This window comes from Pantoea sp. 18069, assembly GCF_902706035.1.
Lineage (GTDB): Bacteria > Pseudomonadota > Gammaproteobacteria > Burkholderiales > Burkholderiaceae_C > Comamonas.
The window spans coordinates 56,554-168,658 of sequence record NZ_CACSJA010000003.1; the positions used below are offsets into that span (position 1 = coordinate 56,554).

Annotated in this window: 106 protein-coding genes and 1 pseudogene (2 of these 107 running past the window's edge); 46 read left to right on the top strand and 61 right to left on the bottom strand. The window is 66.9% G+C overall.

Annotated elements, in window-relative coordinates; genetic code table 11:
- The 8 genes from GVL12_RS04130 to GVL12_RS04165 all read right to left on the bottom strand — a co-directional run.
- Positions 1–316, bottom strand: partial view of a Bug family tripartite tricarboxylate transporter substrate binding protein gene (locus tag GVL12_RS04130; RefSeq protein ID WP_159911392.1) — the beginning only. It extends 686 nt beyond the left edge of the window; 316 of the gene's 1,002 nt are visible here — the first part of the coding sequence; it begins with the start codon at positions 314–316; its stop codon lies off the left edge, out of view.
- 62 nt (positions 317–378) lie between these two features.
- On the bottom strand, positions 379–1,164 hold the full coding sequence (locus GVL12_RS04135; RefSeq protein WP_159911393.1) for an SDR family NAD(P)-dependent oxidoreductase: 786 nt from the start codon (positions 1,162–1,164) through the stop codon (positions 379–381).
- An 11-nt stretch (positions 1,165–1,175) separates the two neighbouring features.
- The gene (locus GVL12_RS04140) at positions 1,176–3,062 is read right to left on the bottom strand and encodes a feruloyl-CoA synthase (RefSeq protein ID WP_159911394.1); all 1,887 of its coding nucleotides are present in this window, start codon (positions 3,060–3,062) and stop codon (positions 1,176–1,178) included.
- Between the two features lie 12 nt (positions 3,063–3,074).
- The gene (locus tag GVL12_RS04145) at positions 3,075–3,857 is read right to left on the bottom strand and encodes a crotonase/enoyl-CoA hydratase family protein (RefSeq protein WP_159911395.1); all 783 of its coding nucleotides are present in this window, start codon (positions 3,855–3,857) and stop codon (positions 3,075–3,077) included.
- A gap of 92 nt (positions 3,858–3,949) precedes the next feature.
- A complete protein-coding gene (locus GVL12_RS04150) occupies positions 3,950–4,423 on the bottom strand; it encodes a MarR family winged helix-turn-helix transcriptional regulator (protein ID WP_159911396.1) in 474 nt (157 codons plus the stop codon).
- Between the two features lie 71 nt (positions 4,424–4,494).
- A complete protein-coding gene (locus GVL12_RS04155; protein WP_159911397.1) occupies positions 4,495–6,060 on the bottom strand; it encodes a YifB family Mg chelatase-like AAA ATPase in 1,566 nt (521 codons plus the stop codon).
- Positions 6,061–6,421: 361 nt separating this feature from the next.
- Complete coding sequence (locus tag GVL12_RS04160; RefSeq protein ID WP_159911398.1) at positions 6,422–6,904, bottom strand: bacteriohemerythrin; 483 nt, start codon at positions 6,902–6,904, stop codon at positions 6,422–6,424.
- 69 nt (positions 6,905–6,973) lie between these two features.
- Positions 6,974–8,029, bottom strand: a complete 1,056-nt coding sequence (locus GVL12_RS04165) for a glutathione S-transferase family protein (RefSeq protein ID WP_159911399.1) — start codon at positions 8,027–8,029, stop codon at positions 6,974–6,976.
- 230 nt (positions 8,030–8,259) lie between these two features.
- Here GVL12_RS04165 and GVL12_RS04170 point away from each other — a divergent pair, with 230 nt between their 5' ends.
- Positions 8,260–8,499 carry a hypothetical protein gene (locus GVL12_RS04170; protein ID WP_159911400.1) on the top strand — a complete coding sequence of 80 codons (240 nt, stop codon included), beginning with the start codon at positions 8,260–8,262 and terminating at the stop codon, positions 8,497–8,499.
- A 176-nt stretch (positions 8,500–8,675) separates the two neighbouring features.
- On the opposite strand, the gene GVL12_RS04175 is transcribed toward GVL12_RS04170, so the two are convergent.
- Together GVL12_RS04175 and GVL12_RS04180 are read right to left on the bottom strand one after the other, a co-directional pair.
- The gene (locus GVL12_RS04175) at positions 8,676–9,683 is read right to left on the bottom strand and encodes a PDR/VanB family oxidoreductase (RefSeq protein ID WP_200843490.1); all 1,008 of its coding nucleotides are present in this window, start codon (positions 9,681–9,683) and stop codon (positions 8,676–8,678) included.
- 363 nt (positions 9,684–10,046) lie between these two features.
- On the bottom strand, positions 10,047–10,679 hold the full coding sequence (locus tag GVL12_RS04180; RefSeq protein ID WP_159911401.1) for a TetR/AcrR family transcriptional regulator: 633 nt from the start codon (positions 10,677–10,679) through the stop codon (positions 10,047–10,049).
- Positions 10,680–11,398: 719 nt separating this feature from the next.
- On the opposite strand from GVL12_RS04180, the gene GVL12_RS04185 reads away from it, so the two are divergent.
- Positions 11,399–12,304, top strand: coding sequence for a tripartite tricarboxylate transporter substrate binding protein (locus tag GVL12_RS04185; RefSeq protein ID WP_159911402.1), 906 nt, complete (start codon positions 11,399–11,401; stop codon positions 12,302–12,304).
- A 386-nt stretch (positions 12,305–12,690) separates the two neighbouring features.
- Positions 12,691–13,662, top strand: a complete 972-nt coding sequence (locus GVL12_RS04190; protein WP_159911403.1) for a glutathione S-transferase family protein — start codon at positions 12,691–12,693, stop codon at positions 13,660–13,662.
- Between the two features lie 32 nt (positions 13,663–13,694).
- On the opposite strand, the gene GVL12_RS04195 is transcribed toward GVL12_RS04190, so the two are convergent.
- The gene (locus GVL12_RS04195; RefSeq protein ID WP_235033800.1) at positions 13,695–14,897 is read right to left on the bottom strand and encodes an aromatic ring-hydroxylating dioxygenase subunit alpha; all 1,203 of its coding nucleotides are present in this window, start codon (positions 14,895–14,897) and stop codon (positions 13,695–13,697) included.
- Between GVL12_RS04195 and GVL12_RS04200 the strand changes: the two genes are divergently transcribed.
- The 9 genes from GVL12_RS04200 to gorA all read left to right on the top strand — a co-directional run bounded on the left by GVL12_RS04200 (position 14,838) and on the right by gorA (position 24,331).
- A complete protein-coding gene (locus tag GVL12_RS04200) occupies positions 14,838–15,800 on the top strand; it encodes an AraC family transcriptional regulator (RefSeq protein ID WP_159911405.1) in 963 nt (320 codons plus the stop codon). The two genes, GVL12_RS04195 and GVL12_RS04200, sit on opposite strands and share 60 nt — an antisense overlap.
- Positions 15,801–16,405: 605 nt before the next feature.
- Positions 16,406–17,380, top strand: a complete 975-nt coding sequence (locus tag GVL12_RS04205; RefSeq protein WP_159911406.1) for a heme-binding protein — start codon at positions 16,406–16,408, stop codon at positions 17,378–17,380.
- Between the two features lie 29 nt (positions 17,381–17,409).
- Entirely contained in the window at positions 17,410–18,606 is a 1,197-nt protein-coding gene (locus GVL12_RS04210; protein ID WP_159911407.1) for a Rieske 2Fe-2S domain-containing protein, read from the top strand.
- A gap of 114 nt (positions 18,607–18,720) precedes the next feature.
- On the top strand, positions 18,721–19,104 hold the full coding sequence (locus GVL12_RS04215) for a YciI family protein (RefSeq protein ID WP_159911408.1): 384 nt from the start codon (positions 18,721–18,723) through the stop codon (positions 19,102–19,104).
- 286 nt (positions 19,105–19,390) lie between these two features.
- Complete coding sequence (locus tag GVL12_RS04220) at positions 19,391–20,434, top strand: aromatic ring-hydroxylating dioxygenase subunit alpha (RefSeq protein ID WP_159911409.1); 1,044 nt, start codon at positions 19,391–19,393, stop codon at positions 20,432–20,434.
- Positions 20,435–20,496: 62 nt separating this feature from the next.
- Positions 20,497–21,828, top strand: a complete 1,332-nt coding sequence (locus GVL12_RS04225) for a porin (protein WP_200843491.1) — start codon at positions 20,497–20,499, stop codon at positions 21,826–21,828.
- 246 nt (positions 21,829–22,074) lie between these two features.
- Positions 22,075–22,398, top strand: coding sequence for a YciI family protein (locus tag GVL12_RS04230; protein ID WP_159911410.1), 324 nt, complete (start codon positions 22,075–22,077; stop codon positions 22,396–22,398).
- Between the two features lie 3 nt (positions 22,399–22,401).
- Positions 22,402–22,677, top strand: coding sequence for a hypothetical protein (locus tag GVL12_RS04235; protein ID WP_200843492.1), 276 nt, complete (start codon positions 22,402–22,404; stop codon positions 22,675–22,677).
- Between the two features lie 307 nt (positions 22,678–22,984).
- Positions 22,985–24,331 (top strand): glutathione-disulfide reductase, encoded by a 1,347-nt coding sequence (gorA, locus tag GVL12_RS04240; protein ID WP_159911411.1) that lies wholly within the window; start codon positions 22,985–22,987, stop codon positions 24,329–24,331.
- 217 nt (positions 24,332–24,548) lie between these two features.
- On the opposite strand, the gene GVL12_RS04245 is transcribed toward gorA, so the two are convergent.
- The 8 genes from GVL12_RS04245 to GVL12_RS04280 form a co-directional block, all read right to left on the bottom strand.
- The gene (locus tag GVL12_RS04245; RefSeq protein WP_200843493.1) at positions 24,549–25,040 is read right to left on the bottom strand and encodes a MarR family winged helix-turn-helix transcriptional regulator; all 492 of its coding nucleotides are present in this window, start codon (positions 25,038–25,040) and stop codon (positions 24,549–24,551) included.
- Positions 25,041–25,142: 102 nt separating this feature from the next.
- Positions 25,143–25,928 carry an enoyl-CoA hydratase-related protein gene (locus GVL12_RS04250; RefSeq protein WP_159911413.1) on the bottom strand — a complete coding sequence of 262 codons (786 nt, stop codon included), beginning with the start codon at positions 25,926–25,928 and terminating at the stop codon, positions 25,143–25,145.
- Entirely contained in the window at positions 25,925–26,734 is an 810-nt protein-coding gene (locus GVL12_RS04255) for a crotonase/enoyl-CoA hydratase family protein (RefSeq protein ID WP_159911414.1), read from the bottom strand. Before GVL12_RS04255 ends, GVL12_RS04250 begins: the two co-directional genes overlap by 4 nt.
- Positions 26,731–27,945, bottom strand: coding sequence for a 3-oxoadipyl-CoA thiolase (pcaF, locus tag GVL12_RS04260; protein WP_159911415.1), 1,215 nt, complete (start codon positions 27,943–27,945; stop codon positions 26,731–26,733). The genes GVL12_RS04255 and pcaF overlap by 4 nt, the downstream gene beginning before the upstream one ends.
- 2 nt (positions 27,946–27,947) lie before the next feature.
- Positions 27,948–28,790 (bottom strand): amidohydrolase family protein, encoded by an 843-nt coding sequence (locus GVL12_RS04265; protein ID WP_159911416.1) that lies wholly within the window; start codon positions 28,788–28,790, stop codon positions 27,948–27,950.
- Positions 28,791–28,812: 22 nt separating this feature from the next.
- A complete protein-coding gene (locus tag GVL12_RS04270; protein ID WP_159911417.1) occupies positions 28,813–30,477 on the bottom strand; it encodes an AMP-binding protein in 1,665 nt (554 codons plus the stop codon).
- Between the two features lie 23 nt (positions 30,478–30,500).
- Positions 30,501–31,274, bottom strand: coding sequence for an SDR family NAD(P)-dependent oxidoreductase (locus GVL12_RS04275; RefSeq protein ID WP_159911418.1), 774 nt, complete (start codon positions 31,272–31,274; stop codon positions 30,501–30,503).
- A gap of 94 nt (positions 31,275–31,368) precedes the next feature.
- Positions 31,369–32,337: a tripartite tricarboxylate transporter substrate binding protein gene (locus GVL12_RS04280; protein WP_159911419.1), complete on the bottom strand. Its 969-nt coding sequence runs from the start codon at positions 32,335–32,337 to the stop codon at positions 31,369–31,371.
- 140 nt (positions 32,338–32,477) lie between these two features.
- On the opposite strand from GVL12_RS04280, the gene GVL12_RS04285 reads away from it, so the two are divergent.
- On the top strand, positions 32,478–33,371 hold the full coding sequence (locus GVL12_RS04285) for a LysR family transcriptional regulator (protein ID WP_159911420.1): 894 nt from the start codon (positions 32,478–32,480) through the stop codon (positions 33,369–33,371).
- Positions 33,372–33,686: 315 nt separating this feature from the next.
- Here the strand turns inward: GVL12_RS04285 and GVL12_RS04290 are convergent, their stop codons facing one another.
- Positions 33,687–34,388, bottom strand: coding sequence for a TetR/AcrR family transcriptional regulator (locus tag GVL12_RS04290; protein WP_235033801.1), 702 nt, complete (start codon positions 34,386–34,388; stop codon positions 33,687–33,689).
- Between the two features lie 142 nt (positions 34,389–34,530).
- Here GVL12_RS04290 and GVL12_RS04295 point away from each other — a divergent pair, with 142 nt between their 5' ends.
- The 7 genes from GVL12_RS04295 (at position 34,531) to GVL12_RS04325 (ending at position 40,891) form a co-directional block, all read left to right on the top strand.
- Positions 34,531–35,751 (top strand): acyl-CoA dehydrogenase family protein, encoded by a 1,221-nt coding sequence (locus GVL12_RS04295; RefSeq protein ID WP_159911422.1) that lies wholly within the window; start codon positions 34,531–34,533, stop codon positions 35,749–35,751.
- Positions 35,752–35,773: 22 nt separating this feature from the next.
- Complete coding sequence (locus GVL12_RS04300; protein WP_159911423.1) at positions 35,774–36,289, top strand: flavin reductase family protein; 516 nt, start codon at positions 35,774–35,776, stop codon at positions 36,287–36,289.
- A gap of 44 nt (positions 36,290–36,333) precedes the next feature.
- Positions 36,334–37,410 (top strand): amidohydrolase family protein, encoded by a 1,077-nt coding sequence (locus tag GVL12_RS04305; protein WP_159911424.1) that lies wholly within the window; start codon positions 36,334–36,336, stop codon positions 37,408–37,410.
- 19 nt (positions 37,411–37,429) lie between these two features.
- Positions 37,430–37,807 carry a hypothetical protein gene (locus tag GVL12_RS26225; protein ID WP_200843494.1) on the top strand — a complete coding sequence of 126 codons (378 nt, stop codon included), beginning with the start codon at positions 37,430–37,432 and terminating at the stop codon, positions 37,805–37,807.
- A gap of 72 nt (positions 37,808–37,879) precedes the next feature.
- Complete coding sequence (locus tag GVL12_RS04315; protein ID WP_159911425.1) at positions 37,880–38,920, top strand: porin; 1,041 nt, start codon at positions 37,880–37,882, stop codon at positions 38,918–38,920.
- 17 nt (positions 38,921–38,937) lie between these two features.
- Positions 38,938–39,858, top strand: coding sequence for an amidohydrolase family protein (locus tag GVL12_RS04320; protein ID WP_159911426.1), 921 nt, complete (start codon positions 38,938–38,940; stop codon positions 39,856–39,858).
- A gap of 55 nt (positions 39,859–39,913) precedes the next feature.
- The gene (locus GVL12_RS04325) at positions 39,914–40,891 is read left to right on the top strand and encodes a tripartite tricarboxylate transporter substrate binding protein (RefSeq protein ID WP_159911427.1); all 978 of its coding nucleotides are present in this window, start codon (positions 39,914–39,916) and stop codon (positions 40,889–40,891) included.
- Between the two features lie 156 nt (positions 40,892–41,047).
- Here the strand turns inward: GVL12_RS04325 and GVL12_RS04330 are convergent, their stop codons facing one another.
- The 9 genes from GVL12_RS04330 to GVL12_RS04370 form a co-directional block, all read right to left on the bottom strand.
- Positions 41,048–41,977 carry an SMP-30/gluconolactonase/LRE family protein gene (locus GVL12_RS04330; RefSeq protein ID WP_159911522.1) on the bottom strand — a complete coding sequence of 310 codons (930 nt, stop codon included), beginning with the start codon at positions 41,975–41,977 and terminating at the stop codon, positions 41,048–41,050.
- Between the two features lie 33 nt (positions 41,978–42,010).
- The gene (locus GVL12_RS04335) at positions 42,011–42,901 is read right to left on the bottom strand and encodes an amidohydrolase (protein ID WP_159911428.1); all 891 of its coding nucleotides are present in this window, start codon (positions 42,899–42,901) and stop codon (positions 42,011–42,013) included.
- A gap of 2 nt (positions 42,902–42,903) precedes the next feature.
- On the bottom strand, positions 42,904–43,860 hold the full coding sequence (locus GVL12_RS04340) for a tripartite tricarboxylate transporter substrate binding protein (RefSeq protein WP_159911429.1): 957 nt from the start codon (positions 43,858–43,860) through the stop codon (positions 42,904–42,906).
- 42 nt (positions 43,861–43,902) lie between these two features.
- Positions 43,903–44,913 (bottom strand): tripartite tricarboxylate transporter substrate binding protein, encoded by a 1,011-nt coding sequence (locus GVL12_RS04345; protein WP_159911430.1) that lies wholly within the window; start codon positions 44,911–44,913, stop codon positions 43,903–43,905.
- A gap of 93 nt (positions 44,914–45,006) precedes the next feature.
- The gene (locus GVL12_RS04350) at positions 45,007–45,990 is read right to left on the bottom strand and encodes an NAD(P)-dependent oxidoreductase (protein WP_200843495.1); all 984 of its coding nucleotides are present in this window, start codon (positions 45,988–45,990) and stop codon (positions 45,007–45,009) included.
- Positions 45,933–46,619 (bottom strand): RraA family protein, encoded by a 687-nt coding sequence (locus tag GVL12_RS04355; RefSeq protein WP_159911432.1) that lies wholly within the window; start codon positions 46,617–46,619, stop codon positions 45,933–45,935. Before GVL12_RS04355 ends, GVL12_RS04350 begins: the two co-directional genes overlap by 58 nt.
- Positions 46,620–46,678: 59 nt before the next feature.
- Positions 46,679–47,698: a tripartite tricarboxylate transporter substrate binding protein gene (locus GVL12_RS04360; protein ID WP_159911433.1), complete on the bottom strand. Its 1,020-nt coding sequence runs from the start codon at positions 47,696–47,698 to the stop codon at positions 46,679–46,681.
- On the bottom strand, positions 47,695–48,624 hold the full coding sequence (locus GVL12_RS04365) for an amidohydrolase (RefSeq protein WP_159911434.1): 930 nt from the start codon (positions 48,622–48,624) through the stop codon (positions 47,695–47,697). Before GVL12_RS04365 ends, GVL12_RS04360 begins: the two co-directional genes overlap by 4 nt.
- A 46-nt stretch (positions 48,625–48,670) precedes the next feature.
- Complete coding sequence (locus tag GVL12_RS04370; protein ID WP_159911435.1) at positions 48,671–49,687, bottom strand: tripartite tricarboxylate transporter substrate binding protein; 1,017 nt, start codon at positions 49,685–49,687, stop codon at positions 48,671–48,673.
- Positions 49,688–49,808: 121 nt separating this feature from the next.
- On the opposite strand from GVL12_RS04370, the gene GVL12_RS04375 reads away from it, so the two are divergent.
- The 7 genes and pseudogenes from GVL12_RS04375 to GVL12_RS04405 all read left to right on the top strand — a co-directional run bounded on the left by GVL12_RS04375 (position 49,809) and on the right by GVL12_RS04405 (position 57,134).
- A complete protein-coding gene (locus GVL12_RS04375) occupies positions 49,809–50,666 on the top strand; it encodes an IclR family transcriptional regulator (RefSeq protein WP_159911436.1) in 858 nt (285 codons plus the stop codon).
- 228 nt (positions 50,667–50,894) lie between these two features.
- Positions 50,895–51,596, top strand: coding sequence for a TorF family putative porin (locus GVL12_RS04380; RefSeq protein WP_159911437.1), 702 nt, complete (start codon positions 50,895–50,897; stop codon positions 51,594–51,596).
- Positions 51,597–51,638: 42 nt separating this feature from the next.
- Positions 51,639–51,977: a P-II family nitrogen regulator gene (gene glnK / locus GVL12_RS04385; RefSeq protein ID WP_159911438.1), complete on the top strand. Its 339-nt coding sequence runs from the start codon at positions 51,639–51,641 to the stop codon at positions 51,975–51,977.
- Positions 51,978–52,189: 212 nt separating this feature from the next.
- Positions 52,190–53,437: pseudogene (locus GVL12_RS04390) on the top strand (ammonium transporter); the annotation flags it as partial.
- Between the two features lie 248 nt (positions 53,438–53,685).
- A complete protein-coding gene (gene glcE / locus GVL12_RS04395) occupies positions 53,686–54,804 on the top strand; it encodes a glycolate oxidase subunit GlcE (RefSeq protein WP_159911440.1) in 1,119 nt (372 codons plus the stop codon).
- Between the two features lie 25 nt (positions 54,805–54,829).
- Positions 54,830–56,083, top strand: a complete 1,254-nt coding sequence (glcF, locus tag GVL12_RS04400; RefSeq protein WP_159911441.1) for a glycolate oxidase subunit GlcF — start codon at positions 54,830–54,832, stop codon at positions 56,081–56,083.
- 127 nt (positions 56,084–56,210) lie between these two features.
- Complete coding sequence (locus GVL12_RS04405; protein WP_235033802.1) at positions 56,211–57,134, top strand: ProQ/FINO family protein; 924 nt, start codon at positions 56,211–56,213, stop codon at positions 57,132–57,134.
- 135 nt (positions 57,135–57,269) lie between these two features.
- Here GVL12_RS04405 and GVL12_RS04410 read toward each other — a convergent pair whose 3' ends face one another.
- The 3 genes from GVL12_RS04410 to lplT form a co-directional block, all read right to left on the bottom strand.
- Positions 57,270–60,599: a DEAD/DEAH box helicase gene (locus tag GVL12_RS04410; protein WP_159911443.1), complete on the bottom strand. Its 3,330-nt coding sequence runs from the start codon at positions 60,597–60,599 to the stop codon at positions 57,270–57,272.
- Between the two features lie 91 nt (positions 60,600–60,690).
- Positions 60,691–61,188: a glutathione peroxidase gene (locus GVL12_RS04415; RefSeq protein ID WP_159911444.1), complete on the bottom strand. Its 498-nt coding sequence runs from the start codon at positions 61,186–61,188 to the stop codon at positions 60,691–60,693.
- A 106-nt stretch (positions 61,189–61,294) separates the two neighbouring features.
- A complete protein-coding gene (lplT, locus tag GVL12_RS04420; RefSeq protein WP_159911445.1) occupies positions 61,295–62,587 on the bottom strand; it encodes a lysophospholipid transporter LplT in 1,293 nt (430 codons plus the stop codon).
- Positions 62,588–62,720: 133 nt separating this feature from the next.
- Here lplT and alr point away from each other — a divergent pair, with 133 nt between their 5' ends.
- A complete protein-coding gene (gene alr / locus GVL12_RS04425; protein ID WP_159911446.1) occupies positions 62,721–63,815 on the top strand; it encodes an alanine racemase in 1,095 nt (364 codons plus the stop codon).
- Positions 63,816–63,863: 48 nt separating this feature from the next.
- Here alr and GVL12_RS04430 read toward each other — a convergent pair whose 3' ends face one another.
- Positions 63,864–64,295, bottom strand: coding sequence for a MarR family winged helix-turn-helix transcriptional regulator (locus tag GVL12_RS04430; RefSeq protein WP_159911447.1), 432 nt, complete (start codon positions 64,293–64,295; stop codon positions 63,864–63,866).
- 84 nt (positions 64,296–64,379) lie between these two features.
- On the opposite strand from GVL12_RS04430, the gene GVL12_RS04435 reads away from it, so the two are divergent.
- From GVL12_RS04435 to GVL12_RS04460, 6 genes are all read left to right on the top strand, one after another.
- On the top strand, positions 64,380–65,189 hold the full coding sequence (locus GVL12_RS04435; protein ID WP_159911448.1) for a siderophore-interacting protein: 810 nt from the start codon (positions 64,380–64,382) through the stop codon (positions 65,187–65,189).
- Between the two features lie 100 nt (positions 65,190–65,289).
- Entirely contained in the window at positions 65,290–66,675 is a 1,386-nt protein-coding gene (radA, locus tag GVL12_RS04440) for a DNA repair protein RadA (RefSeq protein ID WP_159911449.1), read from the top strand.
- A 211-nt stretch (positions 66,676–66,886) separates the two neighbouring features.
- Positions 66,887–67,321 (top strand): glycerate kinase, encoded by a 435-nt coding sequence (locus GVL12_RS04445; protein WP_159911450.1) that lies wholly within the window; start codon positions 66,887–66,889, stop codon positions 67,319–67,321.
- A 35-nt stretch (positions 67,322–67,356) separates the two neighbouring features.
- Positions 67,357–68,295: a branched-chain amino acid transaminase gene (locus tag GVL12_RS04450; protein WP_159911451.1), complete on the top strand. Its 939-nt coding sequence runs from the start codon at positions 67,357–67,359 to the stop codon at positions 68,293–68,295.
- Positions 68,296–68,329: 34 nt separating this feature from the next.
- Positions 68,330–68,536 carry a zinc-finger domain-containing protein gene (locus GVL12_RS04455; protein ID WP_159911452.1) on the top strand — a complete coding sequence of 69 codons (207 nt, stop codon included), beginning with the start codon at positions 68,330–68,332 and terminating at the stop codon, positions 68,534–68,536.
- 88 nt (positions 68,537–68,624) lie between these two features.
- A complete protein-coding gene (locus GVL12_RS04460; RefSeq protein WP_159911453.1) occupies positions 68,625–69,728 on the top strand; it encodes a glycosyltransferase in 1,104 nt (367 codons plus the stop codon).
- 162 nt (positions 69,729–69,890) lie between these two features.
- Here GVL12_RS04460 and GVL12_RS04465 read toward each other — a convergent pair whose 3' ends face one another.
- Both GVL12_RS04465 and GVL12_RS04470 read right to left on the bottom strand, forming a co-directional pair.
- A complete protein-coding gene (locus tag GVL12_RS04465; protein ID WP_159911454.1) occupies positions 69,891–70,643 on the bottom strand; it encodes a glycosyltransferase family 25 protein in 753 nt (250 codons plus the stop codon).
- Positions 70,644–70,648: 5 nt separating this feature from the next.
- Positions 70,649–71,368, bottom strand: a complete 720-nt coding sequence (locus tag GVL12_RS04470) for a hypothetical protein (protein ID WP_200843497.1) — start codon at positions 71,366–71,368, stop codon at positions 70,649–70,651.
- 132 nt (positions 71,369–71,500) lie between these two features.
- Between GVL12_RS04470 and GVL12_RS04475 the strand changes: the two genes are divergently transcribed.
- Positions 71,501–72,754, top strand: coding sequence for an O-antigen ligase (locus tag GVL12_RS04475; RefSeq protein ID WP_159911455.1), 1,254 nt, complete (start codon positions 71,501–71,503; stop codon positions 72,752–72,754).
- 2 nt (positions 72,755–72,756) lie between these two features.
- Here the strand turns inward: GVL12_RS04475 and GVL12_RS04480 are convergent, their stop codons facing one another.
- The 3 genes from GVL12_RS04480 to GVL12_RS04490 all read right to left on the bottom strand — a co-directional run bounded on the left by GVL12_RS04480 (position 72,757) and on the right by GVL12_RS04490 (position 76,168).
- Positions 72,757–73,971, bottom strand: a complete 1,215-nt coding sequence (locus GVL12_RS04480; protein ID WP_159911456.1) for an ATP-binding protein — start codon at positions 73,969–73,971, stop codon at positions 72,757–72,759.
- 4 nt (positions 73,972–73,975) lie between these two features.
- A complete protein-coding gene (locus GVL12_RS04485) occupies positions 73,976–74,698 on the bottom strand; it encodes a response regulator transcription factor (protein ID WP_159911457.1) in 723 nt (240 codons plus the stop codon).
- A 123-nt stretch (positions 74,699–74,821) separates the two neighbouring features.
- Positions 74,822–76,168 (bottom strand): MFS transporter, encoded by a 1,347-nt coding sequence (locus GVL12_RS04490; RefSeq protein ID WP_159911458.1) that lies wholly within the window; start codon positions 76,166–76,168, stop codon positions 74,822–74,824.
- 120 nt (positions 76,169–76,288) lie between these two features.
- On the opposite strand from GVL12_RS04490, the gene GVL12_RS04495 reads away from it, so the two are divergent.
- Positions 76,289–77,182, top strand: a complete 894-nt coding sequence (locus GVL12_RS04495; protein ID WP_159911459.1) for a M48 family metallopeptidase — start codon at positions 76,289–76,291, stop codon at positions 77,180–77,182.
- 485 nt (positions 77,183–77,667) lie between these two features.
- Here the strand turns inward: GVL12_RS04495 and GVL12_RS04500 are convergent, their stop codons facing one another.
- Positions 77,668–78,306, bottom strand: coding sequence for an MBL fold metallo-hydrolase (locus GVL12_RS04500; protein WP_159911460.1), 639 nt, complete (start codon positions 78,304–78,306; stop codon positions 77,668–77,670).
- Positions 78,307–78,404: 98 nt separating this feature from the next.
- Entirely contained in the window at positions 78,405–79,190 is a 786-nt protein-coding gene (locus GVL12_RS04505) for an FCD domain-containing protein (protein WP_159911461.1), read from the bottom strand.
- A 112-nt stretch (positions 79,191–79,302) separates the two neighbouring features.
- Between GVL12_RS04505 and GVL12_RS04510 the strand changes: the two genes are divergently transcribed.
- Positions 79,303–80,169: a fumarylacetoacetate hydrolase family protein gene (locus GVL12_RS04510; protein WP_159911462.1), complete on the top strand. Its 867-nt coding sequence runs from the start codon at positions 79,303–79,305 to the stop codon at positions 80,167–80,169.
- Between the two features lie 197 nt (positions 80,170–80,366).
- Complete coding sequence (locus tag GVL12_RS04515; RefSeq protein WP_200843498.1) at positions 80,367–81,335, top strand: VOC family protein; 969 nt, start codon at positions 80,367–80,369, stop codon at positions 81,333–81,335.
- Between the two features lie 11 nt (positions 81,336–81,346).
- Here GVL12_RS04515 and GVL12_RS04520 read toward each other — a convergent pair whose 3' ends face one another.
- Positions 81,347–82,249 (bottom strand): LysR family transcriptional regulator, encoded by a 903-nt coding sequence (locus tag GVL12_RS04520; RefSeq protein WP_159911464.1) that lies wholly within the window; start codon positions 82,247–82,249, stop codon positions 81,347–81,349.
- 118 nt (positions 82,250–82,367) lie between these two features.
- Here GVL12_RS04520 and GVL12_RS04525 point away from each other — a divergent pair, with 118 nt between their 5' ends.
- From GVL12_RS04525 to GVL12_RS04540, 4 genes are all read left to right on the top strand, one after another.
- Entirely contained in the window at positions 82,368–83,969 is a 1,602-nt protein-coding gene (locus tag GVL12_RS04525; protein WP_159911465.1) for an FAD-dependent monooxygenase, read from the top strand.
- Between the two features lie 87 nt (positions 83,970–84,056).
- Positions 84,057–85,028, top strand: a complete 972-nt coding sequence (locus tag GVL12_RS04530) for a tripartite tricarboxylate transporter substrate binding protein (RefSeq protein WP_159911466.1) — start codon at positions 84,057–84,059, stop codon at positions 85,026–85,028.
- Positions 85,029–85,338: 310 nt separating this feature from the next.
- Positions 85,339–85,500, top strand: a complete 162-nt coding sequence (locus tag GVL12_RS04535) for a hypothetical protein (RefSeq protein ID WP_159911467.1) — start codon at positions 85,339–85,341, stop codon at positions 85,498–85,500.
- A gap of 362 nt (positions 85,501–85,862) precedes the next feature.
- Entirely contained in the window at positions 85,863–88,208 is a 2,346-nt protein-coding gene (locus GVL12_RS04540; RefSeq protein ID WP_159911468.1) for a membrane-bound PQQ-dependent dehydrogenase, glucose/quinate/shikimate family, read from the top strand.
- A 76-nt stretch (positions 88,209–88,284) separates the two neighbouring features.
- Here the strand turns inward: GVL12_RS04540 and GVL12_RS04545 are convergent, their stop codons facing one another.
- The 11 genes from GVL12_RS04545 to GVL12_RS04595 form a co-directional block, all read right to left on the bottom strand.
- Complete coding sequence (locus GVL12_RS04545) at positions 88,285–89,484, bottom strand: MFS transporter (protein WP_159911469.1); 1,200 nt, start codon at positions 89,482–89,484, stop codon at positions 88,285–88,287.
- Positions 89,485–89,776: 292 nt separating this feature from the next.
- Positions 89,777–90,226, bottom strand: coding sequence for an azurin (gene azu / locus GVL12_RS04550; RefSeq protein WP_159911470.1), 450 nt, complete (start codon positions 90,224–90,226; stop codon positions 89,777–89,779).
- A 289-nt stretch (positions 90,227–90,515) separates the two neighbouring features.
- Positions 90,516–92,063, bottom strand: a complete 1,548-nt coding sequence (locus GVL12_RS04555; RefSeq protein WP_200843499.1) for a PepSY domain-containing protein — start codon at positions 92,061–92,063, stop codon at positions 90,516–90,518.
- Positions 92,060–92,335, bottom strand: coding sequence for a hypothetical protein (locus tag GVL12_RS04560; protein WP_159911471.1), 276 nt, complete (start codon positions 92,333–92,335; stop codon positions 92,060–92,062). The genes GVL12_RS04555 and GVL12_RS04560 overlap by 4 nt, the downstream gene beginning before the upstream one ends.
- Positions 92,336–92,357: 22 nt before the next feature.
- Complete coding sequence (locus GVL12_RS04565; RefSeq protein ID WP_159911472.1) at positions 92,358–94,775, bottom strand: TonB-dependent receptor; 2,418 nt, start codon at positions 94,773–94,775, stop codon at positions 92,358–92,360.
- Between the two features lie 116 nt (positions 94,776–94,891).
- A complete protein-coding gene (locus tag GVL12_RS04570) occupies positions 94,892–96,034 on the bottom strand; it encodes a FecR domain-containing protein (RefSeq protein ID WP_159911473.1) in 1,143 nt (380 codons plus the stop codon).
- Positions 96,035–96,095: 61 nt separating this feature from the next.
- The gene (locus GVL12_RS04575) at positions 96,096–96,659 is read right to left on the bottom strand and encodes an RNA polymerase sigma factor (protein ID WP_200843500.1); all 564 of its coding nucleotides are present in this window, start codon (positions 96,657–96,659) and stop codon (positions 96,096–96,098) included.
- Between the two features lie 363 nt (positions 96,660–97,022).
- A complete protein-coding gene (locus GVL12_RS04580; RefSeq protein ID WP_159911474.1) occupies positions 97,023–98,030 on the bottom strand; it encodes a tripartite tricarboxylate transporter substrate binding protein in 1,008 nt (335 codons plus the stop codon).
- The gene (locus GVL12_RS04585; RefSeq protein ID WP_159911475.1) at positions 98,027–98,875 is read right to left on the bottom strand and encodes an alpha/beta fold hydrolase; all 849 of its coding nucleotides are present in this window, start codon (positions 98,873–98,875) and stop codon (positions 98,027–98,029) included. Before GVL12_RS04585 ends, GVL12_RS04580 begins: the two co-directional genes overlap by 4 nt.
- Positions 98,865–99,953 carry a porin gene (locus tag GVL12_RS04590; protein WP_159911476.1) on the bottom strand — a complete coding sequence of 363 codons (1,089 nt, stop codon included), beginning with the start codon at positions 99,951–99,953 and terminating at the stop codon, positions 98,865–98,867. Before GVL12_RS04590 ends, GVL12_RS04585 begins: the two co-directional genes overlap by 11 nt.
- A 571-nt stretch (positions 99,954–100,524) precedes the next feature.
- On the bottom strand, positions 100,525–101,439 hold the full coding sequence (locus GVL12_RS04595) for a LysR family transcriptional regulator (protein ID WP_159911477.1): 915 nt from the start codon (positions 101,437–101,439) through the stop codon (positions 100,525–100,527).
- Positions 101,440–101,538: 99 nt separating this feature from the next.
- On the opposite strand from GVL12_RS04595, the gene GVL12_RS04600 reads away from it, so the two are divergent.
- A complete protein-coding gene (locus GVL12_RS04600; RefSeq protein ID WP_159911478.1) occupies positions 101,539–101,868 on the top strand; it encodes a nuclear transport factor 2 family protein in 330 nt (109 codons plus the stop codon).
- Positions 101,865–102,647 carry an SDR family oxidoreductase gene (locus GVL12_RS04605; protein WP_159911479.1) on the top strand — a complete coding sequence of 261 codons (783 nt, stop codon included), beginning with the start codon at positions 101,865–101,867 and terminating at the stop codon, positions 102,645–102,647. The genes GVL12_RS04600 and GVL12_RS04605 overlap by 4 nt, the downstream gene beginning before the upstream one ends.
- A gap of 18 nt (positions 102,648–102,665) precedes the next feature.
- Here the strand turns inward: GVL12_RS04605 and GVL12_RS04610 are convergent, their stop codons facing one another.
- Positions 102,666–103,469 carry an exodeoxyribonuclease III gene (locus GVL12_RS04610; protein ID WP_159911480.1) on the bottom strand — a complete coding sequence of 268 codons (804 nt, stop codon included), beginning with the start codon at positions 103,467–103,469 and terminating at the stop codon, positions 102,666–102,668.
- Between the two features lie 11 nt (positions 103,470–103,480).
- Here GVL12_RS04610 and pyrE point away from each other — a divergent pair, with 11 nt between their 5' ends.
- Together pyrE and GVL12_RS04620 are read left to right on the top strand one after the other, a co-directional pair.
- On the top strand, positions 103,481–104,191 hold the full coding sequence (pyrE, locus tag GVL12_RS04615; RefSeq protein WP_159911481.1) for an orotate phosphoribosyltransferase: 711 nt from the start codon (positions 103,481–103,483) through the stop codon (positions 104,189–104,191).
- A gap of 8 nt (positions 104,192–104,199) precedes the next feature.
- Positions 104,200–104,856, top strand: a complete 657-nt coding sequence (locus GVL12_RS04620) for a hypothetical protein (RefSeq protein ID WP_200843501.1) — start codon at positions 104,200–104,202, stop codon at positions 104,854–104,856.
- A gap of 52 nt (positions 104,857–104,908) precedes the next feature.
- On the opposite strand, the gene GVL12_RS04625 is transcribed toward GVL12_RS04620, so the two are convergent.
- From GVL12_RS04625 to gatC, 8 genes are all read right to left on the bottom strand, one after another.
- Positions 104,909–105,271, bottom strand: coding sequence for a hypothetical protein (locus tag GVL12_RS04625; RefSeq protein ID WP_159911482.1), 363 nt, complete (start codon positions 105,269–105,271; stop codon positions 104,909–104,911).
- Between the two features lie 47 nt (positions 105,272–105,318).
- On the bottom strand, positions 105,319–106,467 hold the full coding sequence (locus tag GVL12_RS04630; RefSeq protein ID WP_159911483.1) for a GTP pyrophosphokinase family protein: 1,149 nt from the start codon (positions 106,465–106,467) through the stop codon (positions 105,319–105,321).
- Between the two features lie 96 nt (positions 106,468–106,563).
- The gene (locus tag GVL12_RS04635; protein WP_159911484.1) at positions 106,564–106,797 is read right to left on the bottom strand and encodes a hypothetical protein; all 234 of its coding nucleotides are present in this window, start codon (positions 106,795–106,797) and stop codon (positions 106,564–106,566) included.
- Positions 106,798–107,105: 308 nt separating this feature from the next.
- Entirely contained in the window at positions 107,106–107,390 is a 285-nt protein-coding gene (locus tag GVL12_RS04640; RefSeq protein ID WP_159911485.1) for a hypothetical protein, read from the bottom strand.
- Between the two features lie 278 nt (positions 107,391–107,668).
- Positions 107,669–108,778 (bottom strand): HPP family protein, encoded by a 1,110-nt coding sequence (locus tag GVL12_RS04645; RefSeq protein ID WP_159911486.1) that lies wholly within the window; start codon positions 108,776–108,778, stop codon positions 107,669–107,671.
- A 222-nt stretch (positions 108,779–109,000) separates the two neighbouring features.
- Positions 109,001–110,467 carry an Asp-tRNA(Asn)/Glu-tRNA(Gln) amidotransferase subunit GatB gene (gene gatB / locus GVL12_RS04650; protein WP_159911487.1) on the bottom strand — a complete coding sequence of 489 codons (1,467 nt, stop codon included), beginning with the start codon at positions 110,465–110,467 and terminating at the stop codon, positions 109,001–109,003.
- A 24-nt stretch (positions 110,468–110,491) separates the two neighbouring features.
- Positions 110,492–112,009: an Asp-tRNA(Asn)/Glu-tRNA(Gln) amidotransferase subunit GatA gene (gene gatA, locus GVL12_RS04655; RefSeq protein WP_159911488.1), complete on the bottom strand. Its 1,518-nt coding sequence runs from the start codon at positions 112,007–112,009 to the stop codon at positions 110,492–110,494.
- Positions 112,010–112,021: 12 nt separating this feature from the next.
- A protein-coding gene (gene gatC / locus GVL12_RS04660; RefSeq protein ID WP_159911489.1) for an Asp-tRNA(Asn)/Glu-tRNA(Gln) amidotransferase subunit GatC crosses the window boundary here: on the bottom strand, positions 112,022–112,105 show its 3' portion. It continues 216 nt past the right edge of the window; the window shows 84 of its 300 coding nt (coding positions 217–300); the start codon falls outside the window, past its right edge; the stop codon is at positions 112,022–112,024.

Below are 112,105 nucleotides of genomic sequence, written 5' to 3' on the forward strand. Positions count from 1 at the left end.
CGATCGCCGAGACCTGCGCGAGCGCCAGCACCGAGCCGTCTGCAGTGGCGGTCTTGAGCGTCTCGAGCGCAATGCGCCCGCCCGCGCCGGGCTTGTTCTCGACGATGCCGGCGTGGCGCGAATAGGCCGTGCCGGCGAGCTTTTCACCGACGCGGCGCGCGACGTTGTCGCCCGCGCTGCCGGCGGGAAAGCCGTAGTAGATCTTGACCTGCTCGACGGTATGCGCCTGCGTCTGCGCTTGCGCCGCCAGCGGGTGCAGCGCGGCCAGCGCCGCGCCGGCGCCGAGGGTGTGGATGAAGTCGCGTCGTGTCGTCATTTTTGTCTCCATTGTGGTTGTCGTTGACCGGCGGGAACGGGGGCCGGCGGGGCTGGCGCAGCTCAGCGCGGCGCCATGCGCAGCGCGCCGTCGAGCCGTATGACTTCGCCGTTGAGGTGGCCGTTGGTCACGACCTGGCTGGCCAGCTGGGCGAACTCTTCGGGCTTGCCCAGGCGCTGCGGAAACGGAATGCTTGCGGCCAGCGTCTGCTGCACACTTTCGGGCAGCTCCTGCATCAGCGGTGTGGCGAACAGGCCGGGCGCGATGGTGCACACGCGTATGCCGTGCTGGGCGAGATCGCGCGCCATGGGCAGCGTCATGCCCACCAGCCCGCCCTTGGACGCGCTGTAGGCCTGCTGGCCCACCTGGCCGTCGAACGCCGCGACCGAGGCCGTGAACAGCATCACGCCGCGCTCGCCGCCTTCCAGCGGCGCGAGCTGGGCGCAGGCCGCGGCAAACAGCCGGCTGACGTTGTAGGCGCCGATCAGGTTGACCTGGACCACGCGCGTGAAGTCCTCGAGCGGCGCGGCGCTGCCGTCGCGCTGCACGATGCGCTTGGCGCTGCCTATGCCCGCGACGTTCATCAGAATGCGTGCGTCGCCGAGGCCGGCCTGGGCCCGGGCCAGCGCGGCCGTGACGCTTGCGGTGTCGGTGATGTCGCATTCGCAGGCCAGCGCGCGGCCCGGGCCATGCTCGGCGTTGAGGGCTGCGGCGACGCGTTCGGCCTGCTCCAGATTGCGGTCGAGAATCGCGACCTTGGCGCCCAGGCGCGCGAGTTCACGCGCCGTGGCTTCGCCCAGGCCCGAAGCGGCGCCGGTGACGAGTGCGGTATGTCCTTGGATCTGCATGGTGTGTGGTCTCAGAGGGATGGATAGAGAATGCCGGGCGCGCTGCCGTCGTGCAGCGCGTCGACCAGCGCCGCGCGGTGGCTCAGCACGGCGCGCTGGTTGACCGAGCCCTTGTCGGTGATCTCGCCGCGGTCCAGCGACGGCGGCTCGGCCAGCAGCAGCGCGCGTGCGACGCGGCTGGCGCTGCCCGTGGCCTGGGCCGCGAGCCGGCCCAGCAGGGTCTCGATCTGCGCGCGCACGCCGTCGCTGGCCAGCACATCCGTCCAGGGCGCGTCGGCGCCCAGGCCGCTGAGGTCGCGGCAGCGCGGCGTGGGGAACATCAGCAGCCCGACTTCCTTGTGGTTCAGGCCGGTGACGACCACATCCTGCAGATAGGGTGCGCCCGCGGCCAGCACCTTGGTGCGCAACGGGCCTACGCTGACGAAAGTGCCCGTAGCCAGCTTGAAGTCCTCGGCGATGCGGCCGTCGAAGCGCAGGCCGCGGTGCAGGTTGTCGGGGTCTATCCAGCGCACGGCGTCGCCGGTGCACAGGAAGCCTTCGTCATCGAACGCCTCGCGCGTGGCCTGGGCATTGCGCCAGTAGCCGGGCGTGATGTTCGGGCCGCGGTAGCGGACTTCGGTCTTGCCGTCGACCTCGATGAGCTTGACGGTCGTGCCGGGCACGGGGCTGCCGATATCGCCGGCCGTGACATCGGGGCTGTTGACGAACAGCGCCGACGGCGCCGACTCGGTCATGCCCAGGCCCGTGGCCATGATGATGCGCTCGCCCAGCGCCGCTTGCTGCGTTGCATGCAGGCTGTCCCAGACGGGCTGCGACAGCCCCGCGCCCGAGTAGAAGAAAAAGCGCACGCGCGACAGCAGCGTCTGGCGCAGCGGGGTATCGGTCTGCATCGCCTGGGCGATCATCTCGAAGCCCGTGGGCACGTTGAAGTAGACCGTGGGCGCGATCTCGCGCAGGTTGCGCAGGGTTTCGCCTATCAGCGCCGGCGTGGGCTTGCCGTCGTCGATGTAGAGCGTGCCGCCATGCTGCAGCGTCAGCCCGAAGTTGTGGTTGCCGCCGAACGTGTGGTTCCAGGGCAGCCAGTCGACCAGCACCGGCGGCGCTTCGGCAAGCGCGGGCAGCGACAGCGTGATCTGCTGCAGGTTCGCACACCACATGCGCTGGGTGTTGATCACCGGCTTGGGCAGCTTGGTCGAGCCCGAGGTGAACAGGAACTTGACGATGGTGTCGGGCCCGGTGGCATGCATGGCCGCGTCGACCGCCGCGGTCGCCTCGGTGGCCAGCAACTGCGCGAAATCGGTGCTTTTGCGCCCGGCAAGCTGGCCGTCGACCAGCACCACTTCGACGTCGTCCGCAATGGTCGCGGCAATCGCCGCGCCGAAGCGCGTGCCATCGGCCGCGAGCACCAGGCCCGGCGTCAGCGTTTCGACCACATGGCGCAGCTTGGCGTAGTCCTGGCTGACCGTCGCATAGGCCGTAGACACCGGGCAGTAGGGCACGCCCGCGTAGAGGCAGCCCAGTGCCATCAGGCCATGCTCCAGGCTGTTTTCGCTGAGGATCAGCACCGGGCGCTCGGCGTTGAGGCCGCGGGCCAGCAGGGCCTGGCCTATGCGGCGCGCGGCATCGAGTGCCTGGCCGTAGCGCAGGTGCTGCCAGTCGCCGCTGCTGCCGTCGGGCAGGCGGGCGCGGCGCGCGAGAAAGCTGTTTTCGGGCGTGGCTTCGGCCCAGTGCAGCAGGTAGTCGGTGACGCGGCGCGCGTAGGCGCCCAGCGGCAGGTCGGCCTCGAGGTAGCGCACGCCGGGCGCGCCATCGCGCACGCTGACGCGGGTCACGCCAAAGGCCATGGGGCGGTAGGGCGCGGCGCTGGCGGCGGCGGGAGACAGGGCAAGGGCGGACATGGTGCGTGCTCCTTATTGCTTGCTGACCTTGGCCGCGCGGCCTTCGAGGAAGTCGCTCAGCCGCTGCTTGGCTTCGGGCGCGCTCTGGGCGATCGCGGCCATCATGGCTTCGGTGAAATAGCCCTGGTCGGCAGGCTGCTCGGCGATGCGCGGCAGCGCATGGATCAGCGCGTAGTTGGTCAGCGGCGCGTTCTGCGCCACGCGCAGCGCCAGCGCGCAGGCCTTGGCCAGGGCCTCGCCTTCGGGCACGAGGTATTGCGCCAGGCCTATGCGCTCGCCGTCCTGCGCGTCATAGACGCGGCCTGTGAGCATCATGTCGGCCATGCGCGCCGCGCCGATCAGCTTGGGGATGCGCACCGAGCCGCCACCGCCGACAAAGATGCCGCGCGAGCCTTCGGGCAGCGCATAGAACGTCGAGGCGTCGGCGACGCGGATATGGCAGGCGCTGGCGAGTTCGAGCCCGCCGCCGACCACGGCGCCATGCAGCGCGGCAATCACCGGCACCGGGCCGAACTGCACGCGCTCGAGCGCCGCATGCCACATGCGCGAATGGTGCAGGCCCTGGCCTGCGTCGCGCTCCTTGAGCTCGCTCAGATCGAGGCCCGCGCAGAAATGCGGGCCTTCGCCGTCGATCACCGCGGCACGCACGCTCCTGGGCAGGGTCTCGAAAATATCGCGCAAGGCGAGGATCAGGCTGTCGCTGAGCGCATTGCGCTTGGCGCTGCGCGCGAGGCGGATGACGGCAACTTCGTGCTCATCGCCGCGCAGTTCGAAATGGATGTCGGGGTGGGTCATGGTGGCTCTCCGTATGCCTTGATTTTGGTTATTTTTTATAACTATATCAATACGGGAAAGCGGCTTTGAGCCTGGGATTTACCCGCGGGGTTTCAGTCGTAGACTTTTTGCAGCAGACGGATCAGCGTCTTGCGCTCCTGCGCAGTGAGGCGCTCGGTGGCGTCGAGCTCGAGCGCGGTGACGGTCTGCTCGGCCTGCGCGTTCAGCGCCTGGCCGGCCTCGGTCAGGTACAGGCCCACGGCGCGGCCGTCGAGCGGATGGGGGCGGCGCACGATCAGGCCGCGCCTGTCGAGCTGGCCGACCAGGCTCACCAGATTGGGCGGAAGAATGTTCAGGCTCGCGCAGACCTGGCGCGACGTGATGCCGGGGTTGTGCGCGATCAGGTTGAGCAGCGAGAAGTCCACCACCTTGAGCTCGTACTGCGCCATGCGCTCGACAAACACACCGATCACGGACAGCGCGGCGCGCCGCGCGTTGTAGCCCACATGCGTGCGCAGGAAGTCGGTATTGACCGTGTCGACCATGTCGACAGTGGCGGGAGATGAAGGGGATTTGGCGCGGGGCATGGGGCGATTGTGCCGTGGTGGCGCTGACCCTGAAGCGCTGTCGGTGGCGCGCAGGGCCAAGCGGACAGGCATCAATGCGGCCCCAGCAACGCCCGCCGATACTGCACGGCTTCCGCCACATGCGGCGTCTCGATGCGCGGGCTGGCCGCCAGATCGGCAATGGTGCGCGCGACCTTGAGCACGCGGTGCAGGCTGCGGCCCGACCACCCCAGGCGCGCGGCCGCGGACTGCACGAAATCGCTGGCCGCGGGCGCGAGCTGCAGGTGCTGGTCGATAGCCCTGCCTTGCAGGGCCTGGTTGGGCATGCCCTGGCGTTCGAGCGCCAGCGCGTGGGCCCGGACCACGCGTTCACGGATCTGCGCCGTGGACTCGGCCATCGGCGATGCGTCTGCCGAATCGTCCGCGTCGGTCTGCAGCAATTGCGCCGCGGGCAGCGCCGGCACTTCGACATGCAGGTCGATGCGGTCGAGCAGCGGGCCGCTGAGCTTGCCCTGGTAGCGCGCGACCTGGTCGGGCGTGCAGCGGCAGCGCTGCAGCTTCGAGCCCCAGAACCCGCAAGGGCAGGGGTTCATCGCCGCGATCAACTGAAAGCGCGCGGGGAACTCGGCGCGCTGCGCGGCGCGCGCAATGGTGATGCGGCCGGTTTCCAGCGGCTCGCGCAATGCTTCGAGCGCGGCGCGACTGAACTCGGGAAACTCGTCGAGGAAAAGAACGCCGTGGTGGGCCAGCGAAATCTCGCCGGGGCGCGGCGGCGAGCCGCCGCCGACCAGGGCCACGGCGCTGGCCGTATGGTGCGGGCTGGCCGTGGGGCGCTGGGCCCAGCGCTGGGCGCAAAAGCGCCCGCTCAGGCTCGCGAGCGCGGCGGTCTGCAAGGCTTCGTCGACCGACATCGGCGGCAGCAGGTCGGCAAAGCGCTGGGCCAGCATGGACTTGCCCGCGCCCGGCGGGCCGATGAGCAGCAGGCTGTGCCCGCCCGCGGCCGCGATCTCGAGCGCGCGCTTGGCCTGGACCTGGCCTTTGACGTCGGCCATTTCGGCGCCGCTGGCGCAGGCGGGCAGCGGCGCGTTTTTCATGCGCTGCCAGCCCGGCGTGGGCGCGGGTTCGGCAGCGCCTTCGGGCCGGTGCAGGAAGGCCTGGACCACATCGAGCAGATGGCGCGCGCAGAACACGCGCGATTCGGGCACCCAGGCGGCTTCCTCGGCGCTGCCCGGCGGCAGCACCTGGCGGACCTGCTCGCGCTGCTGGTGCAGCGCCAGGCTGGTCGCGAGCGCGCCGCGCACCGGGCGCAGCTCGCCCGACAGCGACAGCTCGCCGGCGAACGTCCAACCTGCAAGCCGGCGCGCGTCGATCTGGCCGCTCGCGGCGAGGATGCCGATGGCGATGGGCAGGTCGAAGCGGCCCGAGTCCTTGGGCAGGTCGGCGGGCGCGAGGTTGACCGTGATGCGCTTGTTGCTGGGAAAATCGAGCCCCGCATTGAGCAGCGCGCTGCGCACGCGTTCACGCGCTTCCTTGACTTCTACGTCGGCCAGACCGACCAGCGAGAAACTGGGCAGTCCGTTGGCCAGATGCACTTCCACGGTGACTTCGGGGGCGTGCAGCCCGAGCAGGGCGCGGCTTTGAACAAGGGCGAGACTCATGGTGGATGGCGCGGGAAAGGAGGGTGGGTCAATCCCGGCGCGAAATAGTTTGCCACGCAGGCGTGCGCCCGCCAAGGCCGGCATGACCTTGACGCAGGCAGGGCTGGCCGCGCGCCTGTGCGCATCGAAAACGGGCGAAGCCAGGGAACGCCGGGCCGGTGCATGCACCGCGCGGAAGACGCCGAAGATGCGGTGCAGGACGTCTTTGCCCGCTATGCGGCGGCGGCCAAGGACAGCTGCTCGCTCTACCCCAGCTACACCAGGATCTTCAATTCACAGCCCGGCCATGTGATCGATATCCACGGCAACTCGCTGGCACCGAAACAAGGCGTCAGCCAGCCATCGGCCCGTGCCTACGGCGTCACATCTTGCGCCGCAACACCACCGGCTTGCCGCCATAGGTGCGCTTGGACATCCATGCGGCAAGCGCGGAGTCCAAATAGTCTGCATGGCCGGGAAACCACTGGAACAGGTGCATAGCGAAATCGTGCACCAACGCCAGGTTGGGCGGGCCGGAGCCTTCCAGGATGGCGCGCACCTCCCGGGTGGATTTCAACACCGCAGCATGCTCTTCGATGTGGCAATCCGAGGGCGGGAATGCGGTGCTACGCATCCACTCTTCCTCCTGGGCGAAGTGCGTGCTGGCGTGTTCTTCGAAACCCAGCAGGGCGGCCAGTGCGTTCGATTCGTCGCAGGTGAGCAGGCGGAACGCGACTTGGTAGAACTCCTCGTGTGTTGCGTCCATCGGGCCGAAGCCGAGCAGGCGCGCGTCCGACCACAGGAAACTGGTGTCCGCCTGCGGGCGGGGCGCAGCGGGATCATGAAGCGGGGGGACCGTGGTCATAGGAAATCAGGAAAGGTGACGCGCGTACGGCTGCGCCAAGGTTGAGGTCAAAGCTTGGGCGTTTTTTCTTCAGCTGAATAGCGCGCCAGGCCAATTGACGACCGCCGACTGGACCGCCGGCAGTTCGCGCAGTCGCGCGGCGTAGGCCGCCACGGCTGGCCGCTTATCGTCTTTCCAGAAGATGTCGGCGCCCATGTTGCCCATGCGCAGCAGTTCGATTCCCCAGCAGAGGTCAGCCATCGTCAACCGGTCGTCCAAGAGCCACTCGGACTTGGCGGCCTGGAGTTGGCGCTCCAGCACCTGGCAAGCCGCTTCCGCAGTGACATAGGCCTCTTGCATGCGCTCCTCGGTGAACAGCTGTTGCGCCGCGCTCAACTCCTTGGCGCGCTTGGCGGTGTAGCCGCGTACCAGTACCTCGTCGTCCGCGAATTCAGCCAGATAGCGATCGCAGCGCTCCACTTTGCCCATCGCGAAGTCGACGCCGTTCTTGCCGCGCTGCGTAGGCGGCCGGCGGTCTTCCCCGGGCGGCTTGCCGCTGAGCATTTGGTAGTTGGGCAGGTTGTCAATGATGTCCAGTTCGGCGTCAATCGCCGCCGCCAAGTGGACCGGACGCAAGCTGCGGGCTCCATCGGCCACAGCGGCCTCGTCGAGGTGCCGGCAGATGCGCTTGGAGTCGACCACCACCGTGCCGGCGTCCCAGTCCACCAGTGTGGGCACCACGGCCGCGTCGCAGCCGCCACCGGATGCAACCGAGGTGCTGCCGGTGTGGCGGTCCACCAGCTTCGTGCCCATCTGCTTGCAGCCCAGCATGCGCAGCCGTACATGCGCCGGCAGGTAGGTCTGGCCCTCGAACAGATTCATCATGTGTGAAAGGTAAGTCAGGCGGTGGTGGGCCAGTACCGCGCGCACCTTCTGCGAGCAGATCGAGCTGGCGGCACTGAAAAGCTCGAAGCGTGGCGTGGTGGTGGATGGGTCGCCAATCAGCTCGCCCTCGCTGTTCAGCGCGGCGCGGGTGTCGGCCACCAGCGTCTGTATCTGCACATTCACGATTCGTGTCTCCGGATGCGCGTCCAGCGCACCACCGGGTTGTTTTGCGCCTGCGGCGCCGGGTCGTAGCAGCTTCATAGGTTCCGTGGAGGTTTTAAATGCCAATCGCTTTCTTGCTGCCACCCCTCGGCAGCAACCTTACCGACGTTCCAAAAGCGGAGTACGCCGTCGTTCCATCAAGACCGTGAGTTCTTCGACGTAGAGCAACAACCTGCCTAAGCAATCACAATTTTGATTCGAATCATTATTGATCGAAATTTGAATAAAGTGAAGGACCTGGGCCTAGAGGATTCCCTTGGTACCTGGCGGTGCTCGTCATTGCCAACGACACCCGCTTCTACGGGTTCATGCCGGCGGTCTTCCCCGACAACCTCAACGTCCAGGCGATGTTCGAAGGCAACCCCGCACTGGCCGCCGCAAGCGCCACGCAAAACGGCACGCTGGGCAGTGATGACAGCGCGGGTCCCGGGCCTGCACTGCGGGCCGGTGAGCGGAAAGGTCACGCAGGGTTTCTTCCCGACGGGCGCCGGGAAGCAATTACCTGTTGAACATAGGCCAAGTTGGTCCTGCCGGGCTGTTCACCGCAATCGGCGCATGAGGGGGTAGGGCCCGTTCCCAGCTTGGAGTCCACCAACGCCCTGAAACCCGCAGTCGGCACGGGAGCTGAACAAAGCTGACGCTCAAAGCGTACGTTCAGTGGCTCGATTCGCAAGCCCAGAGAAGCTCACAGATCCAGGACCAGCGTCTTGCAGCCAGCCTTGGCGCGCGACACGCAGGGCGTGAACTGGTCGTTCTTGGCCTGTTCGGCGTCGGTCAGGAACATGTCGCGGTGGTCTATGTCACCTTCAAGAACGCGGGTCAGGCAGGTGCCGCACACGCCCTGTTCGCAAGAGATGGGGAGACTGAATCCGTCGGCCTCCAGCACCTGGGTGATGGTCTGGTTCTTCTGCACCGTCAACACCGCGCCGGAGCTGGCAATCTTGACCTGGAAGCTGCCGTCAAAGGAGGTGTCGAGTTCTGCCGCAGCGAAGTACTCGCGGTGAATGTTGTCTTCCGACCAGCCGAGTTCCTTGGCCGTGGCTATGATCCAGTCCATGAACCCGTTGGGGCCGCAGACGAACAAATGCTTGCCGGCTTCCGGGCTACCCAGCGTAGCTCGAGCGTCGAGCTTCTGCTCGGGCGCGCCGCTGTCGAAGTGATAGCTCACGCGGTCGGCGAACGAAGATGCGGCGATGCGGGGTTGGAAGGCGGTGCGCGAGGGGTCGCGAGTGCAGTAGTGCATCTCGAACTGCGCGTTGGTCTGCGCCAGTCGCTCGGCCATGCACAAAATCGGCGTAATGCCGATGCCACCGCCCAACAGGATGGCGTGCTGGGCGGGCACAAGATGGAAGTGGTTGCGCGGCTCGCTGATCTGCAGAACGTCGCCTTCTTTGAGCTGCTCGTGTACGGCGGCGGAGCCGCCACGGGAATTTGGGTCGTGCAGCACGGCCACGAGATAACGGTGGCGCTCTTCGGGGTGGTTGCACAGGGAGTACTGTCGCACCAGGCCATTGGGCAGGTGCAGGTCAATGTGAGAGCCGGCGGAGAAAGTAGGCAGCTCGCGGCCGTCGACATCGACGAGTTCGAGACTGCAGATGCCATCGGCCTCTGTGCGCTTGGCAAGCACGCGGGCCGACAGGGAGGAAGGAGTGGCGTTGGTTGACATGGGGGAAGGAGTGGCGTTGGTTGACATGGGGAAGCAAAAATAAGATCAGTGTTCAGTCGCGAGGCCTGAACACCAGCGGAACATATCCACCTCGAAGCCCACCTTGCCTGGGCCCATGTATGCGGCGCCTCTGTTGCCTGCCATGTTCATTCCCTTCAGGGTCTAAGCTGGGTAAGCCAGCGCCAAGAATCACAAACTCGATCCCAGGCGCGCGTTTTCCTGCTGCTTCACGGGTCCAAAAGCATTTCGTAGCGGCGTTTGCGGACGAGGGCCTGGTGTGATCGGTTGCTCTTGATCCGCACGGCGTTCGATCTCGACGTTGGCGCCGGTCCGGTTCAGTCGCGCTGCCAAGCGCTGTGCACGCCGTAATGGCGACCGCGTCAGGAAGCTTTACAACTCGAGTCGCTGCATGGGCATTTCCAGCAGATAGCGGAGCCGGTCGAGACCCAAGGTGGGGTCGGTCAACTCGGCACTGAACCACTCGTGCACCGAATGGATGTAAAGCGAGAAGAGCAGTTCGGCGGCCTGTTCGGAATGGAAGTCGACCTTCATGCGCCGCAGCTCCTTGGCGCGATCAATCCATTCGATCAGGCACTGCCGCATCAGGGCGCGGCGCTCCAATATCATCTGCACATGCGGGTTGCCAGACGGGTTCACCAACGGCAGAACGACGCGGCTGAGCTCAGGCTTGCTGGCCCAGAACCGGAAGCTGATGGAGAAGTCGTCCATCAACTGGTCGAGCAAGGACCGATCAGGCTTGATGGGCGACACGAACAATGGCGGCAATTGCGCGAGATCGTCGACGAACAGCATGACGGCCAGACCCGCCTTGTCAGATGCATAGGCCGCCACCGTGCCGAAGCCAACGTCGGCCACTTTCGCGACCTCGCTCATCCGCGTCATGTGAAAGCCATGCGTCTCGAACAGATGCCGCGCGGCGCGCTTGATGGCGTCCAACTTCTCGGTCTTGCGCCGCTCGCGCAGACCCATGCCGCTCCCTGCCAAAGGCGTATGCACCTTCATATTTCAATGACTCACTCAAGTTGTTGTTCGTTGGCGCCCATGCTGCTGTGAGCTGGATCCTGCGATCCGCCAGCGGGCAGGACCAAAATGCAGATTGACTCAAAATTGATTGAGATCGATTATGGTACATCAACAGTCATCCATTGATCCAAGGGTTTTCCCGCGGTTCATTGCCGCGGTTCAGAGCATAGGCGACCCGTTATCTGGACGTTGCCGCGTGAAGGACTCATCTGGGTGGGATAGCGGGTGCCCGCCGACCTGCGCAAGCGCCATCCACCGCAAGCTGCAGCTTGATATCGTCCCCATTCGACGTTGCAGGACGATGCAGCATCTAGGGTTTTTGCCCACATGAAGAAACTTGACTCTTTTTTTGATTTGAATCAAAAATGATGAGAATCGCAATATGGGGTCGTGATTGGTGAGGATTTGATTGTGGCGGCTCGCAAGGTCGTCGCACGAGCAGTCGCCAAGACAGAGGCCTTGCTGCAGTCGGGTGCAGGTGCGGTTGCAGGGGCTCGGCCTGGAGGCGATCGGCAGCTCTGCGGAACAGTTCCGCACAGGCTACGAGTGCTTGGCGCCGATGGTCGCGCAAATGGTCAGAACGACGGCCGCGGGGCTCGAGTGATTTGACAATTCAATCAGAGACAAACATGCATTCCAGTAGTTGCTTCCTTTCTCCTCGTGCCATCGCTGTGGCTTGCCTCGGGCTGGCCGCTGGCATGGCTGGCGCGCAGGACACATATCCCAACAAAGTCGTCAACATCATCGTGCCCCAATCGGCCAGCGCACCGGCCGATGCGCTGGGGCGTGCCCTTGCCGAACAACTGGGCAAGCAGCTGGGCCAGTCGTTCGTCATCACGAACCGGGACGGCGCGGGCGGCACCATTGGCGTGGAAGTCGTCAAGCACGCGAAGGCGGACGGCTACACGCTAGGCTATGGCACCCAGAGCGCGTTCAGCATGCAGCCGCACCTGCGCAAGACCATGCGCTACCAGGCCGACGACTTCGAGTTCGTCTGTCAGACCAGTTCCTTCGTCACCGTCCTGGCCGTTGGGGCGAAGTCGCGATATCGGTCACTGCAGGACATCATCGAGGTCGCACGCAAGGCGCCAGGCACCATCACGTTCGGTTCGATGGGCCTCGGCTCGACGCCGCACATCATCGGCGAGGTCCTGGCCAAGGACGCCCGCGTGAAGTTCAACCACATTCCGTACCGCAATCCCGGCGATCTGGTGACGCAACTGATCGTCGGCGACCTTGATCTCACGGTGCTGTCATCGGTGACTGTCGCGAACAACAAGGACATCCGGCCCGTCGCCGTCCTGGCCAGCAACAAGCCGGCCGTGTTCCCCGAAGTTCCCTTGCTCAAGGACCTGGGTTACGAGCGCGGCGACGTGCCCATCTTCGTCGGGCTGTATGCGCCCAAGGCCACCCCCGCCCCTGCGCTGGCCAGGTTGCGGCAGGCCTGCGCCATCGCGGTCGAGTCGGATGCGTTCAAGAGGACCAGCGACACCCTGGGCGCCGAGCGGCGGTATGCCGATATGCCGGCGTACACCGAGAACATCCGGCAGGACATCCGCTTGATGAAGGAGCTCATTCCCGAACTGGGCATCAAGCCCGATTAGGACCGGTCCAGCGAGACGGTGCGCTGTTGGTCCGTTGCCCGCACCGACAGGTGCCGCTGAAGAGGCCACCCCTGGCGGTAATCGCACCGGGAGTGGGCATCGGTGTGGACTGCGCGCCGTACATGATGGGCATCGCGCTGGCGGGGGGCTGGCCAACCGGGCCATCTCGCCCATCAGATTCCAGGCCGACATGGGTAGGCTGCTGGCCTTCACGTTCCTCTGGAACATGGTTGGCGCCTTGCTGCGGCTGCCCGCGCTGGCCCACTGCCTCTTGCCGGGCCGCCGTTTTTCAAAGTACGCTGTCGCGAGGCTCTCCCGGTTGATACGTCGGCGCGTGTGCCGGCCTGACTGCATGCCGCGCAGACATTTTTGAAAGGATCGCCGCCATGGGAATGTTGATCAATGGCACCTGGATCGATGACGACGCCGCCCATCGACATGCCGCAGATGGCGCTTTCGTGCGGCCCGACGCGAACTTCACGGCGAGGGTCACCGCCGACGGATCTTCGGGCTTCAAGGCCGAGCCAGGGCGTTACCACCTGTTCGTCTCGGCCGGCTGCCCCTGGGCGCACCGCACGATCCTGACCAGAAGGCTGAAGAACCTGGAGGACGTGATCTCTATCTCGTTTTCCGACTTGCCACGCGTGCGCAGCTGGGCGTTTTCCACCGGCATCGGCCGCAACCTGGAGCCCAAGGAGGGCGTCCTGGAGCTGCACCGGGTGTACACCGCGGCAATGCCCGCCTACACCGGCCGGGTGACCGTGCCAACGCTGTGGGACAAGCAACGCTGGACGATCGTCAACAACGATTCAGCCGACATCATGCGCATGCTGAACACGGCGTTCGACGAGTGGGGCGACCGCACGGTCGACCTCTACCCCGCGCATCTGCGCGCCGAGATCGACGAGATCAACCAGCGCGTCTACGAGAACGTCAACAACGGCGTCTACCGCTGCGGATTTGCCAGGTCGCAGGCAGCTTACGAAGAAGCCTTCGCCAGGTTGTTCGAGACCCTGGACTGGCTCGACGAACGGCTGGCCTCCAGTCGCTACCTGTGCGGCGAGCGCATCACCGAGGCCGATTGGCGGCTGTACGTGACCCTGGTGCGCTTCGACATCGCCTACTACAGCAACTTCAAGTGCAACCGACAGCACCTTCACGAGTATCCCAACCTCTCCAACTACCTGCGCGAGCTGTACCAGTGGCCAGGCATCGCGCAGGTAACGGACTTCGAGACGATCAAGCGGGTGTATTTCTCGATCAAGGATGTCAACCCGTCAGGGTTGATTCCGATCGGACCGCGTGACCTGCGGCTCACGGGGCCGCATGACCGCGGCCGGCTGCCATCCTGGGCGTGACGATCTGGCCCATGCCGCGCGGCCTCACACGCTCACTGCGCCTCGGCCTTCATCATCTCGATCAGCCGGCGCCGCACGCGCATCGCGCCGGCGTCCGCCAGCACGGACAGTTCGCGGCGCGTATCGCCGTGGCGCTGAACCGCCAGCTCCACCTGTTCCAGTGCGGGAATGTCCTCGGCCAGCACGGCCCGTTCCTGCCCCAGCAAGGCCTGCGACAGCCCCTCGTCGTCGAGGCGGAAGTCGCGCGACACGGCCGGGAAGTAGTGGGTGGTGTGCAGTGTCTCCGGCGTCAGGCCGTGCACGAAGTTCAGCCGGCCCACCGGTGCGCCGGTGGCGGTCATCACGCTGTAGGGTCCGCCTGCGCTGATCAGGCCGGGCCCGAGGAAGTCGGACCGCAAGGTGAGGTCCACCGGGCCATTGCAAGTCGGGTGCAGGAAGCGGTGGAAGCCCTCCGCCGGCTGGTTGGGCGTGCAGCGGACGACATGCACGCGCCCGTCAGCTTCGGTCATCTCGGCCGGCGCCGTCGCCCGGTCCATCCGGCCGATGGTCTGGACGTGCAGGTAGGCGATGTGCGACAGGTCCATCAAGTTGTCGATCAGCAGCGAGAAACGCGCCTTCAGATGCATCACGCCGTTGCTGTCCGCGCGCCAGCCGGGTGCGGCCAAGCCTGCGAAGTCCATGTCGGGCAGCAGGGCCGGGTCGGCCTTGGCGGGGTCACCCATCCACACCCAGATCCATTGCCAGCGTTCCAGCACCGGGTAGGCACGCGTGGTGAAGCTGGAGGGGACGGTCGGCTGGCTGGGGATGTCGGCGCAGCGGCCGTCCGGCTCGAAGCGCAAGCCATGGTAGCGACAGCGCACCGCGTCGCCCTCCAACTCGCCCTGCGCCATCGGCAGGTTGCGGTGCGGGCAGATCCCGTCCAGCGCCACTGGCGTGCCATCCTCCTTGCGGTAGAACACGAGCCGTTCGTCGAGAATCTTGCGTTCGAACAGCGCACGCCCCACTTCATGGCTGCAGGCAGCGATATACCAGTGGTTCCTTGGAAAGGTCTGTCCGTCTTCGAAGGGATACATCATGATCTCCGTTGTTCGTTGTAGGGCCGCCATGTTGGCCCGCCGCAAGTTCCGGCGCCATGCCGTGCAGTCCGGCATGTCGGCTGAATCGTCCGTCTTGTGATGGATGCGCTGAGCCCGCTGCTCGACAGCCTGCGCGTGCAAGCCGCGGCGGTCGGCCATTTCGATTTCGGCCTGCCGTGGTGCTTTGCCTGGGACTACGCGCCGACCCATTGCCTGGTGGTGCTGGAGGGCCGCTGCTGGTGGGCCGATGCAGCGCCGGGCGAGGGAACCTGGCTGGAAGCCGGCGATGCCCTCGTGGTGCTGCGCAATGGGCGCTTCACCCTGGGCAGCGCACCGGACCTGGCCCGCGTGCCTTGGACTGACGTGTGGCGAGCGGCCATGTTGTCCAACCTGAAATTCGACAAGCGTGAAAGCACGCCGGCGCCGATGCGCCTGTCGTGGAACCCCGGTGCCGAGCGTACCCACCTGCTGGCCATGGCCTTCGGCTTCGAGGATGGCGAGCGCCATCCGCTGCTGGCCGCGTTGCCCGACCGCCTGCTGGTGCGGCGACAAGCCCATGCGTCGCCCTGGGCCGCATCGGCGCTAGATTTCCTTGGTACCGAGTCCGGTCGGGATCTGCCCGGCTTCGCAGCGCTGTCGCGGCGGCTGGCCGAGTTGCTGTTCAACGACCTGCTGCGCCGCCACCTGCTGTCCTCACCGGCACATGCCGGCGGCTGGCTCAAGGGCCTGGCCGACCCGGCGCTGGCCAAGGCGCTGTCTGCCATGCACCGTCAGCCGGGCCAGGACTGGTCCCTGGCGCGCCTGGCGCAGCAGGCGGGCCTGTCTCGCACCGTGTTCAGCGAGCGCTTCCTGGCCCGGGTGGGCGAAACGCCGATGGGGTACCTGCGGGCCTGGCGCATGCATTGCGCCCGCGAGTTGCTGGCGGCGCAGCGGCCGGTGGGGGAGGTGGTCGGCCGGCTCGGCTATGCGTCCGAGCGCGCGTTTCGCGAGGCGTTCAAGCGCCTGGCCGGCACGACGCCGACGGCCTATGCGCATGGGCACCGGTCGTCCGCCAGCCGGTGATCCACGTGATGTCGCGCGGCCTGCGCATGCTGGCCATCAACGGCTGACGCGCCGTCGGCAGCGCGAACAGCGTGACACGCTGCGACCGGTCTTCGGTTGCCGCCGTGGCCCTGCGCCCGCAGCGCTTCAAACATCGCCTTGATTCCGTGCCGATCGCGTTTGCTGCGGCGGCTATGCCCCTGCATATATCTGCGACGCACTCCAGTGGTTGATTCGCTGGCGCCAACGCTGCCAGGGGCTGACTCAGGCCGTCCCCCAACGCGCAGGCCTGCCCAGCAACCAGGTTTAAATTGATCTCGATCGAATACGATGAATTAAGGAGAATCTACCGATCCAAGGGTTTGCCCAAGCATGTCCCGCGGTTGGGGCATAGTCCCTCTCTCTGGACGCCGTGACACGAGCCTCTCATCTGCGCGAACGGAAGCGACCGACAGTGTTAGGGGTTCCCAAAAATCCCGCGAATTGCACCCGCCGCAAGTCGCCGCCGGAGCGCTTCCCGAATCAATGTTTCCAAGTCGGCGCAACCCTAGGGTTAGACCTAGTGAAACAATCTTGACTCTTTTTCGATCTCAATCAAAAATGATTTACATCGCAAGAGGGAAAAAATGATCCGAGACGACTTGATTACTTTGAACGAGGCGCGCAATGTCATCGCACGAGCCGTCGCCAAGACCGAGGCCTTGCGGCAGTCGGGGTGCTTTGTGGTGGCTGATTTGTCCGGCGACCCCGTCGCAGTCCGCCGCATGGATGCCACCGGGGGCGGGGCCTATGACATCGTCCGAGGTAAAGCGTTGGGCTCTGCATTGCTCAGCGAGGCGAGTTCGAGCTTTGCCACGCGCATTCTGAAATTTCCACCTCAAATTTTCGCGGCATACCAGCAACTGATGCGCAGCCAACCGTTTCCAGGTGCTGGCGCTGTCCCACTCCTTCGGAACCGGATCGCCATTGGCGCCATCTCGTCAGGCGTGCGCATCGGGCCTTTCGTCAAGCTTCCCGGGGTGAGTGCGGAAGAGTTGCTGGTCGACGGGCAACCAGCCAACCTGGAGGACTTGATCATCAGCTACGCCGTGGGCGGCCCCTATCGCCCCGAGCATGGCGATGACATGGCCCGATGGACAGAAGCGTATGGCGCACCACCCGATGCAGCTTTGAAAGGCAATGGCTTGTGCGAGGTTCCTCTGGCCACTCGCCAGCCGGTACTCGACAGCGCAGTAGCTCTGGCCGACCAGGTGATTGCTCGGGCCACCGAGCAAGGTGAAGCCGTGACTGTCGTGGTGGCCGATCGATATGGCCATGTCGTCACGATCGATCGAATGGATGGCGCACCGCCGGCCGCGGTGCGGCTGGCCGAAGGCTTGGCCCAGGCCGCGGCGTCGCTGCAGTCCCGGACGGCGGAGCTGGCGGGCGCCACGCCGTCCATTCCCGCCGATGTTCTGCGCCGCATCGGCAAGCACCTGATCCCGCTGGCCGGCGGCAGCCCGATTTTTTCAAATGGGCAATGCATCGGCGCCGTGGGTGTGGCCGGGCGAGACCCCGAGCGAGCACAGCGACTGGCCGATGAAGCCGCTGTCCCGCACTGAACTGTTTTGAACGACCGAGAGGATTGATGATGGTTTTAAACGATGAAAATGTGACTGGTCTTCCCGATGACGCAACGGTCGACTACGTCAGGACCGGCCCCGGTACCCTGGCCGGGGACTACATGCGCAAGTTTTGGCACCCGGTGTATGTCGCCCGCAAACTGGAGCCCGGACGCGCCGTGCCGCTGGTCATCATGAACCAGAAGCTGGCCCTGTACCGCAGCCAGGAGGGCAAGGTCCATTGCATCGACAACCGCTGTGCCCACCGCGGCGTCATGCTGAGCACCGGCTGGGTCGAGGGCGACAACATCCGCTGCCCGTACCACGGCTGGGCTTACGACGGCACCGGCCAGTGCGTGCAGCAGCCGCTGGAAGGCCGCGGATTCGCCAAGAACGTGAAGATCGGCGGCTACCCCACCGAGGAGTACCTGGGCCTCATCTTTGTCTATCTGGGCGAAGGCGAGCCGCCCGAGTTCCCGCGCTTTCCGGAATGGGAGAAGGCCAAGCTCAACGTCGGCATCATCGACGTGCGGCCCTGCAACTACTTCCAGAACATCGAGAACTTCCAGGACGAAGGCCACATCTGGTTCACCCATCGCGGCTCCGCGCTGGAAGCCCTGCAACTGGACAAGCTGCCCAAGCTGTCGGTCGAGCGCACCTCCTGGGGCCTGCGCAACGTGGCGGTCACCCCGGATGGCCGCCGTCGCGAGGTCTTGTTCGGCATGCCCAATGTCGGCTGCTTCCTGGTGGAGCCTCACAACACCAAACGGGCCGGTGAGGAAAACTACCAGGCGAAGGAGACCGCATGGCACCATTTCGCAGGCTGGCGCGTTCCTGTGGACGACTACAGCCACCTGCAGGTTCATACGATCGGCGTCTTCCTCGAGGACGAGCCTAGCCCTGAAATCATCAAGCGCTGGCACGACTTCACGGAAGCCGATCAGGTCGGGCACGAACTCGCGCGCAAGGTGCTCGATGGCAAGCTCCACTTCGATCAGATCCCGAAGCTGTCCAACCACGTGCCGATGGTCCAGGACGAGGTCGTCCAGGTCGGTCAGGGCGTGATTCCCGATCGTCGAAAGGACGTCGAGTTCCTCGGTGCGTCCGATGTGGCCATCGTCGCGCTGCGCAAGCTGTGGGTCGAAGAACTGACGGCCTTGAAGGAAGGGCGGCCGCTGCGCAACTGGCACCGCCCCGAGGGGCTGGTGCCGGCCGCCGGCGGTTGAGAGCCCCAGACAGAGCGACCGGTCGTTCAGTGGCATCCGAAGAAGGTTTGCCATTGCAACGGACCGGTTTTCCAAGCCACTGCGCCATCTTCATTTCACCCATAGGAACACCCGATGAAAGTCACGAAAGACCAAGTGCTGGAAGCCAGCAAGGGCATGTTGCAAAAGCAGTTCTACATGGTGCACAGCACGCCGACCGACGGCCTTGGCCCGGTCATGCAGAACCTGGCGGTGCACCTCGATCACCAGTGCGAGATGGAGCGCACCGGCGTGATGCTGGCCGCCGGCCCGCACTGGACGGACGACGAGAGCGAATGGCTGGGCGAGGGCACTTTCGTGATCCGCGCCAACTCGCTGGCCCACGCCCGGGAGATCGCCGCCAAAGACCCGATGCACCAGGCCGGCGCGCGCAACTTCAAGGTGCGGCCGTGGTTGATCAACGAAGGCAGTCTGACGCTGCGCGTGAACTTCTCGGACGGTAAGTTCACTCTGGAGTGAGCGAAGGGCAAGGGAGTGGCCATCCCGGTCGCTCCCTTGTCTCGGTTCGAACGCCGGCCGCTCGTCGTGCCGCGCAGCGCACAGGCTTTCATGGGTTCGCCACCGCTTGGCATGCGACTCAAGCGCCCACGGGCTGGCAACGGTCAGCCGTGACATCACTTGTCGAATCAAAAAAGGCCATGGTGGCCTGGCGCCAGCCAGGCAAGGCTATTCGCTGATTCGCGCGGGCCGCGCATTCGCGCCGACCCTCCCCTGACATCACTCACGTCGATTGCAAAGCTGCACCATGTCCTACCTTCTCAATACTTGGTACGTCGCTGGCTGGTCCGAAGACGTCCAGCCCGGCGCCCTGTTGACCCGCACCCTGCTTGAGCAGCCGGTGCTGATGTTTCGCGACGCGGCCGGCGTGCCCCGCGCGCTGGTGGACCGCTGCCCGCATCGCTTCGCCCCCCTGTCCATGGGCAAGCTGAGCGAAGATGGCCAGTCGGTGCAATGCGCCTACCACGGCCTGCACTTCGACGGCCACGGCGCCTGCGTGCACAACCCGCACGGCGATGGGCGCATCCCGACGGCGGCCAAGGTGCGGACCTATCCGATGGTCGAACGCTACGGCATCCTGTGGATCTGGATGGGCGACGCCACCCGCGCCGATGCCGCGCTGATTCCCGACTTCTCGTTGATCGACCCCGAGCACTGGCATGTCGGCAAGCGGTACCTGCATGCCAAGGCCAACTACGTGCTTGAGACCGACAACATCATGGATCTGTCGCACGTGGAGTTCCTCCACCCCAGCACGCTGGGAACCCCGGCCGTCAAGAACGCGCTGACCGACATCCGGCAGGAGGGCAACACCGTGTGGTCGATGCGGCAGACGGTGGCCGAGACCCTGACGCCCTTTCTCTATGGCTCGCTGGGATACCCGGAAGGCACGCTGGTGGACCGGTGGTTCGATGTGCGCTGGGACGCCCCCGCCAACATGCTGCTGATCGCCGGCGGCACCCCCACCGGCCGGCCGCGCAGCGAAGGCCGCGAGAGCGCGCTGCCGCACCTGTTCACGCCCGAAACGGCCACGACAACGCACTACTGGTTTGCTGCAACCCGTCCCAAGGCAATGGGGCCGGCGGGCGCCCAGATCGCCCAGAAAATCGCCGACGGCCTCAGCATGCCCTTCACCCACGAAGACCTGCCGATGCTGGAAGCGCAGCAGCGTGCCATGGGAGACGCCGACTTCTGGTCGCTGAAGCCAGTACTGCTGAGCGGCGACGCCCCCGCGGTGCGCGCGCGGCGCGTGCTGGACAAACTGATCGCCGAAGAACAGGCACAGGGCTGACGCTCCAGCCGGTTGGAGAACAACTGTCACTGAATGAAGTGCGGTTACCCGAAATACAAGCGATGAAAAAGACCTTGACCACCGCGCTGCAGGCTTCGAAAGCCGCGCAAGGCGTGATGCTGGCGGTGGCCGCCGGCGAGCGCGGCATCGTCAAGTGGGACGACCCGATCGCTCCCTTCTTTTTCCACATCGAAGACGGTGTTCGCCCAGGCGCAGGCGTACACGAACAGGGTTTTGATCGAAGGACCGCGTGGTGCGATCCAGCAATCAATTCAACAACGAGAACGATGGAGACTCCCATGAACAAAACTTTTATAGCTCTGGCCCTCGGCCTGTCCGCTACGGCTGCCACCGCCCAAAGCGCGGTGACCATCTTCGGCGTCGTCGATGTCGACGCTGCCCGCTACAAGCTCAATGGCGTGAGCAAGGCGCTGGTCGGCTCCAGCGGCCATTTGCCGAGCCTGCTGGGTTTTCACGGAACCGAGGACCTGGGGGGCGGCTACATCGCCGGCTTCTGGCTGGAAAGCACGCTGCTGGGCGACACCGGTGGGGGCCTGGGCGCCGCCGGCGGGGCGCTCACCTTTAACCGCCGCAGCACGGTGGGCCTGGCCACGCCGTGGGGCGAGGTGCGGATGGGGCGTGAGAACGCTGCCACGTTCTGGAACCATATCGTCTATGACCCGTTCAATGGGTCCGGCCCGGGATCGGCTCTCAACACCACGATCGGTAGCGGCGGCAACGGCTCGGCGAGCGCCAACCCGCCTTCCGCGGTGTCGGTCGGCAACAGTGTCAGCTATCGCTGGGGCTACGCGCCCAACAGCCAGTCCTATCTTGGCCGGGGGTTCTTCGGACATGTGATGCACGCGTTCTCGGAAACATCGGCCGGCGCGCCCGCCGTGGGCCGCTACACGGGTGCCCGCGTGGGCTATGCGAAGGAGCGGTTCCATGGGGCCGTAGCGTACGCCGTTTCGCGCGGTCCGGGCTCCTACAATGCAGCGCCCGGTCTGCGCCATCAGGAATTCAACCTGGGCGCTTCATACGACTTCGGCTTTGCGCGCCTGATGGCACACGGGGGCTTCAACAAAACCGACGTGGCCGATACGCGCTACACCCATTGGGGGGTGGGCGCCGTGATCCCGGTCGGCGCAGGCAAGATCCCTGTATCGTACCGCCGCGTAAGCCGCGACAACGCGGCCGGCAGTGGCGCACGCCAGCTTGCCGTCGGCTACGTTCATGCGCTGTCGAAGCGCACCTCGGTGTATACGACCATCTCGCGCCTGGAGAACCGTGGCGGCGATACCTTCACGTTCCGCGGTGGCAACGGCGGGACGTCGGGCCTGGCCGGCGGCGGCTCGGGCACCGGTTACGACATCGGCATCACGCACAGGTTCTGAAGAACGAGGCCACGCCGAACGACTTCCCGGTGCTGCTGGCCAATGGCACGACCGACATTCGCGAGGCGAGCGACGGGCCTCGGCACGAGGTCGTTGCGACGGATTGATGGTGCAAAAGCCCACGCTGCAGCGGCCGGCTGCCATGCCGGGCACGATGATCTGGCCCATGCCGCGCTGGCCGAACAGAGCGCGGCGTTACCGGTTCCACGTCCATGCCTGGACGGAACCACATTTTGGAGATGACCCATGCTTTACCTGCGAATCTGCTTCGACAAGAAGGACGGCGGCGCGCTGCGCAGCGAACTGCTCCAGCGCCATCGCGAATACGTTGCCGGCCACCTGGGCGACGACAAGGCCGTCAAGGTCGTGCAGGCTGGCCCGATGTGCGTTGGTGACGACACCAACAGCAACCTCGGCAGCTTCCTTGTCGTGGAGGCGCAGTCATTCGCCGATGTGCAGCAGTTCCACGACAACGATCCGTTCACGCGCGCCGACCTGTTCGAACGCGCGGATGTCGTGCGTTGGGACCGGCATATCGGCAATCCATCCCAGGACAAGTACGTTCCCTGACGCGTGGACAGCCTGGACGCAGTGGGCACCGGCATGGAGCAGATGGCGCGTGCCGGCTATCCCGAGGGCTGGGAGGTGGGCCGGCACGTGCTGGGTTCCAACTACTTTCGCTACGTGCGCGACCCTTGGGGCAGCTATGCCGAGTACTCCTACGACATCGACTTCGTGGAGGCTGGCGCCGAGTGGCCGGCGGGCGATCACCCACCGGAAGACGCGCTCTATGTCTGGGGGCCCGAGCTGCCGCAGGACTTCGTCACCCACCACGAGCTGGCCAGTTGACACCAACCATTCGACCCGGACGATCACGAGATGCCACAGCGGCCTGGGGCTCCTATCTGGCGCGCGCGCCTGCTGCCCTTGTCGTGCATCCCGTACGCGCTGGCCTTTCTGGGCGCGCTGTGCGTCACCGTAGAACTGCGCGGCTGCATGCCCAACAGGCCAGTGATGCCGCTGTGCAGGCGCAGCACGAGCGGGAGCGTCGGCTCAGTCGAGTGACCGTTCCGGATGGCCCTGTGCGCCCCTGCGATCCGACCTTGCCCAAACACGGGTTTCACCATCCACCTTTCGCCCACAGGGCCTTTTCAAGATGAGCAGCTTTAACTACGACCTGTTGGTCATTGGCGCCGGTTCTGGCGGTGTGCGCGCAGCGCGTATCGCAGCCGGCCACGGCGCCCGCGTGGCGGTGGCCGAGGAGCACCGCGTGGGCGGCACCTGCGTCATCCGTGGCTGCGTGCCCAAGAAACTGCTGGTGTATGGCGCCCACTTCGCCGAGGACCTGAAGGATGCCCGTCGATTCGGCTGGAACGTGCCGAAGTGCACCTTCGACTGGACCGTGCTGCGCAACAACGTGCTCGCCGAGGTCGACCGGCTGAACGGCCTGTACCGCCAGAATTTGTCCAACCACCAGGTGACGGTGCTGGACGAGCGCGCCACCGTGGCAGGGCCGCACGAGGTGGTGCTGGCCGGTGGGCGGCGGCTCACGGCCAAGGTCATCCTCATCGCCACCGGTGCCACGCCCGCGGTGCCTTCGGTGCCGGGCGCGGAACTGGGCATCACCTCCAACGAGGTATTCCACATCGAGCATGCTCCGCTCCGTGTGGTGATCGCCGGTGGCGGTTACATCGCCAACGAGTTCGCCGGCATCTTCCACGAGTTCGGCGCCCAGGTGACTCTGGTTAACCGTTCGAACCAGATCCTGCGTGGCTATGACGAATCGGTGCGCGACCGGCTGCTGCAGATCAGCCTGGGCAAGGGCATCGAGTTTCGCTTCAACGCGGCCTTCGAGCGCATCGTGCGCCAGGCCGACGGCAGCCTGCGCGTGCACCTGAAGGACGGCGAGCCCATCGATTGCGACCAGCTGCTGTTCGCCACCGGGCGCCGGCCCAACACCGCCGGCCTGGGGCTAGAGGCGGCCGGCGTGGACCTGGACGACCAGGGTGCCGTGCGCGTTGACGAATACAACCGTTCCAGCGTGGACAGCATCTACGCCGTGGGCGACGTGACCAACCGTGTGCAGCTCACGCCGGTGGCCATTCGCGAGGGCCATGCCTTCGCCGACACAGTGTTCGGCGGCACCCCCCGCACCGTGGACTACCGCTGCATCCCCTGCGCGGTGTTCAGCCATCCGCCGCTGGCCGGCGTGGGCCTCACCGAGGCGCAAGCGCGCGAGCAACTGGGCTCGGTGAAGGTCTACACCTCCGACTTCCGACCCATGAAGAACGTGCTGGCTAACCGGGACGAGCGTGCGCTCTACAAGATGGTGGTCGATGCGGACACCGATCGTGTGGTGGGCCTGCACATGATCGGCCCCGATGCACCCGAGATTCTGCAGGCTGCGGCCGTGGCGGTGAAGGCTGGTCTGACCAAGCAGGATTTCGACGATACAGTGGCGCTGCATCCCAGCATGGCCGAGGAGCTGGTGTTGTTGAAATAAAGCCCCTGTGTGCGCACCCCGGACCGCCTGCCAGTGCGCCCACGCACCACCGCGTTGCTGGAACAAGCGGGAGGGGCGCGCACTTGCGTCCATACGTGAAAAGTGTCGAACATCCGTGGCCACCCGCGCCGATCTCAATGCCTTGATCGCCCACATGCGCGATCGTTGGGCCCGCTGCCAGCCCTTGGAGCTGGTGGCCTGGAAATACGTTTGTGAATTATTGCGTGGTCTGCTTGACGCGCTGAGATCGGGAGCCGGCCGCATTGACAAGCATGCGGCTCAAGAATGACTGGAGCATGCTGCATTCGTCCTTGGAAAAGCCTTTCAGGTGCGCATCGAGCACCTCGCACAAGACGAACGGAATCCGGGCCGCTGCGCAGCGGCCTTCCGGCGTGAGCGCCAGATCGACCACACGCCGGTCTGTGACGGAGCGGGTGCGGCGCACCAGCCCCTTGCGTTCGAGCCGGTCCAGCGTGCGGGTCATCGCGCCCGCATCCATCAGGCACATGTCCGCGAGTTCGGCTACGGTGCTGCCCTGACCCAGGTGCAGCTTGTAGAGCGGCATCCACTGTGCGTGCGTCAGACCCTGGGGCGTCAGCAAGGCATCGATGTCGTGAGCGAGGCCGTTGACAATGCGCTTCATCAGGTACCCCACGTCGTGGTCTGCAGGGTACTCGCCGGGCCGGTAGAAGGCGTATGGATGGGGCATGGATGCGGCCTCGCTGTGAAGTTCCAATAGGTTGTTCATCCGCCCCGGATTTGGCACGCTGTGGTTACCACGCCAATAGCAAATCAGATCGTGATGGCGCCATCAACGCTTCGGAGACTTTGAGAAGTTCGCAGGACGCTTGTCCAGCCGGGCGCGCATGCCCTCGTGTTTGTCCGGACTGGCGAAGGCGGTCTGGAAGGCGTTGCGCTCGTATTCCAGGCCCGCCGACAGCGGTGTCTCCATCGCCATCAGCACCGACTCCTTGATCAATCGCAGCGCCACCGCAGGCAGCTCGCCCAGTTGCTGGGCCAGTGCCAGGGCGGTGGCTTCCACCGCATCGTCGTCCAGCACCTCGGCCACGAGGCCGCACTGCAAGGCAGTCTCCGCGCCGATCGGCTCGCCGAGCAGCAGCAGCTTCATCGCGCCGAACTTGCCCAGCGCCCGCGTCAGCCGCTGCGTGGCGCCGCCGCCGGGCATGATGCCCACCTTCACCTCGGGCTGACCGAAGCGGGCGCTGCGCCCGGCCAGTATCATGTCCGCATGCAGGGCCAGTTCGCAGCCGCCGCCCAGCGCGTGGCCGCGCACCGCCGCGATCACCGGTTTGCGGCAGGCGGCGATCGGGCCCCACAGCAGATCGTGCCGGCGCGCCAGCAGGTCCATGGGCGTGGCGTCCACGTACTCGTTCAGGTCGGCGCCCGCGCAGAAGGCGCGAGGGCCGCCGGCCAGCACCAGCACGCGCACCGATTGGTCGGCGTCCAGGCGGCAAAAGGCCTCGGCCAACGCGTGGCGCAGGGCCAGGTTCAGTGCGTTGAACACCTCGGGACGGTTCAGGCGCAGCAGGGCCACACCCTCGAAGGGCCGTTCTTCCAGCAGGATGTCGTCGCTCATGCCGCACCGCCCGTGAAGGTCGGCGTGCGCTTCTCGAAGAAGGCGGCCACGGCCTCGGCGTGGTCGGCCGTATGGTGGGCCAGGCCCTGCAAGTGGCCGGCGGCGTGCAGTGCTTCGTCCAGCGTGCCGGTGCGGGCCTGCTGCAAGAGCTGGCGCGTCCAGCGCAGCACCTGTGGTGGGTTGGCCGCGATGCGACCGGCCAGGCGCAAGGCCTCGTCGATCAAGGCCTCGGGCGCGACCACCCGCGAGACCAGGCCGAAGCGGCAGGCCTCTTCGGCATCGATCGCATCGCCCGTGAGCGCCATCTCGGCCGCGCGCGCATGGCCGATCACGCGCGGCAGCAACCAGCAGCCGCCGTCGCCAGGTACGATGCCGACCTTGACGAAGCTCTCGGCGAAGCGCGCGGTGGTCGACGCGATGCGCAGGTCGCACATGCAGGCCAAGTCATTGCCGGCGCCGATGGCCGGGCCGTTGACCGCCGCGATGATGGGCACCTGCAGCGCCTCGAAGGCGCGCGGGATGCGCTGGATGCCCTCGCGGTAGCCCTGAGCAATCTGCTCGGGCGAGCCCGCGAACATGCCGGTGCGGTCGCGCATCTCAGCCACGTTGCCGCCCGAGCAGAAGGCGGTGCCCGCGCCGGTGAGGATGGCCACGCGCACGCTCAGGTCCGCGTTCAATTCAGCGAAGCGCTGTTCGAAGGCCGCGAACATGGCTTCGCCGCTCAGGGCGTTGCGGGTGTCGGGCCGGTCGAGGGTGAGCAGCGCGACGTGGCCGCGCCGTTCAAGCCGGATGGGCTGGCCGCTCATGGTGCGTCTCCCACGCGTTCGATCGCCATGGCCACTCCCTGGCCCACGCCAACGCACATGGTCACCAGGCCGTAGCGCCCACCCGTGCGCTGCAGTTGCCGCGCCGCGGTGAGTACCAGGCGCGCGCCACTCATGCCCAGCGGGTGGCCGAAGGCGATGGCGCCGCCGTTCGGGTTCACATGCGGCGCATCGTCGGGCAGGCCGAGCGCGCGCGTGACGGCCAGGCCCTGGGCCGCGAAGGCCTCGTTGAGTTCGATCACATCGAAGTCGCGCATGCGCAGGCCGGTCTGCGCCAGCAGCTTGTACACCGCGGGCACCGGACCGAAGCCCATCACGCGCGGCGCGATGCCGGCGCTTGCATAGCCCACGATGCGCGCAAGGGGCCGCAGGCCGTGGCGCTGCGCGGCCGCTTCGTTGGCCATCAGCAGCGCGGCCGCGCCGTCGTTCACGCCCGAGGCATTGCCGGCGGTGACGGTGCCGTCCGCGCGGAACGCGGGCTTGAGCGCGGCCAAGCTGGCGGCCGTGGTGTCGGCGCGCGGGTGCTCGTCCACGCTCACCACCGTGGCCGTGCCCTTGCGGCCCGGCACCGACACCGGCACGATTTCCTGGACCAGTACACCCGAGCTCATGGCCGCCGCTGCGCGCTGCTGGCTGCGCAGCGCGAAGGCGTCCTGGTCGGCGCGTGAGATGCGGTGTTCCCTGGCCACGTTTTCGGCGGTCTCGCCCATGCTGTCCACGCCGTGCAGCGCGTCCATGCGGGGGTTCACGAAGCGCCAGCCGATGGTGGAGTCGTGCACCTCGGCGTGGCGCGAGAAAGCGGCTGTGGGCTTGGGCATCACCAGCGGCGCGCGGCTCATGCTTTCCACGCCGCCGGCGATGGCGATCTGCGCCTGGCCCGCGTGCAGTGCGCGCGCCGCCTGCGCCACGGCTTCGAGGCCTGAACCACACAGCCGGTTGACCGTGAGCGCCGGCACCTCGACGGGCAGGCCCGCGAGCAGCGCGCTCATGCGCGCCACGTTGCGGTTGTCTTCGCCCGCCTGGTTGACGCAACCGTAGACCAGCTCGTCGATCAAGGCCGGGTCCAGCGAAGGGTGTCGCGTCATCAGGGCCTGCAGGGGCAGGGCGCCGAGGTCGTCGGTGCGGATGCCAGAGAGTGCGCCGCCGTAGCGGCCGATCGGCGTTCGCACGCCGTCACAGAGGAAAGCGTTCATGGTCACAGCCCCAGCACCCTTTCGGCGTTCCCGTGCATGATCTTTTCCATCACCTCGGGCTTGTAGCCCAGCTCGTCCCACTCGCGCAGGATGCGCTCGTAGGGCAGACTGGGGTAGTCGCTGCCGAACATGATCTTGTCCTGCAGCCGGCCGCGGATGTCCACCTTGAGGTTGCCCGGGAAGTGCTTGGGCGCCCAGCCCGACATTTCCCAGTACACATTGCCCTTGTGCAGTGCCACGGCGGTGGTCTCGTCGACCCAGGGCCAGCCGGGGTGGGCCATGATGATCTTGAGGTTAGGGAAATCGGCCGCGAGCTGGTCGATGTGTTTCGGGTGGGCATGGCGCACCAGCGCACCGTGGCCGCCCGGCATGCCGGCGCCCATGCCGGTGGTGCCCACGTCCACCATCACCGCCGCGCCCATGGCGTTGATCTCCTCGAACAGCGGGTAATAGCGCCGGTCGCTCACGGCGAAGTGCTGCATGATCGGATGGAAGTGAAAGCCGATGAAGCCCAGCTCCTTGATGGCCTTGCGGGCCTGGATCATGGCGATCTCGCCCTTGGCGGGCTCCACCGCGCCCCAGCACTGGATGACGCGCTGGGGGTGGCGCTTCCACATGCCGTGCACATAGTCGTTGGTGCAGGGTGGTGCGGCGACGGTGGTTTCCAGGTCCAGGGCCACCAGGCAGGCTTCCACGCCGGCGCCGGTGAACTCGGCGATCACGTCGTCTTCGCTCTTGCCCACCCAGTCTCTTTTCCAGTAGCGGGCCAGCTCGGCCGGGTAGGGGCCCTGGGATTCGATCCAGGTCGGGGTGCCGGGGTAGCAGTGCAGGTCGATGATTCGCATGTCGGGTCTCTTCTGGATGGGTTCAGTGGGGGATGCGGCGGGCGGCCTCTTCTTGCGCTTGCTTGAGCGTGATCAGTTCGCCGAGGGCCTTCTTGGACACCTTGCCGAAGGTGGACGCCGGGAAGTCCGGCAGCACCTCCAGCCGCTCGGGCAACTTGAACTTGGCGATCTCCTTGGTGAGCAGGAAGTCGACGAGCTCCTTCAGATGAAGCGCCTGCCCGGCCTTGAGGATCACGAAGGCGCACATCTTTTCGCCCAGGGTTGGGTCAGGCATGGGCACGCAGGCCACGTTCTGCACGGCGGGGTGCATCAGGATCAGGTTCTCCACCTCCTCGGCGCTGATCTTTTCGCCGCCCCGGTTGATCAGGTCCTTCTTGCGGCCTTCGACGATGTAGTTGCCCGAGGCGTGCTTGCGCATCAGGTCGCCCGAGCGGTAGAAGCCGTCGGGCGTGAACTGGCGCGCGTTGTACTCGGGTACGCCGAAGTAGCCCCGCAGGGTGTAGGGGCCGCGCACGGTGAATTCGCCCACTTCTCCATCGGGCACCACACGGCCGTCGTCGTCGAGCAGCAGCACCTCGTCGTCATCGCACACGGGGCGGCCGCAAGTTTCGAGCTTGACCTCCTCGGGGTCGCTGGCGCGCACGAACATCAGCGTGCCTTCGGACATGCCGAAGTTCTCCTGCACGAACACACCGGGGATCAGGGCTCGCGTGCGGGCGCGCACCTCGGGCTGCATGCGCTGCCCGCCGCTCTGGATCAGCTTGAGGCTGGAGAGGTCGAAGGTTTCGGCCGCATCGTCGTTGATCAGGCGGATCAGCAGCGCGGGCACCACCTTCAGGTGCGTGACCCGGTGCTTCTGGATCAGCGCGAACATCTCCGCCGGCCGGGTGTTGGCGTGCAGCACCACCTTGGCGCCCCTGAACAGGAAGCCCTGGATGCCGGGGCAGGCCAGGGGCAGGTTGTGCGCGATCGGCAGCACCAGCAGCAACACCGACTCGGCGTCGATCTCGGTGACCTCGGCGGCCACCCGGGAGTTGTAGGCGTAGTCGTTGTTGGTGCGCGGGATCAGCTTGGGGATACCGGTGGTACCGCCCGAGAGCTGGAAGATACAGGGGTCCGTCGGGTCGATGCGGATCTCGGCCAGGCGCGAGGCCGGCAGCGTGGCCGGCTTTCGGATCAGCTCGCGCAGCGAGACCTCGCCTGGGCCAGCCTCGCCGAGCACCAGGCGGAACTTCAGCGACGGGTTCTCGGCCTGCACGCGGGCGATCACCGGCGCAAAGGCAAAGTCGCCTGCAGTGTCCGGGTAGACGCAGGTGGTCGCGCCCGAGAGTTGCACGAACTGGCTGATCTCGGCATAGCGGTGCGTGACCAGCGCGGCGATCGGGATGCAGCCGATCTTCTGCAGCGCGAAGTAGAGCACCACGAACTCGTGCACATTGGGCAGCGTGGGCACGACACGGTCCAGCGGTTGCAGGCCGAGTTCGAGCAGGTTCAGCGCCAGGTTGGTGCTGACGTGGTCGAGTTCGGCGTAGGTGAACGTCACGTCGCCATCGATCAGCGCCACGCGGTCGGCGTAGCGCTTGAACACGGCGTCGAACTCCTGCGCCAGCGACTGGTCGCGCCAGTAGCCCTTGGCGCGGTAGCGCGCGGCGTATTCGGGGGGAAAGGGAATGAATCCTTCAAGCATGGTCGGGTCTCCTCGTTGGGGGGTCAGGTCGAACTGGTGAAACCGCCGTCGATGACAACGACTTCGCCCGTGACGAAGCGCATGCCCTGAATCAGGTTGAGCATCACTTCGGCCACGTCGTCGGCGGTGACGCAGCGCTTGAGCGGTGTGGTCTTGGCGCGGGCGGTCATGAGGGGCTCGTACTTGTCGCCCAGCATGCGTTCCATCCAGTCGCCTTCCATCCAGCCCGGTGCCACCGCGTTCACGCGAATGTCCGGGCCGAGGTTCCAGGCCAGCATCTTGGTCAGGCTGACCACGGCGGCCTTGCTGGCGGCGTAGGGCAGGGGTTGCGGGCCGGGGCGCAAGCCCACGATGCTCGCGGTGTTGACGATGCTGGGTTGACCGCCCTGCGCCTTGCTTTTGCGCAGCAGCGGCACGGCCGCGCGGCTGACCTGGAAGTTGCCGCGCACGTTGACTGCGAAGGTGCGGTCCCATTCGTCGATCTTCAGGCTCTCCAGGTCCTTCACCTTCCAGGTCGCGGTGGTGCCGGCGTTGTTGACCAGGGTGTCGAGGTGGCCGAATGCATCGCCTACTTTCGCCAGCATCTGGCGCACGGCGGCGTCGTCGCTCACGTCGCACTGCAGCAGCAGGGTCTGGGAGCCCAGGGCCTGGGCTTCGGTTGCCACGGCCTGCGCGGCCTGGGCGCTGGAGGCGTAGTTGATGGCCACGTCGTAACCGGCCTTGGCGAGTGCCAGCACGGCGCTGCGGCCGATGCCGGTGCCGCCGCCGGTCACGAGGGCTTTTTTGCGTGGGGTCATGGTGTTTGCTCCAGTCTTAAGGGTTGCGAGGGTGAGGTTCGTCCCGGGCACTGGCGGAACCGGTGCCGTCGGGCGGTGGGGGGGATGCGGTGGCTTACTGCGGCTGCACGCCGAGTTCGTTCACTAGGTGCTTCATCGCGGCCTGCTGCTGCACGAAGAATTCGCGCGCGCCGGCCACGCTGTCCTGGCGCGGGGACACGCCCAGCTCGCCCAGGCGGACGGTCACTTCGGGCGAGGCGGTGATGCGGTTCACATCGGCGTTGATGCGCTCGACGATCGCGGCCGGCGTGCCCGCGGGCACGATGATCTGGAACCAGCCGATGGCTTCGTAGCCGGCGTAGGTTTCCGCCACGGCGGGGGCGTCGATGCCGGGCTGGCGTGTGGCCGAGGTGACGCCCACCGCGCGCAGCCGGCCCGACTTCACGTGCGGCAGCAGGCCCGGCACGCCGTCCACGGTGAACAGAGCGTCGCCCGCGAGCACGGCGGCCACGGCTTCGGGCGGCGTGCGGTAAGGCACGGTGAACATGCCCATGCCACCGGCCTTGCTCACCATCTCGCCGGCCAGGTGCGGCAGCGAATTGAGCTGCGGCGCGGCGAAGTTCACCTTGCCGGGCTGCGCCTTGGCGTGTGTCGCGAGGTCGCTCACCGAGCGGATGTCGCTGGCGGCGGGCACTACCAGCATCAGCGGGCTGATGCCCACGGTGGCGGCCGGGGTGAGGTCGGTGCCGGGGTTGAACTGCGGGTTCTTGAAAACCAGCGGCGTGATGGTGCCCATGGCCGCCGGCACGAAGCCGATGACGTAACCGTCGGGCGCCGAACGGGCCAGCGCCGACATGCCGGGGATGCCGCCCGCGCCGGGCCGGTTGTCCACCACCACGCCCTGGCCCCAGGCCGCGGCAAGCTTGTCGCCCACGATGCGCGCGATCACGTCGGGCGCGGAGCCGGCGCCGACGGGCACGATCATGCGCACTGGTTTGCTGGGCCAGGCCATGGCGGTGGTGCTGCCAAGGGTCAGCAGCAGCACTGCCGCTCGCAGGACGTGGCGTGTCGGAATGAGGGTCATGTCTTGTCTCCGGATCGTTGGACTTGGTGTCCCCGCTCGGTGGGATGACGCTGACTCTAGGCAAACACGAGGATTTCAATAAGATGGCATGATTTAAAAAGCGATTCACAAATCGCATCCCCCCGGAGACACGCCCGCGCATGAAACTCGATCAACTGCAGCACCTGATGGCCATCGTCGAACACGGCAGCCTGCGCTCGGCCGCGCGGCGGCTGGACATGCCCCAGCCCGCGCTCACGCGCAGCGTGCGGGCGCTGGAGCGGGAACTCGGGGTGAGCCTGTTCGCGCGGCAGACCACGGGCATGGTGCTGACCGCCGAAGGCGTGCGCTTTCACCGGCGGGCCTGCGTGATCTCCAGTGAGGCGCGGCGCGCGCGCGAGGAGGTGCAGCACCCCGGGCCGGACTACGAGGGCACGGTGTCTGTGGCGCTGTCCATCATGCCGCACCTGGGCATGCTGCCCGATGCCCTGTCGGTGTTCCGCAAGACCTACCCCAAGGTCAAGCTCAACATCACGGAAAGCCTGATGCCGGCGGTGGAAGGTGCGCTGCGCGACGGCAGCCTAGACTTTTACCTGGGTGCTGCGCCTTGGCAGAAAACCGCGCCGGGCCTGGCCATGCAGCACCTGTGCGACAACACGCGCGTGGTGGTCTGCCGCAAGGGGCACCCGCTGGCACGCGTGCGTAGCCTGAAGTCGCTGGCCGGTGCCGATTGGGCCAGCACAACCATCGATTACAACGCCGAGGAAGATCTGGCACGGCTGTTCGCCGCCCATGGCCAGGCCGCGCCTCGGGTGATGCTGAGTGCGCATTCGGCGTTGTCGGTGCAGGTGGCACTGGTGCAGACCGATCTGCTGGCCATGCTGCCCCGGCAGTGGATGGACTTTGCGATGACGCGCGACCTGCTGGATGTGGTTCCTGTGCGCGGGCGGCTGCCGGCGCCGGCGATCGTGCTGGCGCGCCGGCCCGACCTGCCGCTGTCTCCGCCGGCCGAGTTCTTTTGCGATGTGCTGTTGCGCGGCCTTCCGCGCGTTTGACGTCAGCGCGCAGGGGCGCGAAGCTGCCATGCAGCCCGAGCATGCCACCGAACCAACCTCGCTGCGAGCAGCGATCTTCCCCTTAATCCGGGACGCAATGCGAGCTCGCTGGTGGCAGGTTTGGTGGTGAGCGATTTGCGCATACTTGGCAGTCCAGGGCCTATGAGACAGGCGACCATCTCGCGCAGTTGCTCTGCGCTGAGATTGTTCAGGGATTGTTGCTGCGCCAGCATGGCAGAAAGTGCGTCAAGGAAGGCCCATTGCCGTCATGCGCAAATCCACGGATTGCGCGCTTGGTGGGAGGCCGCACAGACTTCAGACGCTGCTTTCCCCGCAGGCCCGCCTGTTCGCCCACCCGCTCAGATACTCGCGTGAGAACTTGACGCCGCGCTCGCAGTGGCGGCTGGAGCAGCCGAGGCCCGTCAGCCCCATCCGTACGCATTCGTCCATGTAGGCCTCCGGGTCGGCCACGCCCAGGCCCAGTGCACCAATGCCGCTCACCGATGCGCCCATCATGAAATCGACAGCGACGTCCAGGTCGCCAAACGAAAATTGTCCTTCCTCACGGCCCTTTCTCAGGTCCTCCTGCATGTAGTCGCGCACCAGCAGCTTGTTATTCGACGGCATGCTCGATCGGGTGATGAAGGACGCCCAGACAGGGTCTGTAGCCGCACGTAGAAGGAAAAGGCGAAAGCCTACGGCAAAGCGCTGCCACGGCTCCTTCAGCACATCGTAGATCGGCAGGATGTCCGTTGTCATGCGATCGCTCTGGGCCAATGCAAGCGCATGCAGCACTTCGTCGAGCGACAGGAAGTGCAGATAGAAGGTGCCCCGCGAGACGCCAGCCTCGCGCACCACGTCCTCGATGACAGGGGCGCGTCCGTGGGCTTCGGCGAAGACCTTCATCGTTGCTTCAAGCAGGCGCGCTCTCGTCAGCGCCCGCTTCTTCGCAGCCACTTCCACGCGATGGTCGGGCCTCGCGGATGCGTTGCGCGCAACGCTCTCTTTTGTCGCCATGGCGGCCTCCAGTGATGAATTGTCAGTCTGATGAATCGATGTTTTGACGTCGGGATTGTCCCGTTGAGTCGTTGACATCAGTCGAATAGAGTAAGCATCAATGTCATTGTGACATGTTCATTCACTGTGAGGAAACCATCCCATGACCCCATTGACCCCTGAACAAGAAGCCCGGCACAACGCCGCCGAGGCAGCCATGAGATCAACGCTCGTCGCACGTGCGAAGGGACTGAACGCCGTTCTCACCAGGAACGCCGTGCAGACCGAGAAAGACCGCAGGGTCGTGGAGGAGAACATTGCCGCGATGGCGCAAGCCGGGCTGTTCCGCACCATGGTGCCCAAGCGCTACGACGGCTTCCAGGGCTCCATCCGTACGCATCTCGAAGTGACGGCAGCAGTCGCCGAAGCCTGCGGTTCGTCCGCATGGGTACTGGCATTGACCAATGTCTGTGCCTGGTTCACCGGCCTGTTCGATGAGCGCGCCCAGGACGATGTCTTCGGGGCCAATCCGGATGCGCGCGTCGCAGGCGTCTTCTCGCCATCGACGCAGGTCCAACGCGTGGAAGGCGGTCTGGTGGCCTCCGGCAAATGGTTCTGGTCTTCCGGCTGCCTGCATGCCGACTGGGCCATGCTTGGCGTGCTCGAGCAGGACAAGAACGGCGCCACGCTCAACCAGTACCTGGCGTTGATGCCGATGAGCGAGCTGAGCATCGAGGACACCTGGTTCACCGCCGGAATGAAGGGCACCGGAAGCAACTGCGTCGTGGCCAAGGATGTCTTCGTTCCCGACCATAGGCTGCTCCCGCTGATGAAGGCGGTCGAAGGCGACTACCCCACGCCATTCACGGACGAAGCGACCTATCAAGCGGCCTTTATTCCAGTCGCCGCACTGGTCCTGGTCGGCGCGCAGCTCGGCATGTCCCGCGCGGCCCTGAGCCATGTGATCGAGAAGGCACCGCAGCGCGCCATCGCCTACACATCCTTCAAGAAGCAGACGGACTCGGTCGCCTTCCAGGTCCAGGTCGCCAAGGCGGCGCTGAAGATCGACACGGCCCACCTGCATGCTTTCCGCGCTGCAGACGATATTGATGCGGCGGCCCTGCGCGGCGAGTACCTCGATTACAAGACCCGGGCGCGTGTTCGTGCCGATACGGGCTATGTGGCGCAGTACGCGAGCGATGCCATCAACATGCTGATGACGGCCCATGGCGCCGGAAGCTTCGCCGAGGCGAGCCCGATGCAGCGCATCTGGCGCGACTCGAACACCGCTGCGCGCCATGCCATCGTCCTGCAGCCGGTGGGCGAGGAGATCTACGGCAAGGCCTTGTTGGGTGTTGAGAACACCGTCACGCCGCTGGTCTGACCTTGGGCACCGGAGAAGCCGCATGGAAACCAATTTCGACCCCAAACTGTTCCGCGACGTCATGGGACATTTCGCGACCGGCGTCACGGTGGTCAGCTACATGTGCGAAGGCGAGGCGCGCGGCATGACCGCCAATGCATTCATGTCGGTCTCGCTGGACCCGCCACTGGCGGTGATTTCCGTGCGGCGCGCCGCGAGGTTCGCCGCGGTGGTCGGCACCGGTGACCGCTTCGGCGTCAACTTTCTGCTGGAGAGCCAGCAGTCGTTGAGCAACCACTTCGGCGGTCGCCCCTGTGCAGAGCTTGCGTCGCCTTTCGAGGCGCGCGACGGCACGCCGCTCATCCGCGACAGCCTTGCGCAACTCGTTTTGCGAACGGTCGACGTGCACGCGGCGGGCGATCACCTCCTGTACATAGGCCGCGTCGAACACATGGCGCTCGGTGAAGAACGCAAGCCGCTGGTCTTCTACAGCGGCGCCTACAAGCAAGTGAACATCCATGCGCCCAAGGTCTTCTGGTCGGACGGCGACGGTTGGTAGCGTGCAGACCCATTCCACATGAGCAGGACAAGAACGGAGCAACAATGAACCCTCAATACACGCAAGGTCGACGCGGCTTCCTGGCAAGCAGTGCCGCGCTGCTGGCAGGCACAGGGGAGTCGCTGCCTGTGCACGCGACGCCCAAGGCCGTGCGCAAGATCGACGTGCATGCGCATTTCCTGCCGGAGAAGTACCGCCGCGCGCTGGTTGCCGCCGGACACTCGAAGCCGTCCGGAATGCCGGGCATCCCCGCCTGGAGCGTTGCTCAACACCTCGAGATGATGGACCGTAACGGCATCGAGGCGTCGATCATCTCCATCTCGGCCCCCGGCCTGCACTTTGGCGACGACGCTGCCGCGCGGGATCTGGCGCGTTACGTCAATGAAGAAGGCGCCAAGGCGACGCGAGCGCATCCGACGAGATTCGGCATGTTCGCATCGCTTCCCCTTCCGGACATCGACGGTTCGCTGAAGGAGCTGGAATACGCGTTCGACGTGCTCCAGGCCGACGGCATCGTCGTGGAGAGCAATCACAACGGCGTCTACCTCGGCGACCGCCGGCTCGACCCCATCTTCGCCGAGCTGAACCGGCGCAACGCGAAGCTATTCATTCACCCGACCAACCCGCATTGCCCTTGCTGCCAGGGCCAGGATCAGGCATCGCTGCCTCCGATCGGCTATCCGTTCCCGATGCTCGAATTCATGTTCGAAACCACCCGGGCCGTGTTCAACCTGATTCTTTCCGGCACGCTCGCCAGGTATCCGAACATCAAGGTCATCGTGCCGCATGCGGGCGCCACGGTGCCGGTCCTGGCCGACCGGGTGGCGGGGCTGTCGCCCGCGCTGGGCCTGCCCGAGAAGCTCGACGTGACGCGCTTCTATGAAGCGCTGCGCGGTCTTTACTACGACCTTGCCGGCTTTCCGTTGCCGCGCCAACTGCTGCCTCTGCTCGAGATCGCCGACCCGAAACACATCATGTACGGCAGCGATTGGCCGTACACGCCAGAAGCGCTGGTGGCGGCGCTTGCCGGGCAGCTCGATGCAAGTCCCCTGCTCACGGATCGCTTGCGGCAGGACTTCATGCGCAACAACGCGTTGGCACTGTTCCCGAAGTTCGTGTGAGACACATGGAGACCCCGGCGTGCTCGGCGTGCACTTGGCGGACGCGTTCTTCCTCAGCGTGCCCGTGCTCGCGGCAGCACGCCACCTCTGCACGCGCTGCGGCCTGGGCGTGCGCGACGAAGGCGATGCGCTGGCGCTGTACACCCACGGCCATCCGCACCGTTGGGGCCGGGTGTTCCAGACCGCTGGGCCCAGGCGGCTGGCATGGCTGAGCCTGGGCTCCCACTGTTTCCGTTACGTGCCTGACCCCTGGGGCCGCTATGCGCAGGACTCCTGCGACTTCGACTTCGGCGGGCAATGCCTGGCCCTCGACCGACCACCCAGGCGAGGACTCGCTTTATGTCCGGGGGCCAGTGCTCCGCAGGACTTCATCGTCCACCACGAGACGGCCGCTTGAGCCGTCGGCTGCACCCCCGCTTCGGCGGTGTGGTGCAGCCACGAAAAAATCAACCACCACAGGAGAAGACAGATGAAGAAGACCATCACCGCCGCTGCTGCGGCCCTCGCCCTGCCAATGGCGGCGCTCGCGCAAACCAGCGTCGCCATGTACGGGATCATGGATGTTTCGCTGCAGCACCTGCGCTTCGGCAGCACGGGTACGCGACCCGGAGCCAGTCTCACCGCTTTGACGAGCGACACCTCGCGACTGGGTTTTCGCGGGACCGAAGACCTGGGCGGGGGCATGAAAGCCTACTTCAAGCTGGAGACCGGCTTCCAGGCCGACACCGGCATGCAGACCAGTGCGACCGCCTTCTTCAATCGCGAGACCTATGTGGGGCTGGCCGGTGCCGGGCTGGGTTCGGTGCAGCTGGGCAGCCAGTGGGCGCCGGGCCTCCTGATGGCCCTCAAGGTCGATCCGTTCATGCGCTTCGGCGTAGGTGGTCAATACACGCTGCTGCAAGGCTCGCGTGGTTACCAGAACCGATACGACAACGCCGTCCAGTACATCTCTCCGACCTTCGGCGGGGTCACTGCGCGGTTGCTCGGGGCCGTAGGCGAGGGGGCGGCGACGGGGAGCAGCTATTCCGGCAGCGTCGAGTACGCGGGCGGACCGCTGTTCCTGGGGGCTGTCTACGATCAGGTGCATGCGACGCCCGCGTCGCTAGGCCTTGGTGGCGATCCCGTCGTCAGCCGGACGCTGTCGCTGGGGGCCACCTACGATTTCAGCGTCGCCAAGGTGGGCGCCTGGTACCAGACCAACAGGGTCGGTGGTCTTTCGGACGTCAACGGCTACCTGCTGGGTCTCACGGTGCCCGTGGGCGCTGGAGAGATCCGGGCGTCCTACTCTCATCGCAGCGCCACGAATGCCAGCGCTTCGCTGCTGGCGATCGGCTACGGCCACTACCTGTCTAAGCGCACGCAGCTCTATGCCAACGTGGGCCGCTTGAGCAACTCCGGCGTCGCGGCCTTCCGGATGGGGCCGGCGACCTCCGAGCAGGCGGCGGCCGGTTTGCCCTTCCCCGGGCAAGACACCACCGGCTACCAGTTCGGCATCCGGCACTTCTTCTGAATGGAACGGGTTGACCCATGTACATCGACGTCCACCATCACTTCAATGCGCCGGGCGGCCGCAGCGGCCGGCCCGACTGGTCGCCGCGCTCCACGGTCGCTGCGATGGACGCCGCCGGCGTCTGCGCGGCCATCGGCTGGCCCGGGCCCGTGGTTGCGGCCGACGCCGCGTCATCGCGCACGAGGGCACGTTTCCTGAACGAGTTCGGGGCGGGCATAGTGCAAGACCATCCCACGCGTTTCGGCCTGTTCGCATCGCTGCCGCCGCTGACCGACGTCGAAGGCGCGCTGCACGAGATTGCGTATGCATTCGACCAGTTGCAGGCCGACGGCATCGGGCTTCTGACGCACTACGGCGACACCTGGCTGGGCGACCCGTCATTCGTCCCCGTGTTCGAGGAACTCAATCGCCGCGCGGCCGTGGTCTTTGTGCACCCGACCGCGTCGGGCGGAACCTGTGCCTGCGGCACGCTCGGCTACCAAACGGCAGATGTCTCGCAGGCCTGGCTCGAATACCCGTTCAATACGGCCCGCACGATCCTCAACCTCATGGTGGCGGGGACCTTGCGCCGCTTTCCCGACATCCGCTTCATCTTCTGTCATGGCGGCGGCGCCTTCACCGCCTTGCTGAGCCGGATCACGGGCTTCAAGGGATGGTTCGAAATGGGCCAGGAGCGGCTGGATGCGTTGTTCCCGCGCGGGGTCGAAGCCGAGTTCGAGCGTCTTCACTTCGAATGCGCGCAAGCCTACGCGCCGCAGAACATGGCGCTTTTGCGCAGTCTGGTGCCGACCTCGCAGATCCTGTTCGGCACCGACTTCGATCGCTTTTCGCTGCAGCACAGCGTCGAGCAGTTCGAGCAGCTGGACTTGTCCGAGGACGTTCGCAGCGCGATCGCATACGGCAACGCAAGGCGTCTTTTCTCGCGCCTGCCCGGATAGAGCGCGGCCTGCGCGGCAGGCACCGCAAACAAGAAAACCCCTCAGGAGACAGAAAATGTTCAATTGCAACCGCAGGCTCATGGTCGGCACTTGTGCCGTGGCGCTGGCATCGCCAGCACTCACTCTGGCGCAGGCGAAATACCCCTCCCGTGCCATTCGATTCATCTCGCCTGCGCCGCCGGGCGGGCTGTCCGACACCATCCCCCGGACCCTGGCCACGGATATCGCGGTCTCCATCGGTGTACCGGTGACGGTGGAGAACCGCGGCGGCGCGGGTGGCTCGATCGCGACCTCGACGCTCACGCGCTCGCCCGCCGACGGCTACTCGCTGCTGCTCGGCACCGGGGGAATGATGACCCTCAACCCCTTCTTCATACCGAACCTGCCCTTCGATGTCCGCAAGGATTTCGTCGGGCTCGCGCTCGTTGCCTTCAGCCCGCTCTACCTGGCGGTCAGAGCCGATGCGCCATATCGCAATCTCGCCGACCTGGTGGCGGCTTCGAAGGCGGCGCCGGGCCAGCTGGCCTACGGCCACCTCGGCAACGGCTCTACGGCTGCCGTGGCCGCGGCCATGCTCGCCAAGGCCAAGGGGCTGGACCTGATCGACGTTCCCTATGCCGGCTACGCACCCGCGCTGACCGAGCTGCTGGCCGGGCGCCTGGCCTTCTGTTTCGTCGACGGCAACTCGCTGTCGCGGATCGAGCAGGGCTCGCTGAGAGCGCTGGCCGTGACGACGGCGCAGCGCTCCCCGCGTCTGCCCGAGGTGCCATCGTTGAAGGAACTGGATGTCAACGTCGACATGTCGCTGTGGTTCGGCGTGTATGCCCGGGCGGGAACGCCGCCCGACGCGGCATTGCGCCTGCGCGATGAGATACGCCGCGCGACCGCGAGCCAGGCCTTCCGAGCCCAGCTCCACACCTTCGGCCTCGAGCCGGGCACGCTCTTCGGCGAAGACTTCCAGAAGTTTCATCTCGCGGAACTCGACCGTTGGGCGCGAACTCTGCCGACCCTGGGAATCAAGGGCTTGGTCTGAGAACGTGACGCCAGCAAGGCTTGGCGGTGTGCGCTGTAGCGCATGGAGTCTTGCCGCGCCCAGCAGGTGGCGGCGCATGCGTGGATGACGCAGGAAGAGGGCTGGACCCTCCAGACGGCAAGCAGCGTTGCAAGCCAGGGCGCGCAACCCCCCCAATCACCGGCCCTGGCCGCTTCCCGCATGCAGCACCAGCCCCGGCGCGTCCAGCGTGGCGCACAGGATCTGGCCATGGGTCGAGTCCGTGACATAAAGTGTGCGCCGGTCAGCGCCGCCAAACGCCAGATTCGTCGTCGAGCTGCCGGTCACGCCACGCAGGACTTCGACGGGCTCGGCGCGGTGATTGAGCACCCAGACATAGCCCAGCCCCGGGTTGGCGACCAGCAGCCGGCCGTCGGTGTCGACCGCCAGGCCGTCCGGGCCGCTGGGGCCGTAGGAGGTGAAGAACTGGCTGACCTTGGCGACGCTGCCGTCGGGCAGCAGCGGCACGCGCCACACGCAGTTGCCGCGCGTGACCGCGAGGTACAGCACGCGGCCATCGGGCGACAGCGCCACGCCGTTGGGGCTGGGCACGTTGGCCAGCAGCAGGTCGAGCTGGCCATTGGGTCGCAGTCGGTAGAGCCGGCCGCTGGGGTCGTGCAGGCCGCTTTGGCCCTGGTCGGTGAAATACAGGTTGCCTTCGGCGTCGAACACCAGGTCGTTCACGCCCTTGAAGCGCTCGCTGTTGCGGCGCTCGAGATAGGGCGTGACCGCGCCGCTGGGCACATCGAGGTGCATCAGGCCGTTCTTGTAGTCGGTGATCAGCAGCGTGTTGGCATCGAGGAACTTCATACCGTTGGGCTCGCCGTCGTACTCTGCCACCAGGCTCCAGTCGCCTTGCGCGTCGATGCGGAAAATCCGCCCCCAGGGAATGTCGCTCACATAGAGGTTGCCGGCCGCGTCGAACACCGGGCCTTCGAGGAAGGAGTCGGTGATCGCGCCGCCGCGGTTGGCGTCGGCCCAGGCGCTGCGCTCGCGGCGCCGGAACTGCTCGGGCATGGCGGTGAAGCATTCCAGTTCACGGACCTGGGGGGATTGCAGCAGGAACATCGTAAGCACTTTCTTTTCAATCAGGCCAACGGGTCACGCGGCGGTATCGAAGCCATAGAGCCGCGCCGGGTTGTCCACGAGGATACGGTCCATGGCGGCGTCGGAGCCGGTCCAGCGCTGCAGCAGGTCGACCAGATCGGCGTCGTTGACCGTGCCCGGGACTTCGGTGGTGTGCGGCCAGTCGCTGCCCCACACGAGCCGCTCGGGCGCGGCCTGCACCAGCGCCCGGCCCAGGGGCAGCGTATCGGCATAGGTCGGGCCATGCACGGCCGAGCGCATGTACGCGCCCGAGAGCTTGACCCAGCAGTTGCCGCCGTCGAGCAGCCCGCGCAGCACGCGATAGGCCTCGGCCGACGGCCCCTGGGCGGGATCGATGCGGCCCATGTGGTCGATCACCAGTGGCACGGGCAAGGCCTTGAGCACGGGCGCGAGCGCGACGATCTGGTCGGGGTGGGCAAACAGCTGGATATGCCATGGCGAACCCGCAAGCTTGTGGGCCAGCGTGACCAGCATCTCCTGCGTGGTCAGCCCCCAGGACTGGGGCGTGACGAAGTTCACGCGCAGGCCGCGCACACGCTGCGCGTCGAGCCGGGCCAACTGCGCGTCGCTCACTTCCTGGCCCACCACGGCCACGCCGCGCGCGCTGTCGCCGAGTTCGTGCAGCGCGGCTAGCGTGCAGGCGTTGTCGGTGCCGTAGGTGGACGGGGTGACGACCACCGTGCGCGCCGTGCCCAGGCGCTGCTGCAGCTGCCGGTAGGCGCCCACGCGCGCTTCGGGCGGCGTGCGTTGCCAGTGCGGCGACGGCGCGAACTCCGGCGCGAAGATGTGCATGTGGGCATCGCAGGCGCGCGCAGGCAACTGGCGCGCCGGTCGGTTGGTGCCCACCGAATGCGGCACGGGCTGGGAGAGCGCAGGCAGGGGCATGTTCAGTCCTGCTTGATGTCGCCCTGGCGCACGACTTCGCCCCACTTGGCGTCCTCCTTGCCGAGGAACGTGGCGAACTCCGCGGGCGTGGAGCCGACGGGCTGCGCGCCCAGGTCCTCGAGGCGCTGCTTCACGACGTCTTCCTTGAGCACGTCGACCAGGGCCTGCTGCAGCTTGCCGGCGATCGCGGCGGGCGTGCCCGCGGGCAGGAACACCCCGTTCCATTCATAGACCTCATAGCCGGGAATCACCGTTTCGGCCACCGTGGGCACGTCGGGCAGGCGCTTGGAGCGTTGCGCCGAAGACATCGCCAGCGCGCGCAGCTTGCCGCCCGACACCAGTGGATACGACGAGGCGATGGTGCTGAACATGAAGTCCACCTGGCCACCGGTCACGTCGGCGATCGCCGGGCCGCCGCTCTTGTAGGGCACGTGCACCATGTCCAGTTGGAGCTGCTGGCGGAACAGTTCCGATGCCAGGCGCTGCACCGTGCCGCTGCCACCGGACGCGAAGTTGATCTTGCCCGGCTGCGCCTTGGCCTGGGCGATCAGGTCGTTCACGTTCTTGAACGGCGAGTGGGCCGGCACGATCAGCATGTTCGGTGCGAGCAGCACCAGCGACAGCGGCTGCAGCGCATTGGCGGCGTACGGCATCCTGGGGAACAGATGGGGGTTGATCGAGTACGGCGTGGCGTCATACAGCATGGTGTAGCCGTCGGCCGGTACCTTGGCGACGTAGCTGGCGCCAATGGTGCCGCTCGCGCCCGCACGGTTCTCGACGATCACGCTGGTGTTCAGTTTGACACCCATGCGCGTCGCGAGCAGGCGCGCGACCGCGTCCGCGGCGCCGCCGGGCGCGTAGGGCACGACGATGGTGATCGGACGGTCGGGGAAGGCCGCGTGCACGGTGGCGGCAGCGAGGGCGCAGGCGGTGATCAGTGTCTTGGCGAATGCATGCATGTTTTTGTCTCCGGATATGGGCGGGTGGCGGGGTGCGCGACGTCAGTTGGTCTGCAGGTTCAGATCCTTGGCGATCTGCGTATAGGTCGTGACTTCACGTTCCACCTGCGCGGCGAACGCCGTGCCGCAGGTCGATGCGGCGTCGAGCCCGAGCTTGCGCAGCTTCTGCGTGGCGGCTTCGCTCTGGGCGAACTCGGTTGCCACGCGTTCGAGCGCCTGCGCGACCGGCGCGGGAATGCCCGCCGGGGCCAGCACGCCGTACCAGGCATCGGCCGAATAGTTGCCGCCGCCGGCTTCGGCAAACGTCGGCACATCGGGCAGCAGCGCCGAGCGCTGGGGCGATGCCACGGCCAGCGCCGACAGCTTGTCGCTGCGGATCTGCGGCAATACCGAGCCCAGGGTCGCGAACGAGCTGTCGATCTGCCCGCCCATCAGGTCGGTGATGACGGGCGCCGCGCCCTTGTAGGGCACATGGTTGAGCGACAGGCCCTGGGCACGCGCGAACATCTCGGTCGCGAAATGGCCCGAGCTGCCGGTGCCCGCGGTGCCGGCGGTGATGCGGCCCGGTTCCTTCTTCGCCTTGTCCATGTACTGCGCCAGCGTCCTGATCGGCAGGGACTTGCCGACCACCAGCACCGTGGGGCTGGTGGCGAGGGTGCAGATCGGGCGGAACGAGTGCTGCGCGTCGAACTTCACCTGGCTGCTGTAGAGCGCGGGAATCATCGAATGGTTGGTTGCGGCGAACAGCAGGGTATGGCCATCGGCGGGTGCCGTGGCCACCGCCTGGGCCGCGAGGATGGTGTTGGCACCGGGCCTGTTCTCGACCAGGAAAGGTTGGCCCAGCGCGCGGCTCGCATGGTCCGCGAATGCCCGGGCGACCACATCGGTGGGGCCGCCGGCCGCAAAGCCCACGACCAGCTTGACGGGCTTGGCGGGGAATGCCTGGCCTGGTGCCTGCGCCTGCGCGGCGGCGGGAACAGTGGCCAGGCAGAGGGCTGCCAGTGATGGCGCCGCGAACGCCCGGAAGGCATGGGTCTTGTATTGCTTGAACATTTTTTGTCTCCTGAATTCAACCGGCTGCGCCGTCGATGCGGCGCCATGGTCCCGCCTCCTGGTCAGTCCGTGGCCTGGGGCGGTTGGCAAGGGTCAGTGCGCCGCGGCGCCCGCGCGCGCCAGCACCTGCAGCAGGTTCTGCGCCGCGCCCACGCCCATGTTGACGTAGGCATCGCTGGTCACGCCGCCGATGTGCGGGCTCAGCACGAAATGTGGCTCGTGCTGGAACGGGTGGCCGGCGGCCATGGGCTCCACGGCAAAGCTGTCGAGCCCCGCGGCCATGACCTGGCCCGAGCGAACGGCGGTCAGCAGCGCGGCTTCGTCGATCAGCCCGCCGCGCGCGGTGTTGACCACGATCACGCCGCGCTTGCACCGGGCCAGCGTCGCGGCGTCGAGCAGCGCCTGATTGTCGGCCGTGAGCGGGCAGTGCAGCGAGACCGCATCGGCCTCGCGCCAGATCGTCTCCAGATCCACGCTCTGCACGCAGTCGGGCAGGTTGCGCGCGAACGGATCGAAGCCGAGCACGCGCATGCCCAGCGCATCGGCCATGCGCGCAAAGCGCAGGCCGATCGCGCCCAGGCCAACCAGGCCGAGGGTGCGCCCGCCCAGCTCCAGGCTCTTGTGCGTGGCCTTGTCCCAGTGGCCGCCATGCATGCGCGCATTGAGATCAACCACCGACTTGGCGCAGGCCAGCAGCAGCGCCAGCGCCTGCTCGGCCACGGCCGCGGCATTCGCGCCCACGGCCGCGACGACTTCGATGCCGCGCGCCCGGGCCGCGGCCTTGTCTATGGTGTCCGTGCCGCTGCCGTGCTTGGAAATCACCTTGAGCGCAGGAGCGGCGTCCATCACCGCCGCGCCGACCTTGCCGTAGCGCACGATGATCGCCACCGGGTCATGCGCGCGGCACAGCGCGACCAGGCTTTGCTCGGTGGGCGTCCTGCCGGCGTAGACGATTTCGTGGTCGCCCAGCAGTGCCAGCGCCTGCGGTGCGAGGTCGGCACCCGTGACGAGGATGGTGCTCACAGCGACTCTCCTTCCTTGAGCACGCCGGCGGCGCGCAGCGCGGCGGGCAGCCATTTGGAGGCGGTGTCGCCGCGCGCGATGGCGGCGATGCGCGCGGCTTCGTCGGCGACTTTCCTGTCGGCCAGCGCCAGCATGGCCGGGGCCTTGGCGCGCTCGATCACGACCACGCCATCGGCATCGCCGACGACCAGGTCGCCGGGGTTGACGGTGGCGCCGCCCGCGCAGATCGGGTGGTTGATGCGCCCGGGCACGAACTTGGTCGGGCCCGCGGGGTTGAAGCCCGCGCTGAACACCGGGAAGTCCAGGTCCAGCAGTTCGAGCCTGTCGCGGATCGCCGCATCGACGATCACGCCGGCCAGGCCCAGCTTCTTGCAGGCGCTGAGCATCAGCGTGCCCATCAGCGCTGCCGTGAGGTCGCCCTTGCCGTCGATCACCAGCACGTCGCCGGGCCGGGCCAGCGCAATCGCGGCGTGGATCATCAGGTTGTCGCCGGGGCGCACTTCGACGGTGAACGCCGGGCCCGCGACCTTCATGTCCTGGTGCACGGGCGCGACGCGGGCGTGCATGGTGCCGCGGCGGCCGGCGACGTCGGCCAGGATCGCGGCCTGGAAGGTGGCCGCTTTTTGCACGACGTCGGCGCCCACGCGTTCGATGTCACGGATGATTTCTGGAAGTTGGCTCATGGTGATTCAGTCAGATCGGGAAAGAAAAAGCGCAAAGAACGGTGTGACGGGTGCGGGCCTCACTCGGCCTTGATGTTGGCGTCCTTGATGACCTTGGCCCATTTGAGGGAGTCGGCCTTCTGCAGCTCGCCCAGTTGCCGTGGCGTGCCGCCGACCAGCGTCACGCCCAGCTTGTCGGCCAGCGCGACCACGCCCGGGTCCTTCAACGCCTGGCCGATTTCCTGGTTCAGGCGCTGCACGATGGCCGCAGGGGTCTTGGCGGGCGCGAAGACCGCCTGCCACTGTTCGACGACAAAGTCATTCATGCCGACTTCGCCCATGGTGGGCACCGTTGGCAGCGCCGACAGGCGCTGTGCGGAGGTCACGGCCAGCGCACGCAGCTTGCCGGACTGCACATGCGGCAGCGCCGCGGATGCTGGCGCGAACATGAACTGCACCTGCTCGCCCAGCGTGTCCTGCAGCGCCGGTGTATCGCCCTTGTAGGGCACATGGATGAAGCGCGCGCCGGTCTGCTGCTGCAGCAGCTCGCCCTGCATCTGCAGGATGGTGCCGTTGCCGCCGGAGGCGAAGGCCAGCTTGCCCGCCTGGGCCTTGCCGGCGGCGACCAGATCGGCGACCGTCTTGAACGGCTGGTTCGTGCCCACCACGAGGATGTGCGGAATGGTGCCGATGGTGATCACGGGCTCGAAGCCGGCAATTGGCTCGTACGGCAGCTTGCCCATGAGGTGCGGCGCAATGGCCTGTGGGCCGATGGACGTGCCCAGCAGCGTGTAACCGTCCGGCTCCGCCTTGGCGACGAAGGCCGCGCCGATGGTGCCGGTGGCTCCGGCCTTGTTCTCCACGATCACGTTCGTGCCCAGCAGCTTGGCGATGCGCTGCGCCACGTTGCGGCCCAGCACGTCGGTGCTGCCGCCCGGCGGGTAGGGCACGACCCAGGTGATGGGCCTGCTTGCGGGCCAGCCGCCCTGCGCCAGTGCCGGGCCGGTCAGCAGCGGGCCGAGCAGCGCGGCGCCCGCGACGGCGAGCACACCGCGGCGCGCGAGGACGGGGGATGGAAAGAGGCTTGTCGATGCAGTCATGGGCTTGTCTCCGTGTGATCGGGGGAAAGGGGAAGGGGGGTGAAGCCGTACAGCCGCTGCGGGTTGTCCACCAGCACGCGTTGCAGCGTGGCCGTGCCGCCGGCCTGGTTGGTCCAGTCGATGAGGCGGTCCACCTGGCGGGCGTCGTCGGGCATGGGCTGGATGCCGGCCGATGCCGTGGCATGCGGCCAGTCGCTGCCCCAGACCACGCGTTCGGGCGCGCAGCGCAGGTAGCTCGCGGCCAGGGCATCGAGCGCCGGGTCTTCGATCGAATGCCGCGCGCTCACGATGTAGCCGCCGGACAGCTTGATCCACGCCTGTCCGCCCTGCAGCAACTCCAGCAGCAGCGCATGCGCGGCGTGCCGTCCGACCTGCGCGGGCGCCATGCGGCCGAAATGGTCGAAGACCAGCGGCACGGGCAGTCGGCGCAGCATGCGCGCCTGCGCTGCCAGCAGGTCCGGCGCCATCAGCAGCTGCAGGTGCCAGCCCAGCGGTGCGATGCGCCGTGCCAGCGGCAGGAGTGCGTCGACCGTGCCTGACACGCCCAGCGAGAGGTTCAGGCGCACGCCGCGCACGCCGGCGTCGTGCAAGCGCTGCAGCGCGGCGTCGCTCTCGCTGCCGTCGATCACCGCCACGCCGCGCGCCTCGGGGCCCAGCGCTTGCAGGCCGGCGAGCATGCAGGCGTTGTCGGTGCCGTAGGTCGAGGGCGTGACGAGCACGGTGCTCGTCGTGCCTGTGCGCCGCTGCAGCCTGCGGTAGTCGGCCGCCGAGGCGTCCGGTGGCAGCAGCCTGGCTCCCGGGGCTGCGGGAAAGCGGGCGTCGTAGACGTGCACATGGCAATCGCAGGCGCCCGGCGGCAATGCTGCACGGGGAGGGAGTGTTCCGGCCGAAAACGGCAGGGGCGTGGCAAGGCTGTCGCGGCGCATGGCAATGCTGGCGAGGGGTTGGGAACGCCGGAATCAGCGGTACGCGTCAGTCCAGGCCCGCGCCCGAGTCCTTGACGATCTGCGCCCAGCGCGGGATTTCCGCCTTCAGCAACTGCTGGAAGGTCTCGACCGAGCCGCCGAGCACGTCGCCGCCTTCGAAGCGCAGGCGTTCGGCCGCGTCGGGCTGGGCCAGCGCCTGGTTGATGGCCTTGTTGAGCTGCTGGACGATGGCCGCGGGCGTGCCCGCGGGCGCCATCACGCCGAACCAGGTGATGGCCGCGAAGTCCTTGTAGCCCGACTCGGCGAGCGTGGGCGTCTGGGCGAGCTGCGCCGAGCGCTTGCTGGAGGTGACCGCGACGGCGTGCATCTTGCCGTTGCGCACCTGGCCTATCAGCGTGGGAATGGCCGACATGTAGAGGTCGATCTGTCCGCTGACCACATCGGTCAGTGCCTGGGCCGCGCCCTTGTAGGGCACATGGCGCAGCTTGATGCCCGCGGCGTCCTGGGCGAGCTCGCCCGCGAGATGGGCCACGGTGCCGTTGCCCGAGTAGCCCAGCGTGATGCCATCGGGCTTGGCCTTGGCCGCGGCGACGACATCGGCAATGGTCTTGTAGGGCGAGTTGGCGGCCGTGACCATCACGATGGGCGAGGACGACACCAGCGCGACGGGCGTCAGGTGCTTGAGCGGGTCGTAGGGCAGCTTGGCGTAGAGCGCGGGGTTGATCGCCAGGTTGCTGGTCTGGCCCATGACCAGCGTATAGCCGTCGGGCGCGGCCTTGGCCGCGGCGTCCACGCCCAGGTTGCCGCCCGCGCCGGGACGGTTGTCGATCACCACCGTCCACTTGTTCATGTCGGTGAGCTTTTGCGCGACGGTGCGCGCAATCATGTCCGTGCCGCCGCCCGGAGGGAACGGCACGATCAGGCGGATCGGCTTGCTGGGATAGGCGGCTTGCGCCTGCGCGCTGGCGAAGGGCACGGCGGCGGCAGCCAGGCCCAGGGTGGCCGCACAAAGGCGGGCGCAAAGGTGGGCACAAAGCGCGTGAAAGCGAGGTGTCGATGGCATGTCTTGTCTCCGTTGATTTATTTATCCGGCTAACGCAGCGAAGCCGCGGTAGCTGGATCGCAGTTTAAAAAAACGTTTCAAGGCATACAATGGTGTTTCATACAATGAAACGCATTGCAAAATGAAACCTTCCGACGCCGAAGACAATCGCCCGCAGAAAACACCGTCTGCCGTGCGAAAACCCCGCACCACGCCATTGGCGAAAGAGACGCCGGGACCGGCGCAGGAGACCGCCCCGGCCGCCGAGGAGCCAGCTTCATCGAATGGCTTCGTCACCGCGGTCGCGCGCGCGCTGCAACTGCTCGATGCCTATGCGCTGGGCGAGTCCCATCTGTCGCTGGCGGAGCTCAGCCGCCGCTGCGACCTGCACAAGACCACGGCGCTGCGGCTGGCGCGCACGCTGGCCCACCATGGCTACATGGTGCAGCGCGAAGACGGTGACTGGCGCCTGGGCCCGGCCGCGGGCTGGCTGGGCGCGCGCTACAAGGCCGGCTTCGACGTGCAGAACGTGCTCGAGCCGGCGCTGCGCGCGCTGACGCTGGCCTGCGGAGAAAGCGCGGCCTTCTATGTGCGCGAAGACAATGCGCGCATCTGCATCATGCGGGTCGAAGGCCCGCATGCGCTGCGCCACCACGTGCGCATGGGCGAGGAGCTGCCGCTGGACAAGGGCTCGCCGGGCCGCGTGATCCTCGCGTTTTCGGGCGAGCCCGGCCCGCTTTATGAGCAGATCCGCGAACGCGGCTATCACCATTCGATCGGCGAGCGCGAGCAGGGCGTGTCCACGGTCTCCGCGCCGGTGTTCGGCATGCACTGGCGGCTGTTTGGCTCGGTCTGCATTTCCGGGCCCGCGTCGCGCCTGCCCGAGCCCAAGCTCGAAGCGCTGGCGCAGATGCTGCTGACCACCGCCAACCAGCTGTCATATGCGTTGGCCGGCACGGCGGGCACCTCGGCGGTGCGTACTTCGCACTGGCATCCTTGAGCCAAGCGCCCTCGCTTTTGGGCGTGACCCGCCGAGCGCGGCGGGTCAGTCCATTTTGGTGCGTCGCGATCACCGGGTGAAAAGGCATATTTGCACCAACAAGGTGCATTTCATCCGTCTTGCACGGCCACGTGCATACCCATGCACCGTGGCGACATAGATCAAGCCCGGTTGGCACAGTTCATGCTTTTCACTGTTTGTCGAAAATTTTTACAACTGGAGAGCCTCATGTCCCGTGCTTGGATGAAGACCGTCGGTGTTGCCTTTGTCGCCGCCCTGCCTTTGTTGGCCAGCGCTCAGCTGACTGCCAATGTCAGCCTGACCAGCAATTACAAGTTCCGCGGGCAGGACCAGGATGCCACCCGCACCAAAGCGGTCAAGCCTGCGCTGCAAGGCGGCTTTGACTACAGCTTTGGCGAAAGCGGCTGGTACGTGGGCAACTGGAACTCCAGCGTCGACTGGGTGCCGGGCAACTCGCTCGAAACCGATTTCTACGGTGGCTACAAGTTCGAGGCCGGCGGCCTGGCCTGGGACCTGGGTGCACTGACCTATGTCTATTCGGGTGGCAGCGATGTCAACACGACCGAGCTGTACGCCGGCGCCGGGTTCGGCCCGCTGACGGCCAAGTATTCGCACACCGTGTCGAAGAAGTATTTCGGCGCCGTGGGCGGCCGCAACACCGGCTACTTCAACCTGGCGTTCGCACAGGAAGTCGCTCCCCAGGTGACGCTCACGGCCGCTGTCGGCTACACCCGCTTCGCCAGCGACGTGCAGGGCGTGCCGAACTATGTCGACTACAGCGTCGGCGGTGCCTATGATTTCGGCGATGGCCTGTCGCTGGGCGCGGCCCTGGTCGGCGCCAACAAGAAGAACTTCTTCGGCGACGTCAACAAGAACCGCTTTGTGGTCACCCTGACCAAGGCCCTGTAATCGGAGGGCGCGCGCTGCGCCCTCATCCCGGAGGAACGACTCATGAAAATGGTGACCGCCATCATCAAACCCTTCAAGCTCGATGAAGTGCGTGAAGCACTGTCCGACATCGGCGTGCAGGGCATTACCGTGACCGAAGTCAAAGGCTTCGGTCGGCAAAAAGGCCATACCGAGCTGTACCGCGGTGCGGAATACGTGGTCGATTTTCTGCCCAAGCTGAAGATCGAAGCCGCGATCGCCGACGACCTGGTCGACCGCGCGCTCGAAGCCATCGAAGCCGCGGCCCGCACCGGCAAGATCGGCGACGGCAAGATCTTTGTCTCCCACCTCGAGCAGGTGGTGCGCATCCGCACCGGCGAGACCGGCCAGGAAGCCCTTTAAGGCCTGCGTTCGTACCGATCAGAAAGATTGCCATGAAAAAATTGCTTGCTTCCCTTTGCCTGGGCCTGAGCCTGCTGTCGGGCGGTGTCGCCCTGGCGCAGACGCCGGCTGTCGAGGCGCCGGGCGTCGCCACGCCTGCCGTGACCGCGGCGGCCGAACCCGCGGCGGCCCCCGCTCCTGAAGCGGCCCCCGCGCCTGCCGCTGCGCCTGAAGCCGCCCCGGCTGCCGCCGAGGAAGCGCCCGTGCTCAACTCCGGCGATACCGCCTGGATGATGACTTCGACCGTGCTCGTGATCCTGATGGTCATCCCCGGCCTGGCCTTGTTCTACGGTGGCCTGGGTCGCTCCAAGAACATGCTGTCGGTGCTGATGCAGGTCTTCGTGATCTTCTCGCTGATCACCGTGCTGTGGGCCATCTACGGCTACTCGCTGACTTTCGGCGGCGAAGGCAAGTTCTACGGCGGTTTCGACAAGCTGTTCCTCAAGGGCATCACGCCCGACACGCTGTCGAGCGCGCTGGCGACGATTCCTGAATATGTGTTCGTGTCCTTCCAGGCCACGTTCGCGGCCATCACCGTGGCGCTGATCGTCGGCTCGTTTGCCGAACGCATCAAGTTCGCCGCCGTGCTGATCTTCGCCGTGCTGTGGTTCACCTTCAGCTACATCCCTATGGCCCACATGGTCTGGGGCGGTGGCCTGCTGGCCGAAGACGGCGCGCTGGACTTTGCCGGCGGCACCGTGGTGCACATCAACGCCGGTATCGCCGGTCTGGTCGGCGCCTACGTGCTGGGCAAGCGCCTGGGCTTCGGCAAGGAATCGATGGCCCCGCACAGCCTGACGCTGAGCATGGTCGGTGCCTCCCTGCTGTGGGTGGGCTGGTTCGGCTTCAACGCCGGCTCGGCCGGTGCGGCCAACGGCGTGGCCGGTCTGGCTCTCGTCAACACCATCCTGGCGACCGGCGCCGCGACCCTGGGGTGGCTGGCTGCCGAAGCGCTGCACAAGGGCAAGGCTTCGATGCTGGGTGCGATCTCGGGTGCTGTTGCCGGCCTCGTGGCCATCACTCCCGCCGCCGGCTTTGTCGGCCCCATGGGCGCCATCGTGATGGGCCTGATTGCCGGCCCTCTGTGCCTCTGGGGTGTCGGTGGCCTCAAGCGCATGCTGGGTGCGGACGATGCGTTTGACGTGTTCGGCGTGCACGGTGTCGGCGGTATCGTCGGCGCCATCCTGACCGGTGTGTTCTGCGCAGCCAGCCTGGGCGGCGTCGAGCCGGACAACTACTCCATGGGCCACCAGGTCTGGGTGCAGGTCAAGAGCGTGCTCGTGACCCTGGTCTGGTCGGGTGTCGTGGCTTTCGTGTCCTACAAGGTGGCGGATCTTCTGGTGGGCCTGCGGGTCAGCGAAGAAGAAGAGCGCCAAGGTCTGGACATCAGCTCCCACGGCGAAACCGCCTACGTGCGTTAAGCACCGCGTGTACGGCCATGTCTGGTGGCATGGCCGTCCTCTGCAACATCCATTGCGAATACCAGGTTCTCCTCGGACGCTGGAACTTAGCCCACCCTTCGGTGGGCTTTTTTTCAGGTGTGCTTTCCTGTCGTGCCGGTCGTTCACCCTTCGGCGGGGCCGTCGAAGGGTAACGTTCACGCCGGACGTGCAAAAAATTCACGCGACAACGGCGGTCGCTGCACAGGCCCTGCCGCTACGATGGCGGCATGGATTCAGCCCTTCTCCAGATCACCGAGCGCGTGCGCGCCGCCGTTGCCCACCAGACCCCGTTGCGCCTGCGTGGCGGCGGCAGCAAGGACTTCCATGCGCGTGCGCTGGCCGGGGAGGTACTCGACACCCGGGCGCTGCAGGGTGTGGTGAGCTACGAGCCCAGCGAGCTCGTCGTGACCGCGCGTGCGGGCACCTCGCTGGCCGAACTGCAGACGCTGCTCGCCGGGAACGGCCAATGCCTGGCGTTCGATCCGCCGCATTTTTCTTCGGGCGCGACGGTAGGCGGAATGGTTGCCGCCGGCCTGAGCGGGCCGGCGCGCGCCAGCGTAGGCGCGGTGCGCGACTATGTGCTGGGCGTGGAAATTCTCAACGGCCGCGCCGAGCTGCTGCGCTTTGGCGGCCAGGTGATGAAGAACGTCGCGGGCTATGACGTCTCGCGGCTGATGGCCGGCGCCTGGGGCACGCTGGGCCTGATCACCGAAGTCAGCCTCAAGGTGCTGCCGCAGGCCCCGGGCGAAGCCACGCTGCGCTTCGAGTGCACGCAGGCCCAGGCGCTGCAGTGGCTCAATACCTGGGGCGGCCAGCCGCTGCCGCTCAATGCCAGCTGCTGGCTCGAGGATGCGGGCCGGGGCACATTGTTCCTGCGCCTGCGCGGCGCCCAGGCCGCGGTGCAGTCGGCCTGCGCAAGCTTGGGCGGCGAGCGCCAGGACAACGCGCGCGTCGCCGCCGACTGGGACGCCTGCCGCGACCACCAGCTGCCGTGGTTCAACGACCGCCTTGCGCGGCCCGATCTCGCGCTGTGGCGCCTGTCGGTGCCGGCCCAGGCGCCCATGCTGGCGCTGCCCGAGGGCGCGATCGGCCCGCTGCTCGAATGGCATGGCGCGCTGCGCTGGGTGCAGGCGCCGCGTGCGCTGGGCCCCGCGCTGCAGGCGCTCGCGGCCCAGGTCGGCGGCACGGCGCAGATGTTCCATGCCGAGGGCACGGTCAGCGCCACACCGGCGCAGACCGCGCCAGGGCCAATGCAGCCCGCGCTCGCGGCGCTGCAGGCGCGTTTGCAGCAGGCCTTTGACCCGGCCGGCATCTTCAACCCCGGGCGGCTGCAGCCGCTCGCCTGAGCCAAGTCTTCAGAAGACACTAGCCATGCAAACCCAACTCGCCCCCGCCTACCGCGACACCCCCGATGGCGCCGAGGCAGAAGCCATCTTGCGCAAATGCGTGCATTGCGGCTTCTGCACCGCGACCTGCCCGACCTACCAGCTGCTCGGCGACGAGCTCGACGGCCCGCGCGGGCGCATCTACCTGATCAAGCAGGTGCTCGAAGGCCAGACGCCGACGCGTTCCACGCAGCTGCATCTGGACCGCTGCCTGACCTGCCGCAACTGCGAAAGCACCTGCCCCAGCGGCGTGCAGTACGGCCACCTCGTCGACATAGGCCGCAAGGTGGTCGATGCCCAGGTCGAGCGGCCCATGGGCGAGCGCCTCACGCGCTGGGCGCTGAAGCAAGGCCTGTCCTCGCCGCTGTTCGCGCCCGCGATGAAGCTGGGCCAGGCGGTGCGCCCGCTATTGCCCAAGGCGTTGCAGGCCAAGGTCACGGCGCCGCGTGCGGCCGGTGCCTGGCCCGCACGCGAGCATGCGCGCAAGGTGCTGCTGCTCGCGGGCTGCGTGCAGCCCGCCATGCTGCCGCGCATCAACTACGCCACGGCGCGCGTGCTCGACGCGGCCGGCATACAGACCGTGATCGCGCCCCGGGCCGGCTGCTGCGGCGCCGTGAAGTTCCACCTCAACGACCAGGACGGCGCGAAGGTGCAGATGCGCGCCAACATCGACGCCTGGTGGCCCGACGTCGAGAGCGGCGCCGTGGAAGCCATCGTGATGAACGCTTCGGGCTGCGGCGCCACCGTCAAGGACTACGGCCATGTGCTGCAGGGCGACCCCGCCTATGCAGAGAAGGCCGCGCGCATCAGCGCGCTCACGCGCGACCTGAGCGAGCTGCTGCCCGAATTGCTGCCCGAGCTCGCGCAGCGCCTGCAGGGCCGTATCGCGCCGCCCGCGGGCGTGATGGCCTACCATCCGCCGTGCACGCTGCAGCATGGCCAGCAGCTGCGCGGCGGTGTCGAGAAGCACCTCGGGGAGCTGGGCTTCCAGCTGCGCGTGGCGCGCACCGAGTCGCACCTGTGCTGCGGCTCGGCCGGCACCTACTCGGTGCTGCAGCCCGAGATTTCCGGCCAGTTGCGCGAGCGCAAGCTTGGCGCGCTCGGCGAGGCCTGCGGCGAAGCGCCGCCGGTGGCCATCCTGTCGGCCAACATCGGCTGCATCACGCACCTGCAAAGCGGCACCGATGTGCCGGTGCGCCACTGGGTTGAAGTCCTTGACGATGCCCTGCCCCAGCACTGAATGTGTGGTCTGCGGGCCGCAGTGCAGAGGCGGCAGAGACAACGCCACTGTGCGGCGATTGCCAATGCTGGCATGATGCGAGGTTGTCTTTTATTTCACTGAGCTGCGCTACGCCATGACTGATCCCGTGTCTGAACCACAAGAACAGAATGCTGCGACCCCGGCCAACGGGGACGCCCCCGTTGCAACCGCCTCGCAGGCTGACACCGGCGCTGATGCTTCGGCAGCGGCCGGCGCCCCGGCGGCTGATTCCTCCCGCCCACCCCGTAGCCGTGGCGGCCGCAGCCGCGGTGGCCGTGGTCGTGGCGGCAACGCCGGCGCCCAGGCGCCCGCGGCCGACCGTGCGGCACAGCGCCCTGCCCAGCGTTCTGCCCAGGAAGAGCGCGCGCCCCGCAGCCAGCATCCGATGCTGCTGCAACTGGCCACGTTCTATCCCCAGCTGTTCGGCGAAACGCCCCTGCCCATGAAGCGGGGCATTTTCCAGGACCTGCTCGACGCCCAGCCCGAAGCCTTCGACCGCGATGGCCTGAAGGTCGCGCTGTCCATCCATACGCGTTCGTCGCGCTACCTCACGGCCGTGGCCGCGGGCCAGCCGCGCCATGACCTGCAAGGCCAGGCCGTCGAAGCGATGGCACCCGAGCATGTGCACCACGCGCTGCTCGAAGTGTTCCGCCGCCGCCAGCAGCGTTCCAACGAGGACCTGCGTCCCAAGCTGGTCAACCGCATCATCCAGGCGTTCGAAGCCTCGGGCCTGAGCCGCGAGGCCTATGCCGAGCGCGTGCAGACCCGCGACGACGCGACCAACGCCCTGGTCGACGAAGCGCTGGCGCAGGCCGCCGAGCGCGCCGCCAAGGACGAAGCCCTGCTGCGTGCCTTCGAGGCCAGCGGCCAGGACATCGCGGCCTTTGCCGACATGTACGGCATGGTCGCGCGCAGCGTGGCCCAGACCATAGAGCGCGCGCGCCGGCGCAAGGCCCAGGCTGGCGCCGCGGCCGAGGCCGAGGCCGAATCGGCAGCTGCAGAGCCCGCCGAGTCGACCGACCAGGCCTGACGCACTGGCGGCCGCCAGGCCGCCGTGCAATGGACAAAAGCCCTGTGCACGCCAGTGCCCGGGGCTTTTTGTCGTTCGGCTCGGATGAGTGCGCGCCTATGCGCCATCCCTTTTTCCCGCTGACCGCGCTTGCTGTCAGCGCATGGTTTTTGCGTGCGGCTGTGAGGAGGTGGCTGCAGGCGCAATGGGCTCGAGCAGCGCGCTGAGGTCTTCCTCCGAAAACTTGGCCGCGCCAGCCGCATCGTTGGCCAGGATGGCATCGGCGAGCGCGGCTTTCCTTTCCTGCATCGCGACAATCTTCTCTTCGACGCTGCCCGCCGTGATCAGCTTGTAGACAAATACGGGCTTGTCCTGGCCCAGCCGGTGCGCGCGGTCGGTCGCCTGGTTTTCCGCAGCGGGGTTCCACCACGGGTCATAATGGATCACGGTGTCGGCAGCGGTCAGGTTCAGGCCCACGCCGCCGGCCTTCAGGCTGATCAGGAACAGCGGCACCTCGCCCTGCTGGAAGCGCGTGACCGGCGTGATGCGATCGGTGGTTTCACCGGTCAATACCAGGTAGGGAATGTGTGCCTCATCGAGTGCGGCGGCAATCAGGTCGAGCATGCCGGTGAATTGCGAAAACAGCAGAATGCGCCGGCCTTTCTCGAGCAGCTCCGGCAGCATGTCGAGCAGCAGCCTCAGCTTGGCGGATTCCTTGGTGCGGGCCGCATGCTCGGTCTTGACGAGTCTGGGATCGCAGCAGACCTGGCGCAGCTTGAGCAGTGCCTCGAGCACCACGATGTGGCTGCGGGCCAGTCCCTTCGCGGCAACCGCGGCGCGGACCTTCTCCTGCATTGCGGCGCGGACGACTTCGTAGAGGTCGCGCTGCGCGCCTTCGAGTTCTATGGTGCGCACGATCAATGTCTTGGGCGGCAATTCGGTGGCGACTTCGTCCTTGCGTCGGCGCAGCATGAAGGGTTGGATGCGGCGCGCCAGCAGTTCCCGGCGCACGGTGTCGCCGTGCTTTTCGATGGGCGTGCGCCAGCGTTTGGTGAAGTCATTGCGCGATCCCAGAAATCCCGGCAGCAGGAAATCGAACTGGGTCCACAACTCGCCCAGATGGTTTTCTAGCGGTGTGCCCGTCAGGCACAGGCGGTGGCGGGCGCGCAGCGCGCGTATGGTGGTCGCGGCCTTGGTGGTCGCATTCTTGACGTATTGCGCTTCGTCGAGAATCAGCAGGTGGTAGTCATGCTTGGCAAGCTCCGGCTGATCGCGCCAGAGCAGCGCGTAAGTCGTCAGGATGACGTCGTGCTGCGCAATGTGCTCGAACTGCACATGGCGTTGCGGGCCGTGCAGATCGAGAATCCTCAGGTCGGGGGCAAAGCGGCGGGCTTCTTCGCGCCAGTTGTGCATGAGTGTGGTCGGCACGACGATCAGGGCGGGGCGGTCGAGCCGGCCGGATTCCTTTTCGAGCAGGATATGGGCCAGGGTCTGTATCGTTTTTCCCAGTCCCATGTCATCGGCCAGAACGCCGGACAGCCCGTGTTCGCGCAGAAACTGCATCCAGCTCAGGCCCTGGCGCTGATAGCCGCGCAACTCGGCTTGCAGGCCGCGCGGCACGGCTGCTTCGGTCATGCCCTGCCCGGCCATCAGGCGCTGCGCGAGCTGGCGAACGCTCGCGTCCCCATGGAACTGCCAGCGCCCGGTCTGGTCCAGCGCATGCAGCCGGGCGACATCCCAGCTGGAAATGCGCGCAGGCCCCTTGCCCGCCGTATCGAACAGATCGATCAGCACGCGCACGACCTCCTTGAGCCGATCGGCCCGCAGGCGCACGCGCTCCTTGCGGTCGGTGATCAGGTCGATCGCTTCATCGTCGGCAATGGCGTCCAGCCGGCCCGACAGCCAGCGTGCATCGCGTTGAAACAGCTGGGCCAGCAGCGGTTCCAGGCGCACCTGGCGGTCGTTGACGGTAATGCCCATTTCCATGTCGAACCAGCCGTCGTCCGCCTGCTGCAGGCTGCCCGTGATCGCATCGATCTCGACGACGTTGTGGCGGAAGGACTCCGACATCGCGACCTGCCAGCCGTCCTGGCGCAACGCCGGCAGGCCTTGGCGCATGAAATCCAGCCAGTCTTTCGGGTCGGCGAGGCCCAGCATGTCGTCGGGAAACGATTCCGGACCATGGAACTGATGGCGCGGGATTTTTCTGAGGCCGGTTTTCTGCAACCCTTTCAGCCAGCGCTGCTCGAGGTCCCGCTGGCGCTTGAGCTGAACCACGGCCCCATCGGCTTGCTGCACCAAGGTGGTTGCGCTTTGCGCTGCGACACATACGCCCGCATAGTCGAAGCTGACGGTGGCGAAATCCAGCCAGTCCCGGGGCGGATGCGACGACCAGCTATAGATCGGCAAGGTACCGAGCGACAGCACGGGCACGGGCGCGGCGTCAATGACCCGGATGGCCGATGCGTCCTGCGTGGGCGGCAGGGGCAGGTCCGGTGCGACTTCGCGCAGCACGCTGCCCACGAGCGCGGCTTCCTCGTGGGTGATGGCGGGCATGGACAGGAAATCCGCGAGCACCCCCGCAGGCCACGGCAGGTCGATGATTCCGGCTTCGCCCCGCTGTGGATCGACGTACCAGCACGGTTGTGTGGCCGTCAGCAGCATGGCAGCGGGAGGGGCGGTTTCCAGCACCGGGTGCACGCGCTGATCCGCCTGCGCCTTCCAGATGATCTGGCCGCCACGGGAGGGGCCTGGCTGCAGCCTGCGCGGCGCGATCAAAGGCCTGGTGTCCACGCTGGGCGCGGAAAACAGGCGTCCGGTGGCCAGCAATTGTTCCAGCAGCGCGGCGCCGGTTGCGCCCTGCAGCGTGAAGCTGTCCATGTAATAGAGGGGCGGGTTCAGCCACAATCCGCGCAGGATGGGCAGATCCTCCTCGGTGACGAATTTTGGCGGCTGGACCAGCGCCCTCTCCACGTTATGCCAGCGATCGACGAGGGGGAGCATGATGCCGTCGGAATTCGCGCGGGCTTTGTAGAGGAAAATTTCCAGAGCCTGGCGATGGGTGGGGGCAATCACATAAGCCAGCACATGGGAGGGCTTGGCGGCGGCCGATTTCTTCTTGCTGGGCGTGGCGGCTGTCTGTTTGCGCCGAAAGCTTTCCAGCCAGGTCACCACTTCAGGGCGGATACCCGCTGCGGCGGGCGTGGATGCCTGCTGCAGACCCGCAATCAGCACCACGGCCACATGCTTGCAATTGAAGCCCACCGGGCAACTGCATTCGCCATCCATCACCAGCTTGTCGCCAGCATGGAAAAAAGTCACCTCGACCTGGTAGGGTGCGCGCGCCGAGCCTTGCACCTGTGCGCTCAAGGTGTGCTCATCGAGCCACTGGAGGTGCGAGGTGGCCTGGGTATATCCACTGGCTTTCGCCACCGTATGGGCGCCCAGCCACTGCGTGATGTGCTGGCGAGTGTAGAAGACGGACATTGCCAAGTCGAGTGGAAGTGAAGACAGCCTGCAATCTTAGAACGTGTTGCCGGTCTTTTTCCGGGGCCGCCGCCCCGCCTGGCGGATGCCTTCAGCCCAGGGCCGCGGCTATGTCCTTGGCCAGCTTGGCGGGCGCATCCTGGGGCGCGTAGCGGCGTATCACCTGGCCGTCGCGGCCCACCAGGAACTTGGTGAAATTCCATTTGATGGCCTTGCTGCCCAGCAGCCCCGGCGCCTGCGCCGTGAGCCAGCGGTACAGCGGGTGGGCGCCGTCGCCATTGACCTCGATCTTGTCCATCAGCGGAAACTGCACGCCGAAATTGCGCTCGCAGAAGGTGGCGATCTCGTCGGCGCTGCCTTTTTCCTGCCGGCCGAACTGGTTGCAGGGAAAGCCCAGCACCGTCAGGCCTTGGGCTTCGTATTGCGCGTGCAGCGCCTGCAGGCCCGCGTATTGCGGCGTGAAGCCGCAGGCGCTGGCGGTGTTGACGACCAGCAGCACCTGGCCCTGGTAGCGTGACAGCGGGACTTCCCGGCCCTGGATGTCGGTGGCGGTGAAGTCGTAGATCGAGGTGGCGTCGGTGTCGGCCATGGGGCGTCCTTCAATGCAGCAGAGACCGCCAGCTTAACTGCCATGCAAGGCGCGCGGCTGTGCGCCCATGCGCTCGCCCCATGCGCGTCGGGGCCGGCGGAAAAAGTCAGTGGCTGTCGTCCTGGCGGGCAATCTTGCGCAGCCGCACCACTTCGCGCGGGTAGTGACGGCAGTTGTAGGCATGCCAGCGGCCTATGCACCACATGATGCTGGCGACGGCCAGGCCAAACAGCGTGATGGCGCCGAACGCCGACAGCCCGAGCTTGGTCGACAGGCTGTAGAACGCGCCCAGCAGCAGGATGCAGGCCTGTTCGTTGAAGTTCTGCACGGCGATGGAGCGACCCGCGCCCATCAGGTTGTGGCCGCGGTGCTGCAGCAGCGCGTTCATGGGCACGACCAGGAAGCCGCCCAGCCCGCCCAGCAGGATCAGGAAAGGCACGGCGATCCAGATGGTGTCGATGAAATTCATGCCGATCACGAGCACGCCCATGGCGATGCCCAGCGGGATCACGCGCGTGGCCGTCTCGAGCTTCATGTACGTCGAGGCCGCGACCGCGCCCACGGCCGTGCCTATGGCCACGACCCCGACCAGCGACGCGGCCTGGGTGGTGCTGTAGCCCAGCGCCGCGGCGCTCCAGGCCAGCACGATGTAGCGCAGGTTGCCCGAGACGCCCCAGAACAGCGTGGTCGTCGACAGCGAGATCTGGCCGAGCTTGTCGGTCCACAGGCGCTGGCTGCAGTTCCAGAAATCGGGCAGCAGCGCCAGCGTATTGCCCAGCAGGCTTTTCGTGGGGTCCTGGCGCAGCGGGCGCATGGCCACGCCGGTGTGCGGAATGCGGGTGTTGATCCAGGCGGCAAGCACGTAGATCAGCACCAGCGCGGCAATCGAGGCTTCGGCGGCAGTCTGGACGCCGGGCAGGTTCAGTGCGAGCAGATAGGACGACAGCACCGGGCCGACCAGCTGGCCGCCGAGCAGCACGCCCAGGATGATCGACGAGATGGTCAGGCCTTCGATCCAGCCATTGGCCTTGACCAGTTGGGAGGCGGGCAGCAGCTCGGTCAGGATGCCGTACTTGGCCGGCGAATAGGCGGCCGCGCCCAGGCCGACAACGGCGTAGGCCACCAGCGGGTGATGGCCGAACAGCATCATCAGGCAGCCCACGACCTTGATCGCGTTGCTGAAGAACATCACGCGGCCCTTGGGCAGGGCGTCAGCGAACGCGCCGACGAATGGCGCGAGGATCACGTAGAACAACGCGAACATCGGCACCAGCGCGGCGCGCTGCCACTCGGGTGCGCCGCCAGTGCGCAGCAACTCCACGGCGGCCACGAACAAGGCATTGTCGGCCAGCGAGCTGAAAAACTGCGCCGACATGATGGTGTAAAAACCGCGCTTCATTAAATGGCTGGAACGGACATCAGCAAGGCCTTTGCCGGGATATTGGTGGACTCAAACGCAGTAACCGTTGGTTATAACACGCAGCTTTCGTCCAGGAGTGCCAGAATTCCCTCTCCCTGTTTGCTTCTGAATCATGCCGCGTCCCATACTTGCCACCATCCATTCCGGCGCCTTGCGCCACAACCTCGAACGTGTGCGCCAGGCCGTGCCGGATGCCAAACTGTGGGCGGTCATCAAAGCCAACGCTTATGGGCACGGCATAGAGCGCGCCTTTGACGCGCTGCGCGGCGCCGACGGCTTCGCCTTGCTTGACCTGGCCGAGGCCGAGCGCCTGCGCCAGCTTGGCTGGCGTGGCCCCATCTTGCTGATCGAAGGTGCGTTCGAGGCGCGCGACCTCGAGCTGTGCTCGCGCCTGGGCCTGTGGCATGTCGTGCACTGTGACGAGCAGATCGATTGGCTGGCCGCGCACAAGACCCAGGTCGGCCACCGGGTGTTTCTCAAGATGAACTCGGGCATGAACCGGCTGGGCTTTGCGCCCGGGCGCTACCGTTCGGCCTGGGCGCGGCTCAATGCGCTGCCCCAGGTCGACGAAATCTCCTTCATCAGCCATTTCAGCGACGCCGACGGCCCGCGCGGCATAGGCCACCAGTTGCAGGTCTTTCATGAGGCCACGCGCGACCTGCCCGGCGAGCGCAGCCTGTGCAACAGCGCCGCGACGCTGGCGCTGGCCAAGGATGCGCAGGTGCGCTGCGACTGGGTGCGCCCGGGCATCGTGCTCTATGGCAGCGCGCCCGACTACCCGCAGCATACCGACCAGGACTGGGCGCTCGAGCCGGCGATGACGCTGTCTACGCGCGTCATCGGCGTGCAGCATCTGCAGGCCGGCGATGCCCTGGGCTATGGCTCGACCTTCACCGCCGAAGGGCCCATGACCGTGGGCGTGGTCGCCTGCGGCTATGCCGACGGCTACCCGCGCTCCTGCGGCACGGGCACGCCGGTGCTGGTCAACGGCCAGCGCACGCGCGTGCTCGGACGCATCAGCATGGACATGCTCAACGTCGATCTGACGCCGGTCGAAGGCGCGGGCATGGGCAGCGAGGTCACGCTGTGGGGCCGGGCGTCAACGGGGCAGCGGCTGTCGATCGACGAGGTCGCGCGCGCCGGGGGCACGCTGGGGTATGAGTTGATGTGTGCGTTGGCGCTGCGGGTGCCTGTTATTGCGGATTGAGGGCGGGGCGTTTTGTGGCCCTGAAACAGGCGCGCTTTGCGCGCCGGTTCACCCAGCCTTATCGAGGTTTTCCAGCATGCGCGCCAGCAGCCCCTGCAGCAGCCGCTGATCCTCGGGCGCGAAGTCCTGCAGCATCTGCGCGGTGATGCCGCGCCGACGCTCGCGCATGCGCTCGAACACCGCCTGGCCCGCGGGGCTCAGCATGAGGCAGCGGCTGCGCGCGTCCTGGGCGTGCGGCACGCGTTCGAGCCAGCCTTTTTCCTCGAGCATATTGAGCATGCGCGCGATCTGGGCCTTGTCGGTGCCGCTGTGCTCGACCAGGTCCTTTTGCGTGCGCATCGGGTGGCGGCCGACAAACAGCAGCGCGCGCATTTCGTTGGGCGTGAGCTCGGTCTGCATCGCGGCGCGCATGCGATGGCGGTAGGCATGCATCAGGTCATGCATGGCGTCGAACACGTCGGCAGGGTTTTTGGCAGTCATCGCGGTGTGGTTTTATGGTTGACTAAATCAACAAGATAGCGGATATTTCGTTGACTAAATCAACATTTTACGCCAAGGGCCTGCATGACCACCATTTCTCCCGAAACCCCTGCCCCCGGCGCGCTGCGCGTCGAGCGCCAGCGCCATCCGTTTGGCGCGCGCCATCTGCAACTGCTGGCGCGCGAAATCGTCAGCCCCGGCTTTGTGCGCGTGACGCTGGGCGGCCCCGAGCTGGCCGGCTTTGTCAGCACGGGCTTTGACGACCACCTGAAATTCATCCTGCCCCAGGACGGCCTCGAACGCCCCAACCTGCCGGCCATCGTCGACGGCCGCCCCAGCTTCGCAGGCGAGCGCCCGACAACGCGCGACTACACCCCGGTCAGCTGGGACGCGCAGCGCAACGAGCTGGTGCTCGAGTTCGCATTGCACAACACCGGCCCGGCCGCGGACTGGGCAGTCAACGCACCGCTGGGCCAGTGGGTCGGCGTGGCCGGCCCGCGCGGCAGCCTGCTCGTGCCCAAGGAATTCGAATGGCACTGGCTGCTGGGCGATGAAAGCGCGCTGCCCGCGATCGAGCGGCGCCTGGCCGAACTGCCGGCCACGGCCAGGGCCACGGTGCGCATCTGCGTGGCCGACGCGCGCGACCAGCGGCCGCTTTCCAGCGCCGCCCGGCTTGACCTGCAATGGGTGGATTCGCTCACGGCCGCCGCCGAGCAGTTGGCGCTGCCCGCGGGCGACGGCTTCATCTGGGCCGCGGGCGAGCACAACGACATGGCGCAACTGCGCCGCATCGTGCTGGCCAAGCCCGGGGTGGACGCCAAGCGCATGCGCATTGCCGCGTACTGGAAACGCGGCGAGATCGCCCACCATGCTGAATTGGATGGCACCCCCTGAGCTGGACCACGCCAGTTTCCAGAAACTGTAGGTATAGCCAGTACTACGGGTAACCCAGAGCTTGCCCGGGCTGATGGCCCCGGGGCGATATGCTCGCCCCATGGCCAAAGAAAAAACCCAATTCATCTGCAATGCCTGCGGCGCCAGCAGCCCGCGCTGGCTGGGCAAGTGCCCGTCCTGCGGTGCCTGGAACTCGCTGATCGAATCGGTGGCCGAATCGGCCAGCGGTGGCAAGAACCGCCTGAGCGCGCCCCAGGGCTATGCGGGCCTGGCCAACGCCCAGCCGGTGATTCCGCTGTCTGCGATCGAAGCCACCGACGTGGCGCGCACGCCCTGCGGCATGGACGAGCTTGACCGCGTGCTGGGCGGCGGCATTGTCGAAGGCGGCGTGGTGCTGATCGGCGGCGACCCGGGCATAGGCAAGTCGACGCTGCTGCTGCAGGCGCTCGATGCCTTGCACCGCAAAGGCCTGCCCACGCTCTATGTCACGGGCGAGGAAAGCGGCGCGCAGATCGCGCTGCGTTCGCGCCGCCTGGGCCTGGACAACAGCCAGGTGCAGGTGCTGGCCGAAATCCAGCTCGAGAAGATCCTCGCCACGCTCGAAGCCAACCAGCCCGCGGTGGTGGTGATCGACTCCATCCAGACCGTCTATTCCGACCAGCTGTCTTCGGCGCCGGGCTCGGTGGCCCAGGTGCGCGAGTGCGCGGCGCATCTGACGCGCGCCGCCAAGACCACGGGCATCTGCGTGGTGCTGATCGGCCATGTGACCAAGGAAGGCGCGCTCGCCGGCCCGCGCGTGCTCGAGCACATGGTCGACACCGTGCTGTACTTCGAAGGCGACACGCACAGCAACTTCCGGCTGGTGCGCGCGATCAAGAACCGCTTTGGCGCCGTCAACGAGATCGGCGTGTTCGCGATGACCGAAAAAGGCCTCAAGGGCGTGACCAACCCGAGCGCCATCTTCCTGAGCCAGCACTCCGAGCCCGTGCCCGGCAGCTGCGTGCTGGTCACGCTCGAAGGCACGCGGCCCATGCTGGTCGAGATCCAGGCCCTGGTCGACCAGGGCGGGCCCAGCCCGCGCCGGCTGTCGGTGGGCCTGGACAAGGACCGCATGGCGATGCTGCTGGCGGTGCTCAACCGCCACGCGGGCGTGGCCTGCGCCGACCAGGATGTGTTCGTCAATGCGGTGGGCGGCGTGCGCATCAACGAGCCTGCGGCTGACCTGGCGGTGATGTTGGCGATCACTTCGAGTCTGCGCGGCAAGGCGTTGCCGCGCGGCTTCTTCGCGTTTGGCGAAGTCGGGCTGGCCGGCGAAGTGCGGCCCGCGCCGCGCGGCCAGGAGCGGCTCAAGGAGGCCGCGAAGCTGGGCTTCACCATGGCCGTCGTGCCCAAGGCCAATGCGCCGAAAAAGCCCATTGCCGGGCTGACCATCCATGCGGTCGAACGCGTCGATGAAGCCATGAACATAGTGCGTGGAATCAGTTGAACCAACCCCCCTCCCTGAGCCGCTGACGCGGCTTCCCCCTGGGGGACGGCACCGTCGCTGCGGGGCGGCCCTTGCTCGGTGCCCCTGAGCTGCGTCACGCCGATGTCATGGACTGCGCACAATGGCAACGTTCTGCTGAAGTCGGGGTCCGGAAGGGTTATACGCACTCCCCACAACCCCAAAGTCCGACGTCCATAAGACAATCGGGGCCATGAATTTTCGCAAAATCTGGGTCCCCGTGGGACTGGCAGTGCTGTTGTTCGCTGCCCATCAAACCTATGGCTGGCCGGGCGTGGCCGCGGTCGGCGGCGGTATCGTCATGTGGCTGCTGCTGCACTTCAACCGGCTGATGTCGGTGGTGCGCAAGGCCTCGCAGCAGCCCATCGGCTATGTCGCCAGCGCCGTCATGCTCAACGCGAAGCTGCGTCCGGGTGTGAACATGATGCATGTCGTGGCCATGACGCGCTCGCTGGGCAAGCAGATGTCGCCGAAAGGCGAGCAGCCCGAAATCTTCCGCTGGACCGACGGCTCGCATTCGCACGTCGACTGCACGTTCGACCATGGCCGCCTCGCGTCCTGGGAGCTGTACCGTCCCAAGCAGGACGATGCCCCCGCACCCGCGGTCGAACACACGCCCACGCCGTAGAATCTCCTTTTTGCGATCTTGCACAAAGGATTTCCATGAGCTCCGCAGTTCCCTCGATGGCCGACCGTGACGGCAAAATCTGGATGGATGGCCAATTGGTCGAGTGGCGCGATGCCAAGATCCATGTGCTGACGCATACGCTGCATTACGGTTGCGGCGCGTTCGAGGGCGTGCGCGCCTACGAGACGGACAAGGGCACGGCCATTTTCCGCCTCGAAGACCACACCAAGCGGCTGTTCAACAGCGCCAAGATCCTGCGCATGAACATCCCGTTCACCCAGGAGCAGGTGAACCAGGCGCAGGTCGAGGTGGTGCGCGCCAACCAGCTCGCCTCGTGCTATCTGCGTCCGCTGACCTGGATAGGCGACAAGAAGCTGGGCGTTTCGCCCAAGGGCAACGACATCCACCTGATGGTCGCGGCCTGGGCCTGGGGCGCCTACCTCGGCGAAGAGGGCATGGCACGCGGCATCCGCGTCAAGACCAGCAGCTACACGCGCCACCATGTGAACATCACCATGAGCCAGGCCAAGGCGGTGAGCAACTACACCAACTCCATCCTGGCCAACACCGAAGCCCTCGACGACGGCTACGACGAAGCGCTGCTGCTCGACGCGGCCGGCTTCGTGTCCGAAGGCTCGGGCGAGAACATCTTCATTGTCAAGGACGGCGTGGTCGTCACGCCCGACCTGTCGGCCGGCGCGCTCAACGGCATCACGCGCAACACCGTGTTCGCGATCTGCCAGGACCTGGGCCTCGAAGTGCAGCAGCGCCGCATCACGCGCGACGAGGTCTACATCAGCGACGAAGCCTTCTTCACCGGCACCGCCGCCGAAGTCACGCCTATCCGCGAACTCGACCGCATCGCGATTGGCGCGGGCAGCCGCGGCCCGATCACGCAAAAGATACAGGCGGCCTTCTTTGACATCGTCAATGGCCGCAACCCCAAGTACGCGCACTGGCTCACGCTGGTGTAAGCGGTTTTTCAGCCCCCCGATACAGAGAACACAAATGACCCAAGCCGTCGTAGAACTGGCCGCCAAGGACCTCAATACTTATGGCGGCGTGTATTGCCCCAGCCCGCGCGCTGACATGAAGCTGTGGAACAGCCACCCCAAGGTCTACCTGGACATCGCCCACACGGGCGAAGGCAAGTGCCCGTATTGCGGCACCGTGTACCGCCTCAAGGAAGGCGAAGTCGTTGGCCATGGCCACTGACTTTCTCCGTTGACCGGTAGCGAAAAGGGGCCTTGGGCCCCTTTTTGCCACCTGTGCGCCCGAACCCGAGATTTTTGAAGGACACGCCGTGCGCGTACTGCATTTTGTGACCGGTGGATTTTCCGGCGCGACCCAGGTCGCGGTCGATCTGTGCCTGGCCGCGCAGCGCAGCCAGGCCATGCCGGTGCTGCTGGTGCTGCGCCGCAAGCGCAACACCGATGCGGCGCGCGTGCAGGCGCTGCGCGACCAGGGGCTGGACGTGCGCGTCGTGCCCGGCTGGTCGCATGCGGCCACCATCTGGGCGCTGCGCCGGATCGCGCGCGAGTGGAAGCCCGACATTCTCGTCGCCCATGGTTTCAGCGACCACCTCTGGGGCCGCTACGCGGGCCTGCTGGCCGGCGTGCCAAAGCTGGTGCATGTGGAACACAACTCGCGCGAGCGCTATACCGGCTGGCGCCTCAGGCAGGCGCTGTGGCTCGACAGACGCAGTGCCGCCAGCGTGGGCGTGTCGCGCGGCGTGCGCGACCGGCTGCTCGCGCTGGGCTTTGCGCGCGAGCGCTGTGTGGCGATTCCCAATGGCATAGACCTCGCGCGCTTTCCCGTCGAACAGCTCCAGCCCTGGGCGCAGCGCGCGCCGGCCATCGTCATGGCCTCGCGCTTTGCGCGCCAGAAGGACCATGCGACGCTGATCGAAGCGCTGGCGCTGCTGGGCGAGCAGGGCCTGCGCCCGCGGCTGTTTCTCGCCGGCGGCGGCAAGGCGCGGCTGCGCGATCAGGCCCAGGCGCTGGTCGCCAAGCTGGGCTTGGGCGAGCAGGTCGAGTTCATGGGCCAGGTCGCGCAACTGCCGCAGTTCCTCATGCGCCAGCAGCTGTTCGTGCTGTCCACGCATTACGAAGGCATGCCGCTGGCGCTGACCGAAGCCATGGCCGCGGGCTGTGCCTGCATAGGCAGCGATGTGGTCGGGGTGCGCGAAGTGATTGCCGCGGGCCGCACCGGGCTGCTGGTGCCCGAAGGCGATGCCGCGGCGCTTGCGCAGGCGCTCAGGACGCTGCTGGAACAACCCGAATACGCCCAGTCGCTGGCGCGCGCGGCGCGCGCCGAGGCCGAAGCCGCGTTCGATGTATCGGTGATGCAGGCCGGCTACGAAGCGCTGTTGCGGCGCGTGCACGCGGGAATGAAAAGCACCCCCTGAGCCGCTGACGCGGCTTCCCCCTCTCATCCTTCGGTGGAGGGGGACGGCAGCCTCGGTGCGGGGCGGCGTCCTGAGCTGAGTCGAAGGGCTCGCTGCCCCCTTGCTAGGGCGCGTCAGATTATTAGGCTGTGAGTGGTGCGCGCAGCCTGGATAACGGCCTTGTTATAGCGGGCGCTGCTGGCGCCGGTGGCGCGCATTGCCCAGGCTCAGCCGCCACTTCATGCCGAACTTGCGCAGCTTCTGCCGCAGCGGCACGCGCGGGGGCTCGGCCCAGATCGAGCTCACGAGGCTGGTTTCGTCGAGTATCAGCAGCGAAGGCACGGTGCCGAGAATACGCAGGTCGTTTTCCCACCAGAAGCGCAGATCGACGTCGATGGGCCGGCCAAAAGGCACGCGCGTGGCCAGCAGCTTGGCCGCGCCCGCGCGGCTGATCACATAGCCGGCTGTCATGCTGGGCACGCGCTGGTACGCGACCAGCGCCACCTCGGGCAGCAGCGGGCGCTGGCTGCGCACTTTCTCGCGCCTGCGGCCCAGCAGCTTGACCATGTCCCAGGGAATGTCGAGCGCGACAATCGCCGCGATGCCATCGGCGAGCCGGTCGTCGAGGCGCACATCGTCCTCGAGCACCACCATGGCCGGCGCATCGCTCGCGAGCAGCTGCCGCCAGGCCTGGATATGGCTTGCATAGCAGCCTTTTTCGCCGTTCACCAGGGGCTTGTAGTACTGGTTGCGGTTGAGTTGCGCGCTGTAGAGCGCGCCCTGCTCGGCGGGCGGCAGGTCGGCCCACCAGACCGCGTTCAGGCGCTCGCCCTGGAGGTTCAGGCGCGCGAGCTCGGCTTCGAGCCGTGCGCGCCGCTCGGCGTCACGGTCGAGGTTGACAAAGACCAGCGGCAGGGAGGATGCGTCGTGGGCCATGGGTTTCACTTCCAAAGGCGTTTCCACCACGGGCGGCTTTGCTTGGGCTGGCCGCTTTCCGCGGCCTGCAACTGCTCGACGATTTCGAGGTAGTGGCGAAAGTTCAGCGGCCGGTCGGCGAGCACATCGTCGGCGACCGCATGGAAAATGGCTTCATACGCGGGCTTGCGCGATTCGAACAGGTGGAAGAAGTCGCGCTGGCCATAGAAGCTGCCGATGCCGAACACGCCTTCGTTGCCCAGCGACCATTTGGGCAGCAGGCAGGCGCCCACGGCCGGCATGACCACGGGAATGCCGGCTTCGCGCGCGAGCACCGACATGACTTCGGCCGCGTCGTGCAGCTTGCTCGAACGCATGGTCGGGCGGCCCAGTTGCATCCACATACTTTTGCGGAATGCCATGAACATCGGGCCCGCATACACTTGCGTGCCCTGCTTGTGGTTGGAGAACTGTGCGAGCCCGAACAGCGCGCCGTTCTCGGCCTGCTCGACGGCCGCGAGGTAGGCCGCGCGCTTCAGCGCGAACGCGTCGATGTCGCAGAACACCACGATGTCCTCGGGTGCGTGCCGCTCTATCACTTCGTTCATCCACAGGCCATGGGGCTGCTGGTCGGCACGCTCCTGCTGCAGCGGAATGTCGAGGTGCGCGAAGACTTCGCGCTGCTTGGACAGGATGCTGGCGGGAATGTTGTCCCAGTACATGGCGTGGACGGTAGGAATTTTCATAGTCAAATTGTTACTCAATACAGCCGCCGCAGTGCGCAGCCTGGGGCCTGTCGGCCCGATGCCTGCCCGAGCGCGCAGGGCCGGTGGCAATGCCGCCATTAAAAACCGTTTTCCATCTCCCGTATTTTCTCCATGACCTTTGACTCCCGCCGCTTGCAGGCGTTTTCCGAATCTGCCGCCCTGGTCTGCCTGGTGGTGGTGTTCCTGTCGTTTCCCGTGGCGATGGCGCTGGCTTACGTCGCGATGGCGCTGGCGCTGTTGTTCGGGCTGCTCAGCGGCCGGATCTGGCAGCGCTGGCCGACCGTGCGCCGTGCGCCCGTGGTCTGGGCTGCATCGGGGCTGTATGCGCTGATGCTGCTGGGCATTCTCTACACGCCCGCGAGCAGCGAGGACATCGTGCTGCACCTGACCAAGTACAGCAAGCTGCTGCTGGTGCCGGTGTGCATTGCGCTGCTCGCCGAGGGCGCCTGGCGCCGGCGCTGCATGGATGCCTTCGTGCTGGCCATGCTGTTCATCCTGGGCTCGGTCTACGCCAACATCTTCTGGGAGCTGCCCTGGTCGCGCACCCACAACCTCGGCTGGGGCGAAAACCATACGGTGATCGGCGACTACATCACGCAGAACGTGATGATGACGTTCTTCGTCGTGCTGGCGCTGGACCGGGGCCTGCGCGCGGGCGCGGCCTGGTGGCGGCGCGGCGCCTGGTGGTTCGTGGCCTTGCTGGGCACGCTGAGCATCACCCATCTGTCGAGCGGGCGCACCGGCTATCTGCTGCTGATGGTGGCGCTCGTCGCCTTCCTGCTGCTGGCCACGCAGGGCGCCAGGCGCTGGCTGGCGCTGGGCATCCTGGCGCTGGGCCTGCTCACGGTGGTCGCGACCTCGACCGAAGTGCAGGAGCGTGTGCAACTCGGGATCACCGAGGCGCGCAACAGCGACAGCATGGAAATCACCAGCATAGGCGGGCGCATCAATTTCTGGAAGAACACCTGGTCGCTGGTCGCGCAAAAGCCCGTGACCGGCTGGGGCACGGGCAGCTACCACGACACCTGGTGCGAACAGGTCACGGCCGAAGGCTGGTGTGCGTTCGGCCGCTGGCATCCGCACAACCAGTACCTGTTCCTCTGGATGGAAAACGGCCTGGCGGGCCTGCTCGCCTTCCTGGCGCTGGTCGGCGCGCCGGTCTGGGCCGCGCGCCGTGCCCAGCCCCACCAGCGTCGCCTGCTGCTGAGCTTTGCGGTGATCTTCGGCGTCAACAGCCTGATCAATGCCTCGCTCTGGAGCTCGCGCGAAAGCCATTTCTTCGTGATGCTGCTGATCCTGTTGTGCGCCGATGCGCTGTATGGCGGCACGGCGCGCGCCGCCCAGGGCAGGCCTGCCCTGGGCTGAATTCAGGCCAGCGGCAGGCGCAGCACGAAGCGCGCGCCGCCGCCTTCGCGGCCCTCGCAGCGCACGCTGCCGTCGTGGCGCTCGGCAATCGAGCGCACCAGCGCCAGGCCCAGGCCTACGCCGCCCGAGCGTTCGCTCGCGCCCGGCAGCCGGTAGAACTTCTCGAAAATGCGCTCGCGCTGCTCGGCCGGAACGCCCGGGCCGCGGTCGTCGATGCGGATTTCGGCCTGTCCGTCGGTGCGCGCCAGCTCCAGCGTGATCTCGCCATGGCTGTAGCGGCGCGCGTTTTCCAGCAGGTTGCGCACCGCGCGGCGCAGCAGCTTGGCGACGCCCGGCACTTCCAGCGCGGCCAGGTCCTGCAACTGCAGTTCGGCGTCTATGCGCGCGCATTCCTCGGCGCACAGGCCGATCAGATCGACAGATTCCTCGGTGCCCACATCGACTTCGCGCGAGTCGAGGCGGCTCGCCAGCAGGATTTCGTCGACCAGCTGGTCGAGCTCGTTGACGTTGCGCAGGATCTCGGCGCGCGAAGCCGGCGAAGGCTGGTCGCCCGACATCAGCTCCATGCCCATGCGGATGCGCGTCAGCGGCGAGCGCAGCTCGTGCGAGGCATTTGCCAGCAGCGACTTTTGCGAGGCCATCAGCGCCTCGATGCGCTCGGCCGCGGCGTTGAACTGGCGCGAGAGGTCGGCGAGTTCGTCATTGCCCTGCACCGGCACGCGCGTGGCCAGATCCCCTTCGCCAAAGCGCTGCACGCTGCGCTGCAGGTTCTCGAGCCGCTTGAGCAGCCGGCGGATGATGGGGAACACGCCCACCGCGACGGCCACGCCGACCAGCGCCAGCATCCACAGGAAACCGAACGGCCGCAGCCAGAACGCGGCCGGGCCATGCGGCGGCGGGCGCTCGCCGCGCTGGGTGCGCGGTGCCATCTGCAGGCTGAAGCTCTGGCCGTCGGCTGCGGCGATATCGAACCGCAGGCCTTCGGACGGGTCGCCAGGGCGGCGTATGCCCAGGCCCTGGGCCAGGATCTGGCCGCTGCCGTCGCGCAGCACGATTTCGCGCGCGGGCGCGGCGCTGGCGCTGTTCTGCTGCGCGTTGAATTCGGCCGCGGTCTGCCAGGCCCAGGCGACCAGCAGCGTCAGCACGGCCACGCCGCCGACCACGGCCAGCCAGATGCGCAGGTACAGACGGCGGGAGAAGAGGCGCAGCAACGACATGGCCTCAGTCCTGCTGCTTGGCGAACACATAACCCACGCCGCGCACCGTCAGAATGCGTTTGGGGGCCTTGGGGTCGACTTCGATGGCCGCACGGATGCGGCCCATGTGCACGTCGATCGAGCGGTCGAAAGCCTCGAGTTCGCGGCCGCGCACGGCTTCCATGATCTGCTCGCGCGAGAGCACGCGGCCCGCGCGTTCGGCCAGCGCGACCAGCAGGTCGAACTGGTAGGAGGTCAGCTCGCAGGCCTGGCCGCCCACGACCACGGTGCGGGCATCGCGGTCGATCTCGAGCGTGCCGAAGCGCAGCACCTGGCTGGGCGCTTCCGCGCTGCCCTTGCCCTGGCGGCGCAGGATGGCGCGGATGCGCGCGAGCAGCTCGCGCGGCTCGAACGGCTTGGGCAGATAGTCGTCGGCGCCGATCTCGAGGCCGATCACGCGGTCCATGGGATCGCCCTTTGCCGTGAGCATCAGCACCGGCGTCTGCGCCGCGGGCCCGGGCAGCGCGCGGATGCGACGGCAGACTTCGAGGCCGTCGATGTCGGGCAGCATCAGGTCCAGGATCACCAGGTCGGGCAGCGCCTGCGGGTCGGTGACCTGCAGCGCGGCCAGGCCGCTCAGGCCGTCGCCGCAGTGCTCGAGCTTGAGGCCATTCTGGCCCAGGTACTCGCCGACCATCTGTGCGAGGCGGGCGTCGTCTTCAATCATCAGCAGGTGGTGCACGCTCATGGGATCCGTAGCAGTGGGGGAGTAAGAGGGCAGGGCCATGCCTGCAATGATGGCGCCAGGCTGTCACAGCAGCTTGTCGCCGGCGTAAAGATGGGGTAAATCTGGCGCGCGCGGCAGCGCCTGTCAATCGTGCTTTTTCAGCGGCACGCGCGCCGCTGCCCAGACCAGCAGCAGCACGGGCAGGCCCAGCAGCGCCGTGGCGGTGAAGAAGCTCGCATAGCCATGCGCGTCAACAAAGACGCCGGAAAAGCCCGCGATCCACTTGGGGGCGAGCAGCATCATCGAGCTGAACAGCGCGTACTGCGTGGCCGAGTACTGCACATTGGTCAGCGCCGAGAGGTAGGCGATGAACGCCGCCGAAGCGATGCCGCCGGCCAGATTGTCGGCCGAGACCACGAGCACCAGGCCCATGAGGTCATGGCCGCGCGTGGCCAGCAGCGCGAACAGCAAGTTGGTGGCGGCCGACAGCAGCGCGCCGAGCATCAGCACCCGCATCACGCCCCAGCGCATGGCCATCGCGCCGCCGAGAAACGCGCCGGCCAGCGTCATGATCACGCCGAAGACCTTGGTCACGGCCGCGACCTCGTCCTTGGTGAAGCCCATGTCGACATAGAACGGGTTGGCCATGATGCCCATCACCACATCGCTGATGCGGTAGACGGCGATCAGCGCCAGGATCAGCGCGGCCTGCCAGCGGTAGCGGCGGATGAAGTCGGCGAACGGCTCGACCAGCGCGCCGCGCAGCCATTCGGCCGCATTGCGCGCGCGCGGCAGGGCCCGCGGCGCGGGCTCGCGCGACAGCAGCACCGTGGCCACGCCCAGCAGCATGCTCGCGGCCATCGCGCAGTAGGCGACCTGCCAGGCGTTGTGCAGATAGCCCGTGGCATTGCCCTGGGTGCGCGCGGCGATCCACAGCACGCCCGCGCCGGCCCAGATCATCGCCAGCCGGTAGCCGGTCTGGTAGGTGGCCGCGAGCGCCGCCTGGCGGTCGGCGTCGGCCGATTCGATGCGGAACGCATCGAGCGCGATGTCCTGCGTGGCCGAGCCGAAGGCCACGGCCAGCGCGCACCAGACCACGGGCTGCAGGCTGGACAGCGGATCGTTGAAGGCCATGCCGACCAGGCCGGCCATGACCATCAGCTGCGACAGCAGCAGCCAGCTGCGCCGGCGCCCGAGCCGGCGCGTGAGCAGCGGCAGCGGCAGATGGTCGACCAGCGGCGACCAGAGCCACTTGAACGCATAGACCAGGCCGACCCAGCTCAGGTAGCCTATGGTCGCGCGGTCTATGCCGGCTTCGCGCAGCCAGAACGACAGCGTGCCCAGCACCAGCAGCAGCGGCAGCCCCGCCGAAAAGCCCAGCGCCAGCATGCGCCAGCTCGCGGGCTCGCGGTAGACGCGCCAGGTATCGCGCCAGCGGCGGGAGGGAACGGGAGCGGAAGTCGGCGCGGCTTGGGAGGGGGAATGGGTCATGTGGATAAAAGCTGGCTGCGGGCCCATTATCGGCATGCTTTGCGCGGGCGCCCGCGTGAGCGACCCGGGTTGCGCGCTTGTCCGACGACCCGCGGCGGCAGAACGGCTAGACTTTTGCGCATGCAGCACCACGACTTCCCCTCTTTTCCCCTCGAAAGCGCGGGCCCGTGCCTGCGCTGTTGCGTTCCGGGCGCGAGCCTCTGGCAGGCGCGGCGCGCTTTCCTGCGCCTGGGCGGCGCGGCGGCGCTGGCGGGCGCGGGAGGCTCGGCGCTGGCCCAGGTCAACGTGGGCAGCGGCTCGCGCCTGCGCCAGCTCGTGCCCGCGCAGACGCTCGAAGAGGCGGCCACCGGGCAATACCAGCAATTGCTCGCCAAGGCCAAGGCCCAGGGGGCGCTCGCGCCGCCGTCGCACCCGCAGCTCAAGCGCCTGCATGTGATTGCCCAGCGGCTGGTCCCCTACGCAACCCAGTGGAACGAGCGCGCGCGCTCCTGGCGGTGGGAGGTCAACCTGATCAGCAGCCCCGAGATCAATGCCTTCTGCATGCCCGGCGGCAAGATCGCGTTCTACACCGGCATTCTCGACAAGCTCGCGCTCACCGATGACGAGGCCGCGATGATCATGGGTCATGAAATGGCCCATGCGTTGCGCGAGCATTCACGCGAGCAGTTGGCCAAGAGCCAGGCCACGAGCATGGGCCTGTCGCTGGGCGCGCAACTGCTGGGCCTGGGCGACCTGGGCAATGTCGCCGCCAAGCTCGGCACGCAGCTGCTGAGCCTGCAGTTCAGCCGCTCCGACGAAAGCGACGCCGACCTCGTGGGCCTGGAAATGGCCGCGCGCGCGGGCTACAACCCGCAGGCTGCCGTGACGCTGTGGGAAAAGATGGGCAAGGCGACGGGCGGCAGCGGCGCCGGCCTGGCCTTTCTCTCGACCCACCCCAGCGGCCCGGACCGTATCCGCGAGCTGCAGCGCAATGTGCCCAAGGTCGATGGCTTGTATAGGCAGGCGAGGAAATAAGGCCCCCACCGCGTTTTTCCTTGGGGGGCCGGCCATCCGGCGGCCCAAGGCAAAACCTGGATCGCACGCCGAGCGAGGCTCACCACGAACGGTTTTTCCCCGTTCACCCTGAGTCCTGAGCCCGTCGAAGGATCGAAGGGTCGGTCTTTTGAGCGTAGGCCACTCATCGCCGCTGTTTGCCCAAATCGGTCACTTTCTAAGTCATTGATTTATTTGGGGGGGGAAGCTGTTTCTTGAGAGCCTGTCGAAGGATGAACTGGCGCACTGGCCTAGGGTGGAGACACCCTTCGACGGGCCCGCCTAGGGAAGCTCAGGGTGAACGGCCATTAGCCATCCGTTTTCAAAAAATCGTGACTATGCGAGCGCTGTTTGCACAAAAATGGACATAGCTAAGTCATTGATTTATTTGAAAAAATCTGTTGCTTGAGCGCCTGCCTAGCCGGCCGCGTCGAAGGATGAACGCCACGTCCTAAAAAACGGGCGCCTCAGGTCCCACCGACGTAAGGGTTGCTCAAGCGCTCCCGCCCCAGCGTGCTTTCCGGCCCATGTCCCGGAATGAACACCGTCGCGCCGCCCATGGGCCACAGGCGCTCGGTGATGCTGGCGATCAGCTGCGCGTGGTTGCCCTGGGGGAAGTCGGTGCGGCCTATGCTGCCCGCGAACAGCACGTCACCGACGAACACGCGCTCGATCTGCGGCGCGTGGAACACCACATGGCCGGGCGTGTGGCCCGGGCAGTGGCGCACCTGCAGTGTTTCCTGGCCGATCTGCACCTGGTCGCCATCGTGCAGCCAGCGCGTGGGCGTGAAGCTTTGCGCGGGCGGAAAACCGAACATCGCGCTTTGCTGCGGCAGGCCGTCTATCCAGAACTGATCGCCTTCGTGCGGGCCGATGATGGGCAGCGCCAGTTCCTGGGCGAGTTCGCCCGCGCCGCCCGCGTGGTCGATGTGCGCATGGGTCAGCCAGATCGCGCGCAGCGTCAGGCCCAGGCGCTGGACTTCGGCCAGGATGCGCGGCAGATCGCCGCCGGGGTCGATGACGGCTGCGTCGCGGCTTGCGCTGCACCAGACCAGCGAGCAGTTCTGCTGGAAGGCGGTGACGGGAATGGTGAGGTATTCAAGCATGCGCAATGGTATCGCCCTCTTTGACTGCAGTCTGGATGGCTGTCTATGAGGGCGGCGCGGTCGGCGCGGCGGGAATCATCGCCGTCTGTGCACGGCCTCTAGACCGCAGCGGCCCGGCGCTGCGCCTGCTGCAATGCGACGCTTGTCTTGCCGTTCGGCAGGCCCCCTTCGGTCGCCCTGAGCGCCAGCTCGGTCGTCTGCTCGAAGTGCGCGCGCAGCAACGCCGTGGCACGGTCCACGTCGCGGGCCAGCACCGCCTCCACCATGGCGCTGTGTTCCGCCGGAATGTCGCGCGGCGCGGCGGCACTGCCCTGGCCGCTTGAGTCACCCGTGCCAACAGTGGCCACGGCCGAGATATAGCGGTAGCGCGTGAAGCGCTCGCGCAGATTGGCCGCCAGCTCCAGCAGCACGCGCGAGCCGCAGGCCGACAGCAAGGCGTCGTGAAACGCCATGTGCGCCTCGTCCCATTGGGCCGACAGGGTCACGGGCGCCGCGGTCTCGCGCATGGTCAGGCGGCTGAGCTGGTGATGGGCGGCCACCACGCGCGACTCCCACGCCACGTCGCCATGCAGCACCGACAGGCGCAGCGCCTCGGTCTCGACCAGCATGCGCGCCCCGGAGATGTCCATCAAATCCTGTGCCGAGGCGCTGGCTACCCTGAAGCCGCGCTGATCTTCCGCCTGTACGAAGCCGCTGCTGGTCAAACGCGAGAGCGCTTCACGCATGGGGATGAGGCCGGCCCCGTAGCGGGTGCACAGGTCCTTGATCAGCAGCTTGGAGCCCGGGGCGAACACGCCACCAATGATGTCCATGCGCAACTGCGCCACCAGCGAGGAGGTGCGGGTAGTGGGTGGGGGCGAAAGCGGTTCGGTGGCTGTGGTCATGGCGCGTGGCCAGCGTGGGCTGGGTACATCCTGCAAATTATAGGGTTTTCGTTAGCATATACTTTTAGTTGAAATATATATATTCTATCCATTCCTGCAACCGGACCATCCCATGAAGCTCTGCACATTCACCCTCCAAGGTTCCCGCCGTCTCGGCCTGCTTGACGGCGATCACGTGCGCCCCCTGCCCTCGGACGGGGCGCGCGATGTCGGCGATTTCGTGCGCCAGCTGGCCGCGGGCGCAAGCCGCGACGAACTGGTCGCCGGCGCAGGCCCGGCCGTGCCGCTGGCCGAAGTGCAGTTCCTGCCGCCCGTGGTGGCACCCGACAAGATCATCTGCGTGGGCCTGAACTACCACGACCACACCAAGGAAAGCGCGTATGCCCAGCCGGACTACCCCACGCTGTTCCTGCGGTTGACCACCAGCCTGTCGGCACACGACGCGCCCATCGTGCGCCCGGCCTGCAGCGACAGCCTGGACTACGAGGGCGAGCTGGCCGTGGTGATCGGCACGGGAGGCCGCCACATTCCCCTGGACAAGGCGCTGGACCATGTGTTCGGCTACTCGGTGTTCAACGACGGTTCGGTGCGCGAATACCAGTTCAAGACCCCGCAGTGGACGGTGGGCAAGACCTTCGACGCCACGGGCGGCTTCGGCCCCGCCGTGGTCACCGCCGACGAGCTGCCTGCCGGCGCACGCGGCCTGAAGCTGGAAACGCGCCTGAACGGCCAGACCGTGCAGTCCGCCAACACCGACGACATGGTGTTCGACGTGGCCACGCTGGTTCATGTGATCAGCGGGGCCATCACCCTGAGCCCGGGCGACGTGATCGTGGCCGGCACGCCGGCCGGCATCGGCTGGGCGCGCAACCCCCGCCTGCTGATGCGTGACGGCGACGTCTGCGAAGTGTCCATCGAGCGCATAGGCACGCTGCGCAACCCCATCGCGGACGAAGTGCTGCCCGCCACCGCGGCCTGAAACACCAAGCGAGGCAGCACGCAAGGCACCGCAAGGACAGGAGGCAAGCCTTTGGCGGCATCGGTCCCGGCGCCATGATCCATCTGCCCGGTGGGCCATGGGCGCGCAAGACCGGGGTGAAGCGCAATCGGCCCCTCCCAGCGGCTGCGCGTGTCCGCCATTGCTGCAACCACGAGAAAACCAAGAGGAGACAGAACGTGACGCATCCACAACTGGAACCATCAGCCCCCGCGCTCCTGCCCCGCCCGGCCGTCCACTCCGTCGACGAATTCGTGCTGAGCGTGCCCGACCTGGAGAGGGCGCGGCACTTCTACGCCAGCTTCGGCCTGGACGTGCGGGACGACGCCGGCGCGCTGGCGCTCCACACCCATGGCCACCCGCACCGCTGGGCGCGCGTGCTGCAGGGCAAGGGCGGCCCCAAGCGGCTCGAATGGATCAGCCTGGGCATATACGAGCAGGACCTCGCGCGCTTTGCGGCGCTGCTGCAGGAGCGCGGCATTCCCACCGCGGCCGTGCCCGAGGGTGCCGACCCGTCCGGCCTGTGGCTGCAGGGGCCCGATGCCCTGCCCATCCAGCTGCGCGTGGCGGCCAAGGTATCGCCGCAGGCGCCCGGCCCGCGCGAGTCGGCACCCGCGCCCGCCAACATCGGCCGCGCACCGAGCCGCAGCACCGCACCGGCCACCCGTCCGCTGTACCTCTCGCACATCCTGCTGTTCACGGCCGACGTGGCGCAGGCGCTCGATTTCTACACCGGCGTGCTCGGGCTGCAGTTGTCGGACCAGTCGGCCGGCATCATCGCCTTCCTGCACACGCCGCACGGCAGCGACCACCACCTGATCGCCTTTGCCAAATCGAATGCCGGGGGCCTGCACCACAGCAGCTGGTGCGTGCCCTCGCTGGACGCCGTGGGCATTGGCGCGCAGCAGATGGCCAACGCCGGATACCCCGACGGCTGGGGCCTGGGGCGGCATGTGCTGGGCTCCAACTACTTTCGCTACGTGCGCGACCCCTGGGGCAGCTTTGCCGAGTATTCCTACGACATCGACTACATCGCGTCCCAGGCGCAGTGGCCGGCGGCGGACCACCCGCCGGAGGATTCGCTCTACGTCTGGGGGCCGGACGTTCCGCAGGACTTCATCGTCAACCACGAACTGCCGCGCCCATAGCCTGCGGTTGGCTATGTCCGCTGGTGGAGCAGCTGGTGCGACTCACGCCGCAGCATGTCGCCGAAGTACTCCGCCGCAGGCGTAGGCGGCATGCCGGCGCGCGCCACCAGGCAGATCGGCGGCGCGGGAATCAGCTCGCACACCGGGATCTGCTGGACCATCCCGAACAGGGGGGACTGCGTCCACTGGATGGGCAGCACCATGAGCAGGTCGGAATAGACCATGGACGTGAGAAAGGTCAGGGTGGAGTGCGAACTCATCACCAGCCGGGGCGGGGGCAGGCCGTGCTGCATGAACAGCGGCCCGATCTCCTCCTCGGCCCTGTAGGTCACCGAACTGGTGATCCATTCCGCATCGACCAGGTCCCTGAGCGAGCGCGCCTGCGCCAGAGGATGTCCCTTGCGCCCGACAACCACGCGGGTGTTGTCGAACAGCTTTTCGACCACCAGGCCCGCCGCCGTGCCGACGGGCGCGGGGCCTACGTAGAAGTCCATGCTGCCGTCGAGCAGGCGGCTTTCGACGCGCGGGTATACCGCGTCCATGATGTCCAGCTTGACCTCCGGGTAGCGTTGCCGGAAGGCCCGCAAGGCGCCGGGGTACAGCGCCAGGTGGGGCACGCTGGACATGGCGATGGCCAGGTGGCCATGCACCTGGCCGCGCATCTGCTCGATCTCCTCGCGCGCGCGCCGCACGTCCTCCACGACGGATCTGGCCCGGCGCAGGAACACCTCGCCCATGGGCGTGAGCGCCACGCCCCGGCTGTTGCGCTCGAACAGCGCCACACCGAGGTCCTTTTCCAGCTCCTGGATGCTGTGGCTCAGCGCTGCCTGGGCAGCGCCCAGCTGGCGCGCCGCGCCGCGCAGGCTTCCGCGCTCGGCCACGGCCAGGAAATCACGCAAGGCATTGAATTTCATGGAATGGTTTGGTGATCGTAAATTTCGATCGGTGTGCGCATTTTGCCGTCTTTCATGATCTTCGGCTACTGCATACGATGGCCCTCATTCCCAGCTGCAGATTCAGAAAGCGAACCCCATGAAATCCGTTCAGGTCCTGATCGTAGGTGCCGGCCCCGTGGGCCTGGCACTCGCCATAGAGCTCGGCCAGCGTGGCATCCGGTGCCTGCTGGTGGAGCGCAACGACCGCGTGGGCTATGCCCCGCGGGCCAAGACGACCAATGTGCGTACCCGCGAGCACCTGCGCCGCTGGGGCATCGCCGACCAGTTGCGCGCCGCCTCGCCGCTGGGCATGGACTATCCTTCCAATGTGGTCTTCGTCACGCGCCTGGCCGGCTCCGAACTCACCCGCTTCGAGAATGCGATGTACTGCGCGCCGGGGCGCAACCCGCTGTATTCCGAGCATGCGCAGTGGATTCCGCAGTACACGGTGGAGGAAGTGCTGCGTGCCCATGCACAGTCGCTGCCCAGCGTGGAGCTGCGCTTCAACTGCGAGCTCACCGGCTTCGACCAGGACGAGGAGGGCGTGGACGTGCACCTGCATGACCGCACCGATGGGACCGACACCTGCGTGCGGGCGGACTACCTGGTGGGGTCCGACGGCGCGCGCAGCAAGGTGCGCGAGCTCATCGGTGCGCGCATGGAGGGCACGTACGGCCTTTCGCGCAACTACAACATCGTCTTTCGGGCGCCCGGGCTGGCCCAGGCCCACCGGCATGGTCCGGCCATCATGTACTGGCAGGTCAACAACGACCTGCCCAGCCTCATCGGGCCCATGGACCGGGGCGATACCTGGTTCTTCATGCCCACGCGGGTGCCCGAGGGGGTGAAGCTCTCCGACCTGGACGCCGCGGCCCTGATTCGCCAGGCCACGGGCATCGATCTGCCCTACGAGGTGCTGAGCAACGACGAATGGGTGGCCAGCCGGCTGATTGCCGACAAGTATGGCGACCGCCGCGTGTTCCTGGCCGGCGACGCCTGCCATCTGCATCCACCCTTCGGCGGCTATGGCATGAACATGGGCGTGGCCGACGGCGTCGACCTGGGCTGGAAGCTGGCTGCCCGGCTCCAGGGCTGGGGCGGGGATGCGCTGCTCGCCAGCTACGAGGCCGAGCGGCGGCCGGTGCACGAGTGGGTGATGGCCGAGGCCGAAGCCAACCATGCCGTGCTGGGCAACCAGCTGTCCGCCGCAGGGGTGGAGGACGAGACGCCCGAGGGCGAGCGCCTGCGCGCCGAGATCGGCGTGCACATCCAGGCCACCAAGCTGCGCGAGTTCGCCACGCTGGGCGTGGTGCTGGGATACCGCTACGAGGATTCGCCCGTCATCGTGCCCGACGGCAGCGCGGCGCCCGCGCGCGACTTCATCAACTACGTGCCGACCTCCCGCCCGGGCAGCCTGGCGCCGCACGCCTGGCTGCACGACGGCAGCTCCCTGTACGACCTCTTCGGCCAGGGGTTCACCCTGCTCGCGAAGCCCGAGGCAGGCAGCGCGGACCTGGACCGCGTGCGTGCGCAATGTGAAGCGGCGGGCGTGCCGCTCAAGGTGCTGCAGTGCGAAGAGGGCGGGGTCGCCAGCCTCTACCCGACCCGCTACACCCTGATCCGCCCGGACCAGCATGTGGCCTGGCGCGGCGACGACTGGCCGGGGCCGGACCTGCTGGCGCAGGTGACGGGGCGCTAGACGCGCCTTCCCTGAGCCGCCCCGCTGCCGAGGCGCAGACAGAGAAGATTTCGACCAACCCATCCAAGAAAAAACAGGAGACAAGACATGCCATCCATCACCCGCCGCACCGCCGGCCTCCTTGCCCTTGCGGCGCCGTTCATGGCCTGGGCCCAGCCCGCTGCGGACCAGCCCGTGCGCATCACCACGGTGTTCCCAACCGGCAGCGGGCCCGACGTGGTGGCGCGCATCGTCGGCGAGAAGCTGCAGGCCCGCTGGGGCCGGTCGGTGATCATCGACGCCAAGCCCGGCGGCGCCGGCATGGTGGCCATCAACGGGGTCAAGGGCGCCGCGTCCAATGGCAGCGAACTGGTGGTGGTGGATGTGGGCAATATGTCCATCAACCCCCTGATCTTCCGCAAGCTTTCCTACGATCCCGACAAGGACCTGGTGCCGGTCGCCGTGCTGTACAAGACGGCGTTCTTCGTCGCCGTGGGGGCGTCCAGCCCCTACAAGAATATCCAGGAACTGATGGCCGGGGCTGCCGACCAGCGCAAGCAGCTGACCTTTGGCTCCAACGCCGTGGGTGGACCGATACACCTGCACTCCGAGCGCCTGGCCCATGCCGCCGGCGTGGAGATGGTGCACGTGCCCTTCAAGGAGATCAGCCAGCTCTACGCGGCGGTGGCCACGGGCGAGGTGGACTGGGCCTTCGGCAGCATCGCCAGCGCGGGCCCGCTGGTGCGCGCCGGCAAGCTGCGCCTGCTGGCCGTGGCCGACCGCGTGAGGTCACCGGCCCTGCCCGATGTGCCCACCCTCGAAGGCGCTGGCGGCCCCAAGGACTTGTACGCCTCGACCTGGGTGGCGCTGATGGCGCCGCGCGGCACACCGGCGGCGACGGCGGCGGAGATCAACAAGGCCGTGAACGAAGCGCTGGTACTGCCGGACATCAAGGAGAAGTTCGCCAACTTCGGCTTCGTGCCCAGCCCGGGTCCGGTGCAGCAGGTGGTGGATCTCATGCAGGACGACCGGGCCCGCTACGGCGAAGTCGTCAAGCGCGTGAAAGTCTCCGTCGACTGAGCGCTGACAACCTCCGGGGCGCCGTGCGCCCTCCCGGCCGCCCACGCCCCATCGGCCGCTGCAAGAACCCCAACGCCATTCATAAAAAACGCAGACATGGACATGAACAAGCTTCTTCTTGTCACCACGCTGGGCCTGCTGGCCACGGCCGCCGGCGCGTAATCCTCGGTCACCCCCTTCGGCAACATCGATGCCGACATCGGCGCCAGCGCGCTGCCGGTGCCACAGCAAGGTCTGCACCAGGGGGCGCTGCGAGATCGATAATCCTGGGCGGATGCTTGCAAAATCGTGCAGCCTGTCTTGGCGCGCAGTGGAAAACATAATCCCGCAAGCCATTTCTGGCGGCGTCCAGCGCGAGCACATGATTATTCTGGTGCACCGCGCCGCTGCGGTTGATTTATTTCTGGTGCCAGTTTCTGCGATGGCCATTATCCAGGTCGCGATTAACACGCATCCGGTCTTCGAGTCGTGAGATAAGGGTCAATGCATTGACGGCGATAGGGCCGTTCTCAACGGTATCGCGGGTGCCGGACCTGGTTCCCTCTCGATGGCCTGCGCGCGCAGGATTTTGCATCATCCGGCGACGGAAACCGCACGCTGCCATTTGGCGTTGACAGGCCTATATGGCCGAGTACTAACGACGCCAGCAAGCTCTTTCTTCGGGAATATGATGGCGGCCCGGACGGCATGCAGCGAATTTCACGGCCTGGCACAGCCATGCGCACCAGAGAAAATTCGCTGCGGCAGCGTCGCTATATTCAACCAAACCATGCAAAAAAACCATATTTCAATCATGGCATTATCCCTTTGCTTCATGCAGGAGGAGCGCACGCCATGCATGCCTTAACCATTTTGCTTCTGGCTTTGCTGGGCCTGCCGCTGACCATTGGTGGCGGCTGGCTGCTTTCCCTTGCTGGCAGCCCCTTCTATCTGTTCAGCGGCCTGGTCGTTCTCGCCGTGACCGTGGGGCTGCTGGCGCGCAAGCGCTGGGCCACACCGCTGTATGCCGTCTGGCTGCTGGTGCTGCTGGCCTGGTCGCTGTGGGAAGCGGGCCTCTACTGGTGGCCGCTGGCGACACGCCTGGGCCTGCCGGTGATCATCGGCGTGCTGATGGCCATTGCGGCCATGCGTCGCCGTGCGCCAGGCGAAGGCCAGTTCACTGCCGGCTGGCCGGTGCTGGCCGCCTCGCTGCTCGCGGCGGTGGTGGCGCTGGTCGGCATTCCGCGCCACCTGCACGAAACCGAAGGCACGCTGGCGATGGACATCGTCAATCCCGACGCCAGGCTCGGCGATGGTGCATTGGCCGCTGGTGACTGGAACGCCTATGGCCGTACCCAGCATGGCCAGCGCTTTTCTCCGCTCCAGCAGATCACGCCGGACAACGTCGCCCAGCTCGACCTGGCCTGGCAGATCCAGACCGGCGATGTGCGCGGTCCCCAGGATGTGACCGAAACCACCTACCAGGCCACGCCGCTGAAGGTCAACGACACGCTGTACCTGTGCACGCCGCACAGCCTGGCGATCGCGCTCGATGCCGACACCGGCAAGGAACGCTGGCGCTTCGATCCCAAGGCCGGCATGGAGCCGCAACGCCAGCACCAGACCTGCCGCGGCCTCTCGTTCCACGGCAGCACGGCGCTGACCGCGGCGGCCCCTGCCGCGCAGGCTTCGTGCGCCAACCGCGTATTCCTGCCGAGCGCCGATGCCAAGCTGCACGCACTCGATGCGGCCACGGGCCAGCCCTGCGCCGACTTCGGCCGCAACGGTGCGATCGATCTGACCCACAACATGCCGTTCAAGCAGGGCGGCTACTACTACTCCACCTCGCCACCGCTGGTCGCGGGCGACGCGGTGATCATTGCCGGTGCGGTCAACGACAACTATGCGGTCAACTCGCCTTCGGGCGTGATCCGCGCCTACGACGCGCGCAGCGGCAAGCTGCTGTGGAACTGGGACTCGGGCAACCCGGGCAAGACCGCGCCGTTCGACCCCAACGATGCGAGCCAGACCTATACCGCGAGCTCGCCCAACAGCTGGTCGGTGGCCAGCGCCGACCTCGAACTGGGCCTGGCGTACTTCCCCATGGGCAACCGCACGCCCGACCAACTGGGCATGTTCCGCAACGCCGACGAGGAAAAGTACGCGACGTCGGTGGTCGCGCTCGACCTCGCGACCGGCCAGGCACGCTGGGTGCGCCAGTTCGTCCACCATGACCTCTGGGACATGGATTCGCCCGCCCAGCCGGTGCTGCTGGACCTCGACCTGGCCCAGGGCCGCACGCCCGCGATCGTCGTGCCGACCAAGCAGGGTGACGTCTATGTGCTCGACCGCCGCGACGGCACGCCGCTGCAGCAGGTCAGCGAGCGCGCCGCGCCCCAGGGCACGGAAATCCCGGGCCAGTTCCTGGCCGCGACCCAGCCGGTATCGGCGCTGAGCTTCGAGCCGCCCGCGCTGCGCGAGTCCGACATGTGGGGTGCGAGCCTGATCGACCAGATGATGTGCCGCATCGCGTTCAAGAAGCTGCGCTATGAAGGCCGCTACACGCCGCCGTCGCTGCAGGGCTCGCTGATCTATCCGGGCAACTTCGGGGTCTTCAACTGGGGCAGCGTGGCGGTCGATCCGCAGCGCCAGGTGATGTTCGGCATGCCGACCTACCTGGCCTTCGTCTCGACGCTGGTGCCTAAGGCCGAGATCGCCGGTCAGCAGACCAATACCGGCGAGCAAGGCCTCAACGAGAACGCCGGCGCCGACTACGCGGTCAAGATGCACCCGTTTCTTTCGCCTATCGGCGTACCTTGCCAGACCCCGCCCTGGGGCACGGTGGCCGCGGCCGATCTGCGTACCGGCAAGATCGCCTACCAGTACCGCAACGGCACCATACGCGAGCTGTCGCCCGTGCCGCTGCCTATCCGCGTCGGCGTGCCCGGCATCGGTGGTCCGCTGGTGACCGCCGGCGGCGTCGCCTTCCTGGGCGCGGCCGTGGACAACAACTTCCGCGCCTATGACCTGGCCAGCGGCAAGATCCTCTGGGATGTGCGCATTCCGGCCGGCGGCCAGGCCACGCCCATGAGCTACCTCAACAGCCAGGGCGAGCAGATGGTCGTGCTGGTGGCCGGAGGCCACGGCTCCATAGGCACCAAGGCCGGCGATTACGTCGTGGCGTACAAGCTCAAGAAGTAGGCGCGCCCGGTCCGCAACGCAAAAACGCCCTGTTCACAGGGCGTTTTCTATTCCGGCATCCGGCACGCCGGTCGCGTCACCGCGGGCTGCGCGCCGGAATCCAGCGCGCCATCATTGCCGCGGCCGCGAAAGCGAACGCACCCGTCGCGGCCACGCCCACGGACAGCGACACCGCGGCGGCCAGCAGCGCCACCAGGGCCGGGCCGGCCGTCGAGCCTACATCGGCCATGAAGCGCCAGGTGCCCAGGAAGTAGGCGCGTCCGTGGGGCGGCGCATGGTCGGCGCCCAGCGTCATGATCAGCCCCGAGCCTATGCCGTTGGCAAAGCCTATGGCCATGGCGGCGATCAGCAGGCTGGTGAAACCCGTGGTGAACGGCACCAGCATCAAGGCCAGGCCCATGATGATCATCGACGGCATCGCGACCCAATGCCGGCCCTTGACGTCCATGACCTTGCCCGCGGGGTAGAACAGCAGCATTTCGATGCCGCCGGCCAGGCCGTAGATCAGCGAGGCCGCGGCGGGCGCGAGCAGCAGATGGTCGGCCCACAGCGGCAGCACGGCCTGGCGCGAGGCGCGCACCGCGCTCACCAGCAGCACGGCGAAACCCAGCGTCAGGAAGACGCGGCGGTGGTCCTGGAGGATCGACAGCCAGGTGGTGCTGACCGGCGCCTGCCCTGTGGTCAGTGCGGGCTCCGGCAGATCGGGCACGCGCATGCCGATCAGCGAGGCGCAGGTCACGCCCGCGATGCCGACCCAGAAAGCGGCGGCCATGCCGTACGCATGGACCACGGTCGCGGCCAGGAACGGCCCGACGAACAGACCTATGCGCATCACGCCGCCCAGCGTCGACAGCGCCCGCGCGCGGTAGGTCGCGGGAACGGCGGCCGTGAGATAGCTCTGGCGCGCGATGTTGTAGACCGACTGCGACATGCCGACCATGAAGCAGCCCAGCGCAAACAGTTCCAGCCGGTGGGTCTGCAGGCACAGCAGCATGCCGGCCGCGCTCCAGAAGCCCGCGGCAATGATCGCACCGCGCTCGCCCCAGCGCATGGTGATGAACGAGGCGGGAATATTGTTGAGCAGCGAGCCCAGGCCCAGCAGGGTGACCATCAGCGCGGCCATGGGAATGCCGGCGCCGAGCTCGCGCGCCATCAGCGGGATCATCGGCAGGATCGCGCCTTCGCCTATGCCGAACATCAGCGACGGCCCGAAGGCGGGAAGCGCAATCGCGCGCAGGGAGAAGGGGCTGGAATCGAGTTCGTCAGTGGAGGACATGCAACGGTCGGGAGGAAATGACGGGCGGGCCGATCACCTGCCGAAGGTTCGGATACTACGCCGTTGAACGCGATCCGGCGCGCGCATGAAAAAAGCCTCCCGCTGCTTTCGCAGGGGAGGCTTTCGGCACGGAGGGTGCAACTGGGGGGCTTTGCCCCCCAGCGCGAGCCACACGCAGTGGGCGAGCGTGGGGGCCAGGTTTTGCCGCCGGGCCGCCCCAAGGCAAAACGCGGTGGGGGGCTTGGCCCCCCCAGGCGCAGCTACGCGAAGCAAGCGAGCGTGGGGGCCAGGTTTATACGCCCAGCTTCAACGCCCCCTTCATGATGCCCGCATGGCCGGGGAACGAGCAGAAGAAGCTGTAGTCGGTGCCGGCCTTGATCTTGGCGACGGGGATTTCGATGGTGGTGCTTTCGCCGCCGCCGATGACCTTGGTGTGGGAGATCACGCGGGCGTCGTCCTTCTTGACATAGTCGGCGGCGGCGCCGGCCTTCATGCCGTCGGCGTTGACTGCCGTGAGGTCGGCGGCGGTGGTCACGACCAGGTTGTGGCCCATGGCGGTCTTGGGCATCTTGCCCGTGTGCTTCAGGGTCAGCGAAAAGCTCTTGCATTCCTTGGGCACGGTGATGCTCTTGGTGTTGAACTGCATCATGTCGTTGGCTTCGACCGTGAGGGCGCAGCCGGCGGCAAAAGCGGGAGCAGCAGCGCAAGCGCTCAGCGCCAGGGCAGCGAGAATTTTCTTCATGATCAGAGATTCCTATGTATGTATCGACGTCCGGGTACCGAACCACGGTGCGGATGGGCCAAACCGACCATGTTGACCGCAACCCGCCCATTGATTCTAGGTAATAACCCCAGGTCGGGTGTAAGCGACGCTTCGCCCGCCGCAATGCGGGAAATGGCCTGCTGCAAGTGACGGTTTGGGGGGCGTACGAGGTCGGGGCACGCGCAGGCGATCCATGCCTACGTGCCCGCGGTCGCTTGTGCTTACCCCCTTGTCTTGCAAGCTTGCGCATACGCGCGGATCATTCCAGTCAACCGCTGAGCGGCGGGCGCCGCGCGACGGCCCAGGCGATGGCGGCGAACAGCGCGCCTGTGGCCAGCGCGGCCAGATCGAAGCCGGCCATGGCAGTGTCGTTCTCGGCCAGCGCCCGGGCCAGATGGCGCGCGCTGGTCAGCGCATTGAGCAGGGGCAGTCCCGCGAACAGGGCCGCGGCCAGCAGCGCCTGCTCCTTCCACGCGCGCGGCGGCGGGCGCAATGCGGCCCAGACGAACATCAGCAGCCAGGCCAGGAACAGGCTGTGGACTTCCCAGGCCGCGCGCTGCGCCATCGCGACAGGCAGCAGCCGATTGACCCAGAAGTAGGCGGCGATCGCCACCGGCAGGCCGATGACGATGGCGACATTGAGCCGCTCCACCAGCCACAGCCCGGCATGGCGTTCGCCGCGCTGGCGGCGCTTGCTCGTCCAGAGCACCATGCCGGTGGCGATCATCGCCGCGCCCAGCAGCCCCGACAGCACATACAGCGCGCGCAGCACCGGCGGCGCGAACAGGCCTTCGTGCAGCCCCAGCATCAGGTCTCTGAAGGCCTTGGGCGCCGATTGCCAGGCCAGGCGCTGCGCCAGGCGCTCGCCGCTCACGCCATCGTAGGCGAGGATGTTGGTCGCACGCAGCGGGCCCGCGGCAAAGTCGCCGACCACCTGGATGCGCGCATGGGCATCATGGGGGTCCTGGATCTCGAGCATGGCGACGGGCGCGCTGCCCCAGCTGGCGCGCGCGTCCTCGAGCACCTTGTCGAGCGGCACCAACGCTGCGGGCCGTCCCGCGGCATGGCTGGGCGCCAGCGGCGCAAACACTTCGCCGAGGAAGGCCTCCTGGCCGCTCCTGCCCGCGCCGTACCATGCGCTCGCGACCAGCGGCATGACCGAGAACATCACGAAGATCAGCCCCGAGTAGGTGATCATCAGCTGGAACGGCAGCGTCACGACGCTCGCCAGGTTGTGCGCGTCGAGCCAGGAGCGCTGGCCCTTGCCGGGGCGGAAGGTGAAGAAGTCGGCAAAGATCTTTCGGTGCACGATGACGCCCGTGACCAGCGCGATCAGCATCGCCAGCGTGGCGCTGCCGACGATCCATTCACTGACCCGCGCCGGCAGGTAGTGCAGGCGCCAGTGCATCTGGTAGAGCGTCTGGCCGCCCGCGGTGGCGCGCGTCGCTATCTGCTGTCCCGAATCCGGGTCCAGGTAGGCCGTCCCCGACGCAGCCGCGAACGCGGCTGCGGGCGCACCCCGCCACGACACGCGCAGATAGGGCTCGTTGCGGTCTATGGGCAGCGTGATGGTCCAGCGCCGCGCGTCGCCTGCATGGGTCTGCAGGAAGGTCTGTGCCTGCAGCAGCGCGGGCTCGGGCGCCAGCGGATAGCGCGCGGCGGGCAGCTCGGGCCGCATCCAGCGGTCGATCTCGGTGTCGAGATAGCCCAGCGTGCCGGTAATGAACATGAAGTACAGCAGCCCGCCGAACAGCAGGCCCAGCCAGGCGTGCAGCCAGGCCATCGCCGGGCGCAAGGGTGCAGTCAGGCGTGTCACAGCAACGCCCAGGCGACGCCGCTGCTCAGCAGCGCCGCAAGACCCAGCCCGGCCCAGGCCAGGGACGCGCTGCGCGCGGCAAAGGCCCAGATCACGGCGCCGGTGTAGATGAGAAAGCTCAGCTGCAGCGCGACCAGCACCGCGTCGGCGCGCGCCAGCGAGCTCGGCGCAACCAGCGCAACGATCGCCACGGGCAGAGTGCTTGCAAGCGCATAGCCGCCCAGCGCCGCGGCCACGCAGCGCGAAGCGAGGCGCCAGTGCGCGGCGCTCATGTCAACAGACCGGGGCCAAGGCTCAGAAGTCCGCCGACAGCGACACCAGCAAGGTGCGTGGCGCGCCAATCGTCAGGCCTTCGCGCGCCGCGGACTGCCAGTAGTTCTTGTCCAGCACGTTCTCGATGGCGGCACGGATGGTGATCGGCACATTGCCGCTGACAAAGCGGTAGCGCGCGCCGATGTCGTAGCGTGTCCAGCCCGGGATCTGCTGGGTGTTGGCGACATCCACATGCTGTGCGCTGGTGCGCAGCGCGCGCGCGGTGAAGGTCAGGCCGGGAACGAATGAAGTGTCCCATTCGCCGGCGACATTGAGCTGGAACCTGGGCGTCGCGGGCGCGGTGCGCCCGTCGTTGAGGCCGCCTTCGGTGCGCACCAGCTTGCCCTGGGTGTAGGCGCCGCCGGCAAGCAGGCGGAGGCCGGCAGCGGCTTCGCCCTGGGTGATGAGTTCCACCCCCCGGTTGCGCTGTTCACCGTCGGTGCGAAAGCGCAGGCTCACAGGGTCGAGGAAGCTGCTCGGGCGTTCGATCTGGAAGACGCTCAGCGTGCTCGCGAAGCGGCCGAAGTCGTACTTGGCGCCGAGCTCGATCTGCTTGGCCTTGGCCGGCGGAAACACTTGGCCGGCGTTGGACGCGCCCGACGGTGCGGTCGGCCCCTGGCTCAGGCCTTCGATGTAGTTGCCGTACAGCGAGAACGCGTCCGTCGCCTTCACGACCAGGGCCGCGACCGGCGTGACCGCCGACTTGTCGTAATGCGCGGTCCGGTTGCCGCTGGCGCTGTCGAAAGCCGATGTCTCGACCTGCTGGTGGCGTGCGCCCAGCGTCAGCTGGATGCGCCGGTCGCTGGACGAAATCGTGTCCGCGATCGCCACGCTGCGCAGCTTGGCGTCGCTGACTTTGGGGATGCCAGGCGCTGCAATGATGTCGGGTGGGGCAATGCTGCTGGGCGTGTGCAGATTGGAGAAGATGAACGAACCATTCTGGCGGCGCGTGCCCTGCTCGGCGTTCAAGGCGCTGACGCTGACCACCGCTGCATGGTGCAGCGCCCCGGTGTGGAACTCACCGCGCAGGCCGGCTTCGGCGGTCTTGGTGTCGACTTCTTCATTGAGCCGCGTCGGACGTCCCGCGATGTTGCCGACGCTGTCCTGCATCAGCCAGCTGGTCTGCAGGCTGCGAAAGTCGTACTGCATCGCGCCTATCGCGCCGAATGCGGTCACGCCCGGCGCGAGATCGACTTCGGCGCGCGCCATGGCCGAGAGCTCCCTGGCTTTCCAATAGGTCCACTCGGGCAGGAAATTGGTCGTGGCTTTGGGCACCGGGCCTATGGGCGTGCCCGACTCGGGCGGGAACAGCAGGCCGCTGCGCGCGTGCGTGAGGCGGTTCTGGTAGCTCAGGTCGGCCTCGAGCCGCACGCGCTCGCCCTGGTAGTCGACGCCCAGTGCAAACGCGTCGAGCTTCTCGCGCGAATGGTCCACGGGCGTGTCGCCCGAGCGCGTGAGCGCGTTGGCGCGCACGCCCCATTCCTTTTGTTCGCCGAAGCGCCGCGCAATGTCGAACTGCGCGCCGAACTGGCCGTCGGCTATGTATGACAGCGTCACGCGGTTCAGGGGTTCTGCGCCGGCGCGCTTGGGCACCAGGTTGATCGCGCCGCCGACGGAGCCCGCGGGCGCCATGCCGTTGAGCAGCGCATTCGGGCCGCGCAGCACTTCGACGCGCTCGACGCCGATCAGCGAACTCGCGTTGCGCGGCGAGATGCCGTAGAGGCCGTTGAACGACACGTCGTAGTTGAACAGCGTGAAGCCGCGGATATTGAACTCGTCGCGGCCCGCGCCGCGCGAATAGGTGTTGCGCACCGCGGGGTCGTTGACCAGCACGTCGCCCAGGTTCTGTGCCTGCTGGTCCTCGATCAGCTGGGCGGTGTACTGCGTCGCGCTGAACGGCGTGTCGAGCAGGTCGCGGTTGCCGAGCACGCCCAGGCGCCCGCCGCGCGCGACCTGGCCGCCCGCATAGGGCGCGGGCGCGCCGGTCGCGGAGTCCACGACTTGCACGACCGGCAGCGGCTGCACGCCGGAAGTTGCGGGCGCTGCCGGGCGCACGATCACCGAAGCGCCGTCTACCGTCGTTTCAAGGCCGCTGCCCGCGAGCAAGCGCGTCAGTGCCTGCTGTGTCGTCAGGCGCCCCGAAACGGCCGGCGCGGTCTTGCCGGCGACCAGCGCGGGCGGGAAGCTCAGCTGCAGATTGGCGACGCGCGCCAGTTCATTGAGCGCCTGTGCCAGCGGCTGCGCCGGAATCGAGAGCAGCGGGGTGCCGGCTGCGGCTGCGGCCGCGCCGCTCTGGGCCTGCGCGGGCAGCGCGAGGCAGGCAACAAACGTCGTGGCAATGGCGGCCACCAGGGTCAGTGGGGCAGGGTTGAAGCGCGCGGCAGGCATGGAAAGTGTCATCCTCGGTCGGTGGTCGTTGGCAGACGGCCTCGGGGGAGTGCGCGTCTGTTCCTGCCTATGAAGACGCGCCAGCGCGCGCAAACCTCAGGTCGAAAATGCAGATTTTCGAAAAATCTTCAGGGCCGGCGCAGCACGATCTCGCGCACCTCGCCTTGCGGCACCAGCCGCACCGGCAGCATCAGCGCCAGGCTGTCGACGAAGCGCGCGAATTGCTGGACGTTGTAGCTGCCGCCGACGCGCAGGTCGGCCACGGCCGGATCGTTGATGACCAGGCCCGTGCTGCGGTAGCGCTCGAACTCGGCCAGGGCCTGCGCCAGCGGCGTGTTGTCGAAGCTCACGCGCCCCGCGCGCCAGGGCGCGATGGCCGCGGGCGGGATCTGGGCCACGGGGCCGATATGGCCGCTGTCGTCACCCACGACCATCTGGCCGGCCAGCAGTTCCACCGCTGGTTCGCTGGCTTGGACACCGGTGGGGTCATTGCTGCGCGCCACGCGCACATGTCCTTCCTCGACCGAGACCACGGTGCGGCCGGCATCGAGGCCCGAGGCGGTGTGCCGCACCGAGAACCGTGTGCCGACCACGGTGATCTGCAGATTGCCGGCGCGCACATGGAAGGGGCGCTTGGTGTCGGAATGCACCGAGAACAATGCCTGGCCGTCCTGCAGCTGCACTTCGCGGCGGTCGCGAAACAGCTGCGCCTGCAGGCGCGTGGCGGTATCGAGCTGCAGCGTGCTGCCGTTGGCATCCGCATCCGGCAACGTGACCACGGTCTGCTGGCCGCGGTCGGTCGCAAACGCCTGCTCGAACGTGGGCAGCTTGCGCCAGCTTTCCACGCCCGTCCAGCCCGCACCGGCGATTGCCACGACCAGCAACGCAACGGCCGCGGGCGCAAGCCATGGACGCCCGTGCAAGCCCAGGCCCAGGCGGGCGCGCCAGTTGCGGCGTTCGGGCGTGGGCGGTCGCTGGGCGCGGCCCTGGAAACCGCGCCGGAGTTCGGCGACGGCATCCGCCGGCAACTGCCGGACCTGGCCCAGCGTGGCCGCCATGTCTTCGAGGGCCTGCGCATGCGCGGGCGAGGCGGCGAGCCAGGCCTCGAGTTCGGCCTGCGCCTGCGCATCGAGCCCGTTGCGCTGGCGCGCGGCCCAGGTCGCGGCGGCAAGATCGAGCGCGTCATGTTCCTGCGCGAAGGTCTCGAACGCGCGCGCCTGCGCCTCATCCCCGCAGGCAAGGACATGGCGATCGGAAGTGGGCAAGTTCATGGGGAGATCCAACGTCGGCAGCTTTGACTATAGACGCACGCGCGCGCCGATTCCCGCGCCACTAGGCCGCCGTGCGCGCGGGCGCGGGGCTGTCCTGGGCGCTGACGCTGCGCTCGCAGAGCTTGCAGGCCAGCATGCCGCGCACGATGTGCTTTTCGACCATGCTGACCGAAATGCCCATCCGCTGCGCGACCTGGGCATGGCTCAGATCGTCGAACACATGCAGCACGAAGGCTTCGCGGCAGCGCGGCGGCAGGCGGTCTATGGTGCCGGCATAGGCGCGCAGGATCTGCTGCGAGGCCAGGGCTTCCTCGGGCTGCAGATGCCGCGGCGCGCACGGCTGCTCGGCGTGCGGCATCGCGTCGAGGTCGTCGTGGCGCCGCACTTCGGCGCGCCGGTGGCGATCGACCAGCAGGTTGCGCGCGGTGCGGTAGAGCAGGGCCCGCACATCGAGGATGTCGCGCCCCGAATGCTGGGCGGCCAGCACGCGGGCGCAACTCTCCTGCGCCAGGTCGGCCGCCGTATCGCGGTCGCTCACCTGGCGTTGCAGAAAATGAAGCAGTTCGCGGTAGTAGCGCTCGAGCAAGGCACACCCTATGACGGCTGGATCGACCTGGGAGACCATGGCGGTGCAGACCGGCCAAGCCAACCAGGGTGATGGGAATTGTTCTTATTATCATCCAGACCGGGCAGGCGCCGCGCATTCCTCTCGGCGCGCTGTGCGCTGGTGCCGGTGTGGCGCTGGACGGTGTTGCGATCCTGGTCATCCTGTGGGCAGATCCTTGTCCAGCATGCAGTCGATGAAGGCGCGCAGTGCGGCGGGACAGTGGCGTCGGCTGGGCCAGACCCTTTACCAGGCCCATGCTGCAGAAGCCGCCAGGTGGCGAAGGTTCCTGGCTGACGGCGTTCCCTCTGCTGCGCGTTCATCCGTGTCGGATGCCATGCCGGCATGCATCGCAGGCGGATGCATCCGGATGGTCCAGCGTTGTCAGTCGGTCATGCTGATGCGCGCCTGCGCTGCAACGGTCCGCCAGTGCAGCAGGTCGGCGGCGACGAACTGTGCAAACTCCCTGCCTTTCAGTGGTGCGACCTCGAAACCCTTGTCTTCCAGTGATTTCCGAAACGCCGGGTCGGCCAGCACGGTCTCGATTTGGCTGGTCAGGGCGGTATTGACCGCCGCGGGCAACCTGGCCGGACCGGCGATGCCCCACCAGTTGACGACTTGCAGCCGTGGATGGCCTGCATCCCGGGCCGATGGCACGCCTGGCAGGCTCGCGCTTTGCCGGGTGTCCAGCACGGCCAGCGCGCGCACCTTGCGTTCAGCCACCAGCGGCGCCACCGTTGCAGGGCTGACGATGGACGCGTCGATGTGCCCGGCGCGCAGGTCATTCAGTACCTGCGACATGCCCTTGTAGGGAATGATGTTGAGCTCGATGCCTGTGGTGGTCTGCAGCAGCGCAGCCCCCATATAGTCGAGCGAACCGACCCCCGAGGTGCCGATACGGACCGAGCCCGGCTTGGTCTTGGCGAGGTGCACGAACTCTTCAAGGCTGCGCACCGGCAACTGCGCATTCACCACCAGCGCGAAAGGGCTGGTCGCGATGCGCGCGAGATACGTGAAATCGCGGTTCACGGCGTAGGGCATCGACGGCTTGATGGCCGGCAGGATGACCATGCCTGCCGATGCGCTCAGCAGGAGGGTGTTGCCGTCGGGCTGCGCCTTGGCAACGAGATCGGTGCCCAGCTGCGAACCGGCGCCGGGCTTGTTCTCGACGATCCAGGTGCGGCCGCTGCGGCGCCCCAGTGCGTCGGCGACGAGTCGGCCGATGGTGTCGTTCGATGCGCCCGGTGTAAAAGGCACGATCATCCTGGCTGTGGAGCCGGACTGCGCAATCGCGTTCACCCATGGCAAGGCGACCAACGCGGAGGCCGCGCGCAATACGTCGCGCCGGTCAAGATGTCGCGAGCGGTACCGACTGGTGAAGGACGTTGTCATGATGTCTCCTTTAAATGCTGCAGGACCAAGCGGTTGAACGCTTGCGGTTGCTCCCAATTGATCGAATGTCCGGCGTCGGGAACATGTGCATGGCGCTTGTCGGGCAGATGGCGCGACCAGGCATGCATCAAGGCCGGGGGGGCCAGTAGATCGGCGCCGGCGGTCATGATCAGCACGGGCAACCGTATCTGCGCAATCTTGGCGAAAGTGTTGGGCGTGCGCATGGGTTGCGCAGGTGCATCGGGATGGCGGGCCGAATGCTCCATGGCAGCAAAACGTGCCAGGCCTTCAGGGTCTGCGGCGCGGTAGGCCACACCGACCTCGCGATAGATGCGCAGTTTGGGATCCTCCAGGCCGGGCACCGCGATACGCCTGGAGAACTCGTCCATCTCTTTTTCATGGAACTGGCCGTTGCTGGCGGCCACCACCATGCTGATCAGCCGCTCGGGGTGCCACGCCGCGTAGTCCAGTGCGACGAAGCCGCCGCCGGCAATTCCGATCAGATGAAAGCGCGGCAAGTTCAGATGCTGAACGAGTGCTTCAAGGTCATCGGCGACCGAGCCAGGCTGCGGGCCTGTCGCCGCGTTGACACGGCTTTTGCCCCAGCCGCGACGGTCGAAGGCAATTGCCCGGTAGCCGGCCTGCGACAGGGCGTCGATCTGCAGTTGCCAGCCCGTGACGGTGCCGGTATTCGCATGCAGCAGCACAACCGGCGTGCCGCTGCCACCCGAATCGATATACCAAAGGTCGACGCCGGGCAGCGTCACGTAATGGCCGGGGCCGTATGGGACGGGTGGTGGACTGGAGGGCATGAGGGCTTCGTTTCCAGGTTCGTCAGAACGCATGGCGCATGCCGACAGCGAGGAAGCTGGTGGATGCGCCTGGCGTGACCCCCGAATAGGCGGTGCTGGCGTCCGAGACCCCATAGCTCGACAGTCGCTTGTTCGACAGCCGCGAGTAGCCGGCGTAGACGGTGGTGCGTCGCGACAGTGGGTGGAGGTAGTTGATGCTCCACTGGTCGGCGTCGAAGTTCGCCGAGGTCCGGTCGTCGTATCTCTTGAAGCTCGCGTTGATCGAGCCGATGCCCGCCTTCACCGAGCCGCCAAGCAGATAACTGCGGTAATTACGACTGAAGAAGCTGGATGGATTGGACGGCGCTGCAAGGGTTCTGCTGCCTTTCCAGGCGCCGTCTTGTGCTATGCCGACGAGGCTGAAACGGCCAAAGTCGTATTTGGCGACCAGTGTGGTGGCGCGGTCGTCGTTGTTGTCGGTGGTGTTGGACACCCGTGTGTGCGAAAGACCGACGAAGGCAGCGCCCTGCCTGTAGATCAGGTTGAAGCCTTTGGCGTCTGCGCCCCGTTTCGCATGGGGGGACGACTGTTCGCCAGGGGCAATCTGGGCGCGCATGGAGAAGCCGGCGTAGCTTGGCGAGAGGTAGACGAGCGAGTTGTTCACACGTCCCGACGTGGTGGTCGGGGCACCGGACCAGATGGTACTGCTGGCCGTGCCGATGCCCAGGCCCATCGGGTCGACCGGCTGAACGACGTAGAACGTGGTGCCGTAATCTCTGCCCATTTCAATGGCTCCGGCGGTGCCGCGCAGGCCGACCAGCGCCTTGCGGCCGAAGGCGCGGCCTCCCTGGCCAATGGCGCCGTCATCTGTGTTGAAGCCCATTTCGAGGGTGAAATAGGCGCGCAGACTGCCGCCCAGATCTTCTGTGCCACGAAAGCCGAGACGGCTGCCGGAGAGGCAACCGCCGTTTAACATGCTGCGCGATGCAGCCCCCAGATCTGAGCGGGCGACGCATGCGTCGACGATGCCGTAGATATTCTGCGACGAGCTGGCCTGGGCTGGCACGGCCTGGAAGAGAAATCCGGCGGCGCATATAAGGCCTGCAGCCGGGCGTGAACGGTGAAATTGCATGTTGTCTCCTGCTTCTTGTGATGAACCGCCGTGCTGCATGGCTGGATCTGCGGCGGCTACGCAGTGTCATCTCGCATTGCGCGCGTGCACAGGTGGCTGCAGGTCAAAGCTGTTATGCATGTGAGGTCACGTCGGCTGCGCATTGCCTGTCCGGGCGAGGCAAAGGAGAGCGCGCGTTGGCCGTGTGCCAAGCCGCGGGGCGGCCCGCGACGCAGCAGGCGCAGGTGTTTCGCGGGGTCAACGGCAAGGACTTTCGTCAGGGCCGAAGTTCTGCGTGGGCTTTGGTGTCACCGCGGTGGGGCGACGGCTGGGGCCCCTCAAAAGCCGTGGCAACGTGCTGCTGGCGCTGCAGAAGATGAAGCAGTTCGCGATAGTAGCGCTCGAGCAGGGCACACCCTATGTCGGTTGGAGCGACCTGGGAGGCCATGGCGGCAAGGCCGCGGAACGGCCGCCTTCACCACGACGTTGAGAATTGTTCTTATTATCATCCAGACCGGGCAAGCGCCGTGCATTCCTCTCGGCGCGCTGTGCGCTGGTGCCGGTGTGGCGCTGGACGGTGTTGCGATCCTGGTCATCCTGTGGGCAGATCCAGATCCTTGTCCAGCATGCAGTCGATGAAGGCGCGCAGTGCGGCGGGACAGTGGCGTCGGCTGGGGTGGTACAGGAACAGTCCCGGCCGGATGATGGCCCAATCGGCAAGGATTCGTACCAGCTGTCCTTGCGCGAGATGCGCATCGACGCGCTCGCGGTCGAAGGCATAGGCAATGCCCAGCCCTTGCAGCGCGGCGGCGACCCCGGTGTCCGCATCATTGGTGACCAGCGGCCCTTGCGCCTCCGCTTCGATCCGCTGTCCTTTTCTCTCGAACTCCCAGCGGTAGGCGCGTCCATCGGCCTGAAGCCGCCAGTTGATGCAGGCGTGGCGGTGCAGATCCGCGGGCGATTGCGGTGTGCCGCGGCGCGCCAGATAGTCCGGCGACGCGACGGCAACCATCCTCACGTCCGGCGTCAGGCGCACGGCAATCATGTCCTTCTCCAGCCGTGCGCCCACGCGGATGCCGGCATCGAAGCGGCCGGCAACGATATCGTTCAGGCCATCGGTCACCACGATGTCCAGCGCCACGTCCGGATGCGCGCGATGAAACCGGCCCAGCCGTGGCGCGATGACCTGCCGGGCGGCCATGCCCAAGGTGTTGATGCGCAGCGTGCCGCCGGTCTTCCCGGCGGTCGCACTGGCTTGGGCCACGGCCTCGGCCATGTCGCTGAACAGCGGGGCGATGCGCGCGTACAGCTGCTGCCCGGCGGCGGAGGGCGCCACGCTGCGCGTGGTGCGGTTGAGCAGCCGCGTGCCGAGCCGGGATTCGAGCAGGCGTATGGTCTGGCTCAGCGCCGAAGGCGAAAGCCCCAGATGCTCGGCTGCGCGCGCGAAGCTTGCGCGCTCGACCACCGCGACAAACGCCTTCAGTTCGGTGAATTCCGATCCGCGCATTCTGTATCTTTCTCTACATAGTCCATGAAGATTCTAGAGGATTCTCTAATTTCTTCGGCGCGCGCATCCTGAGGACTCCATCACCAAGGAGTCTTCGCCATGAACACCCTGAGCCTTCCCGAGCCGATTGCCGCCTACTTCGCGGCCGAGAAACAAAACCCCGAAGCCCTGGCGCGCTGCTTCACGGCGCAAGCCAGCGTCAAGGACGAAGGCCATACCCATGCCGGTCTTGGCGCCATCAAGGCGTGGAAGGCGGCGACATCGGCCAGGTACACGTATACGACGCAGCCGCTTGCTCTGCAGAGCGATGCGCATTCTCAGGTCGTGCACGCGCGGGTGAGCGGTAATTTCCCCGGCAGCCCGGTCGATCTCCGGTATCGCTTTCGTCTCGAACGCGGCCTGATCGCGTCGCTGGAGATCACGGCATGAGCTTCGATCTGCAACTCCAGGGACTGCGGGCGCTGGTCACGGGCGGCACCAAGGGCGTGGGCGCGGCTGTCGTTCAAGGCCTGCACGCCGCCGGCGTGCAGGTGATGGCCGCGGCGCGCTCCGTACCCGCGCAATCGACCGGGGGCGTATTGCATGTCGCCGCCGATCTGTCGACGGCAGACGGCGCAGCCGAGGTGGCGCGGTCGGTGCTTGCGCGTTGGGGCGGGGTGGACATCCTGGTCAACGTGCTTGGCGGCTCCAGCGCGCCGGGCGGCGGCTTTGCGGCCCTGGATGATGCGCGGTGGTTCGAGGAGCTGAACCAGAACCTCATGCCGGCCGTGCGTCTGGACCGCGCCCTGCTGCCCGCCATGCTGGCGCAGGGCTCGGGCGTCATCGTCCACGTCAGCTCGATCCAGCGCCTGCTGCCGCTGCCGGAATCGACCACCGCCTATGCGGCGGCCAAGGCCGCCTTGTCCACCTACAGCAAGGCGTTGTCGAAGGAGGTGACGCCTAAGGGCGTGCGCGTGCTGCGTGTCTCGCCCGGGTGGGTGGAGACCGAGGCCGCCGTCGCGATGGCCGAGCGCCTGGCCAGCGCGGCCGGCACGGACTACGCGGGGGGCAAGCAGATCATCATGCAGTCGCTGGGCGGCATTCCGCTGGGCCGGCCGGCCAGTCCGCAGGAAGTCGCCGACCTGATCACCTTTCTGGTCTCGCCGCGCGCGGGTTCGATTTCGGGCTCGGAGCATCTGATCGACGGGGGCACCGTTCCGACGGTCTAGAACCCGCGCAGCGGTGCGTCAAAGCGTGAAGTCGTAATCCACCGTGATCGGCGCATGGTCCGAGAATTTCACATCCTTGTAGATATGCTCGGCGCGCGCCAGCGTGGCCATGGCCGGCGTCGCGAGGTGGTAGTCCAGGCGCCATCCGACATTGTTCGCATAGGCCTGGCCGCGGTTGCTCCACCAGGTGTAGCAGGCGTCGGTGGTGTCGGGGCATAGGTGACGGTAAACGTCAATCAGGCCGCCGGTGGGCTCGCTTGTGTGCAACAAAGTTGTCATCCAGCTGCGTTCCTCGGGCGTGAAGCCGCTGTTTTTCTGGTTGCTGCGCCAGTTTTTCAGGTCGTTGTTCTGGTGGGCGATGTTGATGTCGCCGCACAGCACGAATTCGCGCTCGCCTTTCATGCGCATCAGGTGGGTGTGCATTTCGGCGAGAAAGCGGAACTTCGCGCCCTGGCGCAGTTCGCCCGACGAGCCGCTGGGAAAGTACGAGCTGATGATGGACAGCTTGCGCGTGGGCGTGTCGAAGCGCGCCTCGACATAGCGGCCTTCGGCGTCGAACTCGGGCGAGCCGAAACCGATGACCACGTCGCTGGGTTCGTGCCGGCTGTAGATGCCCACACCCGAATACCCCTTTTTCTCGGCAAAATGGAAATGCCCGCGCAACCCGGCGAGTACTTCGAAGCGCCCGGCTATATCGGCGGCCTGGGCCTTGACTTCCTGCACGCAAATACAATCCGGCGCAGTGGCCGCGATCCAGGACTCGACGCCTTTGGACGTGGCGGAGCGGATGCCGTTGAGGTTGAGGCTGGTTAATTTGAACAAGGATGGATCCAATGGTGATAGGTGACGCGCGTCAGGACGACAAGAATCTTTTGGCGCAGGAATTTGTGCGGTTTGCCGTGGACGCAGGCGTGCTGCGCTTTGGCGAATTCAAGACCAAGGCCGGGCGCATGAGCCCGTATTTCTTCAATGCGGGCCTGTTCGATGACGGCGCCAAGATGGGCCGGCTTGCAGAATTCTATGCAAAAGCGATTTTGGCCAGCGGTGTCGAGTTCGACATGGTCTTTGGCCCGGCCTACAAAGGCATTCCGCTGGCGGCGACCGTGGCCGTGGAACTCGCGCGCCAGGGCCGCAACGTGCCGTTCGCCTACAACCGCAAGGAAGCCAAGGACCATGGCGAAGGCGGCAGCCTGGTCGGCGCCCCGCTCAAGGGCCGGGTGCTGATCATCGACGACGTGATGTCGGCGGGCACGGCGGCGCGCGAGTCGATCGCCTTGATCCAGGCCGCGGGTGCGATTCCCCATGGTGTGGCGATTGCACTGGACCGCCAGGAAATGGCTACCGAGAACGGCCGGGACGTGGCGCACAGCGCGGTGCAGTATGTGCGCCACCAGCTGGGCATGCAGGTCTGCACGATTGCCAACCTGGCCGACTTATTGCTCTATCTGGACCATGGCAGTGGTGATGCAGGACAATCGATGCAGGAACACCATGCGCGCGTGCTGGCCTACCGCCAGCGTTACGGGGTCAACGACAAGGGGTAATCCGGTTCATGCATTCGGTGTCCATCATCGCGGGGGTCTGGGGGGCGACGGCCGTGGCCGCGGCGTTCGCCTTGGTGGCCGCTCCGGCGATGGCGCTCAATGTGCCCGAGACCGGCATCTACAGCTGCACCGATGCCCAGGGCCGGCGGCTCACCGCCGACCGCCCGATTGCCGCCTGCGTGGACCGTGAGCAGCGCGTGTTCGGCCCTTCGGGTGTGGAGCGCGCACGCGTCGGACCGACGCTGACCGAGGCCGAGCGCGAAGCGCTGGCCGTGCAGCGCCGCCAGCAGCTGCAGGCCGAGCAACGCGCCAAGGACGAAATCCGGCGCCAGCGCGCGCTGGCCTACCGTTATCCCGACAAGGCGGCGCACGATGCCGAACGCATGGCGGCGATCGCCCAGATCGACGATGTGGCGGCGCTTGCGCACCGGCGCGTCGACGTGCTGCGCACGGAGCGCCGCAAGCTCGATGCCGAAATGGAGTTCTACGCCAGGGACCCGGCGCGCGCCCCGGCGGCGCTGCGCCGCCAGATGGTACAAAGCGACGAGGCGCTGGCCGAGCAGGCGCGCTATCTCGCGGCCCAGGAGCAGGAAAAGCGCCGCGTGCACCAGCGTTTCGACGCCGAACTTGCCCAACTGCGCCAGCTGTGGGCCGTGGACCGTTGAGTTATCCATAGCACTTGCCAATCCCCTGCCGCGCAGCCGCACAGGGGGTGTTTTATTTCTTGCGCTGCTGCTCGGTCCTGAGCAGGCGCAGCACCAGCTGCAGCATGAAGGCCCCGCCCCAGGCAATCGCGCCGATGAACAGCGCGAGCGACACCAGCGTGTCGGTGCTCATCAGCTGGGCGAGCGCCGCGTCGGTCAGGAAGCGCCCATAACCCGTATAGGCGGCGTAGCCCCACCAGGCCAGGGCGCCCGCGGCATAGCTCCAGGCGAGCCGCCGCGCCGTGCGCCCCTGGGACGAGTCCGCGGCCACCGTCACCGCCGTGCGCTGCACGCGCCAGACGGCGGCGAGCGTGATGAACAGCGCGGCCAGCACCGAGGCATAGAGCCGGGCAAAAGGGTATTGAGACCAATCCATGGGGCAAGAGCATAAACGCTGGCGTAGCCCCCACAAGGTGCTGTGTGTCAGGGCGTGCCTTGTGCTTCCTGCTGTGCGGTCAACCAGCGCTCGAACGCCTGGCGCATATCGGCGCCCAGCAGGTGCTGGAAGCTGCGCTTGTCGCTGAGGTACATGCAGTGGCGTATCACTTCATACGGGCTCATGGCGTCGCTCGGGTGCAGCAGCTCGAACTGCTTCTTGTAGTCCTTGACGGTGCTGATGTGCGTGCGCATGCTCTGGTTGAAGCCGGTGCGCGTGAGTCCTGGGCGGAAGCTGTTGATTTCCTGCGTGAAGCTGTCGACCTTGTGCGGCGTGAACTCGAAGCCGTTGAAGAAGTGGTTGGCGATGCGCAGAAAGCCGAAGGCATCGAGCTGCTGGCCGCGCGTTGCCGAAGGTGGGCTCGTGGGCGCGGGGCCGCCGCCGTCTTCGTCGTCCGGTGAGGTGCTCGAATGCGCTGGCGGGGCGCTGGGCTGCTCCTCGGCTTCGAGTTCCTCGTAGGCGTTCGGGCTTTCGGCCTCGGCCAGCTCCTGGGCCGTGGCGTCGCGGATTTCGCGGAATTCACGGTCGGCAAGCTCGAACAGCGCGGCCAGGGTGTTGATGCGGCGCTTGAGGCTGCCGGGAATCGATTTCTTGTACTTGATCTGGTGATCGAGCACGCTCCACGAGTCCTGGATGATGGTGCGGATCTGCACTTCGATGCGCGAGTCGGCATAGGACGCGTACTCGGGCAGGCTGCGGCGTGTCGCGCCCAGGCGCAGGTCCAGGTGCAGGCCCTTGTAGCCGAACTCGCCTTCGGTGCTTTCGAGCGAGGCCGACTTGTCGGTGGTGTCTATGACTTCGAAATGCTCGGACAGCACTTTCTTGACGCGGTGCACTTCGTCTTCGTAGAGGCAGACGATGCGCAGGCCGATCAGGTCGGTCACATGCTCCTGGATCGAATAGGGCTGCTGCGCGCTTTCGAGCGCCAGCAGGTATTTGCTCTGGAACTTGTGGATGCACTCCTCCCTGTCCTTGACGCGCGCTTCGATCTTCGACAGCTGCAGTCCGGGAACCTGCTTGAGCAACGAGCGTGCCAGCGCCGCGAAAGTCTCCTTTGCCTCGTCCAGCGTATCGAGGTGCTGGTCGTAGAACTGGCGAAAGAGCTTTTTCTCAAGCTTGAAATCCAAAGAGGGCATAGAAAAGGGGGATCCTGGGAAAAAAGGAGGCGGGTCGCGGCGCTGGGCGGCGACCCGTCGGGGCGCAAGCCGGGGGGGCGTGCGCGGCGTACGGTATCAAACCGTGCGCCAGACTGTGGCGCAGCGGCTGCCTTGCGCCGGCAGGGCGTGGATGCCCAGCACCGAGGCGTGGCGCTGGAGCTGTTCCTCGATCAGCGCAACCTCTTCGTCGGAGGCCACGCCCTGGCCGTATTCGCGGGCGATGCCGGCGGCGGTGAACGAGGATGCATCGAACTTCTGCACGATGTGGCGGAGCTTGTCGAGATCGAGCTGGGCAATGGTGGTACTCATGGCTGTGTCCCTTTCTGTCATCGCAATCAAACCCGTTGCGGCCTGGCGCATGCCGGCCGCTTCACCAGCATAGTGTAGGCCACTGCGGGCAGTGCCGGGAGGCCTGGCCTGGCAGACGCGGTAGGCGACGGCGCCTGACACCTGGGCAAGCAGGCGATGGCCCGGAAGGCCGCAACCTCATTGGGCTTGTCGGCGCGCAGGAATCGGCGGGGGTTTTGCGGATGGGCCGTGGCGCCAGGTGAACAGGCGCCGGCCCCATCCACCCATGGGACAGCGCGCGCCGCACCGCTGTGAGGCGGGCGGTGCCGTTACTCGGTCCTGGCCAGTTCGTCCATGAGCGCTTCACGGACCAGCGATGCAATGCGGCATGCCAGTTCACCGCTGACCTGCCACTCGGCATGGTTGACGGAAACCACAAAGCCATGCGCCATATCAGGTACATGGCGGCTCAGGGCGTAACAGATCGCCTGCTCACGCAATCCGGCCAGACGGGCTTGAGGCACGGAGGCCGGACCTTCCAGGACCTCTGCGTCCGGGCCGGGCGTCCGCATGCCTTGCTGGGGGCGATGAAGGGGGGCGAAGAATGCGGACATACGGATGCTCCTGATAGCTGAACGTAAAACGGGTGCGTGAAGTACCGGGTCCGTTTTCTCGATTCGCATATGTCGCCGCAACATCCATGCCACCCGATTGCGGCGCGTTCCCGCGCCTGGGGGTTTGGCTAAGTCATTGATTTCAATGAAGTATTCCGTTTCTTGCGAAGTGTGGCCCGCCACAACGTTACGTCTCCTGTCACGTAACCTGGGGGTAACGTCGGCGCTGACCTGGTCACATGAACCCTGGTCCAAGGCGTGTTCACGCCAGAGGATCCCTAGCGCAGCGCCAGCAGTGCGCGGATCACGTCGGTGCGCGTGATCAGGCCCGCGAGCTGCGTGCCGCGCAGCACGGGAATGAACTGCACCCGGTGCTGGGCCAGCGTGCCCAGCAGCTCGCCCAGCGGCGTGGCTTCCTGGACGCGGATTTCGGGCGCGCGCATCAGCCGGTCCACCGTGGCCGCCGGTGGGCGCACACGCAATAGCTGGCGCCAGCGGCTGCGGCGGTGCCCCTCCCAGAGCCAGTCGAACAGGTCCGAGCGCAGCAGCAGGCCCAGCAGCTCGCCTTGCGGCCCGACCACGGGCAGGCTTTTGACCAGATGGCGATGGAACAGATCGGCGACGGTTTCCAGCGAATCCGTGGGGGCGACGGTCAGCAGCTTGGCCGACATCACTTCGCCGCAGGTCACGGCCGCAAAGCGGCGCTGGATGGCTTGCTCTTCCGCCGCGGCCAGCAGCGCGCCCAGGTCGTCGGGGCTGAGGTTGTAGGACTGGTCGAAGCGCGTGAGCAGCGCCGTGAGATCGTCGTTGCTCAGCGCCAGGCGCCCCGCGGCCGGCGTGCGCGCCTGGGCGGGCGGCGTGTGGCGCAGCGGATAGGTGCGCCGCGTCGCGCGGTGGTAGGCCAGGCCCGCGAGCACCAGCGCCAGGGTCAGCAGAAAGACCGTCGCCACCAGATGCCAGCCCAGCGGCACCAGCGTAGGCGCGCGCAGCACGACCAGCAAGGCCATCGCGCCGCCCGGCGGGTGCAGCGCGCGGCACAGCAGCATCACGGCGATCGCGCCGCCGACGGCGAAGGCTTCGGGCCAGGGACTGGGCAGGGCGGGCAGGGCGCCCAGCAGCAGCAGCGCCCACAGCGCCGACAGCGTATTGCCCATGATCGCCGGCCAGGGCTGGGCCAGCGGGCTGTTGGGCACGGCAAACACCAGCACGGCGCTTGCGCCCAGCGGGGCGAACAGGAACAGCAGGCCGCCGGCCGCACCGATCCAGACCAGCAGCCCGGACAGCGCCAGGCCCAGGGCCGCGCCCAGCGAGCTGTGCAGCAGTTCGCTGCCCGAAGGGCGCTGGGCCAGGGGCCCCCAGCTGCCCAGGATGCGCGTGAGAGATTGCATGAGATGTCAGTTGTCGATGGTGCTCGCGCGACCTACAGCCCAGGAAGCTAAGGCGTCCCAACTCAGTGGCAGTCCATCGTGGGCTGCCGCGTCAGCAGTACAGACGCTGCTTTCGCTTGGTTTGCGGCTTACGAAACTGGCGTGCCCCAGCCCAGAGACATCGAGCAAGGGCCGCCCCGCAGCGAGGATGTCGTCCCCCCGGGGGGGAAGCGGCGCAGCCGCTCAGGGGGGGGCCAATTTAGTTTTCAGCAGTTCGTTGACCTGGCCAGGATTGGCCTTGCCCTTGGAGGCCTTCATCACCTGGCCGACCAGTGCGTTGAAGGCCTTGTCCTTGCCCGCGCGGTACTGCTCGACGTTGCCGGGGTTGGCGGCGATGACTTCGTCGATGATGGCTTCCAGCGCTGCGCTGTCGTTCATCTGCTTGAGGCCCTTGGCTTCGATCACCGCGTCGACGTCCCCGGACAGGCCGTCCCCGGCTTCGCCGTCCCACAGCGCCTCGAACACCTGGCGCGCGGCGTTGTTGCTGATCGTGCCATCGGAGATGCGGGCGATGAGCGTGGCCAGCTGGGCGCTGCCCACCTTGGCGTCGGCAATGCCGATTTCCTCGGTGTTCAGGCGGCGCGAGATTTCGCCCATGATCCAGTTCGACGCCAGCTTGGCCTGGCCACAGGCCTTTGCCACGGCTTCGAAGTAGCTGGCCATGTCCTGGCTCTGGGTCAGCGTGGTCGCGTCGTACTCGGGCAGGCCGTAGTCGGCGACAAAGCGCGCGGCGCGCTGGCGCGGCAGCTCGGGCATGCCGGCGCGCACTGCGTCGACCCAGCTTTGCGCGACCACCAGCGGCGGCAGGTCGGGGTCGGGGAAGTAGCGGTAGTCGGCCGCGTCTTCCTTGGTGCGCATGGCACGCGTTTCGCCGGTGTCGGGATTGAACAGCACGGTGGCCTGCTGGATGCTGCGGCCGTCCTCGATCTCCTCGATCTGCCAGCGGATCTCGTAGTCGATCGCCTGCTGCATGTTCTTGAAGCTGTTGAGGTTCTTGATTTCACGGCGCGTGCCCAGCGGCCCGCCGGGCTTGCGCACGGAGACGTTGGCGTCGCAGCGAAAGCTCCCTTCCTGCATGTTGCCGTCGCAGATGCCTATCCAGGTCACGATCTTGTGCAGCTCGCGCGCATAGGCCACGGCTTCCTCGGTCGAGCGCATGTCGGGCTGGGTGACGATTTCCAGCAGCGGCGTGCCGGCGCGGTTCAGGTCTATGCCCGACTGGCCGATGAAGTCCTCGTGCAGCGACTTGCCCGCGTCTTCTTCGAGGTGGGCGCGTTCCAGGCGCACGGTCTTCTTTTCCTCGCCGAGGAAGAACGACACTTCGCCGCCCTGCACGACGGGAATTTCGAACTGGCTGATCTGGTAGCCCTTGGGCAGGTCGGGGTAGAAGTAGTTCTTGCGCGCGAAGATGCTGCGCGGCGCAATCTTCGAGCCCAGCGCCAGGCCGAGCTTGATGGCGCACTCGACGGCCTTCTTGTTCATCACCGGCAGCGTGCCGGGCAGCGCCATGTCGACGGCGCAGGCCTGGGTGTTGGGCTCGGCGCCGAAGGCCGTGGCCGCACGGCTGAAGATCTTCGACTGGGTCGCGAGCTGGGCATGGGTTTCGAAGCCGATGACGACTTCGTAACCGTGAATGAGTTTGGCGGTCATGGGTAAGTGGTTCTCCCGGCGTGATTACAGGGCCAGGCCATGCTGGCCCAGGCCGGCCGGTTGGCGCAGGTGGAAGTCGGTGGCTTGCTGGAAGCGGTGGGCGGCATTGAGCAACTGGCCTTCGCGGAAGTAGTTGCCAATGAGCTGCAGGCCCACGGGCATGCCGCCTTCGCCAAAGCCCGCGGGCAGGCTCATGCCGGGCAGGCCGGCGAGCGATGCGGGCAGCGTGTAGATGTCGGCCAGGTAGTTGGCCAGCGGGTCGCTCTTGCCGCCGAGCTGCCAGGCGACCGTGGGCGCGGCCGGGCCGGCAATCACGTCGCAGTGCTGGAATGCCGCCTGGAAGTCGTCGGCGATCATGCGGCGGATCTTCTGTGCCTGCAGATAGTAGGCGTCGTAGTAGCCTTCGCTGAGCACATAGGCGCCTATCATGATGCGGCGCTTGACTTCGTCGCCGAAGCCCTGGGCGCGCGTCTTCTTGTACATGTCGACCAGGTCGGTGTAGTCCTTGGCGCGGTGGCCGAACTTCACGCCGTCGAAGCGCGACAGGTTGGACGACGCCTCGGCCGGGGCCAGGATGTAATAGACCGGAATCGACAGCTCGGTGCGCGGCAACTTGATCGGCACCAGCTTGGCGCCCAGCTTCACATATTCCTGCAGCGCGGCATCGATGGCCGCGCGCACGTCGGCCGACAGGCCGTCGCCGAAGAACTCGGCGGGCACGCCTATGCGCAGGCCGGCGATGTCGTTGTTCAGCGTGGCGCCGAAGTTTTCCACCGGGCGGTCCAGCGAAGTCGAGTCACGGTCGAGGTCGGGGCCGCACATGGCGCTGAGCAGCAGCGCGCAGTCTTCGGCGCTGCGCGCCATCGGGCCGGCCTGGTCCAGGCTCGAAGCGAAGGCGATCATGCCGTAGCGCGAAGCGCGGCCATAGGTCGGCTTGATGCCCGTGATGCCGCAAAACGATGCCGGCTGGCGGATGGAGCCGCCGGTGTCGGTGCCGGTCACGGCCGGCGCCAGGCGCGCGGCCACGGCCACGGCCGAGCCGCCCGACGAGCCGCCGGGCACGCGCGACAGGTCCCAGGGGTTGCGCACCGGCGCGGGGGCGTCGAAGCCCACGGGGGCCACGGCCGAGTTCTCGTTGGCCGAGCCCATGGCGAACTCGTCGCAGTTGAGCTTGCCCAGCGTCACGGCGCCGGCTTCGGCCAGGCGCGTGACCACGGTCGCGTCGAACGGCGACTGGTAGCCGGCGAGCATCTTCGAGCCGGCCGTGGTGGGGAAGTCGCGCGTGACGAAGATGTCCTTGTGGGCGATGGGCACGCCGGTCAGCGTGCCGGCATTGCCCGTGGTCAGCTGCGCATCGGCGGCGCGGGCCTGGGCCAGTGTGGCTTCTTCGTTGAGCGCCACATAGGCGCCCAGCGTATGCTGCGCCCTGGCGCGGTTCAGGAAGTGCTGGGCGGTTTCAACGGCGGAAACCTGGCGCGTGCGCAGCTTTTCGGCGAGCGCGGTGACGCTCAGATCGTGCAGATCGGTGGAATGCGAAGTCATGCGGGGAAAGCCTTACTCAATCACTTTGGGAACCAGGAACAGGCCGCGCTCGACGGCTGGCGCATTGCTCTGGTTGGCTTCGCGGTTATTCGGCTC

Bases quoted from the DNA above. Each gene is read 5' to 3' on its own strand.
- GVL12_RS04320 (WP_159911426.1), top strand. From the start codon at position 38,938: ATGTACATCGACGTCCACCATCACTTCAATGCGCCGGGCGGCCGCAGC.
- GVL12_RS04475 (WP_159911455.1), top strand. From the start codon at position 71,501: ATGACCTTTGACTCCCGCCGCTTGCAGGCGTTTTCCGAATCTGCCGCC.
- glnK (WP_159911438.1), top strand. From the start codon at position 51,639: ATGAAAATGGTGACCGCCATCATCAAACCCTTCAAGCTCGATGAAGTG.
- GVL12_RS04545 (WP_159911469.1), bottom strand. From the start codon at position 89,484: ATGTCCTCCACTGACGAACTCGATTCCAGCCCCTTCTCCCTGCGCGCG.
- GVL12_RS04435 (WP_159911448.1), top strand. From the start codon at position 64,380: ATGACCACCATTTCTCCCGAAACCCCTGCCCCCGGCGCGCTGCGCGTC.
- GVL12_RS04195 (WP_235033800.1), bottom strand. From the start codon at position 14,897: ATGGCCGACCGCCGCGGCTTGCACGCGCAGGCTGTCGAGCAGCGGGCT.
- GVL12_RS04270 (WP_159911417.1), bottom strand. From the start codon at position 30,477: ATGCTTGAAGGATTCATTCCCTTTCCCCCCGAATACGCCGCGCGCTAC.
- GVL12_RS04135 (WP_159911393.1), bottom strand. From the start codon at position 1,164: ATGCAGATCCAAGGACATACCGCACTCGTCACCGGCGCCGCTTCGGGC.
- lplT (WP_159911445.1), bottom strand. From the start codon at position 62,587: ATGAAGCGCGGTTTTTACACCATCATGTCGGCGCAGTTTTTCAGCTCG.
- GVL12_RS04245 (WP_200843493.1), bottom strand. From the start codon at position 25,040: ATGCCCCATCCATACGCCTTCTACCGGCCCGGCGAGTACCCTGCAGAC.
- GVL12_RS04645 (WP_159911486.1), bottom strand. From the start codon at position 108,778: ATGCAATCTCTCACGCGCATCCTGGGCAGCTGGGGGCCCCTGGCCCAG.
- GVL12_RS04305 (WP_159911424.1), top strand. From the start codon at position 36,334: ATGAACCCTCAATACACGCAAGGTCGACGCGGCTTCCTGGCAAGCAGT.
- GVL12_RS04275 (WP_159911418.1), bottom strand. From the start codon at position 31,274: ATGACCCCACGCAAAAAAGCCCTCGTGACCGGCGGCGGCACCGGCATC.
- gorA (WP_159911411.1), top strand. From the start codon at position 22,985: ATGAGCAGCTTTAACTACGACCTGTTGGTCATTGGCGCCGGTTCTGGC.
- GVL12_RS04410 (WP_159911443.1), bottom strand. From the start codon at position 60,599: ATGTCCGTCTTCTACACTCGCCAGCACATCACGCAGTGGCTGGGCGCC.
- GVL12_RS04150 (WP_159911396.1), bottom strand. From the start codon at position 4,423: ATGCCCCGCGCCAAATCCCCTTCATCTCCCGCCACTGTCGACATGGTC.
- GVL12_RS04635 (WP_159911484.1), bottom strand. From the start codon at position 106,797: ATGAGTACCACCATTGCCCAGCTCGATCTCGACAAGCTCCGCCACATC.
- GVL12_RS04355 (WP_159911432.1), bottom strand. From the start codon at position 46,619: ATGAGCCAACTTCCAGAAATCATCCGTGACATCGAACGCGTGGGCGCC.
- GVL12_RS04230 (WP_159911410.1), top strand. From the start codon at position 22,075: ATGCTTTACCTGCGAATCTGCTTCGACAAGAAGGACGGCGGCGCGCTG.
- GVL12_RS04445 (WP_159911450.1), top strand. From the start codon at position 66,887: ATGAATTTTCGCAAAATCTGGGTCCCCGTGGGACTGGCAGTGCTGTTG.
- GVL12_RS04365 (WP_159911434.1), bottom strand. From the start codon at position 48,624: ATGCGCCGCGACAGCCTTGCCACGCCCCTGCCGTTTTCGGCCGGAACA.
- GVL12_RS04640 (WP_159911485.1), bottom strand. From the start codon at position 107,390: ATGTCCGCATTCTTCGCCCCCCTTCATCGCCCCCAGCAAGGCATGCGG.
- GVL12_RS04595 (WP_159911477.1), bottom strand. From the start codon at position 101,439: ATGCGCGGATCGGAATTCACCGAACTGAAGGCGTTTGTCGCGGTGGTC.
- GVL12_RS04415 (WP_159911444.1), bottom strand. From the start codon at position 61,188: ATGGCCGACACCGACGCCACCTCGATCTACGACTTCACCGCCACCGAC.
- GVL12_RS04430 (WP_159911447.1), bottom strand. From the start codon at position 64,295: ATGACTGCCAAAAACCCTGCCGACGTGTTCGACGCCATGCATGACCTG.
- GVL12_RS04145 (WP_159911395.1), bottom strand. From the start codon at position 3,857: ATGACCCACCCCGACATCCATTTCGAACTGCGCGGCGATGAGCACGAA.
- GVL12_RS04265 (WP_159911416.1), bottom strand. From the start codon at position 28,790: ATGCGAATCATCGACCTGCACTGCTACCCCGGCACCCCGACCTGGATC.
- GVL12_RS04250 (WP_159911413.1), bottom strand. From the start codon at position 25,928: ATGAGCGACGACATCCTGCTGGAAGAACGGCCCTTCGAGGGTGTGGCC.
- GVL12_RS04335 (WP_159911428.1), bottom strand. From the start codon at position 42,901: ATGCCCCTGCCTGCGCTCTCCCAGCCCGTGCCGCATTCGGTGGGCACC.
- GVL12_RS04155 (WP_159911397.1), bottom strand. From the start codon at position 6,060: ATGAGTCTCGCCCTTGTTCAAAGCCGCGCCCTGCTCGGGCTGCACGCC.
- GVL12_RS04140 (WP_159911394.1), bottom strand. From the start codon at position 3,062: ATGTCCGCCCTTGCCCTGTCTCCCGCCGCCGCCAGCGCCGCGCCCTAC.
- GVL12_RS04510 (WP_159911462.1), top strand. From the start codon at position 79,303: ATGAAGCTCTGCACATTCACCCTCCAAGGTTCCCGCCGTCTCGGCCTG.
- pcaF (WP_159911415.1), bottom strand. From the start codon at position 27,945: ATGAACGCTTTCCTCTGTGACGGCGTGCGAACGCCGATCGGCCGCTAC.
- glcE (WP_159911440.1), top strand. From the start codon at position 53,686: ATGGATTCAGCCCTTCTCCAGATCACCGAGCGCGTGCGCGCCGCCGTT.
- GVL12_RS04620 (WP_200843501.1), top strand. From the start codon at position 104,200: ATGCATTCGGTGTCCATCATCGCGGGGGTCTGGGGGGCGACGGCCGTG.
- GVL12_RS04525 (WP_159911465.1), top strand. From the start codon at position 82,368: ATGAAATCCGTTCAGGTCCTGATCGTAGGTGCCGGCCCCGTGGGCCTG.
- GVL12_RS04160 (WP_159911398.1), bottom strand. From the start codon at position 6,904: ATGACCACGGTCCCCCCGCTTCATGATCCCGCTGCGCCCCGCCCGCAG.
- GVL12_RS04485 (WP_159911457.1), bottom strand. From the start codon at position 74,698: ATGAGCGTGCACCACCTGCTGATGATTGAAGACGACGCCCGCCTCGCA.
- GVL12_RS04340 (WP_159911429.1), bottom strand. From the start codon at position 43,860: ATGCATGCATTCGCCAAGACACTGATCACCGCCTGCGCCCTCGCTGCC.
- GVL12_RS04585 (WP_159911475.1), bottom strand. From the start codon at position 98,875: ATGCGTTCTGACGAACCTGGAAACGAAGCCCTCATGCCCTCCAGTCCA.
- GVL12_RS04285 (WP_159911420.1), top strand. From the start codon at position 32,478: ATGAAACTCGATCAACTGCAGCACCTGATGGCCATCGTCGAACACGGC.
- GVL12_RS04225 (WP_200843491.1), top strand. From the start codon at position 20,497: ATGAAAAAGACCTTGACCACCGCGCTGCAGGCTTCGAAAGCCGCGCAA.
- GVL12_RS04325 (WP_159911427.1), top strand. From the start codon at position 39,914: ATGTTCAATTGCAACCGCAGGCTCATGGTCGGCACTTGTGCCGTGGCG.
- GVL12_RS04295 (WP_159911422.1), top strand. From the start codon at position 34,531: ATGACCCCATTGACCCCTGAACAAGAAGCCCGGCACAACGCCGCCGAG.
- glcF (WP_159911441.1), top strand. From the start codon at position 54,830: ATGCAAACCCAACTCGCCCCCGCCTACCGCGACACCCCCGATGGCGCC.
- azu (WP_159911470.1), bottom strand. From the start codon at position 90,226: ATGAAGAAAATTCTCGCTGCCCTGGCGCTGAGCGCTTGCGCTGCTGCT.
- GVL12_RS04575 (WP_200843500.1), bottom strand. From the start codon at position 96,659: ATGGTCTCCCAGGTCGATCCAGCCGTCATAGGGTGTGCCTTGCTCGAG.
- GVL12_RS04315 (WP_159911425.1), top strand. From the start codon at position 37,880: ATGAAGAAGACCATCACCGCCGCTGCTGCGGCCCTCGCCCTGCCAATG.
- GVL12_RS04600 (WP_159911478.1), top strand. From the start codon at position 101,539: ATGAACACCCTGAGCCTTCCCGAGCCGATTGCCGCCTACTTCGCGGCC.
- GVL12_RS04520 (WP_159911464.1), bottom strand. From the start codon at position 82,249: ATGAAATTCAATGCCTTGCGTGATTTCCTGGCCGTGGCCGAGCGCGGA.
- GVL12_RS04495 (WP_159911459.1), top strand. From the start codon at position 76,289: ATGCAGCACCACGACTTCCCCTCTTTTCCCCTCGAAAGCGCGGGCCCG.
- GVL12_RS04215 (WP_159911408.1), top strand. From the start codon at position 18,721: ATGAAAGTCACGAAAGACCAAGTGCTGGAAGCCAGCAAGGGCATGTTG.
- GVL12_RS04630 (WP_159911483.1), bottom strand. From the start codon at position 106,467: ATGCCCTCTTTGGATTTCAAGCTTGAGAAAAAGCTCTTTCGCCAGTTC.
- GVL12_RS04380 (WP_159911437.1), top strand. From the start codon at position 50,895: ATGTCCCGTGCTTGGATGAAGACCGTCGGTGTTGCCTTTGTCGCCGCC.
- GVL12_RS04530 (WP_159911466.1), top strand. From the start codon at position 84,057: ATGCCATCCATCACCCGCCGCACCGCCGGCCTCCTTGCCCTTGCGGCG.
- gatB (WP_159911487.1), bottom strand. From the start codon at position 110,467: ATGACCGCCAAACTCATTCACGGTTACGAAGTCGTCATCGGCTTCGAA.
- GVL12_RS04210 (WP_159911407.1), top strand. From the start codon at position 17,410: ATGGTTTTAAACGATGAAAATGTGACTGGTCTTCCCGATGACGCAACG.
- GVL12_RS04470 (WP_200843497.1), bottom strand. From the start codon at position 71,368: ATGAAAATTCCTACCGTCCACGCCATGTACTGGGACAACATTCCCGCC.
- pyrE (WP_159911481.1), top strand. From the start codon at position 103,481: ATGGTGATAGGTGACGCGCGTCAGGACGACAAGAATCTTTTGGCGCAG.
- GVL12_RS04540 (WP_159911468.1), top strand. From the start codon at position 85,863: ATGCATGCCTTAACCATTTTGCTTCTGGCTTTGCTGGGCCTGCCGCTG.
- GVL12_RS04200 (WP_159911405.1), top strand. From the start codon at position 14,838: ATGGATGCGCTGAGCCCGCTGCTCGACAGCCTGCGCGTGCAAGCCGCG.
- GVL12_RS04175 (WP_200843490.1), bottom strand. From the start codon at position 9,683: ATGTCAACCAACGCCACTCCTTCCCCCATGTCAACCAACGCCACTCCT.
- radA (WP_159911449.1), top strand. From the start codon at position 65,290: ATGGCCAAAGAAAAAACCCAATTCATCTGCAATGCCTGCGGCGCCAGC.
- alr (WP_159911446.1), top strand. From the start codon at position 62,721: ATGCCGCGTCCCATACTTGCCACCATCCATTCCGGCGCCTTGCGCCAC.
- GVL12_RS04500 (WP_159911460.1), bottom strand. From the start codon at position 78,306: ATGCTTGAATACCTCACCATTCCCGTCACCGCCTTCCAGCAGAACTGC.
- GVL12_RS04370 (WP_159911435.1), bottom strand. From the start codon at position 49,687: ATGCCATCGACACCTCGCTTTCACGCGCTTTGTGCCCACCTTTGCGCC.
- gatA (WP_159911488.1), bottom strand. From the start codon at position 112,009: ATGACTTCGCATTCCACCGATCTGCACGATCTGAGCGTCACCGCGCTC.
- GVL12_RS04490 (WP_159911458.1), bottom strand. From the start codon at position 76,168: ATGACCCATTCCCCCTCCCAAGCCGCGCCGACTTCCGCTCCCGTTCCC.
- GVL12_RS04220 (WP_159911409.1), top strand. From the start codon at position 19,391: ATGTCCTACCTTCTCAATACTTGGTACGTCGCTGGCTGGTCCGAAGAC.
- GVL12_RS04345 (WP_159911430.1), bottom strand. From the start codon at position 44,913: ATGTTCAAGCAATACAAGACCCATGCCTTCCGGGCGTTCGCGGCGCCA.
- GVL12_RS04330 (WP_159911522.1), bottom strand. From the start codon at position 41,977: ATGTTCCTGCTGCAATCCCCCCAGGTCCGTGAACTGGAATGCTTCACC.
- GVL12_RS04290 (WP_235033801.1), bottom strand. From the start codon at position 34,388: ATGGCGACAAAAGAGAGCGTTGCGCGCAACGCATCCGCGAGGCCCGAC.
- GVL12_RS04180 (WP_159911401.1), bottom strand. From the start codon at position 10,679: ATGAAGGTGCATACGCCTTTGGCAGGGAGCGGCATGGGTCTGCGCGAG.
- GVL12_RS04450 (WP_159911451.1), top strand. From the start codon at position 67,357: ATGAGCTCCGCAGTTCCCTCGATGGCCGACCGTGACGGCAAAATCTGG.
- GVL12_RS04465 (WP_159911454.1), bottom strand. From the start codon at position 70,643: ATGGCCCACGACGCATCCTCCCTGCCGCTGGTCTTTGTCAACCTCGAC.
- GVL12_RS04255 (WP_159911414.1), bottom strand. From the start codon at position 26,734: ATGAGCGGCCAGCCCATCCGGCTTGAACGGCGCGGCCACGTCGCGCTG.
- GVL12_RS04455 (WP_159911452.1), top strand. From the start codon at position 68,330: ATGACCCAAGCCGTCGTAGAACTGGCCGCCAAGGACCTCAATACTTAT.
- GVL12_RS04280 (WP_159911419.1), bottom strand. From the start codon at position 32,337: ATGACCCTCATTCCGACACGCCACGTCCTGCGAGCGGCAGTGCTGCTG.
- GVL12_RS04605 (WP_159911479.1), top strand. From the start codon at position 101,865: ATGAGCTTCGATCTGCAACTCCAGGGACTGCGGGCGCTGGTCACGGGC.
- GVL12_RS04185 (WP_159911402.1), top strand. From the start codon at position 11,399: ATGGCTGGCGCGCAGGACACATATCCCAACAAAGTCGTCAACATCATC.
- GVL12_RS04590 (WP_159911476.1), bottom strand. From the start codon at position 99,953: ATGCAATTTCACCGTTCACGCCCGGCTGCAGGCCTTATATGCGCCGCC.
- GVL12_RS04560 (WP_159911471.1), bottom strand. From the start codon at position 92,335: ATGAGCGCCGCGCACTGGCGCCTCGCTTCGCGCTGCGTGGCCGCGGCG.
- GVL12_RS04300 (WP_159911423.1), top strand. From the start codon at position 35,774: ATGGAAACCAATTTCGACCCCAAACTGTTCCGCGACGTCATGGGACAT.
- GVL12_RS04190 (WP_159911403.1), top strand. From the start codon at position 12,691: ATGGGAATGTTGATCAATGGCACCTGGATCGATGACGACGCCGCCCAT.
- GVL12_RS04570 (WP_159911473.1), bottom strand. From the start codon at position 96,034: ATGAACTTGCCCACTTCCGATCGCCATGTCCTTGCCTGCGGGGATGAG.
- GVL12_RS04375 (WP_159911436.1), top strand. From the start codon at position 49,809: ATGAAACCTTCCGACGCCGAAGACAATCGCCCGCAGAAAACACCGTCT.
- GVL12_RS04565 (WP_159911472.1), bottom strand. From the start codon at position 94,775: ATGACACTTTCCATGCCTGCCGCGCGCTTCAACCCTGCCCCACTGACC.
- GVL12_RS04350 (WP_200843495.1), bottom strand. From the start codon at position 45,990: ATGGCTGCCCGCCGCGCTGCGCGCCGCCGGCGTGCTCAAGGAAGGAGA.
- GVL12_RS04205 (WP_159911406.1), top strand. From the start codon at position 16,406: ATGATCCGAGACGACTTGATTACTTTGAACGAGGCGCGCAATGTCATC.
- GVL12_RS04165 (WP_159911399.1), bottom strand. From the start codon at position 8,029: ATGAAGCTGCTACGACCCGGCGCCGCAGGCGCAAAACAACCCGGTGGT.
- GVL12_RS04505 (WP_159911461.1), bottom strand. From the start codon at position 79,190: ATGACCACAGCCACCGAACCGCTTTCGCCCCCACCCACTACCCGCACC.
- GVL12_RS04580 (WP_159911474.1), bottom strand. From the start codon at position 98,030: ATGACAACGTCCTTCACCAGTCGGTACCGCTCGCGACATCTTGACCGG.
- GVL12_RS04625 (WP_159911482.1), bottom strand. From the start codon at position 105,271: ATGGATTGGTCTCAATACCCTTTTGCCCGGCTCTATGCCTCGGTGCTG.
- GVL12_RS04480 (WP_159911456.1), bottom strand. From the start codon at position 73,971: ATGTCGTTGCTGCGCCTCTTCTCCCGCCGTCTGTACCTGCGCATCTGG.
- GVL12_RS04360 (WP_159911433.1), bottom strand. From the start codon at position 47,698: ATGACTGCATCGACAAGCCTCTTTCCATCCCCCGTCCTCGCGCGCCGC.